The following is a 115,343-nucleotide window of genomic DNA, read 5'->3' as shown; positions in this document are numbered from 1 at the left end:
AATCATCCATCAATTTCAAAAATCGCTACTTAAATAAAAATCAAGATATTGTAACGATCTTATGGACCTTAACAGCGTCCCTAACGGAAGAGACTGTATATGGAATAGGTAGAAACATTACAGCACTTATTCAGGCACAAGAGGAGTTACGTAAAAGTGAAAGGTTACTAAACGATGCACAAAAAATAGCAAAACTGGGTAGCTGGGAAATTGATTTGAGTAACAATAAAATGATTTGGTCAAAAGAGCTTTATTCAATTTATGAAATTGAAGCTAAACCTCATCAAAACTTATATCAAGAATTTTTGCACATTTTTTCAAAAGAAGATTCTAGCTTTTTTCTGAATAAAGTGTACCAGGCCATTAGTGATAAACAAGAGTTTGAAGTTATTCAAAAAGTCATTTTATCAAGTAAAAACTCTAAATGGTTGCACGCTATTGTTAAACCTTTAATTGATAAAGAGGGGAACGTTTATGCCTTGCAGGGCAATACACAGGACATTTCAGATAAAAAAAGAATAGAACAAGAAATTATTGATACAGAAAATGCTGTACTTAAATATAAGTTACAAGTTATTGAGCAAGAAAGCGAAACTAAGTTTAAACAATACATTGAAAATGCGCCAGACGGAGTTTTTGTATTTGACCAAGATCGAAATTATATTGAGGTAAATCAAGCGGCTTGTGACCTAACGGGTTATTCAAGGTCAGAACTTTTACAAAAGAAATTTGGCGATTTATCTGCACCTGATTTCACTGTAAAGACACTACAAAATTTTCAGTCTTTGAGGGAAACAAGTGCACTGAGAAGTGAGATTAAAATCATTCATAAAAATGGATCAGAAATATTTTGTTTTGTCGATATGGTTCAACTTTCTGATTCTAGATTTTTAGGATTCGTCAAGGACGTTACCGAAAATAAAAAAGTAGAAGCGAAAATTATTAAAGCAAATCGTCTGTACTCCTTTATTAGTCAAATGAATCAAATGATTGTTCGTGTTACGGATCAAGAAAGTTTATTTAGAGAGGCTAGTACTATTGCTGTTGAAGTTGGAAAATTTAAGATGTCTTGGTTTGGCTTAATCAACGAAGAAACTAAAAATGTTGAGGCCGTAATGGTTGCCGGCGAAAATCAAGGCTATCTTGAAAGTATCAAAACCATTACCGTAGATGATAGTTCTCCTCAAGGAAGAGGTCCTGGTGCTACAGCCATAAAAAACAAAAAGTATGTAGTTTGCAACGATATCGAAAACGATTCAATAATGCGTCCATGGAAAGAGGAAGCATTAGCAAGAGACTACAGGTCTTTAATGACGGTTCCAATTAAAAAACTCAATAAAATCATTGGAATTTTTACTTTTTACGCAACTGAGAAAAACTTTTTTGATAATGAAGAAATCGCATTGCTGGTAGGAGCTACTAACGATGTGGCTTTTGCAATAGATGTTTTAGAAAAAGAAGCATTACGTAAAAAGGCAGAGGAAGCAATATTGGAGAGTGAGCAGCGGTACCAAACATTAACCCAAGTTTGTCCTGTAGGTATTTTTCGTACTGATGCAGCAGGTAGTACAACTTATGTAAATCCGTATTGGTCTCAAATTTCAGGCTTATCATTTGAAGAAGCTTTAGGTGATGGTTGGGTTAAGGCAATTCATGAGGACGATAAAAAAAAGTTAATGGACGGCTGGAACCAAATATTAAATAGGCAAGAAACATCATTTTCAGAATATCGTTTTGTTCACTCAGACGGCTCTGTAGCTTGGGTGATGGGGCAAGCAATACCGGAACGAAACACTAAAAATGAGATTGTAGGATACATTGGTACCATTACAGATATAACGGATCGTAAAATTGCTGAAGCAACTATTTTGAGAGAAAAGCGATTATCAGAAACGATAATCAATAATCTTCCAGGGGTTTTTTATCTCTATGATGCCGCTGGACATTTTGTAAAATGGAATAAAAATTTCGAACGAGTAAGCGGGTTTAGTGCCGATGAAATTGCTCAAATGGAAGCGGTTGATTTTTATGACACCGATTTTAAAGAGATTATAAGAGAACGTTTAAAAACTGTATTTGAGGTAAAGTCACCTGGAATTGAGGTAGAATTATTTACTAAAAACAAAAATAAAATACCCTATTATGTTAATTCTCATGCTTTTGAATACGAAGGAAGAAAGTGTCTTTTAGGAATGGGTCTGGATCTTTCTGACCTAAAAAAAGCAGAAGAAAAAATAAAAATTGCTAACGAAAGATTTGAAATGATTTCGGCAGCCACTAATGATGCGGTATTCGAAGTGGATTTGATCACTGGCGAAAGTTGGAACAATCAAGCTTTTATTGATCTTTTAGGTTTTGGCAGCATTATTCCAAATGGGGAAAACAATAGTATCATGTGGCGGTCAAGGTTGCACCCTGATGATCGGAATAGAGTGATACAAAATTTAGAGGATTCTTATGCTGGAGCGTCTACTTTTTGGTCGGATGAATTTCGTTTTCTAAAAGCAGATGGTACTTACGGGATATTTTATGACAGAGGAATCATATCTCGAGATAAAAACGGAAAAGCCATCCGATTAAATGGAGCAATGATCGAGATAACCGAATTGAAAAATATTAAAAATCAATTAATTAATAGTGAAGAAAAATATAAGAGTCTAATTGAGCAAGCTTCTGACGCAATTTTTATAAATGACATTAACGGAGATTTTCTGGAAGTAAATGAAAGCGCCTGCAAGATGTTGGGCTATACTAAAGAAGAACTTTGCACAATGAATGTTAGAGATTTATATCTTGAAAATGATCTTTCTATACGACCCATAATGTTCAAGGAATTGCTAGACGGGGAGCAAACATTGCTCGAACGGACTATGATTGATAAAAATGGATCTGTAATAACTACAGAAATTACTGCAAAAATGATTGCAGATGGGCGTATTGTAGCTATAGTAAGAGACATAACAGAGCGAAAAAGAATAAACGATGAGTTTATAAAAATGCATAAAAAAATGGAAGCCATACTTGGTGCCATGCCTGATTTGTTGTTTGAGTTAGATATTACAGGTAAAATTTATAATTATCACTCTCGAAGCACTGATCTTTTAACAATGCCACCGGAATTTTTTATAGGAAAAAGATTTTCCGAGGTCTTACCACAAGAAGTTTCAAGCATTATTTTGGCAGCAATAGAAGAGGCCGCTCATAAGGGATTTTCTGGTGGTCGACAGTATACTTTGCAACTAGCTACAGGAATACACTGGTTTGAGCTCTCAATAGCTCCTATGCTGGATAGCCAGGATGATGTGAAGCATTTTATTTGTCTATGCCGTGATATAACTAAAGCCAAAGAAGCAGACTCTGCACTCTATAAAAGCGAAGAAAGATATAGGGGTTTATTAAATAACTTAGATGCTGGAATTGTAGTTCATGCACCGAATACAGGAATAATTGTCAACAATAAAAAAGCATCACAATTATTAGGGTTAACTGATGATCAAATGAAAGGCATAACGGCCATTGATGCAACATGGAAGTTTTTGAATGAAGATAGTTCCATTATGGCTGTTGAAAATTATCCAGTTAACCAAATTGTGTCTACAAAACAAGCGATTAAAAATTATACTGCAGGAGTCCAACGTTCCACTCTTGAAGATACTGTTTGGTTGCTAGTAAATGGCTATCCTGAATTAAACCAAGACGGCAACATTACTGAAATTGTAATTAGTTTTATGGATATTACAGAACAAAAAGTAATGGAAATGGAACTTATAAGTGCAAAACAGCAAGCCGAGGGAGCCAATAAAGCTAAGACAGATTTTCTGGCTAATATGAGTCATGAAATACGTACTCCATTAAACGGAATTATTGGCTTTACGCATTTGTTAATGAAGTCTAATCTTAAAAAAGATCAAGCAGAATACATGACTACCATTAATGAATCAGCGACTTCATTGATGGAAATTGTAAACGATGTTTTAGATTTCTCCAAAATTGAATCGGGTAAATTAGAGTTGGATATTGAAAAAGTAAACTTGTACAAATTAACCAATCAGGTTATTAATCTGTTTAAATTTCAGGCCAACAAAAAAAATATAACATTAACTCTAAACATAGATAGTACTATTCCGCAATATATTCAGGCCGACTCTGTTAGATTGAAACAAATAGTAATGAATTTATTGAGTAATGCTATAAAATTCACCCATTTCGGAGAAATACGCTTAGATATAGATGCCGTTGGTCCTTTAGATAAAAATGAGGCGACCATAAAATTTTCTGTAAAAGATACTGGAATTGGAATAAAAGTAGACAACAACGAAAAAATATTCAATTCATTTGTTCAAGAGGATAATTCTACGAATAGAAAATTTGGTGGTACGGGATTGGGACTATCCATTTCAAACCAGTTGTTGGCATTGATGGATAGTAAATTACAACTCATCAGCAAATATGGTGATGGAAGTGATTTCTACTTTATTATAAAAGTCAAAAAGTCGAATCATAAAAAAAAGGCAAGTACTCCATCTACTCAAACACTTGCAGGTAGCACAATGGATGCTGAGAATATTTTGACTGATATCAAAGTATTATTGGTCGAAGACAATAAAATTAATATGCTTTTAGCTAAAACTCTCATCAAAAGAATTATTACTAATTGTACTATTTTTGAAGCTAAGGACGGTAATGAAGCAGTTGAGATTTATAGCAAAGAAAAGCCAGATGTGATTTTGATGGACATACAGATGCCAAATAAAAATGGTTATGAAGCTACCGATGAAATAAGACAGTTTGAAGATGCAAAGAATATTCCTATAATTGCCATAACTGCTGGAATAATGGTTGGTGATAAAGAAAAGTGTTTTGAAGCAGGTATGGATGATTATTTGCCAAAACCAATAATTCAATCTGATCTAGAAAAAATACTTTACAAATGGTTACAAAAAGAGTAATACTATTTATTGAAAAGTATAAAACGCACAGCTTGTAAATAATTGAATAACAATCTCACTTTTTCTTTAGTTCGAAAAACAATTCAGAGTTCGCTCTTGGTGCAATAGAATTGTGTGCAGTTTCCATTTTAAGGCTATCAAATGCCTCTTTAAAAAGTAGGTTGTATTCGGTTTGGCTTCCGCCAAAAGGAGGTCCAGATTCAAAATAACGATCAAACAATACGCCTGCTAGAATTCCGTCTTTTACTAAAAGTTGGTGCATTTTTAGTACGTATTTTTGTCGTATAGTTGGAGGTAAAGCACAGAAAAAAGTTTGCTCTAGAATAAAATCATACTCTCCTTGATGTTCAAAAAAGTCTCCAAGAATCACTTGAATCTCCGGTTTATTTTTGAACTTTTCTTGTAAAACAGCAGCTAGAGTTGGTGCAATGTCAATTACCGTAATATGTGTAAATCCTTTTTTTATAAGATATTCAGCTTCATAACTGTTACCACAACCCGGAATTAAAATACGGGCGTTTTGTTTTGCAAGACCATCTATGTAAGTTTTTATCGGCGGCGATACTGTGCCTAAATCCCATCCGGTTTTTTTAGCTTTGTATTGTGACTCCCAATACGATGCGTCAAGTGATATATCGCTGGAAACTACATTACATTTTTTATCTTCCATAATTTGATTTTTTTGAAATGGCTATTGAAATGGCTATTATTTCAAAACTTTACTTTGACATACAAAATCTGTTTTTGGAACATTTGTTTTTGCAATAGCATTGAAACCACCTTCAATTTCCGTAAAGTTTCTAAAACCTCGTGCCTCTAGAATGGAAGCGGCAATCATGCTGCGATACCCTCCAGCGCAGTGTAAGTAAAAATGTTCTTTCGGATTGATGTCTTTCACCCAGTCGTTGATTGCGGCGAGTGGTTTACTGTAGGAATCCTCAATGTGTTCTGCGCTATACTCTGTTTCTTTGCGAATATCGATTATTTTGCTTTCGCCAATTTTTACATCTGTTGCAAATTGCTCTGCTGAAATCCTATTTACAGTATCAAACTCTTTTCCAGCTTTTGCCCAAGCATCAAAACCTCCTGCTAAATGACCAATTAAGTTATCAAAACCCACACGACTCAATCGTGTAACGGTTTCTTCCTCTTGTCCCAATTCACAAACAATTAAAATGGGTTGTTTTACATTGGCAATTAAAGCACCCACCCACGGCGCAAAATCACCATCGATACCAATATTAATAGATTGAGGAATAAATCCTTTAGCAAATACTCCGTTTTTTCTAGTATCCAAAATCAAAGCAGCTGTTTCTTCTGCAGCCATTTCAAATTCTACTACAGCCAAAGCCCGCATCCCTAAATGTAGGACGTTTTCAAAACTGTCGTACCCTTTTTTATTCATCGCCACATTCATACCAAAGTAGGCTGGAGGAGGCAACAAACCATCGGTTACTTCTTGAATAAATTCGGCTTCGTTCATATCAGCTCGCAAGGCATAATTTGTTGTTTTTTGATTGCCAATTGTAGATACGGTTTCCTTACTCATATTTTTACCACAAGCACTTCCTGCACCATGTGCTGGATAAACAATAACATCATCTGCCAGGGTCATTACTTTGTCACGTAAGGAATGAAATAATATTCCAGCTAATTGCTCTTGTGTCATGTGTGCTGCTTTTTGTGCTAAATCGGGTCTTCCTACATCACCAATGAACAAGGTGTCCCCAGAGAAAATGGCATGATCTTTTCCGTTTTCGTCAATTAGCAAATAAGTGGAACTTTCCATCGTGTGTCCTGGAGTGTGCAACACTTTTATTTTGATGTTTCCAATGGTAAATTCCTGCCCATCTGTTGCAGTAATGCAGTCAAATTCGCAAATAGCATTTGGACCAAAAACAATCGGCGCCGCTGTTTCTCGGCTTAAATCAACGTGTCCAGAGACAAAATCAGCATGGAAATGAGTTTCGAAGATGTATTTTAGTTGTACCGAATCTCTTTTTAATCGCTCCAGATAAGGTTGGGTTTCACGTAATGGATCAATAATAGCTGCTTCACCATTTGAAGTAATGTAGTAGGCACCTTGCGCTAAACATCCTGTATATATTTGTTCAATTTTCATGATAGTATTTTATTTATAGTACAAATGTACTTCTGTTTTTTAGGATAAACAGTGATAAATGTTACTTTAAGATTTTATTAAAAGAAAATTTCCTTTGTAATGATGTACATGCCCATTACTAATACGAACCAACCAAAGATTGGTTTTAGTTTTGCTCCATCTATTTTTTTTGAAAGTTGGATGCCAATCAGCATTCCGATAAAGGCCATACCCGAAATAACTAGTAGAAACGAATAATTAATAGGGGCGCCAATGTACAAATCACCGCCAAAACCAATACTGGAATTTATAAAGATGATCAACAATGAGGTGCCAACGGCTTGTTTCATGGGTAAATTTGCAAAAAATAATAAAGCAGGAATGATTAAAAATCCACCACCTGCGCCCAGAAATCCCGTTACTATCCCAACTAGAAATCCTATTATGCCCAGTTGTGTGTAATTTGTTTTTGTTGGGCTTGAGATCGTTTTATTCTTTCGAATCATTGCAATGGCTGCGGCTATCATAAGGACTGAAAAAACAATCATGATTAGAAAACTTTTAGAAACTTGGTACGAAGCGATAGAGAAAAGCGTGGCTGCTATTTTTGGAAAAATGACTTCTCGAATGATTAATATTGAAAAAACGGAAGGCACTGCGAAGTATATTGCCGATTTTATTTTGAGATTTCCCATTTTGTAGTGGCTTACACATCCAAATAAAGCGGTAATTCCTACTATAAAAAGCGAATAACTCGTCGCAGTTTCAGGATCTATTTTAAAAAGATACACCAGAATAGGAATAGTAAGTATCGATCCTCCGCCTCCTATTAATCCTAAGGAGAGTCCAATAATAATTGAAGCTAAATAACCTAAATATTCTATCATAACGTAATTAACGGGTGGTTATTTTTTTGCCGACTAACTCGTAAAAGTAATTCAAATATATCAAATTATAGGCGAAATTTTCATTAAAAAAATGATTTAAGTCCTTCATTATCTATGTTTTATTTATATAATTCCTATAGGCTTTATAGACTATTTTTCGCAAAAATAGAAGCTGTAATTTTACACTATTGATTGTTATTGTTTTGCGAAATTGTTTTCTTATAAATAATCTCTAATTAACAATTGATGAGTTTATTATTAGGCAAAAACATCGTATTTTTACAAAAAACAACACTATGAATTTAGCACAAGAAGATTGGGTTTCTCAGTTTGAAGCAGATGAAAATGCAGTCATACTAGACGTCAGAACCGATGGAGAATTTAATGAAGGAAGTATAGCCAATGCTATTAATATCGATATTCATTTGGGTCAAGGTTTTGTAACCGAAATCGAGTCATTAGACAAAACCAAGAACTACTACGTGTACTGTCGTTCTGGAATGCGAAGTGCAAAAGCCTGCGAAATCATGAATGAATTGGGTTTTGAAAATGCTTATAACTTAGTTGGAGGTATTTTAGAATGGGAGGGAGAAGTAGTTACTCCATAAATCACTTTGACCTGTACTTTTCGTTTATTTAAAAATCTAATGTAATACTTAATCAATTTTTGTATGAATACTATACCAGAAGAATTTCAAATTAATACTTTATTAAATCAAGATACGTATTTAGTAGATGGTGAGTTAAAAAAATGGACGGGTCAAACCACAGCAGTTTTTTCGACCATATCTTCTACAGCAGAATATGCACCAACTATATTAGGTTCTGTTCCATTAATGGGAGAAGCTGAAGCTGCTGAGGTCGTTCTATCAGCTAGTACAGCATTTAATAATGGTCAGGGATTGTGGCCTACTATGAAAGTCACCGATCGAATAAAATGCGTTGAGGATTTTGTCAAGCAAATGAAAGCTACTCGGCAAGATGTTGTCAAATTATTAATGTGGGAAATAGGAAAATCATTAGGCGATTCAGAAAAGGAATTTGACAGAACGGTGGAGTACATTTATGATACCATTGCCAGTTTAAAGGAATTGAATACACGTAGCGCCCATTTTTCTAAAGTACAAGGAATTAATGCTATGGTTCGTAGAAGTCCACTTGGCGTTGTATTGTGTCTAGGTCCTTATAATTACCCATTAAATGAAACTTTTACATTGCTAATTCCAGCTTTGATAATGGGTAATCCTGTAATCTTTAAACCAGCTAAACACGGAGTTTTATTACTCTCTCCATTGTTAGAAGCTTTTAGAAGTAGTTTTCCAAAAGGAGTAATCAATATCGTTTATGGTCGTGGTCGTGACGTTGCATCACCTATCATGAAATCGGGAAAAGTTGATATTTTAGCTCTCATTGGTAACAGTAAATCAGCAATTGCATTACAAGATCAACATCCTAATAAAAATAGATTGCGTTTAATTTTAGGCTTAGAAGCCAAAAATCCTGCTATCATCCTTCCTGACGCTGATTTAGACTTGGCCATTCAAGAATGTATAGCTGGATCTCTATCTTTTAATGGACAGCGTTGTACTGCTTTGAAAGTTTTGTATGTGCATGAATCTATTGTAGAGGAATTCAATAAGCGTTTCACAGCCAAAGTTGATGCTCTTATTTTTGGAAATCCATGGGATAAAGCAGCTTTTCTGACACCTTTACCTGAAAAGGAAAAACCGAAATACATTCAAGATTTGATAGATGATGCCATTAATAAAGGTGCTTCAGTAATCAATGAAAAAGGAGGACAGCACACTCCTAACTACATATTCCCCGCAGTTTTATATCCTGTAAACAAGGAAATGAGAGTGTATCATGAAGAACAATTTGGACCTGTAGTACCAATTATTCCTTTTAAGGAAATTCAAGAACCTCTTAACGATATGGCTGAGTCCAATTACGGTCAGCAAGTAAGTTTGTTTGGAAAGGATATTAAAACCATTGCACCACTTATTGATATGCTAATTAACTTAGTTTGTCGCGTTAATTTAAATAGTTCTTGTCAACGTGGTCCCGATGTCCTGCCATTTACAGGAAGAAAGGATTCTGCTGTAGGTACGTTAAGTATTCATGATGCTTTGCGTTCGTTTTCCATTAGAACCTTTGTTGCCTCAAAGGATAACGACTACAATAATGAAATTTTACAAGCGTTGTTAAACAGTAAAGAATCTAATTTCATCAATACCGATTATATTTTATAATTTTTTTAAATTAAAAAATTGAGCCGTCCGTTTTTTGCGAGACGGCTTTTTTATGGATTTGAAGTTTGACCACGAGATTTTTATGCTCAAAAAATAATGTAAAGCATCAAATCTTTTTCTATAATTATAAAATTTTCATTGCTTTACGGTTTCCCGTAAAGCAATGAAAATGAAACCATTTAGATTTGCCGATATAGATTAATTTTTGGTTAATTATCTATACATTAACAGATGTCATTAAATGGCACGAAGCCATCCACAAGGAAGGAATAGTGCCACTTTATGGCTCCCAGTTCAGTGATTAGGAAAAATGATAAATAGGAATTAATCGCATCTTATAAATATTGATTAATCTGCAAATCAAACTATAAAACAAAAAAGGCGATCCGTTACCAGATCACCTTTTTCTAAAAATTCTAAATTCTAAAATTATACTAAATCAAAACGATCAAGTTTCATTACTTTAGTCCATGCAGCAATAAAGTCATGCACAAATTTTTCTTGACTTGTACTGTATCCATATACCTCAGCGAGTGCTCTTAACTCTGAATTGGAACCAAAAATTAAGTCAACACGAGTTCCAACCCATTTGATTCCTCCAGCCGTACGATCGCTTCCTATAAAGGCATCATCAGATTCAGATACTGCTTTCCAAGTTGTTCCTAAATCAAGTAAGTTTACAAAGAAATCATTCGTAAGCGCTTCTAGACGTTTGGTAAAAACTCCATTTTGAGACTGATCAAAGTTGGTATTCAATACCCGCATACCACCTACTAGAACTGTCATTTCTGGAGCTGTTAAGGTTAATAATTGTGCCTTGTCTACTAACATTTCTTCGGCGGAAACGGTATATTTTGTTTTTACATAATTACGGAAACCGTCTGCTTGCGGTTCAAGAACTGCAAATGATTCCACATCTGTTTGTTCTTGCGATGCATCCGTACGTCCTGGAGAAAAAGGAACAGTCACAAATTGACCAGCATTTGCAGCAGCTTTTTCAATTCCGGCGTTACCTCCTAAAACTATCAAGTCAGCGATAGAAACTTGTTTACCACTAGCTTGTGCACTATTGAACTCATTTTTAATATTTTCTAAAGCATGTAAAACGCGTTCTAGTTGCGCTGGATTATTTACTTTCCAATCTTTTTGAGGTTCTAAACGAATACGAGCGCCGTTCGCACCACCACGTTTGTCAGATCCGCGGTAAGTTGATGCCGAAGCCCAAGCCGTGCTTACCAATTCAGACACTGTTAAGCCCGAGGTAAGAATCCTTGATTTTAATTGTGCAGCATCTTGCTCATCAATTAATGCGTGGTTAACAGCGGGAACAGGATCTTGCCAAATTAATTCTTCAGCAGGAACTTCGGGACCTAAATAGCGTACTTTTGGCCCCATATCACGATGTGTAAGTTTGAACCAAGCTCTCGCAAAAGCATCATTAAACTCTGCTGGATTGGCTAAAAAGTGTCTAGAGATTTTCTCATATGCAGGATCTATTCTCAAGGATAAATCAGTCACCAACATGAAAGGTTGATGCGTTTTCGTTGGGTCATGCGCATCAGGAACGGTTCCAGCACCAGCATTGCCAACAGGTTTGAATTGGTGTGCTCCAGCTGGACTTTTAGTCAATTCCCATTCAAAACCAAATAGATTTTCGAAATAATTATTACTCCACGTCACAGGTGTAGTAGTCCAAGCACCTTCAAGTCCACTTGTAATCGTATCTGCACCATTTCCAGTTCCATACGTATTTTTCCATCCAAGACTTTGTTCTTCGATTGAAGCACCTGCTGGTTCTGCTCCAATGTATTTGTTTGGATCAGCTGCACCGTGGGTTTTCCCTAAGGTATGACCTCCAGCGATCAAAGCTACAGTTTCGTAATCATTCATAGCCATACGGCCAAATGTTTCTCTAATATCTCGTGCTGCCAAAAGTGGATCAGGATTTCCATCTGGACCTTCTGGATTTACATAAATTAATCCCATTTGAACTGCAGCCAATGGATTTTCTAATTCACGATCACCAGAATAACGGCTATGTGGCTCTGTGCTTAATGACAACCATTCTTTTTCAGGTCCCCAATAAATATCTTCTTGAGGCTCCCAAACATCTATACGGCCACCTGCGAAACCAAAAGTTTTAAAACCAGCAGATTCGAGTGCGCAGTTCCCAACGAGAACCATTAAATCGGCCCAAGAAACTTTGTTTCCATATTTTTGTTTGATTGGCCATAATAGTAAACGTGCTTTATCTAAATTTGCGTTATCTGGCCAACTGTTTAGGGGTGCAAAACGTTGCGTTCCGAAACCTGCTCCTCCGCGACCATCAGCAATACGGTATGTTCCTGCACTGTGCCAAGCTAATCGAATGAAAAAGGGTCCGTAGCTACCATAGTCAGCGGGCCACCAATCTTGAGAAGTAGTGATTACATCAGTAATATCTTTTTTTAATGCTTCTAAATCAACTGATTTGAATTCTTCGGCATAATTAAAATGAGCTCCCATTGGATTAGATTCTAATGAGTTTTGGCGCAAAATATTCAATTTTAATTGGTTTGGCCACCAGTCGCGGTTTGTCTTACCATTTCTCTCACTTTGTTTTGGAGCATTTGCTCCGGCAGAAAACGGGCACTTGCTTTCGCCATTTACATTGTAGGATGTGGGTCTTGAGTTATTTTCCATATTTGATTATTTTTAGTATTTTCTAAAAACGAATTTACTAAAAAATATCCATAGCTATTTTTATTTCAATAGATAAAAACTATGAATAAAATCGATTTTAGTGATGTTTGGATTAGTTTAATTAGTTCAATGCCGTAACTGTCAATTTTTTTAATTCTTTATATTGGTGTGATTTATAAAATTTTATGTGTTGTATCCCCGACTTTTTTTAAGTTGATATGGGTTCATATTGTATTGGCTAACTCTTCAAGTACTAATTTGTTCGCATTAAAAAGCATACATAATTTGTTATAAATCATAATTTATTGATAAATGCTAGTAAAATTTCAAGGACTAGGAACTAATTTTATAAAAAAAAAACAATATGAATGTAGTTAATGATAACAATAACAGTAGTATAGTAACTACCGAGCTTGAAGCTTGGTTTGGAATTTTGTATTCTTGTATTTCGACTGACAAGCAAATTACAGCAAATGAAACAAATATATTAACTAGAATAATCTATTCTAAACAGAAGTTTGCTGGGGTAGACATTGTACCACTTTTTTTAAAATCTTTTGATTTAAAAGAACGATTGGGGCAATTGACGTTCATTTCAGCTTGCTGCGAACGAATAGAGGAAGAGGATAAAAATATGCTTTTTGCTCTTGCCTTAGAAGTATTGCTGGCTGATGGTATTTTAGAGAATGAGGAAAAAAATCTTATTGAAACAATTTCGAATTTACTAAAAATTGATTCTAAAATGTCTAGTAAAATAATTGAAGTAATTTTTTTAAAGAACAAAGGGAATGTGAAGGGAATTTAAATTTTTAGAAAATGCCCATAGTGCATCATTTTATAATCAATTCTACAATAGTTATAGATAAAATATGTAATTTATTGCTGTACTTGTTTAATGATGAAAAACCTCTTAACATTTTAAAAAAAAATGTTAAGAGGTTTTTACATAATAATTTGATGGAGGTGATTATTTTTATTGTAATAAATAATGTAAATATTATTCTTCTTTTTGTCCCATCATCATTAGATAAGCTTTCAAGAATTCATCAATTTCACCATTCATTACACCATCAACATTACTGGTTTCATGTCCTGTTCGTACGTCTTTTACTAATTTATAGGGTTGCATCACATAATTTCTAATTTGCGATCCCCATTCAATTTTCATTTTTCCCGCTTCGATATCAGCGCGCTGTGCTTGTTTCTTTTTTAACTCAATTTCGTACAATTGAGATCGTAACATTTGCATGGCTCGTTGCCTGTTATCTTGTTGCGAACGTGTTTCAGAACATTGTATTTGTATTCCGGTTGGTTTATGAAACAATTGTACTTTAGTTTCTACTTTATTTACATTTTGTCCTCCCGCACCACTGGATCGGGAAGTCGTAATCTCGATATCAGCAGGATTGATGTCAATTTCGATACTGTCATCTACTAGCGGATATACATAAACGGATGCAAAAGAGGTATGACGCTTGGCATTACTGTCAAAAGGAGATATTCGAACTAATCGATGTACACCGTTTTCACCTTTTAAGTAACCAAAAGAATAATCGCCTTCAAATTCGAGTGTTACGGTTTTTATACCCGCAGCTTCTCCTTTCTGGAAATTCAGTTCTTTGATTTTGTAGCCGTATTTTTCGCCCCACATCATGTACATGCGCATGAGCATTTCGGCCCAATCGCAACTTTCTGTACCACCAGCACCTGCGGTAATTTGCACGACTGCACTCAACGTATCACCTTCATCCGAGAGCATATTTTTAAATTCAATCGCTTCAATATGATTGGATGTAATCAAATATTGTTCGTCTAATTCTTCGGCAGTAAGTTCTCCTTCCTTGTAAAAATCATAGGCAAGTTGCAATTCGTCCGTCATTTCGACAGCCTTATTGTAATCTTCAATCCATTTTTTTTTGTTTCGGAGATTTTTCACCAGCAATTCTGCTTCTTTGGCGTTGTTCCAAAAATCAGGAGCAAAAGTTTTCTCTTCTTCGTTTGAAATCTCAATTAGCTTGGCATCAACGTCAAAGATACCTCCTCAACGCACCAAGGCGCTCTACAATACCTTTAATTTGTTCGGTAGTTGTCATAAAATTATATTATTTTGATAGGTCTGTTTTCAATATTTATAAAAAATTCCGTTGTGTACTATATTTAGTTTAGTTTTAACTGAACTAGTTTGAATTAACAAACGGTATTATGTAAATTTGTGGCACAAAAATAGAAAAATTTTACTAAGAGACAATTTTCAAATTGTTCATTCTGATAATAAATATATATGGAAATAAATTTAATTAGCGATACGATCACTAAGCCTACGAACGAAATGTTGCAATACATGTTTAAAGCAGTTGTTGGTGATGATGTGTACAAACAAGACCCAACAGTTATTGAACTTGAAGCAAAAGTTGCAGCAATGTTTGGCATGGAGGCGGGACTTTTCTTCCCTTCAGGAACAATGGCCAATCAAACTGCGATAAAATTACATACACAACCAGGGGAACAATTAATAGCAGATAAATATGCGCATGTATATCATTATGAAGGTGGAGGAGCTTCATTTAATAGCGGTGTTTCCTGCTGTTTATTAGATGGAACTCGCGGAATGATTACTGCGGAGCAAGTGGCGGGAGCAATTAATGATCCCGAGTTTTATCACAGTCCATTAACAAGTTTAGTTTGTGTAGAAAACACAACAAATAAAGGGGGTGGCGCGTGTTATGAATTGGAAGATTTGCAAAGAATCAAACAAGTTTGCGATGCAAACAATTTAAAATTTCACTTGGATGGTGCCCGAATTTGGAATGCTTTGGTAGCTAAAAAGCAAGATCCGAAGGCATTTGGAAAGTTATTTGATACTATTTCTGTTTGTTTATCTAAAGGGCTAGGAGCGCCAATTGGTTCAGTTTTATTAGCGGACAAAGCTACAATTCACAGAGCGTTGCGTATTAGAAAAATACTAGGTGGCGGAATGCGTCAAGTAGGTTATTTGGCAGCAGCCGGAATATATGCTTTGGATAACAACATAGAACGACTTTCTGAAGATCATAGAAGAGCTAAAGAAATTGCCGAGGTACTTAAAAAGTTAAGTTGGGTTGCTTCTGTAGAACCTGTAGAAACAAATATTTTGATTTTTTCTTTGACACCAAATTGTAACGAAAAGAATTTAATCGAAGTCTTAAAACAAAAGAACATTTCAATCAGCTCGATGGGTCACGGTAAACTGCGAATGGTAACGCATCTAGATTATAGAGAAGTGATGCATACTTATGTTTTAGAAACGCTCCAAAAATTGGTTTAAAAAGGTATGAGTGATGAATTATGAGTTTTTCAAGTTGTTAAACTCATAATTCAAAACTTATAATTCATACTTATTTAAACAAATTATCCATTCCTGGAATCATAGGCATATCCATTTTTGCAACAGCATCAAGTTCAGCTTCATTTACTTTTGTAGCTTTAGCAATTGCTTTATTTAAAACTAAAATTAGGTAGTCTTCTAATTGTTCTTTGTCTTCCAATAAAGAATCATCAATAGTTATTGATTTAACAGAACGATTAGCGGTAAGTGTTACTTTCAATAGACCATCTGAGCTTTGCTCGTCTACAAGAACCGTATCCAAGCGTTTTTTAGTATCTTCTATTTTTTGTTGGGTTTCTTTAAGTTTACCCATCATTCCCATTAAATCCATGTTTTCATTTTTTTACGTTTATTAAAATACAAAATTAGTATATTGCATAGTCATATTCAATAAAATATTCATGAAAAATACACTTGTCAGAACTGCTCTTTGTGTTATTTTTGCATCTTCATTCACCAATACAAAAGCACAACAGATGTCAAATAAAAGTCCAATTCCAGTAGCTAAAATAATTCCGAAATCATTAGGAAAACATAATGAAACAAGAATTGATAATTACTTCTGGTTAAATGACAGAGAAAACCCCGAAGTTATTGATTATCTAAATAAAGAGAACACCTACTATGATGCTATGACGGCACATACTAAAGATTTTCAAAAAGAATTGTTTGAGGAAATGAAAGGCCGCATTAAGGAAGATGATCAATCAGTTCCATATTTATACAATGGCTATTATTACATCACTCGTTTTGAGAAAGGACAGGATTATCCTATTTATTCTAGAAAAAAAGGAAGTCTTTCTGCCAATGAAGAAATTTTATTTAATTGTAATGAGTTGGCCAAAGGACATTCCTACTTTCAATTAGGAGGTTTGAGTGTGAGTCCGGATAATAAATTTGCAAGTTTTGGAATAGACATTGTTGGAAGAAGAATTTACACGATACAAATAAAAAATCTTGAAACTGGAGAAATCCTTTCGGATAAGATTGAAAACGCTACTGGAAACTCCGTTTGGGCAAACGATAATAAAACCATTTTTTATACCAGACAAGACAAAGTTACTCTGCGATCTGATAAAGTTTTCAAACATAAATTAACCACAGATGCTGCGGATGATGTTTTAGTTTTTAATGAAAAGGACGATACCTTCAACGTATCAGTGAGTAAAGAAAAATCAAAAAAATACATTGTAATTGGTTCAGGAAGTACATTAACGACTGAATATAGAATACTTAATTCTGATACTCCAGAAGGAGAATTTGTGGTTTTTCAACCCAGAGTTCGTGGTTTAGAATATAGTATTTCTCATTTTGGAGACTCTTTTTACATTTTGACCAATAAAGATAAAGCAACCAATTTCAAGTTAATGAAAACGCCTGAAGAGGCTACTGCAAAAGAAAATTGGAAAGATGTAATTGCGCATAGAGAAGAGGTTTTACTTGAAGATATTGAGATTTTTAGCAATTACTTGGTTGTTGAAGAGCGTTCGAATGGATTAAATCATATCCGAATAATGCCTTGGAGTGGGAAAGGAGAGTATTACTTGCCTTTTGGAAGTGAAACGTATAATGCTTATACGACCACAAATGTTGATTTTGACACTGATATCCTGCGTTACAGCTATCAATCATTAGCAACGCCGTCTTCGGTTATTGATTTTAATATGAAAACCAAGGAAAAAGAAATTAAGAAAGAGCAGGAAGTTCTGGGAGGCAAATTTGATAAAAATAATTATATAGAAGAACGCGTTTGGGCTACAGCTACTGATGGTACTAAAGTGCCAATCTCTATGGTTTACAAAAAAGGATTAAAAAAAGACGGTAAAAACCCATTATTACTTTATGCGTATGGTTCGTATGGAGTTACAATGGATACGTACTTTTCATCGACACGTTTGTCTATTTTAGATAGAGGTTTTGTTTTTGCAATAGCGCACATTCGTGGTGGTGAGGATTTAGGAAGACAATGGTATGAAGACGGTAAATTATTGAAAAAGAAAAATACTTTTACGGATTTCATCGATTGCTCAAAGTTTTTAATTAATGAAAAATTTACGTCGCCTAAACATTTGTATGCCGAAGGTGGTTCAGCCGGTGGATTGTTAATGGGAGCAGTAGTCAATATGGCACCGGAATTATACAACGGAGTGATAGCTCAAGTTCCTTTTGTAGATGTAATTACCACCATGCTTGATGACACGATTCCGCTTACCACAGGGGAGTACGATGAATGGGGAAATCCAAATGTAAAGAAATACTATGATTATATGTTATCGTATTCGCCATATGACAATGTAAAAAAGCAAAATTATCCTAATATGTACGTTTCGACTGGACTTCATGATTCACAAGTACAATATTGGGAGCCAGCAAAATGGGTTGCTAAATTGAGAACAAACAAAATAAACGATACTGTTTTGTATCTAAATACGAATATGGATGCGGGGCACGGCGGTGCTTCAGGACGATTTGAAGCGATAAAAGAATTGGCAAAGGAATATAGTTTTTTATTAGATTTAGAAGAAATAAAAAACTAATTAGATTTTTTTTGTTAAATTTGCAACGTTCGTGGTTATGTTGAAACTGGTACACGACTAACTATTTTTTTATGAAAAAAGAAATAAACGCTTTCAATAATGTCCTAGAATTAATAGGGAATACTCCACTTATTAAGCTAAATAAAGTTACCGAAGAATTAAAAGGTAATTTCTATGCCAAAGTAGAAGCCTTTAATCCAGGTCACTCCTCAAAAGACAGAATAGCATTATATATTATAGAAGAAGCCGAAAAGAAAGGAATTTTATCTCCAGGTGATACGATTATCGAGACTACATCAGGCAATACTGGTTTTAGTTTAGCTATGGTGAGCATCATAAAAGGATATAATTGTATTTTGGCAGTGAGTTCTAAGTCTTCTAAAGATAAAATAGACATGTTGCGCAGTTTAGGAGCGAAAGTATATGTTTGCCCAGCGCATGTATCTGCTGATGATGAACGATCGTATTATAATGTAGCTAAACGATTGCACGAAGAAACAAAAGGTTCGGTTTACATTAATCAATATTTTAATCAATTGAATATTGATGCACATTATAAGTCTACTGGACCAGAAATTTGGAAACAAACAAATGGTAACATCACACATTTAGTTGCTTGTAGTGGTACGGGTGGTACAATTTCGGGTACTGCAAAGTTTCTTAAAGAACAAAATCCGAATATCAAGATTCTTGGGGTTGATGCTTTTGGCTCGGTATTGAAAAAATATCATGAAACACGAGAATTCGATAACGATGAAATTTATCCTTACAGAATCGAAGGTTTAGGTAAAAACTTAATTCCATCAGCAACGGATTTTGATCTTATTGATAAGTTCATGAAAGTAACTGATGAGGAAAGCGCGCACTCAGCCAGAGAAATTGTTAAAAAAGAAGGATTGTTTGTAGGCTATACCTCAGGTGCAGTAATGCAAGCCATTCGACAATATGCTGAGGAAGGAGAATTTGATGAGAATAGCAAAGTAATCGCTATTTTTCCAGATCACGGTTCTCGTTACATGAGTAAAGTATTTAGCGATGATTGGATGAATGAACAAGGTTTCTTTGACAGCATCAACGAAGAAGAAGCTCAAAAAATAGAATTTATCAAATAGATCTTTTAGACTTCTTAGATTTTTAGACATAAAAAAACTCCATCAGCATTAGTTAATGGAGTTTTGTCATTTTAAACAAGGTCATTCCGTTTATTTGTCATTTCAAAGAAGGAGGAATCTCATCAGGATGGTTCTCTTTGTGTGAGATTCCTCCTTCGTCGGAATGACAAAGTACAGGATAAAATTGGAACAAAAAAAGACTCCAAAGCAATGCCTTGAAGTCTTTTCTATTATTTATTAGGTAATTTTTCTAAGGTAGTCTGTAATAAAATAAGTCTATTACTCCTCCATAGTGTGATACACGTTCATAACGTCATCATCTTCTTCTAATTTTTCAATGAGTTTTTCAACATCGGCTACTTGTGCTTCAGTCATTTTCTTTGTGATTTGAGGAATTCTTTCAAATCCTGAAGAAAGAATTTCTAGGCCTCTATTTTCTAATTCTTTTTGAATCGTACCAAAACTTCCAAAAGGAGCATAAATCAATATACCGTCTTCGTCTTCAAAAACTTCTTCAGCACCAAAATCGATTAGCTCTAATTCTAATTCTTCAGGATCGATTCCGTTTGCTGGAATTCTAAAATTACAAGTATGGTCAAACATAAATTCAACCGAACCTTGCGTTCCCATTGTTCCGTTGCATTTGTTAAAATAACTTCTAACATTAGCCACAGTTCTGTTGTTATTATCCGTAGCAGTTTCAACTAGAATTGCAATTCCATGCGGAGCATATCCTTCAAATAAAACTTCTTTATAGTTTGCTGTGTCTTTATCAGTAGCTTTTTTAATGGCACGTTCTACATTTTCTTTAGGCATATTGACTGCCTTTGAATTTTGAATAACAGCTCTTAATCTAGAATTGGCTTCAGGATTTGGACCGCCTTCCTTTACGGCCATTACAATATCTTTTCCTATTCTGGTGAATGCTTTGGCCATTGCTGACCACCTTTTCATTTTTCTTCCTTTTCTAAACTCAAACGCTCTTCCCATTTCTTTTTCTTATTTTGAACTACAAAAATACAGTTATTAGTTATTTTTTCAAATATTTTTATTAGTCAATTGGAACGTGTTTTGAAATAAAATTTGTTCCAGTTGTATTCCAGTTATTAATAGCGATGGAGCGCTCTGTATTGAACTGTGTATTGAGTTTATTATATGTTCCAACTTCTTTATTTAATGTATTTACCAGCGCATTGTAATTATCAATTTCTGCTTTTGATCTGGCACCGGCTTTTTTATCATCCATTATTTTTTTACTTTCCTGAAATTTTTGATTGAGCATCATAAAAGCAACAACTCCAGGAGCGAATTCTAACGCTTCTTTTTTAGTGAATTCTAATACTTTTTTGGTGGCATTTACAAGCATTACATCATTTTTGTAGGCTTTAAATATCTTTAGTTTTTCTAAACCTTCATTCGAATATTGTTCTAGTGCGTTACTGCTTTGTTGTATTGCATTCAAGTCATTTTGAGCAATGGCTTTCATTAAAACAGATTCGGTGAAATTTACTTTAAAAAAGAGCAAATACAATTGGGTATGGTTTTCAAAAACTTCATTGGATAATTTCATTTTTTTACCCAATTCACTTTGATCTTCCCCAATTTGAATACCATATTTATTAGCAAATATTTTTTGATTGGCATTTAATTTAGCTACTTCTTCATTGATTTTAGCATTGACTAAATCCCTAGCCATAATAAAGGCTTCCATATAATCATAAGATTGTTCTGCTACTTCCTGCATGTCAATTATTTTATCATATTCTTGATTGATCTGTTTTTCAGATATGGCCAAGTAAGCTAGCAGTTGATTTTGATATTCAAGATCACCTTTGTAACCATCCTTAAGAGCTTCAAATTTTTTAGTAGTATTCTGTATACTTTTGACTAATGCTTTGCGGGTTGCATCAATTTTTCTAGCATTTTTACTGTGTGCCACTGCCGAAGTATATTTCCAAGTTGTTCTTGAAATAACCTCTGTTTCTTTACTGATATAATTCAAATAATCAACTGGAGTTTTGAATTCTTGAGCATAGCTAATAGGTTTTAGTAACAAAAGAAATAAAAAGGTAAAAGTTGGTTTCATGTTCGTTAATTGCTTTATTTGGTTAATGTATAATAATCATTTAATATCGAAATTGCCTCTTCTAGATAAGGATTGTTTTTGACTTCCTTAATTTTATACTTATTAATGTCTTGTTGAAAATCATCAAACTTTAATTGCTCTGTATCAAAAGAATTATTAACAAGCGTAAAAGTACTTTCTGTATCAACTATTTTTTTTATTTTTTTCCATAAAGAATCCATTTCATGCGCATCATCAAACACGTCTTTTAGTGCCAATCGTGTAGGTTTTTTAGGATTGTTGTAAATCGAATTAATTTGTTGGTTTGCAGCCTTGATTTCAATAAAACGAGTATTCGTCTGTACTCTCTTTTCACTTAAAGCAGCTAGCGCTTGAAAATTGATTTTTGAAAACGGATTAAATCTGGCTTTTGTTGCAATCACATCATAGTGTAGTGCGGTTTTAAAACTGACTTCACGCGGAATGATACTATCAAATAAAATGGGTAATGCAATGTCTGGAACAATTCCTTTAATTTGATGACTATCACCCGTAATTCTGTAAAATTTTTCAATAGTCAGCTTCACAAAATCCTGCAGATTGTTTTGGTCTAAAGGTAAAATAGTTTGCATGGTTGCTTTTCCAAGAGATGTACTGCCAATAATTGTAGCTCTATTGTAATCTTGCATTGCCGCAGCAAAAAACTCACTTGCTGATGCTGAGTTTCCATTTATCAATAACACAATTGGTCCATTGTAAGAACTACCTCGATTAGCATCTTTTAGTATGGTTTGTTGGTTCTTGCTGTTTAGCAAGACTGATACGGGGCCAATGTCTAAAAACATTCCTGCTAATTTCATCGCTTCCTCCATAGAGCCACCACCATTATTTTGCAGATCAATTACCAATCCTTTAACATTGTCTTTTTGAAGTTTTACAATTTCTTTGGCAACATCATCAGCACAACCCTGAATCGAATAGCCATTAAAATTAGAGTAAAAACTAGGAATATTAATATAGCCTACTTTTATTTCTTTTTCTGCTATGTAGCTAAAAACGACGTTTTCTGTGGCTTTCATCAGCTTTTTTTTGAGACGTACTGTTTGTACGTTGCCATTTTTTTTCTGAATCGTCAAATCGATTTCTACATTCAAATCAGAAAGGATTAATTCTCCAATTTTATCTATTGCGGCACATGAAACCGAAAATTCATCTCCTTTTGTGTTGGATACTTTTACTATTATGTCATCTTTTTCAAATTGCTCCGTTTTGGCAGCTGGTCCACCTGGAACGATTTCTTCAATAACAATTTCCTCTTTTTCATTAAACCCAATATTCAACCCTAACGAAAGATTGCTAGTTGATAAACCCGACATAAAACTAGATTTTGCATCCACTGAAAAATAATTGGAATGTGGATCAAAATAGGTGCAAAAGATATTCAAAAAAGTATTTTGGAGGTCTTTTTCTAGTCGGTTTGTGACTTCTAGAACACTATTTACTTTGCATAAGTTAGTTTCAAATATTTTTGCTTTTGCAGTTTTTTCCATTTTTGAAAAATTCTGCTTTAGCGAATCTAAATTGGTACTTAACTTGGATATCTCCTCAAGAATATCATACTTAATTCTTTTTCTCCATACGCGTTGCAAATCGTTTAAAACTAAATCAAAAGGAAAACTTTTCTTAGAAAATTTTACAGAGTCATTTGTGCTATAATCAAAAGTCTCTTTTTGTATTTCTTCCAAAACTTTCTTTTTGCGAACCAAGGCTTCTCTGTATGCTGTAACCAAATCAGCCATAAAAGAGCAATCACTTTTCAGAATATAATTATCAAGTTCTAGTCTATGTTTTCGTAGTTTATCATATTCCAACTTGGTAAATAAATTTCTGTTAGCATCTAAATTATCCAAAAAACTATCAAAAACAAAAACCGATAAACTGTCATCTACCGGTTTTGGTTGGAAATGTTCGCGTTGCAATAACGCATTTATTTTAGAAAGTGTTTCACAAGTTTTTGCTTCATTTTGACCAAAAAGTGAAAACGTAGCGAGCAACAATACAAGTGAAAGTTTCTTCATTTATTGCTTATAAAAAGGTAATTTTACTACTTTCGCAGGTACATCATTTTTACGGATTCGGATAAAGATAGCGCTTTCCAAAGCACTGTTTTCCACAGTTACATAACCCAAACCAATCCCTTTATTCATGGATGGCGACATAGTCCCCGAAGTTACAATTCCGATTACAGTTCCAGCAGCATCTACAATTTCATAATCGTGTCTTGGCACCGCACGTTCTTGCATTTCAAAAGCAATCAGTTTTTTAGTAACTCCTGCATCTTTTTGTTTTTTTAGATTTTCAGAATTCGTAAATTCTTTAGTAAATTTTGTAATCCATCCCAAACCAGCTTCTAGCGGAGAAGTGGTATCGTTGATATCGTTTCCATACAAACAGAAACCCATTTCCAATCGCAACGTGTCACGAGCCGCAAGACCTATCGGTTTAATACCAAAAGCCTCACCCGCTTCAAAAACTTTATTCCATACTTGTTCTACTTCTGAATTTTTACAATAAATCTCAAAACCTCCAGAACCAGTATATCCTGTAGCCGAAATAATTACGTTTGCGATACCGGCAAAATCTCCCACTTCAAAATGGTAATATGGAATTGCTGATAAATCTTTTGAAGTCAAGGATTGCATTGCTTCAACTGCTTTTGGTCCTTGAATTGCTAATAATGAATAATCATCCGAAAGGTTTTTCATCTCCACACCCAAGTCATTTTGAGTCGAAATCCAATCCCAATCTTTGTCAATATTCGACGCATTTACGACTAATAAATACTGCTCTTCTTTCATTTTATAAACCAGCAAATCGTCTACAATTCCACCATCGCTATTTGGTAAGCAAGAATATTGTGCTCTTCCAATAGTCAAAGTAGAAGCATCATTTGAAGTTACTTTTTGAATCAAAGCCAATGCATTTGGACCCGTAAGCAAGAATTCACCCATGTGAGATACGTCAAAAGCACCCACGGCATTGCGCACCGTTTCATGTTCTGCATTTACTCCTTCATATAAAATAGGCATATTGTATCCAGCAAACGGAAGCATTTTTGCTCCCAAACTCTCGTGTATGTGCGTAAGCGCAGTATTTTTCATTGTGTTTTTCTATAAAATTTGAAGTCGCTAATTTATTGATTTTATTTCGGGTGACAAAGGCAGAGCGAAGCAAAGTTTAAAGTTTCAAACGTTTTCGGAATAATCTATACTGTAGGATTTATAATAAGTATTTTTAGGAGCTAATTCCTGCTATCCGCTGTATTCCCGCTTAATAAAAATTACGGCTAAAAAGCCTTGTTTTTATAAAGCGGGAGATGCCGCTTTTATCAGGGCTATGGAATTTCGGTTCAATGAACGAATTTGTTTCCTATTAAATCCGTAATTTTAAACAAATAACTTTCAATGAAAAATACTATTTACATCGACCAAAAAGAAATCCTGAAACGCTACAAACAACCAGACAAACATACCCACAAAGGAATGCAGGGACACGCTTTACTCATTGGCGGAAGCTATGGCAAAATAGGAGCAATGAGCTTATCCTCTAAAGCCTGTTTGAAAACTGGTTGCGGATTAGTTACCGTTTTTATTCCAAAATGTGGGTACACTATTTTGCAAACCGCGATTCCCGAAGTCATGGTTTTGACAGATGTCAACGAAGAAATAATCTCTAATATTACTTTCGAAATTATACCACAGGCGATCGGAATTGGTCCCGGATTAGGTCAGGCGGTAGAGACTCAAAATGCGTTGTATCAATTTTTAAAAACCAATAAAGCGCCTTTAGTGATCGATGCCGATGCATTGAATATTTTATCCAAAAATAAAGAATGGTTTTCTTTAGTACTGCCCAAAACAATCTTAACGCCACATCCCAAAGAATTGGAACGTTTAATAGGAAAATGGGATTCTGAAGAAGAGAAAAGGAGTAAAGCAATCTTCTTTTCTAAACAATACCGAGTTATAATCGTAATGAAAGGCGCACCTACTCAAATCATAGATGGCGAAACCGTTTATGAAAACACCACCGGAAATGCCGCTCTCGCAACCGCAGGAACTGGCGATGTTTTGACGGGAATGATTACCAGTTTATTGGCACAATCCTATGAACCCATTAGTGCTGCAATTCTTGGTGTGTTTCTCCACGGATTAACCGCTGATATTGCGTTGACAAAAACCGGTTATCAATCCTTTATTGCTTCAGATGTAATTGCTAATATTGGGAAAGCCTTTTTGAGTTTAGAAAAATTGGAGTAAATAGTTCTCATAAATGAATTTCAACCTACTTATTTGTAAGTTTGTATCCAAGCAAAATTGCTTTATCCAATTCGATTATGGAAAAAACACCTCATCTTAGAACCGTAAATGTTACGCGATACATAACTCCATTGCGGGAAGGCGGTTCTTTGCCTGCGCTCGCTGAAGCGGATGATGATTTTAAATATGTACTGAAATTCAAAGGTGCCGGACATGGCGTGAAAGCTTTGATTGCCGAATTAATTGGCGGAGAAATAGCTCGCGTTTTAAACCTAAAAATGCCAGAACTCGTTTTCGCAAATCTCGATGAAGCCTTTGGCCGTTCAGAAGGCGATGAAGAAATTCAGGATTTGCTTCAAGGCAGTCAGGGACTCAATTTGGCGCTTCATTATTTATCGGGAGCTATAAATTTTGATCCAGTTGTCACTTTGGTTGACCCAAAACTAGCCTCGCAAATTGTTTGGTTAGATGCTTTTATCACTAATGTCGACAGAACGTTTAGAAACACCAATATGTTGATATGGCATAAAGAATTATGGCTGATCGATCATGGTGCAAGTCTTTATTTTCATCATTCTTGGACCAATTGGGAAAAGCATGCTCAAAGTCCTTTTGCACTGATAAAAGACCATGTATTATTGCCTCAAGCTTCCTTATTGTCAGAAACGGATGAAATATTCAAAAAAATATTGACGAAAGAGGTATTGCAAAATATCGTGAATCTGATTCCGGAAGTATGGCTCAATTGGGAAGATACCGATGAAACTCCCGAAGCCATTCGGGAAGTCTATTTTCAGTTTTTATCCATACGTTTGAACCATTCCCAAACTTTTATAAACGAAGCACAAAATGCAAGAAAAGCACTTATATGAGTATGCCGTAATCCGTGTTGTGCCTAGGGTAGAACGCGAAGAATTCCTCAATGTGGGTATTATTTTGTTTTGTAAAAAAGCCAAATTTATCAAAGTTTTATATTCGGTAAATGAAGCCAAACTCCAACTTTTTTCATATGATTTGGATGTAGAACAACTGCATTTAAATGTACAAGCTTTTGCAAAAGTGGCACATGGCGAAAAATCAGGCGGACCAATAGGACAATTTGATATTCCATCGCGTTTCCGTTGGTTGACTGCTCTTCGCAGTTCTGCCATTCAAACTTCGAGACCTCATCCGGGGTTATGCGATGATTTGGAACAAACCACGCAACGCTTGTTTGAAGAAATGGTAATGTAAATAAATTTAAAACTCTTAGAAAGTCATTTCGGAATCAAAATACTTTTTTAGAATCCAAACTATAATCCATAAGATTTAAGGAATGCTGTTCAAGTGTCGCGCAAGATGCATCCCCATACTAAAGCAAGCCTGAAGAAGATATCCACCAGTGGGTGCATCCCAGTCGAGCATTTCGCCAATACAATACTGTTGTTTTTTATTTTTCAATTGAAAATTTTTATCCACTGCATGCAGCTGTATACCGCCTGTTGTGGATATGGCATCATTTAGCAAACCAGAACCAGTTACTAGTATGGATAAATTTTTTATATGGTGAGCTAATAATTCTGGATTGAGGTACGTTTCTTTATTTAGATATTTTTTTAAAAGTCCAACTTGTACTAAACTAAGTTTTACGTCTTTTAACAATGTTTCGCTCGTTTTTTTAAAAGTCGATTTTCTAATTTTGTCAAGCAAATCTTCATAACGCAAAGTAGGTTTCATGTCCAGAAATAGTGTGGCTTGGTGTTGGCGATCTAATTCCTCCCGAATTTGTGGACTCAAAGCATAAATAGCATTGCCTTCTAAACCAAAACGGGTAATAACCGCTTCACCTTTTTGTCTTTTGTTCAAACAGCTAATTGCAATATTTTTAAGCGGACTTCCTTCAAAAGCTTCCATAAAATCTTCTGGCCAGTTCACACGATACGCGCAATTCGAAGACTGAAAAGGAACGATTGGAACATTTTCCTTTTCAAATAAATCAAGCCAAGAACCATCAGAACCGGTTACTTTCCAGCTGCCTCCGCCTAGGGCAAAAATGGTATAGTCCGATTGTATTACTGTTTCTGTATTGAAAACAAGATCATTGTTACTCGTCCAGCCTGTCCAAGTCTGTTGGTATAGAATGGTAACTTCCTGCTTATTCAAAACATTAAGAATTGCGTTGAGAACCGCAATAGGCTTTATACCAATTTCAGGATATACGCGATTGCTACTCCCGATGAACGTTGGAATACCTATGGAATCAATCCAATTCCTAAAATCGGTGTTGTCAAAATCAAGGAGTGCTTTTTCCAGAAAATGAGGCGGAGTGTAGCGCGCAATCAATTCAGCAATGGGTTCTGAATGGGTGAGGTTGAATCCTCCTTTTCCAGCCACTAGAAATTTCCTTCCCAGTGTTTTGTTTTTCTCGTAAACAGTAACCTTGAATTTTTTATAATCCAATAATGCTGCAAGTATAAGTGCTGCGGGACCTCCTCCAATAATCGAAACTGATTTTTTCACGTTATAAAAGTAGGTTTTGTTTTAGCTATTTTACTCTAAAAGGACTTTTATCTTATTGTTTGAGCATAACTCGAAAGTAGGAAATTCTCATTTTATTGATGTTTCTACTACTTTATGGTAGGGCTTTTGAAAGTATTCATTTAAGAAAGAAAATTTTTCTCTCTAAGCTTTTGGACGATACCTTTCGTAAAGCATCAAAATATATTGAAACCTATCCTATTCTTTTTTCCATCACTATGAATTCTAGCGATTCTGCAGCAATAGGAATATGTACATCACTTGCCGGAAAAGGTTCTCGTTCTCCTGTATCTTCATAACTGTTTCGTTTGTACCAAGCAATCAACTCGTTGCGAACCGAAATTACTGTCATCACAATTTTTGGTAATCCTAAGTCTTTTGCATGGATTTCGGCGTGTTGTAATAATTTTTTTCCAACGCCACTGTTTTGTAATTCGGGTGAAACGGTAAGCATTCCTAAATACAACTGTTGTTCTTTTTGAACTAACAACACACAACCTATTATCTGGTCGTTTTCAGCAAATTTTAAAATGGTATTTTTAGGATTCAGAATTATTTCGGTCAATTCTTCTTCTGTTGTGCGGAGTCCTTCAAGTATATTGGCTTCAGTGGTCCAACCTTTTTTAGAGGATTCACCACGATATGCCGAATTGATTAATTGATTCAAAAAAGAAACGTCTTGTAGGATTGCTGTTGTTATCATTAAAAAGAATTGAGTAGTTTTTATTTTTCCAAAGGTAAAAAAAGAAAACTATAATTGCTTTTCGTTTGCAATTGAGTCCGTTTAGGGTAGCGCTTAAGAAAGACAGAATCAACGAATAGGTAGTAGATAATTGATTATTTAAATTTTTATTGCTTTTTTTGATAAAAATAGTAACATACTGTGATGCTGTGTTGGTTGTTTTTAGTATTTTGCCATCAAAACAATTCTACAATAAAATTGCATAACATGAAATATAGAGTAGCAACTTCGTCAGCAAATCTCAGAGATTTACCGTCTGCGAATGATAATTCTACAATTTTAGCAGAAATACCTTTTCGACTTACTTTCGACTTAGTAGATAAAACAACAGCTGATTGGTGGAGAGTAAGGCTATTGAATACTGATAAAGAAGGTTTTGTGTGTTCTAATGAAATCGAACCTATTGATGAAACCTCACAAAAAGTTTCTGATATCGAAATCCCTAATTTCGAACCTAGTTCTAATGGTACTTTAGAAAATAAAGTTGATACATACAAACCTCTTGGTCAATCAACTATTCCATTTAGAGATATGACTACTGTAGCTTCAAAAAAAGCAACAATCAATGCTATCATTGAAAAACTAAATGTTGAAAAAAGTTTTAGATATCAAAAAGACGAGGCCGATACCTATTGTAACATTTATACCTTTGATTTTTGTTTTTTTGCCAAGGTTTACATTCCAAGATTACGATGGACCGATAAAGCTATTGTTCTGCTCGAAAAAGGAAATGAAGTACCCTTAGTTTTTGATGATACTGTGCGGCCTTTTTATTCTAATTATATCTACGACTGGTTTGAGCAATCCTCAGATATTTTTGGATGGGAAAAAATAGATGATGTAGATGCTTTGCAAACCAAAGTAAACGAAAATGGAGGAGTAGGAATCATTTGTGCCAAAAGATTCATTTTAAATAAATCAGGTCATGTGGTGGTTGTTGTTCCTGAAACAGAAACAGAAAAAGCATTTAGAGTTAATGTGAAAGTTATTTATCCATTGCAGTCGCAAGCAGGAATGAATAATTACAACTATTTTTCGGAAATTAGAGGAGCATGGTGGGACAATAAAGACCCTGAAAAAGGATATTCATCAGCTATCTTTTTTTATCACGAATAGTACTCAAAAAATAATGAGGATTAAATGCATTAAGTAGAATAAGCAGTTTTATTTGTTTAAAACTGCACTTCAACTGCAACTACTTATTTTGAAATTAATAACGAGCTGCAAAAACCATTTTCATAATACCTGTCGTGTAAACCCGTATAGATTTGGTTGTAAATTGCAATAGGATCTGTAGCATCTAATTTTGTAGCTAGTATTTTTTCTAACAAAGCAATATAATTTGTTGGCACAACGGTTTCTTTGCCATTGATTATAGATTCATAAACAAAATTATTCCATTCTAGGTCACATATTGGGTTGTCGATATCGTTTAATATCGCATGATCCATGATGAAAATTAAAAAATTCAAAACTTCTTTTAAATGTTTTTCATCAAAATAGTCAAATATTCTAAACTCAATCCCATGATTTTTATGCTTGTGAAAATTGACATCTAGACCTATTTTATCAATTTTTTCGTAATCAGAAATTTCAGCGTAACGATTGACCCACCACAACGGATTTTCGTGCATCGGATGCGCATTAAAATTCATTTGAACCAGCTTTCCTGTTTTCATTACATCTGTATCATACGTACCCACACCAATGTATCTGGACATTGCACAACGCTGCGATGCTTTTGTTAAGTTTACGGTAGTGTCATTGTGCGAAAGGTAATCTGAAGATCCAAACTTAACCATAAATAATGGACTCAGCCACTGGAACAAGCGTATTGTACGTTGGTGTTTTTTTATAAAATCTACTTTGTCTTTAATTTCGCCATCCTTATTTAACTCCGTCGGAATGGTTAAATTAAAATGATACGTCATATTATTGAAGACAGAATAGTTTTCATTATTAGAAACAAATATTGCAAAAGGATGATTTTCAGAACATATTTTTATGTTCCCAAATTGTGAAAATATGTTTTCTTTGTACAACAGTTGCTGCAAGTTTACTGTAAATTCTTTCTTAATGGTATTTAATTCTGCAATTACACTATCTACATCTTTTTTATAAAAATCTTGGGTTACAAATTCAATGGTATCACCATCAAAAATGAATTTTTTTTGATGTTCGTCAATAAAATAACGGTTGTGTTTTTGTAATAATTCAAAAATGCTTTCCCCAATATACTCCGGATTTGGTATATTGTCAATTGTATCCAGTGTTTTATGCTGATTGTTTACATCTGTTTTTGTGAAGGAATGAGAATTCATCAAAACAGGAATGCTGTAACTCTTATCAGTTAATATTTTTTGTAACGAATTCTCAAATACGTTTTCTTTATAATTACTAAAGTGGTTTATGCTATACTTTTCACGAATTCCATTAGTTAAAAAGAAATTTTTATCCACCTTGCGCTGCAAGTCAAACTCCAAATAGCACTCATTTTCGATACCTACTCCCCAATAAAAATCATTCGATTGATATTGGGTTCCATATTCTTTGTGCTTATCTAATAACTCAATTTCAAAACTAACTTCATTCATGTTTTGATCTGTCATAAACGTCTTTCTCTTTTTTTAAGTGCTTTGTTACTATAAGGGTAATTGTGATGTACAGTTATGTTGCTTGAGATGCCACATAAATCCGAATATTTTTATTTAAAACAAAGGTAAACCAGTTTTGAATTATTAAAAATTGGATCTATAAATCAGATTTATAAAAAAATTAAATTCTGATTTTGACCACTTAATCGGATTGCAAAAGTAGTTAAAATTAATGTGTAAATCAATAGGGTTATTCAAATTATTTCAAGGCTTTTTTAAATCCAGTTTTTCACTGTAAATTTTTAATTTTTAATGTCTTAGCGCATTGTTTTTTGAAGTAAATATATAAAAATCAATGATGCCTACTGGTTACATTATTTTTAATACGTTAGTAATTAGAGATTCATTTTATAAAAAAAATTGCTGGTAATAATTGGATGTTTTTTGGAGCATATTATTTGTTTTTTCATGGTGAGTTTGTCCATAGTAGTGCTGTCCTTTTATATGTGTTCTCTGGTGTAAAAGGATGCTGTGACTATTGGGTTTCAGAACACTTTTTTATTTCGGCAGCTATATTTAAAAAAACAGAAAGCCTTACCTTAAAAACGTTTTCAATTCCTCGTATGATTTGATTTTTGTACTTATTTTTTCTTTATTCATCACACTTTCTATTTGTTCTGGAATGGGCAGTTTTACATTCAAAGCGGGTTCTACTACATCCAGAAATTTAATTGGGTGAGCGGTTTCCAAGAAAATTCCAATTGCGTTTGGGTGATTTTCTAATTCCTTTTTCAATCCTAAATATCCAACTGCTCCGTGAGGTTCTGCAATATAACCATCTCTCTTGTAAATGGTTTTCATCGCTTCTAAAGTCTCTTCATCAGAGAAGGTAAAGGATGAAAAATCTTTTTTGAATTGTTCTAAATCGTTTTGATACAATTCTTGAATTCGAATAAAATTACTCGGATTTCCCACATCCATAGCATTAGAAATTGTCGCTTTGGAAGGTTTTGGATCATAAACCCCGTTTTCTAAAAATCTCGGAACTGTATCATTCACATTAGTCGCTGCTACAAAATGTTCTATTGGTAGTCCCATTTTTTTAGCAATAATTCCAGCACAAATATTCCCAAAATTTCCACTCGGACAAGAAAAAATTAATTTCTTATTCTCTTTTTTTAAGGCTTTGTAAGCAAAAAAAAAGTAAAACATTTGGGGCAACCAGCGCGCAATATTGATCGAATTTGCCGAGGTCAGGTTTTTGTGCTTTAAACTTTCGTCTAAAAATGCTTTTTTAACCATGTCTTGACAATCATCAAAAACGCCATCCACTTCAAGTGCTTTTATATTTTGTCCCAATGTAGTCAATTGGCGTTCCTGAATATCACTCACTTTACCAGACGGATACAGTATGATTACTTCTACGCCTTTTACGCCAAGGAAACCGCTTGCAACAGCGCCGCCTGTATCGCCTGAAGTAGCAACAAGAACCGTATTTTTACTGTCTTTGATATCTTTATTGAAATACCCCAAACAACGTGACATGAATCGTGCGCCAACATCTTTGAATGCCATTGTTGGACCATGAAATAATTCAAGAGAAAAAATACCTTTTTCGACTTCTATTAAGGGAAAATCAAAACACAAGGTATCTTTGATTAATGTTCGTAATGTGATCTCAGGAATTTCATCACCTACAAATTGTTGAATCGCTTGATAAGCAATTTCTTCGTTGCTTAAATTTTCGATAGTATTAAAAAAAGTAGGTGCTAATGGGGTAATGGTTTCTGGAAAATACAATCCTCTATCAGATGCTAATCCTTGTATCACAGCTTCTTTGAAAGAAACTTGTGGGGCGTTATGGTTTAAACTATAGTATTTCATTGTTTATTAGGTTCTAAGTAATTAGTCTTTATTCTTGGCTTTTGCAACGGAGCATTAAGAACTAAGTACTCATTTTTAAATAATTCGTACTCCATCAGGATTTACTTTTGATACATGAATTTCATACGGTAAATTCATTTCATCATAGATAGCGCTCATCGCTTTTGCAATTTTTTCTGCAGTTTCTTTTCCTTTACTCAATGCGAAAATAGAAGGACCCGAACCTGAAATTCCTGAACCTAAAGCACCAGTTTCGTAGGCAGTTTTTTTTATCAAATCAAAGCCAGGAATTAACACACTTCGCAATGGTTCTACAATTTCGTCATGCAGGGAACGTCCTATTAAATCATAATCTTTAGTGTACAAACCAGCTATTAGTCCACCCACATTTCCCCATTGAATGATGGCACTTTTCAATGAAATAGTTTGTTTTAAAACAGATCGTGCATCCGAAGTTTTCAATTCAATTTGAGGATGAACCACCGTAGCATACAATTCAGAAGGGCTTTCGATGCGAATAATATCCAATGGATTTGAACTTCGTACTAATGTAAATCCGCCCAAAAGGGCAGGAGCAACATTATCCGCATGAGCATTTCCACTAGCTAGTTTTTCGCCCTGCATGGCAAATAGAACCAATTCCTTTCGGGTAAATGGTCGTCCAAGTAATTCATTTATGCCAAAAACAGCTCCGGCGGAACTAGCAGCACTGCTTCCTATTCCGCTTCCCGCTTTGATGTGTTTGTAAATTTCAATTTCGAATCCAAATTCGGTTTCTACAGCTTCCAACATTGCTAGAGCAGATACTCCAGCCACATTTTTTTCGGTTTCTAGCGGCAAGTCGGCACCCACAATTTTAGTAATTCGAATCCCTTTTTCAGCTGATTTCCTAATGATCATTTCGTCGCCAGCAGTTTCTAAACAAAGTCCCAAGACATCAAAACCACAAGAAAGATTTGCGATTGTAGCGGGGCAAAATATTTTTATTTCATTCATAATTACAGTCTTAAAGTCTGAAATCATAAAGTCTTAGGAATGAACATAAAATCAAGTGACTAACTTTCAGACTTTACGACCTTTGACTTTACGACTAATTTATACGTTTACAATTCTAATCACATCAGCAAATATACCGGATGCCGTCACTGCAGCTCCTGCACCAGCGCCTTTTATCAACAAAGGCTGATCTACATAGCGATCTGTAAAAAACAGCACAATATTATCTTTACCTTCTAAATTGTAAAAAGGATGGTCTTTAGGAATGAATCGCAACCCAACATTTGCTTTTCCGTTTTCAAATTGTGCCACATATTTTAATCGGGATTCTTTACTAAGTGCTTCTTTGTAAATAGATTCAAAGTGCTCTGCATGCTTTTGTAAAGATTCAAAAAAAGCTTCATTTGTAGTGGTTTGCAAGCATGCTGCAGGCATAAAAGATTCATTTTCGATTTCGTCAATTTCCATTTTGTAACCGCTTTCCCTAATCAGGATTAAAATCTTTCTAGCAACGTCAATTCCGCTCAAATCAATTTTCGGATCTGGCTCAGTAAATCCTTGTATACCAGCTTCTTTAACTACATCATGAAAAGTGCTATTTTGATCAAAATTATTAAAGATAAAATTTAAACTTCCAGATAAAACAGCCTGAATTTTACTGATTTTATCTCCAGAGGCAACTAGGTTTTTAACGGTATCAATAATTGGTAATCCGGCTCCCACATTCGTTTCAAATAGAAAAGGAGCATTGAATTGTCGGGATAGTTTTTTTAGTTTTTTATAGTTGTCGTATTCCGATGCACAAGCAATTTTATTACAGGTTACTACTGCAATATTTTGTTTTAAATAGTGTTCATAGGTTTTAGACACACTTTCATTTGCAGTAATATCTACAAAAATACTGTTGCGTAAATTGAGTTGTTTTACATTGGATATAAACTGTTCTTTATCGGCAGGATCACCGGTTTCCAATAAAAAATGCCAGTTTTTTAATGAAATCCCATCTTCATCGAAATACATTTTTCGAGAATTGGACAATGCGATAACGCGGAGGTTTATTCGTAAGGTGTCTTTTAAAAATTTCTTTTGTTGGTGTATCTGTTCGATAAATTTCTCTCCCACATTTCCCACTCCCATTACAAATAGATTCAATTGCTTGGTGTTTTTTTCGAAGAAGTTTTCATGTAAAGAATTTAAGGCTTTTTTTACATCGCGTTCGTTTATAACTGCCGAAATATTTCTTTCGGAAGCACCTTGTGCAATCGCTCGAATATTTACATTGTTTTTCCCCAAAGTGCTAAACATTCTACCGCTCAACCCTTGATGATTTTTCATATTTTCTCCAACTAATGCTATGATGCACAGGTTTTTTTCGACAATGCAAGGTTTTATTTTATTTTGTAAAATTTCAACTTCAAAGGCTTTGTTTATAGCAATTTCGGAAATGTCGGCATCTGAATTTAGAATTCCGATACAAATTGAATGTTCTGAGGAGGCTTGAGTAATAAAAACGACATTGACATTTTCTTGTGACAACACCTCAAAAAGTCTTTTGGAAGAACCAGCAACACCAATCATTCCTGGACCTTCCAGCGTAATCAAACTAATTTTATCAATATGACTAATTCCTTTCACAGGATTGGTAAAATCCATTTGTTGGTTGGAAATTAATGTTCCCTCGGCTTCTGGCTCGAATGTATTTTTGATAAGAATTGGAATATTTTTTTTTAAGACGGGCTGTATAGTTGGCGGATACAAAACTTTCGCACCAAAATGCGATAATTCCATTGCTTCCTGATATGAAATAAAGGCTATTGGATGTGCTTGTTTTACAATTTTAGGGTTGGCTGTATACATTCCGTTAACATCGGTCCAAATTTCTAAATCTGTCGCATTCAAAGCTCCCGCGAGTATAGCAGCTGAATAATCAGATCCTCCGCGGCCTAAAGTAGTATTGATCCCGTCTAATGAGGCAGCAATAAATCCAGGCATAACGACCACTTGATTTTCATTCGAAGCAAAAAAATCAGTTATTAAAGCATTGGAAACATCAAAATTTACAATTGCTTTACCAAAATGGTTGTTGGTTTTAATAAGCTCTCGACTGTCTTTATACATACTATTGTTCCCATTTTGTTTCAAAGCTTCGGCGATAATGAAAGTAGATAGTAATTCACCGAAACTCAAAATTGTATCTGAAGTTCTGGGTGATAATTCGCCTAAAAGATAGCAGCCATCCAATAAGGTCTCTAAATGGTTGATTATTCTTTTTACATGGCTCAAAAGACTGCTTTGTTCACTTATTGGTATAAGATCTTTTAATACGTCTAAATGCTTTTTCTCTAAATCGGTCAGAATTACTTTGAAGTTTTCGTCGCCAGCAGCTGCTTTTTGAGAAGCTAGTTGCAACAGATCAGTTACTTTACTCAATGCAGAAACTACAACAATTAATTTTTCATCTCTTGCTTTTTCATTTATAATTCTTAAAACCAACTTTATGTTTTCTGCATTGGCAACAGAGGTTCCGCCAAATTTTAATACTTTCATATCTAATAATTTATATTTTGTACCTGCAAAATCCCCAATTTTATCTTTTTTAACTTAGTGGTGATTTACTAGTGTTTAGTTTGTTTGTTTAGAAACGTAGTCTTTATTACACAGCCAATAAACTCTTTTTCTTTCGAAAAAAATAATAATAGAATTATATGTAGTGAGTTTACCCCAAAGGGGTAGTAGCAGTCGTTGTTGAAAATGCAAAAGCAAAGCCAACCCAAATTTGAGTTGTTATCGAAGTTTGATATGTTGCTTTTTGGTGTATCATTTATATACCCAAAAGTACTGTTTTTTATAAAACACAACGCGACTCAAATTGTTTTTGCGAATATTTGAAAATAAGAGTTAACTTCTGATAATTGTTGATTATTCTCTGATTTATTAGGTACTCAAAAAAGCTATTCGTAATATTTATTGAATTCTTTAATTTATTTCCAAAAGTTTATTGCTACGTAATGCAAAAGGAATGATGCAATTATTTTTATTATACTAGCGAACTGCTGAAATTATTCCCATTATTATTTTATAAATAAAATAGGATAAGCAAGTTACTAAGATCAAAAGTGTTTTGAGAATACGTTTGATCCGCATCAGAAAAAAATAAAAAACAATAATTTTTTGTTTTGTTTAACTTTAAAATTAAAATAGGAGAAATAAATGTTGTGTAGTTATAAAGATTTATTCAATTTTACTTACTTAAAACTAACAAAATGGACAATACGCATTACATTAGTACTGAATTGCTTAGCTTAGAAATACTGCAGGAAATTGTTTTACATCACAAATTACTGGCGCTATCAGAAGAAGCAAAAGTTAATATTCAAAAATGTCGTGAGTATTTAGACAAAAAAATGGCATTACAATCGGAGCCTATTTATGGAATAAACACTGGTTTTGGATCTCTTTGTAATGTTAAAATATCAAATGAAAATTTATCAAAATTACAAGAAAATTTGGTTAAATCACATTCTTGTGGTACCGGTGGAGAAGTACCAATTGATATTGTAAGATTGATGTTGTTACTTAAAATACAATCCTTGAGTTATGGGCATTCGGGCATTCAACTACAAACAGTAGAGCGATTGATAGCCTTTTATAATAATGATATTTTCCCTGTAATTTATGAACAAGGTTCACTAGGAGCTTCGGGAGATTTGGCTCCATTGGCACATTTATCGTTGCCTTTATTGGGCGAAGGTGAAGTTTATTTTGAAGGTAAAAAAGTGCATTCGAGTGTTGTTTTGAAACAATTTGATTGGCAACCGATTGTTTTACAATCAAAAGAAGGATTGGCTTTACTGAACGGAACACAATTTATGAGTGCTTATGGAGCCCATATTTTAATGAAAGTAAATAAGTTTTCTTATTTAGCAGATTTAATAGGAACTATTTCACTGGAAGCTTTTGATGGTCGTATAGAACCTTTCCATGAATTAATTCATTTTATTCGACCTCACAAAGGGCAAATAATTACTGCGAATCGTATTAAAGGATTCTTAGAAGGAAGTGAGATTATCAAGCAGCCAAAAAAACATGTTCAAGATCCGTATTCTTTTCGCTGCATGCCGCAAGTACATGGCGCTTCAAAAGATGCAATTGACTATGTGAAAAAAGTATTCAAAACTGAAATTAATTCGGTGACTGACAATCCCAATATTTTTATTGAAAGTGACCAAATCATTTCTGGTGGTAATTTTCATGGACAACCTTTGGCATTAGCCCTAGATTTTATGGCAATCGCTTTAGCTGAATTAGGAAGTATTTCTGAACGAAGAACGTATCAGTTAATTTCGGGAACGAGAAATCTTCCCGCATTTTTGGTTGATAATCCAGGTCTTAATTCAGGCTTGATGATTCCACAATATACCGCAGCGAGTATTGCAAGTCAGAACAAGCAGTTAGCAACGCCAGCTAGCATAGATAGTATTGTTTCAAGTAATGGGCAAGAGGATCATGTAAGCATGGGTGCAAATGCCGCTACTAAAGCTTTACGTGTTTTAGATAATTTAGAACGAATTCTTGCCATAGAATTATTAAATGCTTCACAAGCTATAGAATACAGACGTCCTTTATTATCTAGTAACTTCATTGAGTTGTTTTTATGCGCGTATCGAGAGGAAGTACCGTTGATAAAAGAAGACAGGATTTTACATTATGACATTGAAAATACAGTTTCATTTTTGAATACTTTTCAAATAGAAAATAATTTGTTAACAATGGCTTAACATTAGCGATTAATAATGAAGTAATTTTGCCAAACTAAATTTTAATGAAATGAACATAAATAATTTTTTCCAATTTTTGGTTCCTAAAGACAAAAAGTTTTTCCCTCTTTTTGAAGAAGCTTCTAGTAATTTAATAGAAATTGCTACAAATTTGCATGAAGCTGTAAACCTTCCTTTAAAAGAACGCGAAGTTCTTTTTCAGAAAATTGATGTTTTAGAACAAAAAGGAGAGGATATTACCCGTCAAACAAACCTTGAGTTGAGTAGAAATTTTATCACACCATTTGATAGAGAGGATATTTATTCATTAATTACTTCAATTGATAATGTTGCTGGAAATCTTCATGGTGCAGCAAGTAGAATGCGTTTGTACCAAGTAGATAAAATTACCAAATCAATCAGAAAATTAACTGAAATTAATCTCGAAGCCTGTCAAAATATTGATGTTGCTATCAGAGAATTGAGAGATTTGAAAAAAATGAAGAATATTACTGATGCTTGTCTTCGAATTAATAAACTAGAAAATAAATCAGACAACGTTTATGATAAAGCGGTTCTTGATTTATTCGAAAATGAAACGGATGCAAAAAATATAATCAAATACAAGGAAGTATTATCAGTTTTGGAAACTGCAACGGATAAATGTAAAAGTGTAGCTGGTGTTTTAGAATCTATTTCTGTAAAACATTCTTAATTCAATCCGTTTTATTCTGAAATTAAAAATATGGAATTTACTCTACTTATAGTTATTATAGTTTTGGCATTAATTTTTGATTACATCAATGGTTTTCATGATGCTGCCAATGCTATAGCAACAGTTGTTGCTACCAAAGTATTATCCCCTTTTCAGGCTGTTGTTTGGGCAGCATTTTTTAACTTTTTGGCTTACTGGGTTTTTGGTTTTGGTGTAGCTGATACTGTTGCAAAAACTGCTAATACCATGGATATAAACCTAATTGTGATTTTAGCAGGTGTAATAGCAGCTATTATTTGGAATTTATTTACGTGGTGGCAAGGAATTCCTTCAAGTTCTTCTCATACATTGATAGGTGGATTTGCAGGGGCAGCCATTGCTCATGCTGGTTTTGGCGTAGTTTCTTGGTACAAAGCAGGAAAAGATGGTGGTATGCCTTCGGGAGTTTTAATCATCGTTGCCTTTATTATTTTGGCACCTTTATTGGGAGCTTTGATATCTTATTTAATGTCTATTTGGTTGCTTAATGCCTCTAAGAAAAGTATTTATCCAAAGATTTTCACCGCTTTGTTAATGGTATTAACAGTTTGGTTTGTAGAATCACAAATGGTTTATTTTGATCAAATTGAAAAACCTCGTTTTGATTCTCATTTTTGGAGTGTTGCTTTTGAGACACACAATATAAAATGGTTTTTAGTTGCTTTTATAGTTTTGTCAATTAGTACTTTTTGTTTGATATTTAGTAGTTTAAATTTAAATCAGGCGACTGCTTGGTTAAAGAAAATGCAATTACTATCATCTGCAGCTTTTAGTTTAGGTCACGGAGGAAATGATTCCCAAAAAGTAATGGGTATTATCGCAGCAGCTGTGGCAGTTTATATCAACACTAGCGGTGTTGCTCAAGAATCGCTGCCATCTTGGTTGGATGTTGTATTACCAAATGATGAAGGTGCTTTTAAAATGCCCGCTTGGATTCCTTTAGCGTGTTATTCTGCCATTGCTGCAGGAACTTTAAGTGGAGGATGGAAAATCGTGAAAACGATGGGTTCAAAAATCACAAAAGTAACATCTTTTGAAGGTGTTGCTGCTGAAACAGCAGGAGCTTTAACCTTATATTTTACAGAACATTTTAAAGTTCCTGTAAGTACAACACATACAATCACGGGATCAATCATTGGAGTTGGTCTTACTAAAAGAGTCTCTGCAGTACGTTGGGGAATGACCGTAAGTTTGTTATGGGCTTGGGTTTTAACTATTCCAATATCCGCAATTCTTGCAGCAATCTTGTACTACATTTTCAGTATTTTTATATAACGAAGTGAATTATTTACAAAAAAAACCATTCTTAACGGAATGGTTTTTTTGTGAATTTCATATACGTTTCTTTAAATTTCAGAATATGATTTGTTTTATGCGAAATGTTTAATTGTATTAAAAATTTCAGTTTTCATCATTTAAAGCTTAAAATCTGGATTCATTTTGTTTGAATTTATCAATGTAAATTGAGTTTGATTCGAACAATAATAAATTATCTGTTTTTTAATAGGAGGAAATTATACATTGAATTCGATGTTCATTTTTTTAGGTGTATTTCATTTATTTTTAATATTGTAGATGCTAAATGATGGCATGATGTTATTTTAGATCCGCTTTTTGCTTGAAATGTTTTTCAATTGCTTTGATCATTTCACCTGCAATATCCTTGTTTGTAGCGCCTTCAATTCCCTCTAAACCCGGAGATGAGTTTACTTCAAGCAATAAAGGACCTTTTGACGAACGAATAATATCTACACCAGCTACTTTAAGATCCATTGCTTTAGTTGCTTTAATAGCTATTCTTTTTTCTTCAGCGGTAACTTTTATTATAGATGCTGTTCCTCCTAGATGAATATTGGCTCTAAATTCACCTGGCATGGCTTCCCTTTGAATAGCAGCAACTACTTTTCCGTCTATAACAAAACAACGAATGTCTTTTCCATTGGCTTCTTTGATAAATTCTTGCACTAATATATTCGCATTTAAACTTTTGAAGGCGTTGATAACACTCTCTGCTGCTTTTTTGGTCTCCGCGAGAACTACCCCTTTTCCTTGTGTTCCTTCTAGTAATTTTACTATCAAAGGAGAACCTCCAACCATTTTTATCAAATCATCGGTATCCAAAGGTGAATTGGCAAATCCAGTAGTGGGAATTTCCACACCATGATTTAATAGTAATTGCAAGGAGTATAATTTATCACGTGATTGTGTAATAGCGTTTGAAGAGTTCAGGCAATACACTTTTAAGGCCTCAAATTGTCTGGTTAGTGCACAACCGTAAAAAGTAATACTAGGTCTGATTCTCGGAATAACAGCATCAAATTGATTTAATATTTTTCCACCGCGATAATGAATTTCAGGTGTTTTTGCATCGAGTTTCATATAACATTCCTTGATGTTCAAAAAGTGCATTTCATGACCACGCATTTCTCCGGCTTCCATGATGCGCTTGTTGCTGTACAATTCTGGATTGCTGGCCAAAAGTCCAATACGTAAACCAGAACTTGCTTTTTCAGAATTTTTATATAATTCTTTCAGCGTGTCCGTACTCGGCTGTCCCAAAAGATATTTTTGTTCTGGATCTACCAGCACTCTTCCGCTCATCGCTTCACGACCTAGTAGCATTCTAAAACCCATTGAATCTCGATTGGTCAATGTCATTTCAATTGGCCATTGCGAAGTGCCGATTTTTAAATTCGTTTGAATAACATAACGCTGTTCTCTAAAACCACTTGAACTTTTAACAATCCGTTTGTCTATTAAAGGAGCTTCACAATGAATTACCGTTTTTAGATTATTCTGTATCGGGTTAATGTCAAATTTCACCCAGTTGCTATCGTTTTTTATAAACGGGGCAATGTTTATAGCATGTAAAGCAGATGTTTTTGCTCCCGAATCCACTCGTGCTTTTATCGTAGGAATTCCTAATTCTGGAAAAGAACACCATTCTTCACTACCTAAAATAACTTTATTGTCTGACATAAATTGATTTTTTTAACCTCTATTTTGAAATCAAATGTAAATATTTGTTTTCAAAAAAAGTATGTTTACTGTAAATAATAAGCCCGCTATGTTATGAAAACGTAACGGGCTTAATGAATTGTTTTAAGGAGTAAATTTAAAGATTTGTAGGCTCTCCAGCTTTGTGAATTTGAACGGTTAGTTCTTGTGCCCCCTCTTCGATATCCATAAATATTTCGTCTCCTGAAGTGATTTTAGAAGTTATGATTTCCTCGGCTAGCGTATCTTCAACATACTTTTGAATCGCTCTTTTTAATGGTCTCGCGCCAAATTGTTTATCAAAACCTTTCTCAGCTATAAATGCTTTTGCTTTATCAGAAAGATTCAATTGATATCCTAATTCGGCCACGCGAGCAAATAATTTTTTCAATTCAATTTCGATAATCAAATCAATATCATGTTTTTCTAAAGCATTAAATACAATTACATCGTCAATTCTGTTCAAGAATTCAGGAGCAAAAGTTTTCTTTAATGCATTTTCTATAATGCTTTTTGAGTTATCATCAGCCTGAGCTACTTTGGCTGCAGTTCCAAAACCAACGCCTTGACCAAAATCTTTAAGTTGTCTGGCTCCTACATTTGAAGTCATAATGATAATCGTATTCTTGAAATCAATTTTACGTCCTAAACTGTCAGTCAAATATCCATCATCCAAAACTTGCAATAACATATTGAAAACATCAGGATGCGCTTTTTCAATTTCATCAAGAAGTACAACACAATACGGTTTTCTTCTTACTTTTTCTGTCAATTGACCACCTTCTTCATATCCTACATATCCTGGAGGCGCTCCAACTAAACGAGAGATTGCAAATTTCTCCATGTATTCACTCATGTCAATACGGATCAAAGCATCTTCAGAATCGAATAATTCCTTAGCCAATACTTTGGCTAATTGGGTTTTACCAACACCAGTTTGTCCTAAGAAAATAAAAGAACCTATTGGACGATTCGGATCTTTTAATCCTGCACGATTTCTTTGAATAGAACGTGCAATTTTCATCACCGCTTCTCTTTGGCCAATAACTTTTCCTTCAATGAGTTCGGGTAATTTAGCCAGTTTGTTGCTTTCTGTTTGTGCAATTCGATTTACGGGAATGCCGCTCATCATAGAAACTACATCAGCGACATTGTCTTCTGTAACTTCTATTCTGTTGTTTTTAGCGTCTTCTTCCCATTGCTCTTGAGCAATGGCTAAGTCTTTTTCAATACGTTTTTCATCATCACGAAGTTTAGCAGCCTCTTCGTATTTTTGTTTTTTTACCACAACATTTTTCAATTCACGTACGTCCTCTAATTGACGTTCGAGATCTAAAATTTGTTTTGGCACTTCAATATTAGTGATGTGAACTCTAGAACCTGCTTCATCTAAGGCATCAATCGCTTTGTCAGGCAAGAAACGTTCAGACATATATCTATCCGTCAATTTTACACACGCTTCAATTGCTTCTTGTGTATAGGTAACATTGTGATGGTCTTCGTACTTGTTTTTGATGTTATTCAAAATGGTAATTGTTTCGGATACTGATGTTGGTTCCACAATTATCTTTTGAAAACGTCTTTCTAATGCACCGTCTTTTTCTATATATTGTCTGTATTCGTCTAATGTTGTTGCACCAATACATTGAATCTCTCCACGAGCCAATGCCGGTTTAAACATATTCGAAGCGTCAAGTGAACCTGTTGCGCCACCAGCACCTACAATAGTGTGAATTTCATCTATAAAAAGAATGATATCATCATTTTTCTCAAGTTCATTCATAACCGCTTTCATGCGCTCTTCAAATTGTCCACGGTATTTTGTACCAGCGACCAAACTCGCTAAATCAAGTGTTACAACACGTTTGTTGAATAAAGTACGGGATACTTTTTTCTGAATAATTCGCAACGCTAAGCCTTCTGCAATAGCTGATTTTCCTACTCCTGGTTCCCCTATTAGTAATGGATTATTTTTTTTACGACGGCTTAAAATTTGCGAAACGCGTTCAATTTCTTTTTCACGTCCTACAACAGGATCTAATTTTCCTTCTTCAGCCATTTCTGTTAAATCTCTTCCAAAATTATCTAAAACCGGAGTTTTTGATTTTTTGTTGGATTTATTTGCTGGATTGTTAAAACTACTTTCTTTCAGACTGTCATCTTGTCCTGAATCGTCATTGTACGATTCGTTTCTTGGCAAATTTTCTATAAAATCTTCTTCGTTTGGAGTCATATTTAGATATTGTTCTTTAGCTATATCGTAATCAATTTTTAATTTATTCAATAGCTTGGTTGTTGGATCGTTTTCATTTCTTAAAATACATAACAATAAGTGCGCTGTGCTAATCGAGGTGCTTTGAAATACTTTTGCTTCCAAAAAAGTAGTTTTTAAGGCTCGTTCTGCTTGGCGTGTCAAGTGTAAGTTTTTTTTCTCAACATTTACTTCTAAGCTTGGACTTGCAGGGCTTAGGATTTCTACTTTTCTTCGTAAATGTTCTAAATCAACATCAAGGTTGTTCAATATTTGAATTGCTTTGCCGTTTCCGTCTCTTAAAATACCTAACATTAAGTGTTCTGTCCCTATAAAATCATGCCCTAATCGCATGGCTTCCTCTTTGCTGTACGTAATAACGTCTTTTACTCTTGGTGAAAAATTATCATCCATAATATATATTTGATATCGTAAATTTAGTGAATTAGTGATAGAAAAACAAAAACCATTCCTATTCGAAGTGCTGTCAGCTAAGAGACAAAAATAATCATAATATTAAAGTTAAATTTCCCTTAAATTATTAACTAAAATACAGGGATAATTTGTTAATAAATCATTTAAATAAGTGTTTTAAAGTAGGTATAAAAATTTCAAAAAGGCGTATATTGGCACGTTTTGAAACTAATATAATTATTTAATATAACAACTTATGTCTGAAGGAGAAAAGTTAATTCCTATTAACATAGAAGATGAAATGAAATCAGCTTATATCGATTATTCGATGTCAGTAATTGTATCAAGAGCACTTCCAGATGTTAGAGATGGTTTGAAACCAGTACATCGAAGAGTTCTTTATGGAATGTATGATTTAGGAGTTTTTTCAAATAAAGCCCATAAAAAATCCGCAAGAATTGTTGGAGAAGTTTTAGGAAAGTATCACCCACACGGAGATACATCTGTTTATGATGCTATGGTTCGTATGGCACAAGAGTGGAGCATGCGCTATCTTTTAGTAGATGGTCAAGGTAACTTTGGATCTGTAGATGGAGATAGTCCGGCAGCCATGCGTTACACCGAAGCAAGAATGCGAAAGATTTCTGAAGAAATCATGGCAGATATTGAAAAAGAGACTGTTGATTTTCAGTTGAATTTTGACGATACTTTGTATGAACCTAAGGTAATGCCAACTCGCGTTCCAACCTTGTTAATTAACGGAGCTACAGGAATTGCAGTAGGAATGGCAACCAATATGCCACCACACAATCTTACAGAAGTTATCAATGGAACATTAGCTTATATTGATAATAATGAAATCGAGATAGACGAATTAATGAACCATATCAAAGCTCCAGATTTTCCTACTGGTGGTATTATATACGGTTATGAAGGAGTTCGTGAGGCTTTCAAAACGGGTAGAGGTCGAATAGTGATGCGCGCCAAAGTTGGTTTTGAAGAAGTAGATGGTAGAGAATGTATCATCGTTACTGAAATTCCATATCAAGTCAACAAAGCAGATATGATCAAGCGTACTGCAGATTTGGTAAATGATAAAAAAATAGATGGTATTGCTAATATTCGTGATGAATCAGATCGAAACGGTATGCGTATCGTGTATATCTTGAAACGTGATGCGACTCCAAATGTAGTTTTGAATACCTTATATAAGTTTACACAACTACAATCTTCTTTTAGTGTAAACAATATTGCACTAGTAAAAGGACGTCCTCAAATGTTGAATCTGAAAGATATGATTCATTATTTTGTAGAGCACCGTCATGATGTTGTGACCCGTAGAACTCAATTTGAATTGCGCAAGGCAGAGGAGAGAGCACATATCTTAGAAGGATTGATTATAGCTTCGGATAATATTGATGAAGTTATTGCGTTAATCAAAGCATCAAAAAATACGGAAGAGGCTAGAAATAAATTAATAGAAAGATTCCAGTTATCGGATATTCAGTCACGTGCTATTGTAGAGATGCGTTTGAGACAATTAACAGGTCTTGAGCAAGATAAATTAAGAGCAGAATATGATGAAATAATGAAGTTAATAGAGCATTTAAGAGCTTTATTGGCTGATGTTAATTTAAGAACCGCATTGATCAAAGAAGAATTAGAAGAAATTCGCGATAAATACGGTGATGCACGCCGTTCTGTTATAGAATATTCCGGTGGAGACGTAAGTATCGAAGATTTAATTGCAGATGAAAATGTTGTGATCACAATTTCACATGCAGGATATATCAAACGTACCAATCTTACCGAATATAAAACGCAGAATAGAGGAGGAGTTGGGCAAAAAAGTGCAGGTACCAGAGATCAAGATTTCTTAGAACACATGTTTGTGGCAACAAATCATCAGTACATGATGTTCTTTACGCAAAAAGGGAAATGTTTCTGGATGCGTGTTTATGAAATTCCAGAGGGAAGTAAAACTGCCAAAGGAAGAGCCATTCAAAACTTAGTCAACATTGAAAGTGACGATAAAGTAAAAGCATTTATTTGTACACAGGATTTAAAAGATAAGGAGTACATCACTAGTCATAACCTTATTATGGTTACCAAAAAAGGACAGGTTAAGAAAACATCTTTAGAGAAATATTCTAAGCCTAGGGTTAATGGAGTTGCTGCTATTACTATTAAGGATGGCGATGAATTATTAGAAGCTAAATTAACTAATGGTGAAAGCCAAATTATTCTAGCTGTTAAATCTGGAAAATTAGTTCGTTTTGAAGAGACTAAAACCCGTCCAATGGGAAGAACAGCCTCTGGAGTACGCGGAATTACGCTGAAGGATGATTCAGATGAAGTAATTGGCATGGTTACTGTTGACAAAGATCATATTAACGATTCGCAAATTTTAGTAGTAACAGAAAATGGTTACGGTAAGCGAACTAAGTTGGTTGACGAAGATGGTGAGGATGTTTATAGAATTACCAATCGTGGTGGAAAAGGAGTAAAAACACTTAATATCACTGAAAAAACTGGAAAACTAATTTCGATAAATGCAGTTACGGATGCCGATGATTTAATGATCATTAACAAATCAGGACTAACAATTAGAATGGCTATTGAAGATTTGAGAGTGATGGGACGCGCAACACAAGGTGTGAAACTAATCAACTTGAAAGGAAAAGACTCTATTGCAGCTGTCACAAAAGTTATGAAAGATGATGTGGCTGAAGTAATTGTTGATGAAGATGGAAACATCATTGAAACAGAAACAATAGAGAGAGTTAAACCTGTTCTAGAAGTTCTTGAAGACGAAGTGTCTGAAGAGGATGACGACGAGGACGAAACCGAAGAAGATGAAACAGATGACGAGTCGGACGAACAGGATGACGAAGACGAATCATAAAAAATAGAAATCCAAGAATAATTATTAAACAAAAATAGAATAGTATGAAAGGTAAATATGTATTACTAGCATCAACAATATTGATATCAGTAGCTACTTTTGCTCAAAAAGATCAAATTAAAGCCGCTGAAAAAGCGTTGAAAGCAGGTAAGTCTCAAGAAGCGGTTACCCTATTGATGGAAGCAGAATCGTTGATTGCTAACGCGACAGATACTGAAAAAGCGCAGTTTTTTTATGTAAAAGGAAATTCATTATTGGATTTAGCAAACAAGAATGTTGAGGCTAATGCCAATTTTTCTCTTGCCGCAAAAGCATATCAAGATTTGATAGCAGCGGAAAAAACTTCTGGAAAAGTAAAATTTTCAACACAAGCAGCAACTTCCATAACTGAAATCAAATACAAATTGATTAACGGTGCTATTGCTGATTCAAAAGCAGAAAAGCATGCAGATGGTGCTAAAAAATTATATGACGCTTATTTGTTAGATAAAAAAGATACAATCAATTTGTATTACGCTGCCTCTACTTATGTAAATGCTAATGATTATGATGTAGCTCTTAAGCTGTATGATGATCTTAAAACCTTAAACTATTCAGGAAAAGGTACAAGCTATTTTGCAGTTAATAAATTAACGACTCAGGAAGACTTTTTCAATACTTTACAAGAAAGAGACAGAATGGTAAAATTAGGAACGCATGAAAAGCCTAGAACAGAAGCAATTCCTTCAAAAAGAGGTGAGATTTATAAAAATATCGCTTTGATTTTGGTACAAAAAGGAAAAACGGAAGAGGCGAAGAAAGCAGTTTCTGATGCAAGACTTGCAAATCCAGAAGACACCTCGTTAATATTGACTGAAGCTAATTTGTATCTTGAGACTAAGGATTTTGACACATACAAAAAATTAGTAGCACAAGTTTTGGAAAAAAATCCAAATGATGCCGATTTAGTTTTTAACCTAGGAGTATTGAGTGCAAATGCAAAAAACACAGTAGATGCTGAAAAATATTACAAGAGAGTAATCGAAATCAATCCACAATACACCAATGCTTACATAAATCTAGCTGCAATGAAGTTAGAGAATGAAAAAGTTATCATTGATGAGATGAACAAATTGGGAACCTCTACAAATGATATGAAGCGCTACGATGAATTGAAAAAGAATAGAGAAAATCTTTTCAAATCTACAATTCCTTTCCTTGAAAAAGCCGTTGAGTTAGACCCTAAAAATGTAGATGTTAATAAAACTTTACTAGGTGTTTACAGTGCCTTAGAAATGACTACAGAATACAAAACATTAAAAGCGAAGCAATAAATATTTGTTTCGTAATAAATAAAAAAATACCTGTCTAAATTTAGACAGGTATTTTTTTTTAAATAATTTTTTTTATTACTCTTAATTTATGTGTATGCTTGTTGGTCTCTGCATTGAATATTCCCAAGTGATCTATGCGATCGATACGTACCTTTCCACTAGCGTGAATAATGTAATTGTCAGCCATTATAATGCCAACATGGATTATAGTTCCTTCTTCATTGTCAAAAAATGCAAGATCGCCCGGTTCACTCTCCTCAATAAAGCTTAAGGCTTCTCCTTGTGTTGATTGCTGAGAAGCATCTCTTAACAGATGAAATCCATTGAGTTTGTAAACCATTTGTGTAAAACCAGAGCAATCGATACCAAAGGGAGTTTTACCACCCCAAAGGTAAGGTGCATTCAAATACATAAAGGCCGAATTGATCAAGCTTTCTTTTGCTTTTTCTCCGCTGGTTTTAGTTCCTTCAAAATTAAAATTAGCGCTGTTGATATCAATATGGTGCAGGAAAGAAAGAGAAGATCCAAGAGGTATTGGAATCAATAGATTGTCTGGAGCAGTAACATATTCTATTAAATCTGCATTGAGGATTATGGCTTCGGATGATAATTGATTAAAACTAGATTCAGAGATGGTTTGCAATTGCTTGGTATCGATCCAACCTTCATAATCATCATATTTCATTTTAACTTTAGACCATTGTTTTTGTTGTTCTAAAATTTCAAAATGTTCACCAAATAAAATTTGAGAAACGATTTCGCTTCTATCACTGGGTTCAAGGCGAAGTGGGATTATGGCTAAATTACAAATTCCGAACATCTAAATTTAATTAAAATTTAATAATTATGGGTTGTAAAGTCTTAACTTACAACCCATACTTATAATTATTTTAAGCTCTCTCAATTACAATTGCTGATGCACCGCCACCGCCATTACAAATTGCAGCAGCACCTATTTTTGCATTGTTTTGCTCTAATACATTCAATAAAGTAACAATGATTCTAACTCCAGAGCAACCAAGCGGATGTCCTAAAGATACTGCACCACCATTTATATTTACTTTGCTGTCTTCTAGGCCTAAAATTTTAGAATTAGCCAAACCAACAACAGCAAATGCTTCATTAAATTCAAAATAATCAACATCGCTAATCGCTATTCCTGCTTTTTCTAATGCTTTAGGCATTGCTTTTGCTGGACTTGTAGTAAACAATTTTGGTTCTTGTGCAGCATCGGCATATCCTTTGATATAGGCTAAAGGTTTTAATCCTAAAGAGATTGCTTTTTCTTCACTCATTAGGATTACAGCTGCGGCACCATCATTTATCGTAGACGCATTTGCGGCAGTTACAGTTCCGTCTTTTGTGAACACAGCATTTAATGAAGGTATTTTATCTAATTTTACATTAGTGAATTCTTCATCTTTAGATACTATGATAGGATCGCCTTTTCTTTGTGGAACCGAAACCGGAACAATTTCATTGTCAAATTTACCCGATTCCCATGCTTTTGCACTGCGCTCATACGATTGAATTGCGAAGTTATCTTGATCTTCACGACTAAAGTTATATTCTGTTGCACATAAGTCAGCACATACTCCCATAGCGCTGTTATCGTAAGCATCAGTAAGACCATCTTTTTGCATTCCATCAATCATTGTGGCTGGACCAAATTTGGTTCCATTTCTAAGGTTGAGGTAATGTGGAATCATACTCATGTTTTCCATTCCGCCGGCAACTACAATTTCAGCATCGCCACATTGTATTGCTTGTGCGCCCAGCATCACCGCTTTCATTCCCGAAGCGCATACTTTATTTATGGTGGTACAAGCAACAGAATTAGATAAACCAGCGTATAATGCAGCTTGCCTTGCAGGAGCTTGTCCTACACCAGCTTGAACTACATTACCCATAAATACTTCATCTATTAAATTTGGATCTAGATTAATTTTATCTAAAGCACCTTTGATTGCTACTGCTCCTAATTTTGGCGCAGTTACTGTAGATAATCCCCCCATAAAACTTCCGATAGGTGTTCTAACGGCAGATACGATAACAACTCTTTTGTTCATAACTATGATAATGTTGGTTTATCTAGCAAATTTAAGCTTTTTTAGATAAATTCATATTTTGGGAGTTAGATAATCACTTTTAAATTTAATTTGATTCTATATGTTTGATTGTGAAGCTTTTTTATCGATGTATCAAAAAATATTAAAAAAAAGCTTTAAAATAGTTGTGAGAAGTCTAAAGATATCATAAGTTTGCAACCGCAAAACAGAACACGTTTTCTTGAGCTTGGAGGGGTGCCAGAGTGGTAATGGAGCAGTTTGCTAAACTGTCATCGAGTAATCGGTGCCAGGGTTCGAGTCCCTGTCCCTCCGCTTTATAATTTTTTTCGGGGTGTAGCGTAGCTCGGTTATCGCGCCTGCTTTGGGAGCAGGAGGCCGCAGGTTCGAATCCTGCCACCCCGACTTTTAGGAGTCGATTTAGATTTTTAAAATGGAGGCATAGCTCAGCTGGATAGAGCACCTGCCTTCTAAGCAGGCGGTCGAAGGTTCGAATCCTTCTGCCTTCACTTTAATTCCCCTTATAAACTACTGATTACCAGTGTTTTAAGGGGTTTTTTTATTTGTTTTATTTCTGGAAAATCGACTTTTTCATAGTGTTTTTTAAGTTATTTGAAGTCTTTTGACACAGATATGGCACAGTACCATTTTGTGTGTCAAATTTTCATGAAGTTATTCTTATATTAATAAGGTTTGAGAGTTTTGCTTTCAGTAAAAATGATTAATCTTTTAGAAGCTCTTGTTAAAGCGACATATAGATGTTTTGAACATTCAAACTTATGAGCATTTAATATTACTACTGTATCAAACTCTAAGCCTTTAGTTAAAAGAGTTGTTCCTATGGATTTTCCGTATATTTTTCTCCCAACTCTACGAATTAAATTTCTTTTTTTAGTCATTGCTTCTAAAACTGAAATATTAGAATATTCAGCATCCTCCAGGGCCGTACAAAATGAGCTGAATAGTTCCTTTCTATAACATTTTATTCCCGATAGTTCTTTTATGTCTCTTAAAATTTCTGAAAGCAATAAAAATGAAATTTTTTCATCTAAAGAATTAATTTTATTCATTATTTGGGATATTAAAATCTTATCACTTTCTTTTGCCTTCCGTTTAAAGCCTTTCTCATTAAACCAATTATCAAGACCGGATTTGTTAAATAATTGATAGCTAATTGAAATTAAGTATTGATAAATATTTTCTTTGGTAATCGAGTCTGCATCTTTTGATGTTTTATAAAAAGTCTTATCATCAATGGATTCAATTAAGGTAATTCTATTGTTAAATAATTTTATAAACTTTAATCTTGGATTTATACTTGTAGAATCTGGATGAAGAATAAGTAAATCTTTTTCGTCCAATAAATTTCTTATTTGTCTGTTATAATCTTTTTTAAAATCATATAAATCAAATTCTTTGATAAGTTTAGTTTCAATTGAGGGATATTTACTTAAATCTATTTCTTCTTTTTGTATTAAACTATTCCGAATGTCTTTTAAATTTTCACCCAATAAAGCATTGTTTCCATTTAACCATCTTTGTGGTCGGTCTAATTCATAATAAGATTTTTGAAATGCTCTCATTTCAGTTTTGCTTTCAAGATTTACTAGACTTTCCCCATTAAATCCAAAGATACCTTGTAAAAAATCACCAAGTATACGAGTTGGTAGTAATTCTGAAAGTATAAGAATCAGTTCATGTTGTTTTATTGTACAATCTTGATATTCGTCAACAAAAAGTCCGTTATACGTATTACAAATGATTTCTCTGATTGGTTTTATTTTCAATAAAGTAATTGATTTTTCAATTAAAAAAGGATAATAATTCTTAGAATTCTCTTGTTCTGGAATATCAGTTCCGATATAAAAGGATAAAACATATTTTTGAGCAAAGCTAGATATTGTTTCAATGGAATAGCTAGAACTTGAAATTCCTTCCCTTTTAATTTTTTCCTTTATTGATGCAACTCCTGCATGTGTATGAGTTAGTATAAGTTGTCTACCTTTTGCTTGTGTATGTTTAAGGCATTCTACAATAGTATGCGTTTTGCCATAGCCAGCCGGTGCAATTAGCATGCTCTTTTCATTTGAGATAAATTCCTTATAATTAATCATTATCTATCCATTTAGATAATTCTTGAATTTGATTTCCTAGTTTCTCATCTTTAATATCTTCAAGATTATTACAAATTACTCCTCCTACAAATTCACCATGGTCGGTTCTTTTAAACCATTCATTCTTTTTTGAAATAGATGATTTGTAAAGAGCATCTCTCATTATAGGGGAATCTGAATTTTTCCAGTCTAAAGGAAATTGGCCAATATATTTTGAAGCTATGGATTGTTTTACACTTTCTTCATCTTTTTCTTTTATTCTATATTCTATTAATTCCTTTAGTGCTTTCCAAGGAAGATCTTCAAATATATGTGCTTCAATTGATTTATTAGCTGCACAATCTACAATTGATATTCCTTGTGTTTTTAAATCTTCTTTTTGTTTATTAATGTTTTCGTCGTCTGAATCGCAAAATAAGCATACCTTAAATCCTGCTCTTAAAAAGCCTAAGGCATATTCAACTTGACTTGTTCCATTACCATTGGCAAATCTTACTCCCAACAATGAAATATTATCTTCACCTTTTTCCATTCTGAAATTGTTTAGCCCTCTACAAATCCCTATTTCAGTTGGGCCTTCACATACCAATACCCGATCAGAAAAAAAGGCTTCGGGATTACTTCTAATAGTTGATTGTAATGAATTATCAAATGGATATAAGCTAGGGTAATTTTTTTTTACTTTAAATAAATCATTAGCATTTAATTCAACTAGTACATCTCTGGAGTGAGTAGTGATAAAAATTTGACCTTTGTTGGTATTTTTTAATATTTTTGCTAAATGTTGAGCTCTATCCGGTTCAAGTCCTTGTTCAATTTCATCAATTAGCAATATACCTCCGGTTTTCGCTAACTCTGTTTGGATTGCAATAGAAATTAGCCTTTTAGAACCTTTTCCTTTTTGTCTAAAGGGTATTTTATCTTCATGTAAACAAATTCTACCGTCCTTAATTGAAAAATCTTTAAAATCTATAGTTGTAGTTGTGTTTGAAATATCTATACCAAAATTTGAAGCTGATGTCTTAATTTTTTCAACGATATTGTCTAAGTGATTAAAAGGACTAGAATCAATTTTCTCTTTTGCTTCTCTTAATGCCTCAATAATTATATTATTTTTTTCGTCATGAGTTTTTTCTTGTTTTAATAATTAATAGAGAGGATTTCCTTTATTCCAAGAAAAGTGTCGGTCAATATAATCAGATACTAAAAAAACATTAAGATTTGCTCTGTCACTAGCTCTTATTTCAACAGGATCTTGTTGTTCTCTATTATTGACAACAAACCATTTTGGTTCTAAATCTTTTTCTACAATTAGTTTTAATGTCAAAATAGTTTCATGATCATCTAGTACATTGTCAAATATTATATCTGTGGATTTATCAAGACCTCTAATAAAAAGTCCATATTTATTTTCTTGAATTAAATCTTTAGGCAAATCATACATTGAAACTTCTATTTCAATTGGAACTTCAATGTCTCCATTAAAAAAATCAGTGTCGTAAAAGGTTAAATTCCAACTTGGAGATAAGACTGCTGAAATTGCTTCCAGAATTGTTGTTTTCCCCGAGTCACCTCTTCCAATTAAGCATATGAAATCAGTAATACCAAAAACTTGTTCAAGTTTTTGAATTCCTCTAAAGTTAGATATTTTAAGTGAGTGAATTTTCGCCATTTCATTTTTTTTGAATACTTGTAAATGTAAGAAAGATAGTTATATATAAAATATTTTGACTTTTAAATTAGCAGTATTTTTTTAACACATCGAATAGTATATGATTTGATATTTATAATTGTTTTTCTCTTTATTTAGTTTGCTATATTTGACATGAAATTTCTAGTACAAACAAGTTAATTCTAAGAGAAAACGAAAAAATTTGGCACAAAGTTGCCACAAGAAATATAATAACTCAATAATAACGTGCGCTGCGAGTTGTGTCAGTAATCCTTCTGCCTTCACAGAAACCGAAACTCAACAAGTGTCGGTTTTTTTGTTTTAATAGTTCTCGAATTTCCTTTATTTATTATATTTTTATAAAAAATAGCATTTATGACTTCCTGTTTCAAACCATTTGCACTTCTTTGTACCTTTTTGTGTATTGTCTCTTGTAAATCACAAACTATCGTTTCTGATGCTAAAGAAAATAATAGTTCAATTATAAATGATACTACATTTGTAAATTTAAAGGACTACAGCCTAGATTTTGTATATGACATGAAATATGCAACTACTGATAATTTTTTGAAAGCTAAAGTTTATGATTGTGAAGCATGTTTTTTACGACTTAAAACGGTGACTGCTTTGGTAGAAGTGAATAAGAAATTCATGAAAAAAGGATTTAAAATCAAAATTTTTGATTGTTATCGTCCCTTAGATATTCAAAAAAAAATGTGGAAAATTGTTTCTAATCCAGAATATGTTGCAAATCCGGCCAAAGGTTCGGTTCATAATAGAGGAGGAGCGGTAGATATTACTTTGGTTGATGCAACAGGGAAAGAGTTAAACATGGGAACTTCTTTCGATTTTTTTGGAATCGAAGCGAGTCATAACTATCCCAATGTATCTATGGAAGTAAAAAAAAATAGAATTCTTATCAGAACACTTATGACTAGCAATGGTTTCAACTCTTTTGATTCCGAGTGGTGGCATTACAATTTAAAGTCAGGTTTAAATGATAAAATATCAAATGCTAAATGGGACTGTGAATAACACTATTTTATGCATTTTAAGTAATTAATGAAGTAGTCTTCGGGATAGTATGTTTCATTATTTAATTCTGATTTTAACTCCTTTTTTAAAACATAATCCTCTGTATCCGTCAAGTATTTTATACGCATCAAAGAAACAGAGGAGTTTTTTAGGTCTTCAAAGCTTTCTTTCATGAACATGAAAATTCCGGAATTAATTCTATTATCAAATCCTTTATCATCCCTAATCATAGTACCACAATTTTCTTGATCGATATGAATTAATGTAATTATTTTACCATTATTTAACTGTAAGATTAATTTAGAATTTTTATCGAAGCAATTGGCTTTCATAAAATCTTTACTTTTTTGAATGCTTTGAACAGTCAAAGTTGGTAATCCATCTGTCAATGACAAAGTGCAAAAAATATAACTGGAGCTTCCGCCAAAGTTTTTCTCACTAAGCATATAGTCTCGGGTAGATTTATAAGTGCCAATAGAATCATTTACATTGACACTATAATCACATGGATTTTGTGCTACACTAATGAAGCTAATGAACAACAAGCATAGGGTAATTATGTATTTCATTTTTATATTATTTTCGTGCAAATTAAAACTATTTTATGATTGTTTTCATCAGTTGTAAAAAAACAATAGGTATTTCCTCCTTCTTTTATTTTCCACTTTTTCCGAATAATTTCTACACTATCTGGAAAATTTCTTGTGGTCAAATTTGCTTGTTTCTTTTCTAAACAAACTTTCATCTCAGATTTACTGTAAGATATTGCATGTAGAATTTCAAAAGTTCGTCCTGGAAATGCAATTAAGTCATTAGACGTGTATAGATGGGAGTGTTTTTGTATTTTATTTAAATTGTAAAATATTCCAACTTCATCGAATCCACCTGATTTCATGATTGCGCTATTGGGTTCGTATAAATACTTTTGGGGCGGACTGTAATTTGGAATTTTTGAATCTTCGTTTAAAATGAAATTAAACATTTCAACATTATTCTTAACGATATTAGCAGTCTTGATTTCTGTATTCCCAAAATAATCTTGGTGTAGTTCCCATAACAACTCTTTTACTTCATTTTCTAATGCTAGGATATGAATAGTTTTGACGTTTTTTAATTCAGATAAACCTGCTGAAATATCCAGTATAGGCGCAGTCTTTATGAGTACAGAATTTGAATAGGAGAAATAAAAATCAAGATTTTCAGGAACATTAGGCAAGCAATCCTTCAACATAAATACTTTGCCTTTGGTTTCATTCCGTCTCGAAGGATCAATATAAATCCAATCCCATTTTTTATTTAGATCTGATAAAATAAGTTTACTATCTCCTGCATAGCAGTTGATATTTGATATGTTTAATTGTTTAAAATTGTGTTGAACAATGGCCGATAGCTCTGAATTGATTTCACAATGAGCTACGTTTTTAACTTTTTGGGCAAAATAATAAACATCTACTCCAAAACCTCCAGTTAAATCGATTATTGATTCTCCTGAAATTAAGTAAGCTTTGTAACAAGCTGTTTTTTCTGAGGATGTTTGTTCTATTGAAATTTTATTAGGATATATAATATTTTGAGCAAAAAACCAAGTAGGCAGCTTCTCCTTTGCTTTTGTTTTAGCTTCTATTTGATTCAAAATGAAATGCCAATTCATTTCTTGAAAAGGATTTTTTTGTAAGGCTAGTTTTGTTATGCTTTTACCAATATTATCATTGATAAATGCCTGCAATTTGTCATCTAAAATCTTTAAATCCACAATTAGATGTCTTTGGTTAATAACATAATGATTTTATTATCTGGAAAAAATTCTTTCCCAATCACTTTGATAATAGTGTAAAGAGGAACAGCCACTATCATTCCTAAAATTCCAAAAAGGAATCCTGCAATGAGTATTACTAAGAAAATCTCGAGGGGATGTGAACTAACACTTTTAGAAAAAATGATCGGTTGTGACGCATTATTATCTATGATTTGAACTATCCAAAAACCAATTAAAACATATATCGTTGTTGGTAAGGTTTCGGTTCTAAAATCACTCCCTAAAGTACTCATCATCGTTAAAATAGCGGCTAAAATGGAGGCTATCAATGGTCCGATATAAGGAATGATATTTAGTACTGCGCATAAAAAAGCAATAACAATAGCATTTGGTACACCAAAAAGGAATAATACGATTAAGTATAAAAGAAAAACAATAAATAATTGAAGTAGTAAACCAATAAAATATCGAGAAAGCAGGTGGTTGATTTTTTCTAACGAACTTAATATTTGATCTTCATGGCTGTCCGCAATTAGTTTTTTGAAACCAAGAATAAAAATTAATCGATCCTTTAAAAAGAAAAAAGTAATAAACAAAACAGAACCTAAGCCAACCCCGAGGCTACTGATAGTGTTGATTACTGTATTCAAAAAATTAGGAATGAAATTAAAATTGATTTTAGACGTAATATTAGTTTCTTTTAGAACCTGAGAAGAATCTATTTGATGACTCTCTAGATAGGTACTAATCTGACTTATTAATTGGATTATATTACTCTCTATTTTTGAAGTATTCAATAGGGATAAATTTTGACCTTGTGATAAAATCAAAGGAACAAACATCATTATAAAACCAGATATAATCAATATAAAAAGTACTATGGTGAGGATAGTTGCAAAAATATGATTGAATTTCAATCGCTTTTTAAAAAAGTCTAAAATAGGATTTCCAATTAAGGTGAGTATCAAGGATACAACGAGATAGATAAGCACCGATTGAATTTTGTAAAAGAAGAACAAAATCAAACCTACAATAAGAACGATTAATAATGCTCTGATAATACCATTTGAAATGGTTTTAGGTGTAATCATATTTTTGTTTTAGGTTATAAAGATAAAAAAACTCGCTAACAAGTAGCGAGTTTTATAATCTAAAAAAAACAAAAAATTATAATCTGAAACTAGCTCTTGATCCACCGGAAAGAAAAACTGCAGCCATTCTTGATTTTTGTCCATTAGAGAACATGTACATTCCTCTATCATCAGTGTAGTCCATATAGTTCATTGTCATTTCAACTGGATTTCCTGAACAAGTACTGTAATGTGGGTAAGCTGGAACTCCAGAATTGGCAGCATTGTGAGTAGGTGTATCAGATACTAAATCACTACCACAAGTTGCATCACCCCAAATATGGCGTAAGTTCATCCAGTGTCCTACTTCATGAGTTGCTGTTCTTCCTAAGTTGAAAGGAAAGGCTGCTGTACCTGTTGTTCCTAAGTATTTAGAATCGATTACAACACCATCTGTAGAAGAGGCTCCACCAGGAAATTGTGCATAACCTAATATTCCACCACCAATAGTGCAAGCCCAAAGGTTCATTTTTGTCGTTGGAGATGTTGGAGCAATACCACCCTGAGAAGCAATTTTCATTGCATCGTTTGTACCCCATGAAGTTTTAGTAGTCGCTTTTCTGTAAACCGCTTCAAGTACAAAAGAGATTCCAACATTTGCTTTTACTCCTGCAAATAAAGTAGGTACTTGATTAAAATCTGAGTTAGCAGCGTTAAAATCTTTGTTTAAAACATCAATTTGAGATTGAATTTGTGCTAATGAAATATTTTCCGTAGTTGTTCTATACAATACATTAACTACGACAGGAATTTGAATTTTTCCATCTACTATTCGAGCAGATGCCATTGATTTTTGTGTGAATGCTTCAATCTCATTCATTCTTAGCGCTAGTTTTGGATCAGCTTTCATTTGAGCTAATAATACATCCTGAGATGCGCAGCCTCGTTGTGCAATTGCATTAGTTTCTGGAGCAGATTCTGTCGTTTCATTTTGACAAGAGAAAAGCATTACTAATGCTACAGCAGATAAAAAAATTTTTTTCATAGTGAATAGGTAATAAATTAGTTTTGGTTAATTATTTAACAATTTTATAACATTTTATTTATAACACCAATTTTTTACTCATTTATTTTTTAAATAATTCAGAATACTATTTCTACTTTCATTTTGGATTTAAAATTGTAGGAGTAGTAACCGAAATTTTATGAATAAAAAAATAGCAATGGAAAATTCAGTAAAAATAAAATGCTAAGAAGTGGTGTTATTTTCAAGAATACCTTGAAAAATAGAATAAAAAAAGGAGGTGATTCAATAAATCACCTCCTTTTATGAAGTTTAAATATTATATTCCGAAACCTGCTCTTGCTCCACCTGAAACAAAAATTGCAGCCATTCTTGATTTTTGACCATTAGAGAACATATACATTCCTCTATCATCAGTGTAATCCATGTAGTTCATAGTCATTTCTACTGGAGTTCCAGTACAAGTGCTATAGTGTGGGTAAGCCGGAACACCATAATTTGAAGTATTGTGTGTAGGAGTGTCTGAAACTAAATCACTTCCACAAGTAGCATCTCCCCAAATGTGACGTAAGTTCATCCAGTGACCAACTTCATGAGTCATTGTTCTTCCTAAGTTGTATGGGAATGCTCCTGAACCAGATAATCCAAAATATTTAGAATCTACTACAACACCATCTGTAGAAGAAGCTCCCCCAGGAAATTGAGCATAACCTAAGATTCCACCACCAATAGTACAAGCCCACATATTCAATTTAGTTGTAGGTGATGTAGGATCTAAACCTCCTTGTTTTGTTTTTTTCATAGCATCTCTAGTCCCCCAAGAAGATTTAGAAGTAGCCTTTCTGTTTACTGTTTCTAAAACAAACGTGATTCCTACATTTGCTGCAACTCCAGAGAATAAAGCTGGTGTACTGTTGAAATCTGAATTTGTAGCATTGAAATCTGCATTCAATACATCAATTTGTGATTGGATTTGAGTTAGCGAAATGTTTTCTGCAGCAGTGTTATATAAAACGTTTACTACTACTGGAATTTCAACTCTACCATTTACCAAACGACCATTTAGCATTGCTTTTTGAGTAAAAGCTTCAATTTCATTCATTCTTAAAGCTAAAGTTGGATCAGCTTTCAATTGCGCTTCAAGAACTTCTTGTGATGCACAACCACGTTTTGCAATTGCATTAGCTTCTGGAGCTGCTTCTGTTGTTTCATTTTGACAAGAGAAAAGCATTACTAATGCTACTGCAGATAAAAGAATCTTTTTCATAAATAATTTGTTATAAATTAATAGGATTGGTTAATTATTTCACAATTGTATAACAATTATTTCATAATAAAAATTTTTTCAATTAAAAAAATCAAATAAAAATAGCAAACAATCGATTTTACTGCTTTTGTTTATTTTTGACGATTTATTATTTACAAGTGCTTTCATACAAATAGAAAACACCAGTGATAGTAATACTCTATTTCATAAATAGAAAAGGATTTTTAAGAAATTTTATGTCATTACTTAGAACAATATCTTAAAACTATTGGAAATGTGTAGGTTATTGTTTTTTACTTTAAAACTTAGAATTAGAAATTAACCAATTTTCTATCTTTGGTAATTGGGTCTGTCTAAATGAATTTGAATTAAAATTTGAAAACGAGAATTAATAAAAAAATAGATGAATTACATTATTGTAAAATCACCAAAATTCAATTTTAATTATTAAAAATGTAGTTTAGAATGTTAGCTCCCATTTTAAGAGCTTTTTCACGTACTGCTAAGGGATCATTATTTACTTCCGCATCTTCCCAACCATCACCTAAATCGCATTCGTAGGTGTACAGCAAAACCAACTTATTAGCGATAAAAATACCAAAAGCCTGTGGTCGTTTTCCGTCGTGTTCATGAATTTTTGGTAACCCATTAGGGAAGGAATAAGGTTTTTGAAAAATGGCGTGCGTGGCAGGTATTTCAACCAACTCATTATTTGGAAATATTTTTTTTATTTCTTTTCTAATATATTGATTCATACCATAATTATCGTCAATATGAAGAAAACCTCCAGCGAGTAAATAATTTTTTAGATTATTGCTGTCAGCGTCATTAAAAACTACATTTCCATGCCCAGTCATGTGAATGTATGGGTATGAAAATAAATCGGGACTGCTGGGTTCAACCGTTGTTGGTTTTGTTTTTATTCGAGTATTAATGTTGGCGTTACAATATTTTATCAAGTTGGGTAGCGATGTAGGATTTGCATACCAATCACCACCACCACTGTATTTAACCAAAGCAATTTCTTGAGAAAATGATGGTATAGAAAGTAAAACTAGTAGATAAAATAGTTGTCTCATAATGGATAAAATAAATGTTTATTCTTCTTCATTTATAAAAACCACGCTGTGACAGGCTACAATTGCTGCAGTTTCTGTTCTTAATCTGGTTGTGCCTAATGTTACTGCAACAAATTCATTTTCAAGCGCCAAAGTAATTTCTTTTTCTGAAAAATCACCTTCTGGTCCTATTAATATGGTTACATCTACATTGGGTTTCACAATTGATTTTAGGGTCTTTTTTTCAGTTTCCTCACAATGTGCAATTAGTTTTAAACCTTTTCTATTCCCTTTAACAAACTCTTTAAAGGTGATGGCATCATTTAATTTAGGCAAATACAATTCATTAGATTGCTTCATAGCAGCTAATAAAATTTTATCAAATCTCTCGTTATTAATTACTTTTCGCTCTGAATGGTCACAAATAATAGGTGTTATTTCGTGTACGCCTATTTCTGTGGCTTTCTCGAGAAACCATTCAAAACGATCATTCATTTTAGTAGGTGCTACTGCTAAATGCAAATGAAATTTTGAAGCAGCAGCTTTTTCGAAAGAAAGAATTTTTACAGTGCACTTGCTATCGGAGGCTAATGTAATTTCAGTTTTGAATAAAAAACCAAGTCCGTTGGTTACATGTAAAATATCGGTATCTTTCTTTCGAAGTACTTTAATAATATGTTTGCTTTCTTCTTTATCAAAAGCAAATGTTTCTGTAGTTTCCGAAATATTCGGATTGTAAAATAATTGCATAATTTATATTTGTATTCTAGCTTTAGAAACAACAGAGGAAGTTTCAAATTGTTGTGTTAAAAACTTTTGATACCCCACAATACCGATCATAGCGGCATTATCGGTCGTATATTCAAATTTCGGAATAAAGGTTTTCCAACCGTATTTTTTTTCTGTTTCTTTTAAGGTGTTTCGAATGCCAGAATTTGCCGAAACTCCCCCGCCAATAGCAATTTGTTTAATACCTGTTTCTTGGACTGCCAGTTTTAATTTATCCATTAAAATTTCAATAATGGTATGTTGAATTGATGCGCAAATATCATTTAAGTTTTCATCCACAAAATTTGGATTTTCTATTTTTTTCTTTTGAATAAAATAGAGAATGGCTGTTTTTAAACCGGAAAAACTGAAATTCAATCCTGGAACTTTTGGTTTTGTAAAAGCAAAGGCTTTTGGGTTTCCTAATTGGGCATATTTGTCAATTAAAGGGCCACCTGGGTAAGGAAGGCCTAATATTTTTGCGCTTTTGTCAAAAGCTTCGCCAACAGCATCATCTGTGGTTTCGCCAATTACTGTCATGTCAAAAAAATGATCAACTTTTAAAATCTGAGTATGTCCACCACTTATAGTCAACGCCAAAAATGGGAATGTTGGTTTTTCATATCCATCTTCATCAATAAAATGAGCTAAAACATGCGCTTGCATGTGGTTTACAGCAATTAATGGAATTTTTAAAGCCAATGCAATAGATTTTGCAAATGAACTTCCCACCAGCAATGAACCCATGAGACCAGGACCTTGAGTGAAGGCAATTGCTGATAACTGTTCTTTTTGTATATTTGCTTTTCGAAGCGCTGCATCGATCACCGGAACAATATTTTGTTGGTGTGCACGTGAGGCTAGCTCAGGAACAACGCCACCATACTGATTGTGTATTAATTGATTCGCCACGACATTTGACAATACTTTATCGTTTTGTAAAATAGCGGCAGCGGTATCATCACAAGAACTTTCGATCGCAAGAATAAAAACCTCGGAATTTTGCATAAAAAGGCATAAATTTTGAATTACATTTGACAAGTCGATTCAATATATCGATTTGTAGCATTCAAAATTAAAGAATTTTTATTGAAAGTGTTGCTGTTTCCAAGTGCAAATTAAAATATTATAGAATTAAATAGTTTAAGGTATCAAAAAATTTAGAAAAATAGTATTTCGTTCTTTGCTTGGACTAATCCTACTTTTGTTAGTGCTTGGTATTGCGTTGAGCATGCCATCAGTACAAACAAAAATTGCTAGATACTTCACCAATAGTATAAATGAGGATTTTGGAACTAAGATTTCTATTGATGAAGTTGCTATTTCAATTTTTGGAGGCGTGAAATTTAAGAAGGTATTGATTCTGGATCATCGCAATGATACTTTGATTTATTCTAATAGGATTTCTACAACCATTTTAGAAGGTAAAAAAATGCTAGATGGAGATTTGATCTTTGATGATCTGAATTTACATGGGTTATTTTTTAATTTTAAAACCTATAAAAATGAAAAGAAATCCAATCTTAATGTATTTTTTGCAGCTTTTGAAAAAGGGAAAAAATCAAAAAAGAAATTTTTACTTAAATTAAATAAGGCTCAAATTTTTGATGGCCGTTTTGTTTTAACCGATGAAAATAGGGAGAATCCCAAAGATTTAGATTTTACCAAACTGAATGCGTCCTTGACAGACTTTCAAATATATGGACCGGAGGTAACGACCATGATTGATAAAATGTCATTTTTGGATTTCCGAGGTTTGTATATCAAGAATTTAAATTCAAAATTCACGTACTCAAGAGAGAATATCAAATTAGAAAAGCTAGATCTATTGACCAAAGAATCTACTTTTAAAGGAACGGTAGTTTTAAAATATAAAATTGAAGATTTTTCTAGTTTTACAGATAAAGTTCTATTTGATATTAAATTAGATGCCGCTTCTATCGCCTCTAATGATATTCGTTATTTTTATAAAGAAATTGGTAAAAATCAACATTTTTACGCCAAAACCAATATTAAAGGGACTCTGAATGATTTGCGATTTAAAAAATTAGAGTTGGTAGATGATCGTAAAACCCAAATTAATGGCGATCTCAATTTCAGGAATTTATTTGCAAAAAAAGGACAAAAATTTTCAATGTATGCGAAGTTTAGTAAGCTAACATCGAGTTATGATGACTTAATTGTGATACTTCCCAATATTTTAGGAACCAAATTACCAACTTCTTTAAAAAAATTAGGCAGGTTTACCGCTTCGGGAACTGCTAACGTTTCGACTACTGCTGTTGAAGCTGATTTTTATATGGTCACGGCACTAGGGATTGTCTCTAGTAATCTGAAAATACAGAATATTGATGTAATCGATAAGGCGTCCTACACTGGGAATGTAATCTTAGAAAAATTTGACATTGGAACTTTATTTGAACAGAAAGAACTTGGTACCGTAAGTTTAAATTTTGATGTTGATGGAAAAGGCTTTAAACGGGAATTTCTTAATACTGCAATAATTGGCGACATTAGTCAAATCGAATATAAAAATTATAATTATACAAATATTGTTGTCAATGGAACGCTAAAAAGTCCTAATTACAAAGGACAAATTTCTATAAATGACCCTAATTTAACGATGACTTTCGATGGGTTATTAGATTTAAGCAAAAAAGACAGTCGTTATGATTTTCATATCAATGTTGAGAATGCCGACTTAAATAAATTGAAATTAGTAAAGGATCCTATTTCTTTTTTTAAGGGAGATGTTGTCGTACAAGCCTCTGGCAATAACATAGAAAATTTTCAAGGAAATGTGTATATCAACAAAACATCCTATCAAAACAGTAAGGGAATTTATGACTTTGATGATTTTACAATTGCATCCAGTTTTGATTCCAATAACGTTAGAACCATTACTGTAAATTCGCCAGATATTGTAGAAGGTGAAATAGTTGGTAAATATGAGTTCAATCAATTAGAAAACTTAGTAAAAAATTCTTTAGGAAGTTTGTACACAAATTTCAAACCAAGTAAGGTTAAAAAAGGACAGTTTCTTCAATTCAATTTCTCTATTTATAATAAAATTATCGAAATATTTTATCCTGACATTGTTATTGGTGCTAATACAGTTGTGAAAGGGAATATCAGTTCTGATAATCAAGAATTTAAGCTGAACTTCAATTCGCCTCAAATTATTGCAGCTAATACCACATTCGATAATATAAGAGTGTCTGTAGATAATAAAAATCCACTTTATAATGCTTTTATAGAGTTAGATAGTATCAAAACTAAATATTATAAAATTCGAGATTTTAGTGTTATTAATGTCACAATGAAAGACACTTTGTTTTTTCGTTCGGAGTTTAAAGGTGGATCAAAAGGAGAGGATTACTACAATCTGAATTTATACCATACTATCAATAAGGACAATAATAATGTAGTGGGAATTAGCAAATCAGAAGTCAAATTCAAGGATTATCTCTGGTTTTTAAATGAAAATGATGCACCAAATAATCAAATTGTATTTGATAAATCATTCAAAACTTTTGATATCGACAATATAATTATGTCGCATGAAAATCAGTCAATTTCTTTAATGGGAACTTTTGACGGACCAAACAAGAAGGATTTAAAACTAAGTTTTAAAGATGTCGATCTCAACCAAATTACGCCTCTCAATAACAAGTTAATAACCAAAGGAAACATTAATGGTGAGGTCAATTTTAAGCAAAACAATGCAGTTTATCAGCCTACAGCTTCTATAGTTATAGATAATTTAAATGTAAACAAAACAGATTTAGGAACTTTGAATTTTGAAATTGAAGGCGATGAAAGTCTTAGGAAGTTTGTAATAAACTCTAACTTAGAAAATAAAAATGTAGAATCGTTTAATGCAAACGGAAGTTTCGAAATAATCAACAAGGAAACTATTTTAGATTTAAAGTTAAAATTCGAAAAGTTCAACATTGCAACACTTAACTCCCTAGGGGGTGAAGTTTTGTCAAATATAAGAGGTTCCATTTCAGGTAATGCAAGTATTGAAGGCAATCTAAAAAAACCAAATATCAATGGCCGTTTGTTTTTGAATGATGCTGGTTTGACGGTTCCTTATTTAAATGTTGATTACGCATTAAGCGATAATACTATTATTGATTTGACTGATGAAAAATTCTTGTTCAGGAACAACACATTAACCGATACCAAATACGGAACCAAAGGGCAATTGAATGGAAATATTGAACATAATAATTTTGCCGATTGGAAACTAGATTTAGCTATAAATTCTAAAAGACTCTTGGCATTAGATACCCAAGACAGTGAAGATGCAGCGTATTACGGTACTGCTTTTATTGATGGAATGGCCACCATTAAAGGAAAAACGAATTCTTTGTTTATAAAAGTCGATGCAAAATCTGAAAAAGGAACAGCCATAAAAATACCGATTAACAATGCTGAAAGTGTTAGTGATAATGTTTTTCTGCATTTTGTGACTGCCCAAGAAAAATACAATTTAAAAAATGGAATTACTGAAAGTGCTAGAAATTACAATGGTCTAGAACTTGAATTTGATTTTGATATAACACCAGATGCCGAAGTAGAAGTAATTTTAGACCGAAATACGGGTCATGGAATGAGAGGAAAGGGATTTGGATCTTTGTTGTTTAAAATTAATACTTTAGGAAAGTTTAATATGTGGGGAGATTTCCAGGCATATGAAGGAACGTACAATTTCAAATATGGAGGACTTATTGATAAGAAATTTGCCGTTCGAAAAGGTGGTTCAATAACATGGGAAGGCAATCCTATGAGAGCACAATTGAACTTAGAAGCTGTATACAAAACGACGGCAAATCCTGCGGTTTTACTTGATAATTCTTCATTCAATGCAAAAGTTCCAGTTGAAGTTATTATTGGTATTCGAGGCGATTTGACCAGTCCGGAACCTGATTTTAATATTGAATTTCCAACAGTAAGCAATGTTTTGAAATCTGAAATTCAATATAAATTAAATGACAAGGATGTACGACAAACTCAGGCGTTGTACTTATTATCATCTGGTGGTTTTTTAAGTCCAGAAGGGGTGAGCCAATCTGATTTTTCAGGAAGTTTATTTGAAACGGCCTCTAGTATACTTGGCGGTATCATACAATCTGACGATGAAAAATTTAAAGTTGGATTGAATTTCATTGGCGCTGACCGACGAATAGGGAAAGAAACCGATGGTAGATTTGTTGCAACAATTTCGTCAAAAATAAACGAAAGAATAACCATCAATGGGAAATTAGGAGTTCCTTTTGGAGGGATAAATGAATCTGCGATTGTGGGAGATATAGAAGTTTTGTATCGAGTGAATGAAGATGGAACACTTAATTTACGTCTTTTTAATAAAGAAAATGATATCAATTATATCGGACAAGGAATTGGGTATACACAAGGTTTAGGAGTTTCTTACGAGGTTGATTTTGATACTTTTAAAGAGTTCGTAAATAAAATCTTTAAAAATTTAAAAATAGATAGAGCGCCAGTTCCCGCTGCTGAAGATCAAGATTCAGATATGTCTCCAGATTATATAAATTTTTCTGCACCAACAAAATCAACCAAAAAGAAGGTCAAAAAAAATCAAGAAGGTCTACTTCCCGAAGAAAACGAATAGCGATATTTAAATATAAAAACTTTAAAAAAAGGTATTCCATTATCATTTTGCCTCCTACTTAGAGTAAACAATAGCAATACTTTATCTTCATTAAATTACAATTATAGCTATCTGTTTTTTTATTTTAAATTTTAGTACCTCGTACTTATCATTTGGTATCGATTTCTCAAAAAAAACAAACTAATTGTTAATTATCAAATAAAAATCCATTATTTTTAAGTTTTGATACTAAAAAACGATTTTATTTTGTTTTTCTAAAAACTTATCAACGAAAACGTTTGAATTCTGAGTTCTTTATTAATTTATTAAAAACACAGCTTTAAAAGTGCTGAATGTTTGCTAATTTTACTTTTTAATACTTAAATAATGCCAAAAACAATAAAAAAAGTTGGTGTTCTTACTTCGGGTGGCGACTCCCCAGGAATGAATGCCGCTATTCGCTCGGTTGTTCGTACATGTGCGTATCATAATATAGAATGTATAGGAATTTATAGAGGGTATCAAGGAATGATTGAAGGAGACTTCAAAGAAATGGGACCTCGAAGTGTAAACAATATCGTTAACAAAGGAGGTACGATTCTTAAATCGGCTCGATCATTAGAGTTCAAAACGCCTGAAGGAAGAAAAAAAGCATACGAAAATCTTACCAAAGCGGGTATTGATGCTTTAGTAGTTATTGGTGGAGATGGAACTTTTACTGGAGGGTTATTATTCAATTCCGAATTCAATTTTCCAGTAATGGGAATTCCTGGAACAATAGATAATGATATTTTTGGAACGAGTCACACCCTTGGATACGATACGGCTCTGAATACTGTCGTAGAAGTGATTGATAAAATTAGAGATACTGCAAGTTCTCATAACCGATTGTTCTTTGTAGAAGTAATGGGTAGAGATGCGGGGCACATTGCCTTGAATGCAGGTATTGGTGCAGGAGCAGAAGAAATTTTAATTCCCGAAGAAGATTTAGGATTAGACCGCCTTCTAGAATCGCTACAAAAAAGTAAAGCATCAGGTAAATCATCTAGTATAGTGGTTATTGCAGAGGGCGATAAAATAGGCAAAAACGTATTTGAATTGAAAGATTATGTTGAAGCCAATTTGCCAGAGTATGATGTTAGAGTTTCAGTTTTAGGTCACATGCAGCGTGGTGGTTCGCCTTCTTGTTTTGATAGAGTTTTAGCTAGTAGATTAGGTGTAAAAGCCGTGGAGTCATTGCTAGAAGGAAAATCAAGTTATATGGTTGGTTTGCAAAATGATAAAGTATCGTTGACGCCCTTAGAACAAGCAATTAAAGGTAAAACGATGATTGATAGAGAATTATTAAGAGTTTCAGACATTATGTCTACATAAATGGGTAAAGTTTATTGTGAGGAAATTAGGCTTTAGGTTGAGTTAATATATAAACAAAAAAATTAAAGTAAAATGTCAAAAGTAAAATTAGGAATAAACGGCTTTGGAAGAATTGGAAGAATTGTTTTCAGAGAATCTTACAATAGAGATAATGTAGAGGTGGTAGCGATTAATGATTTACTTGATGTGGATCATTTGGCTTACTTGTTAAAATATGATTCTGTTCACGGACGTTTCAATGGAACTGTTGAAGTTATAGATGGGAAACTTTTTGTAAACGGTAAAAATATTCGCATTACAGCGGAGAGAAACCCTGCTGATTTAAAATGGAATGAAGTTGATGTTGATGTAGTTGCTGAGTGTACTGGTTTCTTTACTACTATCGAAACTGCAACTGAGCACATTAAAGGCGGTGCTAAAAAAGTAATTATTTCTGCGCCTTCTGCTGATGCGCCAATGTTTGTCATGGGAGTTAATCATGAAAAAGCACAAGCATCAGATAGAGTAGTCTCTAATGCTTCTTGTACTACAAACTGCTTGGCTCCACTGGCCAAAGTAATCAATGATAACTTTGGAATTGTAGAGGCTTTAATGACTACAGTTCACGCGACAACTTCTACACAAATGACCACTGATGGTCCATCTAGAAAAGACTGGAGAGGCGGACGTGCTGCATCGGTAAATATTATTCCTTCTTCAACTGGTGCTGCAAAAGCAGTAGGTAAAGTAATTCCAGAACTTGACGGAAAATTAACAGGAATGTCAATGCGTGTTCCTACCACAGATGTTTCTGTAGTAGATTTAACTGTAAAAGTTGCAAAAGAAACTTCTTATGCAGAGATTATGGCTGTTTTAAAATTAGCTTCCGAAACTACCATGAAAGGTGTTTTGGGATATACTGAAGATTTAGTAGTTTCTCAGGATTTTATTTCTGATTCTAGAACTTCGATTATTGATGCTAATGCAGGAATTGGATTAAATTCTACTTTCTTCAAAATTATATCATGGTACGATAACGAGTACGGATATTCCAGTAAATTAATTGATTTGTCCGTACACATAGCAGGTTTAAAATAATTATTTACATTTACATAATTCCGTTATCTTAATTAGTGACGGAATTTTGTTTTTTGTTCCCTTTTCAAAAATAGAGTTTTGCATTTTGAAAAGTACACTTAAAAACCAAAAATAAAACCAAAAGAAATGAGATTAATAGTTGATAGTGGTTCTACCAAAGCCGATTGGATTGCGATAGATGAAGATGGAAAAGTATTGTTTACAACACAAACTCTTGGGTTAAATCCAGAAGTTTTGGAAAATGATGAAATTATTGATCGACTCAATGATCGTTTTGATATTTTGCAAAATAAAAAAAATACAACTCATTTGTTTTTTTATGGCGCTGGTTGTGGGACAGATAAAATGAAGATGTCACTTTCACAAATATTTCAAAACTATTTCCCAAATGCTATTATTTCTGTGGAAGAAGATACTTATGCAGCGGTTTATGCCACCACACCAAAAGGACAACAAGCCATAGTGAGTATTCTAGGAACAGGTTCAAATTGTAGTTATTTTGATGGAAAAGAGTTGCATCAAAAAGTACAATCACTCGGTTATATCGTTATGGATGATTGTAGTGGTAATGTTTTTGGAAAAGAATTAATTAGAAAGTACTATTTCAATAAAATGCCAAAAGAATTAGCGGCTCAGTTCGAAAAAGAATACGATTTAGAACCAGATAGCGTAAAAAGTAAATTGTATAAGGAACCCAATCCAAATGCCTATTTAGCCACATTTGCAAAGTTCTTAATTCAACATAAAGAAACGGAGTTTTGCAGAAAAATTATTTTCAAAGGGATGAAATCTTTTGTCAAAAATTACATCAAACAATTTAGTAATTGCAAGGAGGTTCCAGTACATTTTGTAGGTTCTATTGCTTTTTACTTAAAAGAAGAATTACAAGAAACGTTTGATAAATACGAATTACAATTGGGCAATGTACTACGAAGACCAATTGACGGATTAATAGCCTATCATATTGCTAATAAATAGTAGGTGTTTTCTAAAATTACAAAATCCAAATTCCAATATTTAATATCGGAATTTGGATTTTTTTTTTGACATATTCTATAAAATTGCAATCATAGAAATTTCTACATTAACATTTTTTGGCAAACAAGCTACTTGAACTGTCTCTCGCGCTGGAGCGGTTTTTTCGTTAAAATAAGAACCATAAACGGTATTTATTTTTGCAAAATCATTCATATCCATGATGAAAATGGTTGTTTTTACGACATTTTCAAACGTCATTCCAGCTTCTAGTAATACCGCTTTCATGTTTTTCATTACTTGTTCGGTTTCTACTTCTATGCTTCCCATAACCAGCTCTCCAGATATTGGATCAATAGCAATCTGACCCGAAGTATAAAGCGTATCTCCTTTTAAAACAGCTTGATTGTAAGGTCCAATAGGAGCAGGTGCATTTGCTGTAAAGATTATTTTTTTCATAAAACAATTATTTTTTATTTCTTAAAAAGAATTAGCGGTTGATCGTACTTCGTTTGTCCCATTTGATATCACTAAGAACACCCGATTTTATTCCGATAAAAAATCCCCAATTGGCATTGGCTCCAAAGGGTGACCAATTAAAATCCATTCTCCAGCTTAGTAAATCTCTTTCAAACCGAAGTTGCGTAAATGTAACTCCCTTTTGTACAAAGTCATAACCGGTTGATACTCCTGCTTTCCATTTTGGAGTTATGTCAGCATTGGCAGAAATCATGATGGAATTTCCTATAATTTGATTTTCTCTATTGTTATTGCCATACGTTAATGAATAGGCAAATGTCATGTCCCAAGGTAGTTTTGAATTAAAGAATTCTGAAATTTTATCTTCACCTTCTTCTTCCTCTTCTTCATTAAATTGGCTCCTTCTACTATCGCCAAGATCTGTATTAGTTCCAAATAGATCATCTTCACGACCACCATTACGTTGGCTTTGTGCATTTTTATCTTTATCTTTTTTGTCTTTACCTTGACTTGAAATCGAATAGTTTAATGTCATATTAGAACTGGTCATTCTAAAAAGACTGCCACCATTATCAATATTAAATACGTTGATACGTGTTCCAGAATTATCTATGGCATAGGGATCTAATGTGGCTCCAAAATTCACATTCATTTTGTTGTCTAACAAAGTGGTACCGCCACTTACTCTAATTGGAGCGAATGCAAGAGAGGTTACTCCATCAGCATCTAGATTATAACTAGTCGAAAGATTCAAGTTATTTAAAAGCATGATTTTCTTAGGCTCAACCTTTGTACTGTCTTTATCTGTCACTTTGGCTTCAAACGTATTACTCAAATCAAAACCTAAAGTATTCGCGTTACTTAATCCTGGAGCACCATAAATACCATTTTCAAATCTAGAATATTGCTTAGTCATGGTTCCAGTTGCATCAGTAGCGTACGTATTGTAATATTTTTCAAAACTAGGAGTGTAACCGTAGGAAACAGAAGGTCTCATGACATGACGAATCGATTTTATTTTTTTATCATTACCAAAGTTGAATGTTCCGTAAATAGTGGTTCCCAAACTCGAAGAGAAAGAATAGGTTCTAAAAGCATCAAATCCATTGATTGTTTTGTCAACTACTTTGCTTTGGTCCACATCATAACTTCTTTCGATTGTTTTAGTATACCAAATTTCCTCGTAATTCATTGACGTTGAAGCGCTAAAATATTTAAATAATTTGAAGTTAGTAGCCAACGGAATACTGTGCTGAAAGCCAACTTTGGCATCTCTAAACATTTGAGGTTTAAAAAATAAGGAATCAGTGGTTACAATACTGTTTCTTCCATTAAGATTGTATTGCAAGTTGATATTTTTGAAAAATCCTTTTTTGACTCCATCTTTACCTACAAAAGGATAAATCCTATCTACACTTAATTGTAGCGTAGGCAGAGTCATATTTATCTCTTCGGTTTGGGTATTTTGCGAATGAGTTGCAGTCAATGATAATCGAACTTGCGGAACTGTAGTAAATGTTCTAGAATAGGATACAGAAGAACTTAATGTGTTATTAAGATTCGATCCTATATTGATTTGATTAATAGATTGCTTAAAATATTTACTACTTCCTAAATTCACAGATGCTGAAAAGCTTGAATTAGGATTCGCTTTAGAATCTTTAGAATGTGACCACTGAATGTTGTAAATGTTTTGTTTTAAATAATCAGGATATCCTCTTTCGCTGGTGATTAAGTTTTCGAATCTTACATTTATGTTTCCTCTGAAATTATATCTTTTGGCATAACTAGATTCAAAACGCAATCCATAACTTCCATTTGTATAATAATCGCCTAAAACGGTTAAATCATAATTGTCACTCAGTGCAAAGTAGTATCCTAAATTTTGTAATGAAAAACCCCTGTTATTGGAGTCATTGTAGCTGGGCAGAATCAACCCTGAAATACTGGTCTCTTTGCTCATTGGGAAAAAGGCAAAAGGCAAAGCAATAGGAGTAGGCACATTTGCAATAACCATATTGGTTAATCCCGTTACCACTTTTTTACCTGGAATAAATTTAACCTTGTTGGTTTGAAAATAGTATTCAGGATTATCCACATCTTTTGAAGTAGTAAAACGTGCACCTTTTAAGAAGTAAACAGAATCATTTTCTTTTTTAGTAACCGCTGCTTTAATTTTAAATTCGCCTTGTTCTGATCTTGAATTCCAGATTAACGCTTTTTTGGTTTTAAAATTAAAACGAATAGAATCCGGTTCAATCACATTGGTTCCTTGTTTGAAATTTGGAAATTGAGTGTATGCTCCTGTAGAATCTTTAATTCGTCCGGCATATACTTCATTTTTTTCATAATCCATTACAATTATACCCGACTTCAATTCGACGTCTTGATAATACAATTCGGCTTTGTCGTACAGCGTGATTATTTTTTTCTTTTGATCAATTTTAGCATATTGTTCCGCTTTGTAACGAACCTTTCCATCAAGAAAACCTTTTTTTGGCTTAATACTGTCTAATTTTATGGTGTCAGTTTGTTTTGCCGCGGCTATTTCAGAATTTTTTATACCAGTATCCTTCGATTGTAGGATATCAGATTTCTTTGTAGTTGGTATAACCGTCTTTTTTTTTGTTATATCTTGGGAATATAATTTACCAGAACCTAATGATAGGAGAATTGATAATAAAACGATATTAAATAAGTTTGTATGCAAAGGTTTAAATGCTATTTTTGTAAAATTATGGCCTGTTTTTTGACATGTCAAACTTACATATTATTTTTTGTCAAAAATAGGCAAATAAATAAATTTATAGACTTAGTATTTTAATTAAATTAACTTATCGCTTTATGCATAGTACAAGTAAAATTAGAATAATTGTTACTTTTATTTTGATGCTTAATTCCCTGGTTGGATTCAGCCAATCTAATACTTTTAAAGTAACTTTAGACGCCGGACATGGCGCACACGATTTTGGTGCTGTCTATGAAGGACGCATCGAAAAAAATATTGCATTGGCTGTAGTTTTAAAAGTTGGAAAAATATTAGAAGCTACTCCACAAATGGAAGTCAATTATACCCGAAAAACAGATGTTTTTATTGATTTAATTGAAAGAGCCAATATTGCCAATAGATTCAATGCCACTATATTTGTTTCCATTCATTGTAATGCAAATAGAAATACTGCTGCTGATGGCACAGAAACTTATGTGATGGGATTGAGTAAGGTATCTTCCAACTTAGAAGCTGCCAAAAAAGAAAACTCTGTAATCACTTTAGAAAAAGATTACAAGCAAAAATATGAAGGATTTGATCCTAACTCGCCAGAAACAATGATTGGAATGACAATCATGCAAGAGGAATACCTAGACAATAGTATTTCACTTGCCAGCAAAGTCGAAGATGCTTTTGAGGATCTAGGAAAAAAAATTCGTGGTGAAGGTGTGAAACAAGCTCCTTTTATGGTACTTCATAAAGCTTATATGCCCAGAGTGCTTATCGAAATGGGTTTCATATCCAATACCATTGAAGGAAATAAATTGAATTCTGAAGAAGGGCAAGATGAAATAGCAAAAGCAATTGCAGATGCTGTAATTAGCTATAAAAAAGAATATTATGGGAACGGAGAAATGGAAGTTTTTGAAGAAAGACCGGTACAAAAAATTAATGAAAAACCAATAATAGAAACTATAACTCCGGATAAAGCAAAAGTTAATCCTCAGCCTGAAACAGTTACGAAGAACTCAAAACAAGTGGGAGATGTTGCACTACCTTTATTTAAAGTGCAACTTTCTGCTACGCGAAAACGAGTAGAGTTAGTTCCAAGAAATTTTAAGGGTCTTAATAATGTTTCTGTTACTTATGAAGGCGGAGTTTACAAATACATGTTTGGAGAAACTACAGATTATAATGAAGCAAAAAAGTATTTAAGTGAGGCGAAAGCGAAAGGGTACGCTTCTGCATTTTTAATTGCATTTAAAAATGGAGCGAAGGTCAACATTCAAGATGTTATAAATTAAGAATACAATTGTTTTATAATTTTAGAAAAAAACACAAATTTTGAAACTAACCACGGCATTCAAAAAGATAATTTTGTCCTTATTTTTATTTTTTGGGTACATTTCTTTTTCACAATCCAATCAAAAGTTTACAGTTATTTTAGATGCGGGTCATGGAGGTAAAGATCCAGGGAATTCGTATCATGGTTTTGTTGAAAAAGAGATTGCACTAAAAACTACTTTAAAATTAGAAAAATATCTTAAAAGAGATCCTAATATTGTTGTTGTTTACACCAGAAAATCAGATGTTTTTATAGAACTAAAAGACAGACCTAAAAAAGCAAATAGTATTGATGCTAACCTCTTTGTTTCGATACACTGCAATTCAGTTGATAACCCAGTTCCTTTTGGCACAGAGACTTTTGTAATGGGATTAGCAAGAAGCAAAGGAAATTTAGAAATTGCCAAACAAGAAAACTCGGTAATATTGCTCGAGAAAGACTACAAGCAAACGTATAAAGGTTTCGATCCCAAAAAACCAGAGACTCTAATTGGATTAAAAATTCTTCAAGAAGATTATTTGGATCGCAGTATCAATTTAGCTTCAAAAATAGAAAATAATTTTAAAAATAAATTACACCGAAAATCACGCGGGATAAAACAAACTCCTTTGTGGGTTTTGGATGCGGCTTACATGCCAAGTGTGTTAATCGAATTGGGTTTTTTATCTAATGGGGAGGAAGGACAGTATTTAAATTCTGAGGAAGGGCAAAATAGTATGGCAGAGTCTATTGCATCTGCTATTATCGCTTATCGCAAAGAATATAGTGCTTCGGGATCAGATGAAACTTACGAAGAGAAGCAGCCTAAAAAAATAGTGAATCATGATGCAAAAGACACTTCAAAAACCAGTAAAGCCAAACAAGTTTTGAGTAAACATGAGTTAAAAGCTGTAAAGACCGATGTGGTTTTTAAAGTTCAATTTGCAGCAGGAACAAATAACATTAAACTAAATCCCACCAATTTTAATGGATTAAAAGATGTTTCAATGACAACAAGCAATGGTAAATTGTATAAGTATGCATATGGCTCTACATCAGACTTTAGTATTGCCAAGGAGGATTTGAAAGTTGCTCAATCAAAAGGGTACACTTCAGCTTATATTATAGCTTTTAAAGATGGAAAGAATATTACTATACAAGAAGCGCTTAAATAATTACAACAAGTCAAATATTTTATATTAAATTTGTAAAAAATACTTAAATTTTGAAAATATCAAGAGAAATTAAAACTGCTATTTTAGTAATTGCATCGATTTTATTATTTATTTGGGGCTACAGTTTTTTGAAAGGCAGAGATCTGTTTACGAACTACAAGACATTTTTTGTAGAGTATAAAAGTGTTGAGGGATTAGCTACTTCGGCACCTGTGACCTTAAATGGGTTGGTAATAGGAAAAGTTAGTAGTATCACAATTGATGAAAAAACAGGGATATTGCTAGTGCAATTGCAATTAAAAACAGATTTTCCTATCTCTAGATCAAGCATGGCTTCTATTTATGAACCTGGTTTTATTGGAGGAAAGCAAATTGCAATTATTCCTAATTTTGAAGACAAGACATTAGCAGTAGATGGCCAAATGTTACAAGGTGGAGTAAAAATGGGTCTTACGGATAAAGTAGGGGATCAACTGGCGCCGCTTCAAGAAAAATTAGAAAAGGTATTGGGTAGTACAGAGAAATTAATTTCTGGATTGAATAACGTTTTAGATCAGAAAGGACAGCAAGATTTAAAAATCACATTAGCGGAATTGAGCAAGACAGTAGCGCAGTTTCATAAAGCAGCTGAAAGTGTAAATGCTTTACTAGATTCAAATAAAACTCAAATAAATGGTACCGTTGCCAATTTAAATAAATTGTCTGGAAATTTTTCTAAAATATCAGATTCATTAAACAAGGCCGATATTGGAAAATCAGTAAGAAACTTGAATGCAACTTTAGCTAAAGTTGATGGTATTATGACTAATTTATCATCAGGCAAAGGTTCTATGGGCAAATTACTTAACGACGATGCTTTTTATCAAAACATTAAAAGCTCTACTAAAGAATTAGAATTATTATTACAAGATGTTAGACTTTATCCTACAAGGTATGTCAATATATCTGTATTTGGAAAGAAAAATAAACCCTATGTAGGTCCTGCAAAGGATACTATTTCTACTGTGAAAAATTAGTACTTATGAGTTATCTAGATAATATTTTATTTGCCATTTTATTGGCAGTTGGTTTTGGATATTTTTTTATCAGTGTTAAAAAAATTAGACGAAACATTAATCTTGGAACAGCTGTAAATCGTTCTGATAATCCCAAAGCGCGATGGAAAAATATGGCCATGATCGCATTAGGTCAATCAAAAATGGTAAAACGGCCTATTGCTGGGATACTTCATATTATTGTATATGTAGGTTTTGTGGTCATTAACATCGAATTGCTAGAAATAATCATTGATGGTCTTTTAGGTACACATCGTGTTTTTGCTTTTTTAGGAACTACGTACAACATCTTGATTGCATCGTTTGAAATTTTAGCTTTTTTAGTACTAGTAGCCGTTTTTGCTTTTTGGAGTCGAAGAAATGCAATCAAACTGAAGCGATTTGTAAGTTCTGATTTAAAAGGATGGCCTAAAAGTGATGCCAACTACATCCTGTATTTTGAGGTGGTATTGATGACTTTATTTTTGTTAATGAATGCCTCAGATTTACATTTACAAATGGTTCCTGGAGGATACTCGCATTTCATTAAAGCAGGGTCATTTCCAATAAGTCAATTTATCGAACCAATTTTTAATGGAGTGTCGAATGAATTAGTAATGTTGCTTTCTGAGGTTTTCTGGTGGATACATATTGCGGGTATTTTGGTATTTATGAACTATCTATACTTTTCTAAGCACTTACATATTTTACTAGCTTTTCCTAATACTTATTTCGCAAACTTGAATGTACAAGGGCAGTTTGATAATCTAGAATCGGTAACCAAAGAGGTAAAGTTAATGATGGATCCTAATGCTGATCCTTTTGCAGCTGCACCAATTGATGAGAATGCAGTTCCAAGTAAATTTGGTGCAAGTGATGTTCAGGATTTAAATTGGGTGCAACTATTGAACGCTTATACATGTACAGAGTGCGGTCGTTGTACTTCGTCTTGTCCTGCTAATCTTACGGGTAAAAAACTATCTCCCCGTAAAATCATGATGGATACTAGAGATCGATTGGAAGAAGTGGGAAGAAATATTGATGCTAATAAAGGTATCTTTATTCCAGACAACAAAACATTATTAAACGATTATATTACAGCAGAAGAGCTTTGGGCTTGTACATCTTGTAATGCTTGTGTTGAAGAATGTCCTGTAAACATTAGCCCTCTTTCTATTATTATGGATATGAGACGCTACTTGGTAATGGAGCAAAGTGCTGCACCAATGCCTTTGAACGCCATGATGACCAATATTGAAAATAATGGTGCACCTTGGCAATACAATCAACAAGATCGATTGAACTGGAAAAACGAATAGCTATTTGAATTTTTAATTTGTTTTGTTCTAAGAGGACTAAGCAAATTGAACTTAGGAGAATTTAAAGAAAAAGATAACCGAATCAACAATATAATATGTCAGAGAATTTAATAGTGCCAACAATGGCCGAAATGTTAGCTCAAGGAAAACAACCAGAAGTATTGTTTTGGGTTGGGTGCGCAGGAAGTTTTGATGATAGAGCTAAGAAAATAACCAAAGCATTTGTGCGTATTTTAAACCGTGCAAATGTACCTTTTGCTGTTTTAGGTACCGAAGAAAGTTGTACTGGAGATCCTGCAAAAAGAGCTGGAAATGAATTTTTGTTTCAAATGCAAGCCTTGATGAATATCGAGGTTTTGAATGCCTACGAAGCTAAAAAAATTGTTACTGCATGTCCGCATTGTTTTAACACACTTAAAAATGAGTATCCAGAATTAGGAGGAACCTATGAAGTGATTCATCACACTGAATTTTTAAAATCATTATTAGATGATGGTAGACTTACTATTGAAGGTGGTCAATTTAAAGGAAAACGGATCACTTTTCACGATCCTTGTTACTTAGGTCGAGCTAATAATGTATATGAAGCACCAAGAGATTTGATTCTTAAATTAGATGCTGAGTTAGTTGAAATGAAACGTTCTAAAGCAAATGGTTTATGCTGTGGAGCAGGTGGAGCACAAATGTTTAAAGATGCTGAAAACGGTGACAAAGAAATTAATATTGAAAGAACCGAAGATGCTTTAGAAACAAAACCAGAAATAATTGCAGCGGGTTGTCCTTTTTGCAATACCATGATGACCGATGGTATTAAAAATAAAGAAAGAGAAAGCGATGTAAAGGTGATGGATATTGCAGAGCTTATTGCTAATGCACAAGACTTGTAATGATGAGAAAAATAATTATAGCACTGGTCTTAATTTTTAGTACAAATTCTTTTTCTCAAGATGTATATGATATTATTGGTAAAGAAACGTGTACTTGTCTAGAAGCCAAAAAATTAGATTACACAAAGTTGAATAAAAAAGATATGCAAACCCAAGTTGGATTGTGTATGATTCAGAGTTATTCTTCTCATGCGTCCGAATTTAAGGCAGAAGATAAAGTAAGTTTTGATGATGAAGCAGGTATGCGAAACCTTGGAGAAAAAGTTGCGATGAAAATGTTAGCAGATTGCCCAGCGATTATTTTAGAAATGGGAAGAAGATCGGTTGATGAAGATGTCACTAGTGAAGTCGAAAAAGAAAATCTTTTTATTGAAGGAGAAGTTACCGAGATCAAAACAGAACAGTTCCTTTCCTTGCAAGTAAAAGATAAAAACGGAAGAAATTTCACGTTTCTATTATTGGATTATTTTGAAAACGCTTCGATATTAACTAACAATGAGATTAATAAAAAAGATAATATAAAGATAAGTTATTCAGAAATTGAACTCTTTGATCCCAAAAGCAAAGAATTTAGATATTTTAAAATTATAACGGATTTAGAAAAAAAGTAGCATTTTTAATACTGCTCAAATTCAAAATTTATAACTCATAACCCAGTATCATAATGTACGTTCCATTTGAAAATTTACCCGAAGAATCTAGAATCTGGATTTATCAATCCAACAGAAAATTTTCGGATGCCGAGTTTTCCGAAATCGAAACTGCTCTGCAATCCTTTCTTGAAACTTGGGCTGCACATGGAACCAGCTTGGAGTCATCATATCATCTAAAATACAACCGATTTATTATTATTGCGGTAAACCAAGATGTGCAGCCTGCTACAGGTTGTTCTATTGATTCTTCAGTAGAGTTTATTCAAAGTTTAGAACAAAAATATTCTGTTGATTTATTAGATAAGATGAATGTAACTTTTAAACTTGGTGAGCACATTGCACACAAACCGTTGATTGATTTTAAAAAAATGGTTAAGGATAAAGCAGTTACAGAGAATACCATAGTTTTTAATAACTTAGTCAATAATGTAGAGGAATACAATGAATCATGGGAAGTTGCTGCCATTGATAGCTGGCACAGTCGCTTTTTTTAAACAAAATAGTTTTATGAGAAAAATAGTCGTTAAAATTGTTTTATTTTATGGCTTACTTTTCCTAATTGCTTCAAGTTGTGTTGGGACAAAAGTCAAAAGTACTTTACTAGTTACAGCCAACCAAAAGTCCAAAACAGAGAATTTAGACAGTATAAAACTCAGTAATACTCCTCAACTTTTTGAGGTATCTGTTGAAGGTTCAAAATGGGTAGATAGTGTATACAATGCAATGAATTTGCGGGAGAAAATCGGTCAATTATTTATGGCTGCTGCTTATTCGAACAAAGATTCAGTTCATGTAAAAGCTATAGATCAGTTAATTGAAGATAATAAAATCGGAGGTTTAATTTTCTTTCAGGGTGGACCAATCCGTCAAATTAAATTAACCAATCGTTTTCAATCTAAGTCCAAAATCCCATTGTTTATTGGTAGTGATGCCGAGTGGGGATTAAACATGCGGTTGGATTCCACTTATCGTTATCCTTGGAACATGGCACTTGGAGCCATCCAGGACATGAAATTATTGGAGCGTATGGGTGTTCAAATGGGAAAACAAAGCAAGCGATTGGGTTTGCAATTCAATTTCGCTCCAGTTTTAGATATTAATACAAATCCCAGAAATCCCATCATAGGCTTTCGTTCTTTTGGAGAAGATAAATTCAAAGTTACCGAACGCGCTATAGCAATAATGAAAGGAGTTCAAAGCGAAGGTGTTTTTTCTACTGGAAAGCATTTTCCTGGTCATGGTGATACAGAAATAGATTCTCATAAAGGATTGCCAACCATTAATTTTTCAAAAGAAAGATTAATGGAGATTGAATTTTATCCTTACAAGAAAATGTTTCATGAGGGACTATCTTCTGTGATGGTAGCGCATTTAAATGTACCTAGTTTAGAACCAAGATCAGAATATCCGTCATCGATTTCCTATAATGTGGTGACAGATGTGCTTCAAAAAGAATTAGGTTTCAAGGGCCTTATTTTTACCGATGCTTTGAATATGAAAAGTATCAATAATAACAAACTCCCTAGCGAAATCAGTTTTGAAGCCTTTATGGCAGGAAATGATGTACTGTTATTTCCAGAAGATGTTCCAACAGCAATAGAAAAGTTCGTTTTAGCCTATTCTACTAATTTATTTTCTGAAGAACGATTGGCTTCATCGGTAAAGAAAATTTTGAAATTTAAATTCAAAGCTGGATTAAATTCCTATAAAACTATACTAACAGCTAATGTCTTCAATGATTTAAACGCCCTTGAAAATGATGCTTTGCAGTATGAATTGTTCGAAAATGCATTGACGGTGCTAAAAAATGAAGATGCTGTGCTGCCAATTAAAAATTTAGACAAACAAAAAATTGCCTACGTAAAAATAGGAGATGATACTAATGATGCTTTTATTTCTACGTTACAAAAATACGCTGAAGTAACTGTTATTGCCGATTCTAATTTAGATAGTTTACAAGTAAAACTAAAACCGTTTACAACCGTTATTATTGGATATCACAAGTCTGATGTAGCTTTCAAAAAGGATGATTTACGATCAGATGAATTGTTTAAAATTAATTTTCTCGCCAAAAACAATACTGTTATTCTAGATGTTTTTGCTAAACCGTATTCGTTATTGCCTATCACTAATTTTGACGATATCGAAGGATTGGTTGTTTCCTATCAAAATAGTGTAATTGCACAAACTGTTTCTGCAGAATTAATTTTTGGTGCTATTGAAGCCAAAGGGAAATTACCCGTTTCGATTCATTCAAGTTTCAAAGTAAATGATGGTTTGCCTACCGAGAAATTAAATCGATTGGGATTTACGACTCCTGAAAATGTGGGTATGAGTGGAGTTATATTGTCAAATATTGATGCAATTGCTAATAAAGCGATTGATAGCAAAATGACACCAGGAATCCAAGTTTTAGTGGCCCGAAAAGGAAAAGTTATTTTTCAAAAATCCTATGGATTTCACACCTACGATAAAGCAATCAAAGTAAAAGATTCAGATATTTATGATCTTGCGTCTTTAACTAAAATTGTAGCAACGTTGCCAAATGTGATGTTGCAGTATGATCAGCAAAAAATAAATCTAGAAACTACTCTAGGAACAATGTCTCCAATATTTAAAGATTCAAATAAGGCCAATATCAATTTTAAAGATTTGCTTTCGCATTACGCTGGACTGGCGGCTGGAATACCGTTTTATAAAGCCACAATGGACAATTCGAAATTTCCTTCGGAAGCTTTTTTTAGAAAAGTATCGGAAGAAAATTTCTCAAATCGATTGGCGGACAGTCTTTTTATAAGAAATGATTTTAGCAATACTATCATGGATCTTATTGTTAAGAGTAAAATTTCGACTAAAAAAGAATACAAATACAGCGATTTGACCTTTATGATTTTAAAAGATTATTTAGAAAAAACAACGGGTAAAACATTAGATATTCTAGTACAGGAAAATTTTTATCGCTCGCTCGGAATGAATAATACTAGTTTTAATCCCTTAGAAAAGTTTGATAAAAATAGAATTCCGCCAACAGAAATGGATTCTTATTTTCGGAAGCAACTTTTACAAGGTTATGTTAATGATTTATCCGCAGGCTTAGAAGGTGGTGTTTCGGGTCACGCTGGTGTTTTTTCAAACGCTATGGATGTGGCTAAAATAATGGAATTGTACCTGCAAAAAGGCAATTACGGCAATAAACAGTATTTTTCTGAAAAAACTTTTAATGATTTTAATACGTGTTATTTTTGTGCAGCAGGAAATAGGCGAGGACTCGGTTTTGATAAACCACAATTGGGTACAGAAGGTCCTACATGTGGTTGTACTTCGATGACTAGCTTTGGGCATACTGGCTATACAGGAACTATGGCTTGGGCTGATGCTGAAACGCAAATTGTGTATGTGTTTTTATCTAATAGAACCTTTCCAGTTGCAACTGAAAATAGATTGTCTAAAGAAAATATTAGAGAGGACATTCAAAAAATCATTTATGAAGCAATTATGGACTAAGTTGATATTTTTTAATTAATTGGTTTATAGTAGTGTAAAAATGCGAATTAGTTATCACTATAAAGTCCCTATTACTATTTTTTAAAATAACTTAATGAAAATTACGATTTCAGCTTTAGCAAAAATAAAAATATGGGTAGTGCTTTTTAGCATAACTTTTGTTAATGCTCAAAATGTTGATATTAATTTGCTTCGTGATATCAATATAAATAGAAATAAAAGTTTAGATCCAACTTTTAAATTTGTTACCAATAGTTCGGCTCCGGTGAGTATTGGAACTCCTATTCTTTTGTTTACTGTTGGATTAATTAAAAAAGACAGCACCATTAAGAAACAGGCTATTTTTATCGGTGAATCATTCCTAGTTAATGGATTTATAACTTTAGCATTAAAAAAAGCAGTAAAACGGGATCGACCGTTTGAAACTTACCCAGATATTGATCAAGTTTCATCTTCTACAGGAGAATCTTTTCCTTCTGGCCATACTTCTTTGGCTTTTGCAACAGCTACGTCGCTTAGTTTGGCCTATCCAAAATGGTATGTTATTGCCCCTTCTTTTATTTGGGCAAGCACCGTTGGCTATTCCCGTATGCATTTAGGAGTGCATTATCCTAGTGATGTAGTTGCTGGTGCGATAATCGGTAGTGGATCTGCTTATCTTACCTACAAAGTGAATAAATGGATTAATAAAAAAGTAGAGCACCGATAGGAAATGATTTTCAATCGCAAACAGCTATTGTTTAGTAATAATTTTGGTTCTTCAAATTATTTTAAAAGTTTGAATATTCAAGGAATTAGATTTAATAATCGGTTCTTATTTAACTAAAATTTCCATATAACCAATTCCAATTTTTAGTAATTTCGTTTCACTAAAATACAGAGATGAAAATTGCAATAGTTTGTTATCCTACCTTTGGAGGAAGTGGTGTTGTCGCAACAGAATTGGGACTTGAATTAGCACGACGTGGTCACGAAATCCATTTTATTACATACAGTCAACCGGTTCGCTTAGCACTTTTGAATCCTAATGTACATTACCATGAGGTAAATGTTCCAGAGTATCCTTTATTTCAATACCAACCTTACGAATTGGCCTTGTCGAGTAAATTAGTAGACATGGTGAAATTATATAAAATTGAGTTGCTTCATGTTCATTATGCAATTCCACATGCTTATGCGGGCTATATGGCAAAGCAAATGTTGAAAGATGAAGGAATTAATATCCCAATGGTTACAACATTACATGGAACAGATATAACCTTAGTTGGAAATCATCCCTTTTATAAACCAGCAGTTACTTTTAGTATTAATAAATCAGATTTTGTTACTTCGGTTTCCCAAAGTTTGAAAGACGACACTCAAAAATTATTCAACATCAAAAATGAAATTGAGGTTATTCCGAACTTTATTGAATTAAATAACAATTTAAATGATCCGCGCACTGCTTGTAACCGTTCATTGATGGCTACTAAAGAAGAGAAAATCATTACCCATATTAGTAACTTTAGAAAAGTAAAACGAATTCCAGATATAATAAAAATTTTCTACAATATTCAAAAAGAGATGCCGGCTAAATTGATGATGGTGGGAGATGGTCCAGAAAAGGAGAAAGCGGAGTATTTGTGTCAGGAACTAGGAATATTGGATAAAGTCATCTTTTTTGGGAACAGTAACGAGATTGATAAAATTTTGAGCTACACAGACTTATTTTTATTGCCTTCAGAAACAGAAAGTTTTGGTCTTGCCGCACTTGAGGCTATGGCTTGGAGTGTCCCAGTAATTTCAAGTAATTCTGGAGGATTACCAGAAGTAAATTTTGATGGTATCTCTGGATATCTTAGCGATGTGGGAAATACAGATGAAATGGCACAAAATGCTTTAAAAATTTTAAAAGATGAAGTTATTTTGCAAAAATTTAAAGAAAATGCGTTGGCAGTTGCAAAACAATTTGACATCAAAAACATATTGCCGCTTTATGAGGCTTTGTATAAAAAAGCTATAGAAAAATACGCATAGACTTTATATTTTTCAATATTAGAATGTAGAAATAAGACTTTCGAATTTTATCTATTAATCAATAAAATCTAGCAATGAAAAAAATAGTAGTATCATTAGTAACTTTAGCTTTAGTTTCCTGCGGAACAAAAGCAACAAAAAATTCCGAGAAGAATTCTTTATACGAAGTCTTGACACAGCAGACAAATGGAGGTGCAAGTATTCGTTTTTTTGAAATTCTTTCGGAGAAGGATCAAATCGCAATGTTACAGAATGATGAAAATTTAAAAAATAAAATTAATCCAAATGATGTTCAGACTTCTAATTTTTTAGTTTTGAATATGGGAGAAAAATCCACGGGAGGTTATAGTATAGGTATTGATACTGTAGTTGAAACCGATAAAAATATTGTTATCACTATAAAAGAAACTAGCCCGGAACCAGGTAGTATGGTTACACAAGCTTTTACAAATCCTTTTTGTGTAGTCAAAATAAATTCTAAGAAAGATATTATTTTTAAATAAAAAAAACGCCACTATTTCTAGTGGCGTTTTAATATATTGTCTAAAATACTAGAATTGATATTTCAATGCTAAAGCTACATCAGAACCATAATTGTCTTTGTAGTATCCATTTCCACCAAACTCAGGTCTGAAATCTAAAGAGATTAACAAAGGAATATCAAAGTCATATTCAATACCGATATTTCCAGCAGCATATACAAAAGTATCACTGTATTTATTACCATCAATGTTATAGCTGTAGTTTCCTACTCCACCACCTACACCAGCATACCAGTTAAAACCACCATCAATGTTCCATACCCATTGGTACAAAGCTGTTAATTTTAGTGCATTATCATCATAACTACTGTTATTATAGTTACTTCTGTTTCTCAAACCTAAATCAAGTTCTAATCTGTTGTTGCTTCCTAAGGCTCTTTGGTAAGTAAGTTCACCACCAAAACCATTATTACTACCAAAACGTAAACCTAATGCGTTTTTTGAGATGTCTTGTGCTTGTGCGGTAAATGCTAATCCAATTAACATAATTGCCGATAAAATAATTTTTTTCATAAGTCTGTTTTTATAGGTACAAATTTATAATTAAGTTGAGAGCATGTCTTATAAAATTTTCTATAAAAGTTATATAATTTACGTTTTTGTAAAAATAACAGCAGCAATTAAATTTTTAATTATAAGATGTTTTGTTTGGAAAAAAGCGCTGATGCCATAATTTGATTGCTTAAAACATCTTCCATTTCAAAAAGATTCTCCTCTTCAACAGGATCAGTTTCACAATAATTATAAATCTTCCATCGTTTTTTATTGTACTCCAATGCCGTTAAATTCTCTATCCAATCACCTGAATTTAAATATAATATCTTCCCGTTTTTGTTTTCTTTATAAATCATTTTTGGTTCATGTATATGTCCACAAATAACGTAATCATATTTTTTTTCAATAGCTAGCTCTGTTGCTGTTTCTTCAAAATCAGAGATGTGCTTTACTGCTTTTTTTACGCTAGCTTTTATTTTCTTAGAAAATGAGTAAGGCTCTTTTCCTATTTTAAACAAACACCAATTAACAAAACGATTCAAAAGTATTAAATAATCATATCCTAAGCCGCCAAGTTTAGCAATCCATTTTGAATGTTGAACAGACGAATCAAATACATCTCCATGAAATATCCATGCTTTTTTACCATCAAGTTCTAGTACTAATTTATCTACTAAAACTAAATTACCCATGTTGATATCACTAAATTTCCGAAGCATTTCATCGTGATTGCCTGTGATGTAGTATATTTTAGTTCCTTTTGTAGCAAAACCTATTATTTTTTGAATAACTTTTAGATGTGCTTTTGGGAAATAGGATTTTCTAAACTGCCATATATCAATAATGTCTCCATTTAATATAAGCGTTTTTGGTTTTATAGAATTTAAGTAATTGTATAGTTCTTTCGCATGACTGCCAAAAGTTCCCAGATGTACATCAGAAATCACCACCAACTCGACTTTTCTTTTTTTCAATGGTTTTTTGAATTTAAAGTTTATCAAAATAATTGAATTTTTAGTGAATGAAATCAAAAAGTGCGTTAAGAAATGCAACACAAAGTTAATTTTATAACAATAAATGTCTAAAACCGTTTGAATCTTTATTCTAAAATGTGGGTATAAACTTTTTACCTTTGAAGTAAAATGGTACTTTTGTTCAAAACGTAATATAATGGCAGGAAACAGTTTTGGAACTCTTTTTAGGTTAACAACTTTTGGTGAATCACATGGTGAGGCGCTAGGTGGTATAATTGATGGCTGTCCTCCAGGAATATCGATAGATTTTGATGCCATTCAAATGGAAATGTCTCGAAGAAAACCGGGACAGTCCGCGATCGTTACCCAGCGCAAAGAACCAGATGATGTTCAATTTCTCTCGGGGATTTTTGAAGGTAAAACTACAGGAACGCCGATCGGTTTTATTATTCCAAATACCAATCAGAAATCAGATGATTATTCTCATATAAAAGACAATTACAGACCCAGTCATGCTGATTATGTATATGAAAAAAAATATGGTATTCGAGATTATCGTGGTGGCGGACGAAGTTCTGCAAGAGAGACTGCAAGTAGAGTAGTGGCAGGAGCTGTAGCCAAACAAATGCTGTCAGAGATTAAGATTAATGCCTTTGTCTCCTCAGTAGGGCCAATTTTTTTGGAGAAATCCTATCAAGAATTAGATTTTTCAAACATAGAAAAAAATCCTGTTCGTTGTCCAGATGCAGAAACTGCAGTTGTAATGGAGGATTATATTCGAGATATTAGAAAACAAGGTGATACTGTAGGCGGAATTGTAAGCTGTGTAATTCAAAATGTACCTTTAGGACTTGGTGAGCCCGTTTTTGATAAACTTCATGCTGAATTAGGAAAAGCAATGCTTTCGATTAATGCTGTAAAAGGATTTGAATTTGGAAGTGGTTTTGATGGATCACAGATGAAAGGAAGTGAACATAATGACTTGTTTAATGCAAATGGTAGCACCAGAACGAATCTTTCAGGAGGCATACAAGGCGGAATTAGCAATGGTATGGATATTTATTTCCGAGTTGCGTTTAAGCCCGTGGCCACAATTATGCAAAAACAAGAATCATTAGACAATACAGGGGCAATTACTGAAATGACAGGAAAAGGGCGTCATGATCCTTGTGTGGTGCCGCGCGCAGTGCCTATTGTTGAAGCCATGGCAGCTATCGTCTTAGCCGATTTTTATTTGATTAACAAAACTTATTTATAATTAATCGTTACGTTTTTCTTTTTATTTCCTTACCTCCATTTCTTAATAAAAAATACAAGGTAATTTAGCTAACTAAATTTCGTGCCTTGAGAAGTATTTGTTTGAAAATATAGAATAAATTTAATCTAAAAACCAATTTAATGAATACCAAAACAACCAAAAAACCATCCTTTTTTTCGGGATTAACAGGACAAATATTAATTGCAATGGTGCTAGGTGCTATTCTTGGCATCGTTATCCATAATTCAATATCAGCTGAAGCAGCTCAAGGTTTTAGTGCAAAAGTTAAAATATTAGCAACAATATTTATTAGGTTGGTGCAAATGATTATCTCACCTCTTGTATTTACAACACTCGTTGTAGGTATTGCAAAATTAGGAGATATCAAAGCAGTAGGAAGAATTGGTGGTAAAGCGATGGGTTGGTTTTTTACAGCCTCGTTTATCTCATTGTTGTTAGGAATGTTGTTTGTAAATTTATTAAAACCTGGAGTGGGACTTAATTTATCAAATATAGATTTGGGCACTGCAGCTGATGTAACAGCGAAAACTCAAAATATATCTTTTGAAAATTTTATTGAGCATATTGTGCCTAAAAGTATTTTTGAAGCATTGGCTACCAATGAAATTTTGCAAATTGTAATTTTTTCTATTTTCTTCGGTTTAGCCGCAGCTTCATTGGGAGATTATGTTAAGCCTGTTATCACTGCTTTAGATAAAACATCACACATTGTACTAAAAATGGTGAATTACGTGATGAAATTTGCTCCAATTGGAGTTTTTGGAGCTATAGCTGGCGTATTTGCAGTGCGAGATTTTCAAGAATTAGCAATTACTTATTTTAAGTTTTTTGGTTCTTTTTTAGTGGGTATTTCTTCGCTTTGGTTGGTATTGATAGTGGTGGGATATATTTTTCTAAAAAGTAGAATGACTGTTTTACTTAAAAGAATTGTGAGTCCTTTAATTATAGCTTTTGGAACAACTAGCAGTGAAGCCGTTTTTCCAAAATTGACAGAAGAGCTGGAACGCTTTGGTGTAAAAGATAAAATAGTTTCTTTTATGTTGCCATTGGGTTATTCATTTAATTTAGATGGAAGTATGATGTACATGACTTTTGCCAGTATATTTATTGCTCAAGCCTATGGAGTTGATTTAGATTTAGGTACACAAATGACTATGCTTTTAGTTTTGATGCTTACCAGCAAAGGGATTGCAGGCGTTCCAAGAGCAAGTTTAGTTGTAGTTGCCGCTACGTGCGGAATGTTTGATATTCCAATTGAAGGCATCGCATTAATTTTGCCAATTGACCATTTTTGTGATATGTTCCGCAGCGCCACAAATGTTCTAGGAAATGCTTTAGCTACATCAGTTGTTGGGCAGTGGGAAGGTGACGATGAAAATGATAATGAAGTTTTGCCAGTGTAATAATAATTAAAAGTATTTTATAAATGCACTTATCATATGAAACCTGTTCAAGCAATTGAACGGGTTTTTTTATAAAATTTAAATGATTCGTTTTTAATACAATTAATCACCTTTTTAAAAATTACACATATTCAATTTATTTTAATAGATACGATATAATTATTCCTTTATTTTTTAACAATAAAATGTATATTTGATAAATATTATTTGTTTATGCAACATTTACGTATTGTTTTAATTTTAATCTTTGGAGTATATCTTTTTGGCGGAGATTCATTCGCGCAAACAAAAGTATATTCTAAGCAAGAAATTACCAAATTAAACGATAAGGCATCCCGCTACTTAAAGAATGCTAATTTTGAAAAATCGCTAAATATTTCTAAAGTGGCACTTCGTTCCGCCATGACAAGTAATGATTTACGATCTACAGCCATTTCTTATACAATTATTGCTGGAAATTATGCGGAAATGGCTGAGTTTGATAAAGCAATATTTTTTTACAACAAGAGCCTTTCTTATGCGCAAGAAACAAATAATGACACCTTAAGAAAAAAAATCTTTAATAATTTAGGTAATATTTATTGTTTTGAGAAAAAGCAATATGATAAAGGAATCAACTACTACAAGAATTCATTGATTTACAGTCAAAAATTAGCTGATAACAATCAGGTTTTTATGACTAAAATAAACATTGCTTGGGCTTACTTTGACAGTGGTCTTTTTGAAAAAGGTTTCCCTAGTTTAGAGTTTATCAATAAATACAATAAAACATTTGGAGATGAAAGTACTGTAGTCGCAGTAAATTTGTTGAATGGGATGTATTCTTCAAATAAAGGGAATCAAGATACTGCCAGTTCCTTTTTTGAAAAAGCCATTAAATTTGGAAATCAAGGAAATGAGAAGTCTGATTTATCGTATTCTTATCTGGAGTATTCTAAACATTTGTTGAAAAATAGCGATTACAAAAAGGCGTATGAAAATCTTACACTTTACAATACTATCACCAACGATTTATACAACAAAGAAAAGCTTGAAAATGCTAATTTAGTAGGTATAAATTTAGAATTAGATGCCTACAAAAGAGAAATTGATAAAATTGAATCAGAAAAACTGGCACAAGAACAAAGTATTCGCAAATCAAAAATCATTGTAGGATTGTTTGTTCTGATTGTTTGTATTTTAATAGTATTACTTTATACCTTATTAAAAAATAATAGTTTTAAGAAAAAAGCAAACATAAAGCTTTCTCAAACCAATACAGAACTCTTAGCTGCCAAAGAGAAAATAGAAGAAGTATCTGCGCTAAAAGCCCAATTTTTTTCTACAATAAGTCATGAGTTACGAACCCCTTTGTATGGTGTAGTTGGAATTACTAATATGTTGCTGGATGAGCATAAAGAACTAGTCAATAGTCCACATTTAAATTCTTTAAAATTTTCAGCGCGTTATTTATTATCATTAGTGAATGATATCTTGCAAATAAATAAAATTGAAGATAATAAAATTGTCCTGGAAAGTTTAACTTTTAATATTTCTGATGAAATTGAAATGATTAAAAGTTCACTCTCCTTTATGGCTAAAACCAATGCCAACGAAATCATTGTGAATATTGATGATCGCATTCCAGAGTATTTAATTGGAGATAAGTTACGCCTTTCACAAATCATTATGAATTTAGTCAGTAATGCACTAAAGTTTACAAAAAATGGAGCAGTAAGTATCCATGTTAATCTGGCTAAGGTGGAGAATAATTTTTATTTTTTAGAATTTAAAATTCAAGATAATGGGATTGGAATTGACCCTTTAGATCAAGAAAAGATTTTTGATAAATTTGTCCAAGTCAATAGAAAAGAAACAGATTATCAAGGAACTGGCTTAGGGCTTTCTATTGTTAAGCAGCTTTTAGGCCTTTTTGATAGTGACATTACACTTCAAAGTTCTGTTGGGAAAGGAACTGAATTCCAATTTGTAATTGCGTTTGAACACAATATGGAACGAACGGCCGAAATTATTAATAACATACAAGTAGAAATTAGTTCAACACAAATGATACATGTTTTGGTAGTGGAGGATAATCGAATAAATCAAATGATTACCCGAAAAACAATTGAAAAAAATAATTACAAATGTAGTGTTGTAGATAATGGATATGATGCCTTAGAGATTTTAGAAAAGGAGAATTTCGATTTAATTTTAATGGATATAAACATGCCGTTAATCAATGGTTTTGAAACTACAAAACTAATTCGGCTCAAAGGAATTGATATTCCTATTGTAGCATTAACAGCCTTTAATAAAGCTGAAATTACCGAAGAAGCACTTTCAGCAGGAATCAATGACATTATAATAAAACCATTTGACTCCTTTAAATTATTTGAAATTATCAAAATACTAACTTCTAAATCAAAAAAATAGTACGATACACAAAATCAAGTTGCAATAAACAAGCAATAAAAAAAATTAAAAATAAAAACGCCTTTTGTTACCAAAACAAAAGGCGTTTTTATTGTTAGGATGTACACTAGATCAATACCAACGTTTTTTATTTTGTTTAGAAACTTCCGATTTTCTTGATTTGTGTGCTCCTCCGCTTCGATTTGAATTTTTTTGCTGTGAACCTGCCGGCAGTTCAGGACTTCCAGAATGCCAATGATAGGGATGATCAATTACTGTTTTTACATCTACTTTTATAAGTTTTTGAATGTCTTTCCAGTAGGTATGTTCATCTTTACTACAAAAAGAGATTGCAATACCACCATTTCCAGCACGTCCAGTTCGACCAATTCGGTGCACGTAGGTTTCAGGTATATTTGGTAGATCAAAGTTGATAACAACGGGTAATTGGTCAATATCAATTCCTCGTGCAGCAATATCAGTAGCCACTAATACACCAACTTCTTTATTCTTGAAAGCATCTAATACGCGTTGTCTTGCATTTTGTGATTTGTCACCATGAATGGCTTCTGCAGCGATATTATTTTTTCGCAACGCTTTTACAACATTATCAGCACCATGCTTGGTTCTCGAAAATACTAGAACATCCGTTAGCTTTTCAGTATTAATCAGGTGGTATAATAAGTTTCTTTTTTCACCCTTTTCAACAAAATATACTCGTTGTTCTACATTTTCAGCGGTTGATGATACAGGCGAAACACTAACAGTTGCAGGATCAGTCAAAAACATTTCAGCTAATTCTCGGATGGCAATTGGCATTGTAGCCGAGAAAAATAAGGTCTGTCTGTTTTTTGGCGTAAGCTTTACAATTTTCTTGACATCATTTACAAATCCCATATCAAGCATTTGATCAGCTTCATCAAGTACTAAAGCATGTAAGTGGTCTAAATCGATGAAACCTTGTTTGTGTAAATCTAGCAAACGCCCTGGTGTAGCGATTAAAATGTCTATCCCATTTTTTAAAGTATCTACTTGTGGATTTTGTGATACTCCACCAAAAATCGTAAGCTGAGTCAGATTGGTGTATTTTGCGTATGTATCAAAACTTTGTCCAATTTGCACTGCTAATTCTCTGGTAGGCGTTACCACTAAGGCACGAATTAGTTTTGCTTTCTTTGAAGAACCAACAATTCGGTGTAATTGATGAATAATTGGTATGGCAAATGCACCTGTTTTTCCTGTTCCTGTTTGAGCACAACCAATTAAATCTCTGCCTGATAATACAATTGGTATCGATTGTTCTTGAATGGGAGTAGGGTTAAGGTAGCCTTGCTCAAATACGGCTTTTTGTATACTTTTAGAAAGTGATAAATCTTCGAATAACATATTTTTGGTATTAAATATCCTGTAATAAGTACAGAAATAGTGCAACAAAGATAGGATTATTATTTTTGATGGTTTTTTATATAGGATTTTGGATATTATTGACTAGAAATCAACTACAAAAATGTTCCTTCAGTACGGATTAAATTGAATTTGATTTCATGAAATCGGTGACTAAGTAACCTATAAGTTTACCTATCAAGTGATTGTTTTTTTCTTCACCTAGATCAGGTGCTCCCTCACAAATATGCAAGTAGGTTGCGTTTTTATTTTTTGCAAAGTAAGAAATGAATTGACGAAGTTGCTCCACTGAAAAACCGCTCAAAGTCATTGCACTACAAGCAATATTTGGAATAGAATCTAAATCAATTTCAATTCCAAAAAAATCGTCATTTATAAACTCTAAGGCTAGAGCCATTTCTTGATTGAAATCTTTTTCTTTTCGAATGTTTACGCTGTCGTAGGTATTGTATCGTACACGATCTTCTATTTTTTTTATAATATCTAAGACGCTTTTTGAAGTGTAATTTTCGTGTAAACCGAAAATAAAATATTTTTTTAAAAACCCTTCTTCAAAAGCATACGAAAAAGCGTTCCCGCTATGTCGTCCTTCTAAAATTCTAAAATCGGAGTGCGCATCAAAGTTTATTGCATTGATTGGTTTTCCTTTGGCTAGAGCCGAACCTTTAATATTTCCGTAAGCATTATTGTGTCCGCCTCCTATTATTATAGGAATTTTACCTAATTTAATAATATTAAAAATAATATGAGAAACATCTTTGTCAATTTTTTCTACCAATTGACTCAGTTTAGAACGATCGTCGATATCATTAAAATCCAAATGCTCTACCTCTTTCATTTCGGCACTAACATTCAGTTGGCCTAAAATAAAAAGTTGGTTTCCTTTGCAAAATCGATTGTGCTGGATGTTAGCAATACTTTTAATGGCACTATCCCAAGCAGAAGCAGCGCCAGGTCTACCAAAATTCGCTCTAATGCCTATATCCTCCGGGATTCCAAACAGCACATATTTTGCTTCACAAGTTGTAAGAAACGTTAATGAATCAGTGTCTTTTGGTACAGTTATCATTTTCTCACCAAATTTGATTTCACCACTGCGATGGTTCGTAATCTTCGCAAGATCTTTGATGGTAAATGGTATTATTTTTTCCATTAAAAAAAATATTTTTCATCAAAAATAATATAAATACGTTAACTGACGTTATGAGGTGGTTATATATTGTTAAATTTGTAAAATAAATTAAATCAAAACTAAAAATGGAAAATCAAAAAAGTAGTTCAAGTCTCAAAGCGGTTGTAGCAATATTAGCTATTTTATTAGTGGGGAGTTTGGTTTATATTTTTAAATTGACTTCAGATACCGAAACCGTAAAAACAGAATTGAAAACCACACTAAGCGATAAAGAAACAGTGATGAAGGATCTGGAAGAATTAAAATCGACTTACGATGCTGCTATTGCAGAAAACACATCGATGTCTGATGAATTAATTCAAGAAAGAGACAAAGTAGTTAACTTGATGTCTGATTTAAATAAGTCAAAAGGAGATGTTGCATCTTTAGCTAAATACAGATCGCAGTACAATTCTTTACAAGGAAACATGAAGGTTTTAATAGCTGAAAATGATCAGTTAAAAAAGGCAAATACAACACTTACCGCACAACGTGATAGTACCGTTGTAGTGCTAGGCGAATCTAAAAAATACAACGAAGCCCTAACTGGACAAAATGAAGAATTATCTAGAGTTGTAGAAAAGGCAGCTAAATTGACGGTATTGAACACAAGGGGTTCAGCATTTAAATTGAAAAGCTCTGGTAAAGAGGTTTCTACTGATAAAGCGAGCAGAGCTGATGTTCTAAGAATAAGTTACACAATTGCAGAAAATCAAGTAGCGCAGTCAGGAACAAAATCATATTACGTTCAGGTTATCGATAGTAAAAACAATGTTCTAGGAGACAAGAAATCAGAAACTTTTGGTGATGATACTCTTGTGTATAGTTTTATTTCGAATATTAATTACGAAAATAAAACTATTGATGTAACAGAGAACTTGCGAGGTAAAGATTTTCCAAAAGGAACTTATTATGTAAATATTTTTGAAAAAAATCAATTGGTTTCAAAAACTAGTTTTACTTTGAAATAAGAAAATCAGAAAATAAAAATCAAAAGAGGAACGTAATGTTCCTCTTTTTTTATGAAAAAATTTCTCCTTCAATCAATACAGTTTCAATTAGATTACTACCAAAAGCGTAGGGAATTTGATTGTAGGAGGGAATAGATTTTGTAATAATTAGATTGGCTTTTTTACCAATGGTAATGCTTCCGTTGGTTTCAGATATCCCCATAGCGTAAGCGCCGTTTATAGTAGCAGCATTTATGGCTTCTTCGGGTGTCATTCTCATTTTAATACAAGCAGTAGCTACAACAAAGTTCATATTTCCGGATGGAGTAGAACCTGGATTATAATCCGTTGCGATTGCTAATGGAAGTCCAGCAGCAATCATTTCTCGTGCTGGAGTATAAGGAATACTCAAAAAATAAGAGCATGAAGGTAATGCAACAGGCATTGTTTCCGTATTTTTTAACGCTTCAATATCTTCTGGTTTCATTGTTTCAAGATGATCTACAGAAAGTGCCTTGTATTTTACACCAGCCTGAATTCCGCCAATAGAATTAAACTGATTGACATGAATTTTTGGTTTTAAGCCAAATTGAATTCCTGCTTCCATAATTTGTTCGGTTTCCTCCACTGAAAAATATCCAGTTTCACAAAAGACATCTATAAAATCTGCTAGTTTATTTTTGGCAATTTCAGGAAGCATTTCATTAATTATTAGATCAATATAGCCTTTATGGTTTTCTTTAAATTCTAATGGGAAAGCGTGAGCGCCCAAGAAAGTTGCTTTGATAGTAATTGGATAGTTTTGAGTTAAACGCTGAATTACTCGAAGCATTTTTAACTCACCATCAACCGTTAATCCATAGCCGGATTTAATTTCTACTGCCCCAGTTCCCAAACGCATCACTTCTTCGAGACGTATTTTTGATTGATTGTAAATTTCTTCTTCGGCAGTTTCATTGAGTTTTTTTGCTGAATTTAGTATTCCACCACCACGATTGGCAATTTCTTCATAAGTCATGCCATTGATTCGATCCACAAATTCTTGTTCGCGGTTACCCGCATAAACAATATGCGTATGACTGTCACACCAAGAGGGTAAAACCATTTTTCCTGTTGCATCAATAGTTTTATCTGCGTTTATTTTAGGCAAATGATCCATCGAACCAAAATCAGCAATTAGGTTGTCATTGATTACTAAAAAAGCATTCTTAATTGTGGGAAGAATGGCCATTTCGGCACCACAAACTTTATCAATTGCTGTTTCCCGAACCTGCAATAATTCTTTAATATTTACAATTAATGTGATCATTTAGATACAGTTATTCGGAAATTTTAATTTCAAACATTTTATCCCAATTTTTTCCAGTTACAAAAATGGTTTTCGTTTTAGGATTGTAAGCGATTCCGTTAAGGACATCGGTATCTGGTAATTTTGTAATTTTTTTCTTTAAATCGGCAAGATTGATGATCGCTTCTACAGCACCATTTTTAGGGTTTATTATGGCGATGGCATCTTTTTGATACACATTACCGTAAATTTTCCCATCGATCCATTCTAGTTCATTAATGGATTTTATCTTAGTTTCAAAAGAGTAAACGTTCAAATAATCTACTTCTTTTAAGGTTGTTGGATCCATAATCCAGATTTTTTCGGTACCGTCCGATTGGTATAAATTTTTCCCATCATTCGTCAATCCCCATCCTTCAATAGGTTTAAAATAGGTAAATGTTTTCTCTTTCTTGAACGTATCAGCGTTATAAACATATCCTTCATTATTTTGCCATGTTAGTTGGTATACTTTATTGTTCAGAATTGTAATTCCCTCCCCAAAATATTTATCAGCTAATTCAACCTTTTTATAAACTTCACCCGTTTTATAATTTGTTTTTCTCAAGCTAGAAATTCCTTTATTTCCAGTTGGACCAGATCCATTTCCAGTTCCTTCATACAAAGTGTCACGATAAAATTCTAATCCTTGTGTGTAGGCTAATGTATCGTGCGGATACGTATTGAGAATAGTATATTTTAATAATTTAGGTTGAATGTCAGAAACTAATTCTACTCTTGTGGTAGCCTCAGCATTTTGATCTTCATAGTAGACTATAGCTTTGAGGTTTTGATAGCCTAGTTTTTGATCTTTAAATTCAAAAGACAATTTCTCAACTCCTTTTTTTGAACCAACTTTTTTATCATTTACATAATAGATGATGCTGTCAATAGTTTTAAAATTTGAGTTCAAAATTGACAATGAAAGCGACTCTTTTGGGTTGTATAGTTCCTTGAATTTTGAATTATCAAAGGAAAATAAAGTATTTTCATTTTTTTTTGTGTCTGAACAGCTGGCTAAGGTGATTCCTAATAAAATGATAGATAGCAAGTTATAATTTCTCATAGTTTCTTTTTTTGATGTACCAATATACAACGATATTTTTAATGATTAAAGCTCTTGCGAAAATATAAAAAGGTTGTATATTTGCACCGGCAAGTCCTACACGACCAGCTCCTGCAGACTCCCCCAGGATGGGAACATAGCAAGGGTACGTGGTTGAGCGGTGCGATGTAGGTCGCTTGCCATTTTTTATTTAACTGATTTTCAGATTCTTTTCGAAATTTAAAACAATATTTGGTCTTCCTTCGGGAGGATTTTTTTATTTTTGGACTCTTCTAGCACAAATAGCAATACTAATGGGTAAAGTAGTTTTAATAACAGGCGGTTCGTCAGGAATTGGGAAATCGATGGGGGAGTATCTGCATCAAAAAGGCTTTATCGTTTATGGTACTAGCAGAAACCCAGACCGCATCTCGAATTCAGTCTTTCCTTTAGTGACTTTGGATGTCCGTGATACAGAATCCATTCAAGCGGCTGTTGCCAAAGTTATAGCGCTCACTGGTCGACTGGATGTAGTAATTAACAATGCAGGTATTGGTATTACGGGACCACTAGAAGAAATTCCCATGCAAGAAATTAAGAACAATTTTGAGACTAATTTCTTTGGTCCTATCGCAGTGATGCAAGCGGTATTGCCACAAATGCGCACACAACAATCTGGGTTGATTATTAATATTACCTCTATTGCGGCCTACATGGGATTGCCCTATCGCAGTATTTACTCTGCTTCAAAGGGTGCGCTCGAATTGGTAACAGAGTCGTTGCGTATGGAAGTAAAATCCTTTGGGATTGCTATAACAAATGTTGCACCAGGAGATTTTGCCACCAATATTGCAGCAGGTCGTTTTCACGCACCTGTATTGAAAGGATCTGCTTATCAGCAAACCTACGGAACTTCATTAAAAACAATGGATGCACATGTAGACAATGGTGGTAATCCTAATGAAATGGCAGCGGCCATTTATACTATTATTCAAAATCCAAGTCCCAAAATTCATTATAAAGTAGGCGCTCTGATACAAAAATTTTCGATTGTCTTGAAGCGAATTCTTCCGGATAAAGTATATGAAAAAATGTTGATGAACCATTATAAGTTGTAATTTTGTACGTAATTTGCGTGAAGGATTGCAGCGGCATCCCTCGCTTTTTAGCGAGGATACAGCGGAAAGCCTGACCCGAAGTTTTTATGGAGGGTCACGCCCAAAGAATTAGAAACACACAATTAAATTATATATTATGAAATTTTTTATTGACACGGCTAATTTAGCTCAAATTAAGGAAGCACAAGCATTAGGCGTATTGGATGGCGTTACAACAAATCCTTCGTTAATGGCCAAAGAGGGCATTACAGGAAAAAACAGCATTTTGAAACATTATGTTGACATTTGTAACCTTGTTGATGGTGATGTTAGTGCCGAAGTAAATGCGCTTGACTACGACGGAATGATTAAAGAGGGCGAAGAATTAGCAGATTTACACGAGCAAATAGTGGTTAAATTGCCTATGACCAAAGAGGGTGTTATGGCGGCTAAATACTTTTCTGACAAAGGAATTAAAACAAACGTCACTTTAGTATTCTCTGCTGGGCAAGCTTTATTAGCAGCCAAAGCGGGTGCTACTTACGTTTCTCCATTTATTGGTCGTTTGGATGATGTGTCTACAGACGGTTTGGCTTTAATTGAAGAAATTAGACTGATTTATGATAATTACGGGTATGAAACTCAAATTCTTGCAGCTTCAGTGCGTCACACAATGCACATTGTAAACTGTGCTAAAATTGGTGCTGATGTAATGACGGGGCCACTTTCGGCAATATACGGCTTATTGAAACATCCTTTAACGGATATTGGATTGGCGCAATTTGTTGCTGATTTCGAGAAAGGAAATAAATAGATTTAAGATTGCAGATTACCGATTACGGTATAAATAAAAACTCCCATTATGCTAAGCAAAATGGGAGTTTTTTGGTTGGTTTGGTTTCGGTTAGTTTATAATGAAATTAATGTCCTCCACCAACTTCTATTTCTTTTCCGATTCCTTGTTTTTCTAGAATTCCAATTACTTTCCATCCGTAGAATGCGATGAATGCAAAACATAAAACAGGAATAAAGTAGGAAGCATGAATTCCGATGATATCGGCTAGTTTTCCTTGTAATGGCGGAATAATTCCACCACCTAGAATCATCATAACCAAGAAGGCAGAACCTTGAGAAGTGTATTTACCTAATCCTGCAATTGCCAATGAGAAAATAGATGGCCACATAATGCTTAAGAATAATCCACCGCTCATAAAAGCAAAAATGGCTATTGTTCCAGTAGTGAATAAACCAATAAGCATGGCTGTCATTCCCATTAAACCAAATATCATTAAGGTTCTTGATGGTTGATCTTTCCCTAAAAAGAAACCAGCAATTTGAAACAAAATCACGAATGCGTACCCATATAACGGTGTTACATCTTGACCAGAAATTGCGTTAGCGGCCAATACCACTCCAAAAGCGATATAAGGAACTACGATTAATAAGATTTTCTTTAATTGTGATGATGGGTTAAAAACGGTAATAGCACCAGCCCAACGACCAATCATTAAACTTCCCCAGTACATAGACATGTAGGGTGCTAATGATGGTCCAGTAATGGATCCAAATACATCTGTTTTCAGTAACTCACCCAGGTTACTTCCTATTGTTACCTCGACACCTACATAAGAGAAAAGAGCAAGCATTCCCAAAACCAATTGCGGGTATTTCATGGCGCCCCATCCTTCAGGATTTTTTTGTGCTGTTGTATTAGCAAATAATAATCCAATAACGATGACTAAAAGTGTTGTAGCGGTTAATGCTAATCCTAAATAATCTTTTTCTTTATTCTCTATAAAACGTGTTATGAATTCAGTGTCTTCATACCGGGAAAAGATATAGGCAAAAATTGCAACTAAAATCACAGTAATACCAATCAATGTCTTCATCGCTTTATTGGCAGTTTCAAAAGTAGGATCGCTTTTTCCTGACGGTAATTTTTTTGAGAATTGGAATAATGCAGCGGCTAATAAAAACAAACCACCTACAAAAACATAAAGAATTCTCATGGAATCTAATGAGTCTGGTTTTTGCGCATATTCTTCAATATTTACTCCAGCAATAACACCAAATAAGGCGATAGAAACTACGATTGGACCAATTGTGGTTCCTAATGAATTTATACCTCCCGCAAGATTTAATCTACTGGATGCTGAATGCGGTTCTCCAAGGGATGCTGCAAAAGGTTGAGCTGATGTTTGTTGCAATGAAAAACCAAGTGCTACTATAAATAAAGCTCCAAGAATAAAAAGGTAACTACCTTGAGTTACTGCTACTATCATTAATACAGCACCCAAAGTACTGATCAGCAATCCATAAATAATTCCTTTTTTAAATCCCCATCCGTTTAGAATGTCTTTTTTGGCAATACTACTAAATATGAAAAGCAATAAAGCGCCAACATAATACGCACCATAAAAAGCAAAATCAATAAGTTGACTTTGAAACTGGTCTAAGCCAAATTTAGCTTTACAAAATGGAATGAAAATTCCGTTTGATGCTCCAATAAATCCCCAGAAGAAAAATACGGTAATTAGCGTATAAAGTGCGGAATTATTGGACTTAGTTTGTTCTGAATTCATAGGTTTAAGTTGGTTAATGATTATTGAATTGAATTTGATTCGATTGCAAGATTGTAAATATATTTGTTAAGTAAATTAAAAAAAAATAAATCACGCTAAATGTTGATATAATTATTAAATAACCATTTTTTGTTCTAAATGTCTGCTTTTTTTTCAAAGTTTACGGTACGCAAAACAATTAAAGAACAGGCTACAAATTAGAGTATTGGGTTATTTTATTATATTGAGTTTAAATTTAGAGAATACAATAATTTTACGACCTTCTTTTTAGGAACTGTCAATTTGTTTTTTCTCGCTATTTAAAAAAGGTATCTTTATCAATCATTAAAAAATAAAGTAGAAAGTGTACTTTAAAAATAAAGCAGAAGTGTATTTGAACCTATAATTTAAAAACCTATTCTCTAAATATAACGACGCGTTTATCGAAATTTTAAAAATCTACAATACCAACTCCTTATGAAATTCATTTTAATTCTATTATTTGCTGGCATGGTTTCAAATGCTCAAATACAAAAAGAGCAATTGAACCTTATGCCTTGGCCTCAAAATATAAATTTAACCGAAGGTACTTTTGCTTTAAGCAAGAGCTTTAAAATAAATATTACAGGGGAACCAAATGGTAGAATTTTTATTGGTGCAACTAACTTTTTACGTCGATTGGATGGCAGAACAGGATTGTTTTTAGAGCAAGCCTTTTTGACTAAAACCAATGAATATCCCGAAGCCGAATTACAAATCAACTGTACTCGAAATGGAAAAATAGAAATCAATGAAGACGAAAGTTATCGGCTAACAGTTACCACCAATAGAATAGCAATCGATGCAACCACAGATTTAGGTGCCTTGCATGGATTAGAAACACTTTTGCAATTACTACAAAACAACAGTACTTCCTATTATTTTCCAATTGTTGAAATATCAGATGCACCACGTTTTACTTGGAGAGGACTAATGATAGATGCAGCTCGACATTTCCAACCAGTTGATGTCATCAAAAGAAATCTTGATGCTATGGCTTCCATGAAAATGAATGTTTTTCATTGGCATTTAGCCGATGACCAAGGATGGAGAATTGAATTGAAAAATCATCCTAAATTAACAAAATTAGCTTCGGATGGGAATTTTTATACGCAAGAGGAAATAAAAAACATTGTAAAATATGCAGATGACCGTGGAATTTTAATAGTTCCTGAAATTGATGTACCAGGACATGCTTCGGCACTGTTGACGGCGTATCCAGAAATTGGGAGCAAAGTAAGTGATAGCAAAGTATCCTATGAAGTACAACGCAATTCGGGTATTTATAACTCAACCTTAGATCCTACTAATCCTAAAACGTATGAAATATTAAATTCTATTTTTGATGAAGTATGCCCACTATTTCCGGGTACTTATTTTCATATTGGTGGTGATGAGAACAATGGCAAGGAATGGAACGCAAACCCAGCTATTCAGCAATTTATGAGGGAAAATAAGATAGGAAACAAGCATGATTTGCAAACGTATTTTAATATGAAGTTGATTCCAATGCTAAAAAAACATGACAAAAAATTAATGGGTTGGGAGGAGATAATGACCGAAAACATGTCTAAAGACGCCATAATTCACGCTTGGAGAGGCACAAATGAAGGTCAAGAAGCTGGCGGAGCATTAATCAAAGCTGCAAAAAGCGGATACAATACTATTTTGTCCAATGGATTTTATATCGATTTGATGCTAGGTTTAGAAAGTCATTATTTGAATGATCCCTTGCCTAAAAAGATCATTCTTACTCCAGAGGAAAAAGCAAGGGTTTTAGGAGGAGAAGCTGCCATGTGGAGCGAACTTGTAACGCCATTAAATATAGATTCTAGGATTTGGCCACGAACCGCCGCAATAGCCGAGCGATTATGGTCAAACGCCGATGTAAATGATATGAACAGCTTGCGCAAAAGGTTGAAAACGATTTCTTTTCGATTAGAAGAACTTGGAATTACTCATATTAGAAACAAAGAAGTGATTTTGAGAAACATTAGCAACAACCAAGATACACGCGCATTGAATGATTTTTCGAACCTTTGTGAACCACTAAAAAATTACAAACGCAACGGTGGCGGAAAGAAATACCGCATGCATTCCCCGCTAACCTTATTCGCGGATGCTTGTAACGCGGATGCTCCGGAAGCACTAGATTTTAATGCAGCTGTGAAAAATTATTTAGCGAATAAAAGCAAGGAGAATAAAGCTGTGGTGACCGATTTTTTCAAGAAGTGGATTGCCTTAAACTCTAATTTAATTGCTTTGAGTGCCAATGCTCCTCTTATACAACCGCTGTTGCCTTTATCAAAAAGTTTAAGTGATGTATCTCAGCAGCTTTTGCTTGTAATAGATAAAAAACAAAAAGTTAACCAAGTGTTATTACAAGATTTATTGGAGAAATGCAACGTGAGAAACTCCGCTGATGTAGAATTAGCAGTGTATGGGAGTTTGAAGAAATTAGTTGACTCAATTTAATCTGACTTTGGTTTAAAAAAATAGTGTCATTTTGTTCCTGAAATAAAGTTGAAATTATAATCAAATTAGTTAGATTTTATCGTTCAAAACTGCTAAAAATGTATTTTTTTTGAGTTCAGTAAATCAGTATTTTTTTCGTATTTTTGCAAAAATTTTATAAAATAAACATTCATGTTAACAGTCAATAATTTATCAGTTCAGTTTGGCAAACGAATTTTGTTTGACGAAGTAAATACGACCTTCACACACGGTAATATTTATGGCGTTATCGGAGCCAATGGCGCTGGAAAATCTACTTTTCTTAAAATAATAGCGGGTGAAATGGATCCAACCTCTGGACATATCCATTTAGAGGTAGGAAAACGGATGTCGGTTTTAAACCAAAACCACAACATGTTTGATGAGAGTACCGTATTGGAGACCGTAATGATGGGAAATAAAACCTTGTACGCAATCAAAAAAGAAATGGATGCTTTGTATTTAGATTACAACGATTCTAATGCAGACAGAATAGGGGAGTTGCAAGTACAATTTGAAGAAATGAATGGTTGGAATGCTGATTCTGATGCCGCATCAATGTTGTCTAATCTAGGAATTACAGAAGAGCATCATTATACTTTGATGGGTGACTTGGAAGGAAAAACCAAAGTTAGAGTGCTTTTGGCGCAAGCTTTGTTCGGGAATCCAGACTTGCTTATTATGGATGAGCCTACCAATGATTTGGATTTTGAAACGATTGCGTGGTTAGAAAATTTCTTAGCTAATTATGAAAATACTGTAATTGTAGTATCTCACGACAGACACTTTTTAGATTCTGTTTGCACGCACATTTCAGATATTGATTTCAGTAAAATAAATCATTATTCAGGAAATTATACCTTCTGGTATGAATCCAGTCAATTAGCCGCAAAACAACGTGCACAACAAAACAAAAAAGCAGAGGAAAAGAAACAGGAACTAGAAGAATTTATTCGTCGTTTTAGTGCGAATGTGGCCAAGTCTAAACAAGCTACTTCTCGTAAAAAAATGATCAGTAAGTTGAATATTTCTGAGATAAAGCCATCAAGCCGTCGTTACCCGGCAATTATTTTTGACCAAGAGCGTGAAGCAGGAGATCAAATTTTAAATGTACAAAACTTAAGCGCCTCTATTGATGGAGAAATTTTGTTTAAAGGTGTCGATTTGAATATGGCCAAAGGCGATAAAATCGTTCTTTTCTCGAAAGATTCACGTGCGACAACTGCATTTTATGAAATATTAAACGCAAATCAAACCGCAGATTCAGGAACTTTTGATTGGGGAGTTACAACTAACCAAGCCTATTTGCCAGGTGATAATCATTCATTTTTCGAAAGTGATTATTCTCTTGTAGATTGGTTGCGTCAATGGGTAAAAACGGAAGAAGAGCGTGATGAGGTAAACATCCGTAGTTTCCTAGGAAAGATGATTTTCTCGGGAGAAGAAGCTTTAAAAACCTGCAGAGTATTATCCGGAGGAGAAAAAGTGCGTTGTATGTTGTCACGAATGATGATGGAAAGAGCCAATGTTTTAATGCTGGATGAGCCTACCAACCACTTGGATTTGGAATCGATTACGGCTTTCAATAACTCATTAAAAAATTATAAAGGTTCCGTAATTTTCACGACACACGATCATGAATTTGCTCAAACCGTTGGAAATAGAGTAGTAGAATTGACACCTAATGGCGCTATTGATAGATATATGACGTTTGATGAATACTTGGATAACGAAGGTGTTCAGGAATTAAGAACTAAAATGTATACCATATAAAAAGTGATTTATATAAAGTAGAAAATCTCCCGCAATAGTGGGAGATTTTTTTTTGAATTGGTTTCAAATATTAATTCGAAAGTATTGTTATTTATTTTCTGCCGAAAATTTTGCTAATAATAAAGATTATAATGGCTATCACTGCAACAACTATAAAGATACCAACACCAATTCCCGCTTTAAATATACCTTCAATAATGGAACAACTTGTAAATGAAAGGGATATTACTAACAGCATTAGTATTCTTGTTATTTTTGTTTCCATGGTTTTATATGTTAAAGTATTAATTATTAATTTTCAAAATTACAGTTTGCCTTAAAGTATTTGTTATATAATTTTTATAGATTGTTACAAAATTGACTTTCAAAATATCGCTGCTGGTCGAAATATTGGAGCATACATTTTCTATGTTTTTATTTATAAAATGATACATTTGAATTTGTATATTTGTCAAACAAAATTACACAAGTACAATGAGCCAAAAAGTATTACTTACTGCAAAAGAAGTTACTATCATATTGCATCGTTTGGCTTGTCAATTAATTGAAAAACACCTAGATTTTACCGATACAATATTAGTAGGAATTCAGCCCCGAGGTGTTTTTTTAGCTGAGCGGTTAAAAGAAATTTTAGAAAAAGAATATCAAACTCCAGAAATTCAGCTAGGTTATCTCGATATTACTTTTTTTAGAGATGATTTTAGAAGAACTGACAAGCCATTAGAAGCCAATAAAACCAAGATTAATTTTATCGTTGAAAATAAAAAAGTCATTTTTATAGATGATGTATTATTTACAGGGCGTAGTATTCGTTCTGCTTTAACAGCCATACAATCTTTTGGGCGACCATCAGAAATTGAACTTTTAGTTCTTATTGATAGACGTTTCAGCCGCAATTTACCCATACAGCCGGATTATAGAGGCCGACAAGTTGATGCGATTAATAATGAAAAAGTAAAAGTGAGTTGGAAAGAAAATGATGGAGAAGACGGGGTGTATTTAATTACCTGTTAGGTTGTTTCAATACTAGCTATTAAAAATTATAATCGTAAACAAAAATGAAAGAATTAAGCGTAAATCATTTATTAGGTATTAAATACATCAATAAGAATGATATTGACCTCATTTTTGAAACAGCCGATCATTTTAAAGAAGTTATCAATCGACCAATCAAGAAAGTACCTTCATTACGAGATATTACCATCGCCAATATTTTTTTCGAAAATAGTACTAGAACAAAACTCTCATTCGAATTAGCTCAAAAACGTTTATCTGCTGATGTTATTAGTTTTTCGGCAGCACAATCTTCAGTCAAAAAAGGGGAAACTCTAATAGATACCGTTAATAATATACTTTCGATGAAAGTTGATATGGTAGTCATGCGTCATGCAAATCCTGGTGCTGCTTATTTTTTATCGAAAAACGTAAAAGCCAGTATTGTAAACGCCGGTGATGGGGCGCACGAGCATCCTACACAAGCATTATTAGATAGTTATTCCATTCGCGAAAAACTAGGTGAAGTAGCCGGAAAGAAAGTGGTAATTGTTGGTGATGTTTTGCATTCAAGAGTTGCTTTGTCTAATATTTATGCGCTGAAAATGCAAGGTGCAGAAGTTAAAGTTTGCGGACCAAAAACACTTATACCAAGATATATTGAATCTCTTGGCGTTACGGTTGAACCTAATTTGATAAAAGCCTTAGAGTGGTGCGATGTGGCCAATATGCTACGCGTGCAAAACGAAAGAATGGATGTGAATTTTTTTCCTTCAACTCGGGAATATGCAAAGCAATACGGTGTAGATAAAACTATTTTAGACTCCTTGAGCAAAGAGATTGTTATTATGCACCCTGGACCGATCAATCGCGGTGTAGAAATCACTAGTGAAGTGGCTGATTCCAATCAATCTGTTATTCTAAACCAAGTCGAAAACGGTGTCGCTGTTAGAATGGCGGTAATTTATCTTTTGGCTTCAAAAATTCAATAGTTTAAGATAAAAAAAGCAAAACAGCTATTTGTGAAATCATCTACGAAAAGTAGACCTAAAATTTAATAAAGATGAAAGTAGATCAAAAAGGACACACAATTAACATTAGAGATACTCAAGGTGATTTTACTTCTTTTCTAATGAAGATTACACATCAATATAAAACATTTGAAAAACACAACATCATTGTTGATCTTTTAAAGCACACAGATTTGACTACAAATGATATTAAATTATTTATGCCGTTGTCAAAACTTCATAAAAAAGCTAAAAAATCGTTTGTTATCGTTACTGCCGATTTTGATTACAATGCAGTTCCAGCAAAACTGACTGTAGTTCCATCTTTATTGGAAGCACATGACATAATTGAAATGGAAGAAATAGAAAGAGATTTAGGATTTTAAAAACAAGTAATGAATTTTAAAACTAACAGCACCAAAGTGCCTTATCTTAGTATTGTTTTATTAGTGGTGGCTACGATACTACTTTGCCATAATTTGTATTCTTTATGTATAACAAATGATTTACACAGTTATTGGGCCATAATCACTAGCGTATTAGTAGTAATTTCTCAAGCTTTAAAAATAAAAAAATACAACAAGGAAAAAAATCTTGATAGTTTGTAAATAAGTTTTAAAAAACTAGATGTTACTGTTCAATATTTACTTGTATCCTAACTTTTAAAATGAAATTAGAAATTGAAACTAACAATACTAGGTTGCTATGCCGCAACTCCCAGAACGTTTACGAATCCTACTTCACAGATTTTAGAAATAAAAAATAGAATTTTTCTTATTGATTGCGCCGAAGGTACTCAGGTGCAATTGCGAAAAAACAAAATCCGTTTTTCGAAAATCAATCATATTTTTATCTCTCATTTACATGGCGATCATTTTTTTGGATTAATTGGTCTAGTGTCCACATTTACGCTCCTGAACAGAACTACAGATTTACATATTTATGGTCCAAAGGGAATTCAGGAAATCATTAAGTTACAGTTGAGGTTGTCCAATTCTTGGCCCAATTATAGTTTGTTTTTTCATGAATTAGAATCTAACGAAAGTGAAATTATTTTTGAAGACCAAAAAGTAGTAGTAAAAACCATCCCGTTAAAGCACCGAGTGTACACCAATGGCTTTTTGTTTGAAGAAAAAATTGGAGAGCGAAAATTGAATATGGATGCTGTACAAAATTATAAAATTGATATCTGCTACTATCAAAATATTAAAAACGGCAAAGACATTACGCTTGATAATGGTAAAGTAATTGAAAATGCAAAGTTGACATTTGATCCTATTCCTCCAAAAAAATATGCATTTTGTTCTGATACTGCATATCATGAAGCGATACTTCCTATTATTAAAAATGTCGATGTTTTGTACCACGAAGCAACTTTCTTGCAATCAGAAGAAAGCTTGGCAAAAAAGACATTACACTCCACATCCAAAGAAGCAGCTACAATTGCATTAAAAGCGAATGTCAAGCAATTAATTCTGGGACATTATTCAACTCGATACGAAAATATTGATTTTTTTAGAGAAGAAGCTACTGCGATTTTCCCCGAGGTTGTACTGGCTGATGATGGCAAAATTTTTGAATTTTAAATAAATCAATTTTTTTGCTTAGCCGCTTATCTGTATCTAAATCTATTAAAATGCACCATATAATTATTGAATAATCTTAAAAACATATAACAATGAATGATTTAAGTAACTATAGAAAGTCTTACGATAAGAGTGAGCTATTAGAATCAAGTATACCAGACAATCCAATTAGCCTTTTTAACACATGGTTTCATGAAGTAGAGGACCTTGGAGGAGATAGCGAAGTTAATGCCATGACAGTATCTACAATTGGTCTAGATGGGTTTCCAAAGGCTAGAGTAGTTTTGTTGAAAAATTTTGATGAAGAAGGGTTTGTTTTTTACACCAATTATAATTCAGAAAAGGGTAAGGCAATTGATCAAAATCCCAATATTTGCCTATCGTTTTTTTGGCACACAATGGAACGACAAGTTATTATTAAAGGTATCGCTAAAAGAACAAGCGAAGAAATCTCAGATCGTTATTTTGACTCTAGACCTGATGGCAGTAAACTAGGAGCTATCGTTTCTAATCAAAGTGAAATTATTCCGTCTCGTGACTTTTTAGAAAATAATCTAAAACAATTGGAGAATGATTTTAATAATGTACCAATCCCGAGACCTGAGCACTGGGGAGGATTTCTTGTAACCCCTTTAGAGATAGAATTTTGGCAAGGAAGGCCTAATCGATTGCACGATAGAATCAGGTATAGTGCTTATAATCAGCTTTCTTGGAAAATAGATCGTCTCTCTCCATAATGTAAGAAATATGTATATATAAATGTTTTTTTGATGTAGTTTATCGATTATTTTTGGTACTTTAACGATAAAATGAATATGTTTGATAAAGAATTACAAACCTATTATTTATTTATTAAAGAAGTTTGCCCCACAATCTACTTTAAACTTAATCTACTACATTATGAAAACAACATTACTTCGTGCATTATTGCTATTGACTGTGATATGCACCATGAATTCATGTTCTTCAGACGAATCTGAAGTTGCAGATGTTTCTGCAAAAAAAGTAGTTAGTTATTCTTATAATACAATAGAATTACAGACAATGGACTTGATCAACAAACACAGAGTTAGTGTTGGTTTAAATCCTTTAGAAAAAATCAATCATATGTCTTTTAAATCAGAAGAGCATGATAATTATATGATTGCTAATAACGTAGTAAACCATAATGATTTTGTAGCTCGATCAGAAAACATAATTAATACTTTAGGTGCTAAAACCGTGAGTGAGAATATAGCTTATAATTACAACACTCCACAAGCTGTATTGAATGCTTGGTTGGCTAGTCCTAGTCATAAAGCGAATATAGAAGGCAATCATACGCATTTTGGAATAGCAATTAAAGAAAATCCAGCAAATGGAAGAAAATATTACACCAATATTTTTGCCAAAATTTAGTTAGAGTTTGTTTTTTTTTAAATCTAAAAGGTTGCCATATCCCCAAATGGCAGCCTTTTACATTTATATCCATTTGAAAAATTTTTAGTTCATGTTCAATGTTTTATAGAGTTTGTTTAAAAAATAGTCTAATGAATTCATTGAACTATTTTTTTGCTATCTATTTTCGGTTAATTCAAATTAATTTTAAAATTTTGTTGTGTTTTAAGTGTTTGGATTTAAATAAGCAGAAGGCTGTTATTTCATTATTGTATTCTGCTTTTTTTGTAATACTTACAAATCTATAATAATAAATTCGCTTCTTCTGTTTAGTTGATGCTCCTCTTCAGAGCAAGTAACATTATCAGCACATTTATTTACGAGTTGTGTTTCGCCGTATCCTTTGCCGGTTAATCGATTGGAATTAATACCATTTTTAACCAGCCAGTCGATGGTAGCTTTAGCTCTTCTTTGCGATAGTGCTTCATTGTATTTGAATGTTTGTCTGCTATCCGTATGAGATCGGATGTCAATTTTCATGGTTGGATTCTGATTCAAAACATCTAATATTTTTTCTAAATCTAAAGCTGCTTCTGCTCTAATATTTGATTTATCTAAATCGAAATAAATCATTTTAATTCCAAAACATTTACCCAGATCATCACCAACAGCTACTTTACAAATTTCTTTTGTCATTGCTATTGGTAAGTATGTTTTTCCAGTTGTAGCTCCTATAGTAATTTTCTCTTCTTTGGTGGTGTACTCTGGTTTTTCAGCTCTTACATTGTATGTTTTTCCACATTCAACAGCAAAGTTATAGTTTCCTTTTTCATCTGAAGCACCAGTATGAATTACCTTAAACTGATTATCGTATACGGTTATTTTAGCATTAGCGATTATTTCGCTTGTTTTTACATCGGTGATTGTACCATAGAGGCTTTGCTCACAAATAAGTTTTCTTGTTTCTAAAAATGTATAGATATCATCATATCCTTGACCTCCGTCTTTATTAGAAGAGAAAAAGCCTCTTCGAGATTTGGTATCAATTAAATACGCAAAA

General features: G+C 33.4%; 88 protein-coding genes, 3 tRNA genes, 1 other RNA gene and 1 pseudogene (1 of these 93 running past the window's edge). 52 read left to right on the top strand and 41 right to left on the bottom strand.

Features of this window, described 5'->3' with window-relative positions; all coding sequences use genetic code 11:
* Nucleotides 1–4,949: the 3' portion of a PAS domain S-box protein gene (locus ACNQGO_RS03090; RefSeq protein WP_417984119.1), read on the top strand. 301 nt of this gene lie to the left of the window's left edge; the window shows 4,949 of its 5,250 coding nt (coding positions 302–5,250); its start codon lies beyond the left edge, outside the window; it ends in the stop codon at nucleotides 4,947–4,949.
* A 55-nt stretch (nucleotides 4,950–5,004) separates the two neighbouring features.
* On the opposite strand, the gene ACNQGO_RS03085 is transcribed toward ACNQGO_RS03090, so the two are convergent.
* From ACNQGO_RS03085 to ACNQGO_RS03075, 3 genes are all read right to left on the bottom strand, one after another.
* The gene (locus tag ACNQGO_RS03085; RefSeq protein WP_417984118.1) at nucleotides 5,005–5,619 is read right to left on the bottom strand and encodes a methyltransferase domain-containing protein; all 615 of its coding nucleotides are present in this window, start codon (nucleotides 5,617–5,619) and stop codon (nucleotides 5,005–5,007) included.
* A 36-nt stretch (nucleotides 5,620–5,655) separates the two neighbouring features.
* On the bottom strand, nucleotides 5,656–7,071 hold the full coding sequence (locus ACNQGO_RS03080) for an MBL fold metallo-hydrolase (RefSeq protein WP_417984117.1): 1,416 nt from the start codon (nucleotides 7,069–7,071) through the stop codon (nucleotides 5,656–5,658).
* A 77-nt stretch (nucleotides 7,072–7,148) separates the two neighbouring features.
* Nucleotides 7,149–7,934, bottom strand: coding sequence for a sulfite exporter TauE/SafE family protein (locus tag ACNQGO_RS03075; RefSeq protein ID WP_417984181.1), 786 nt, complete (start codon nucleotides 7,932–7,934; stop codon nucleotides 7,149–7,151).
* Nucleotides 7,935–8,233: 299 nt separating this feature from the next.
* Between ACNQGO_RS03075 and ACNQGO_RS03070 the strand changes: the two genes are divergently transcribed.
* Together ACNQGO_RS03070 and ACNQGO_RS03065 are read left to right on the top strand one after the other, a co-directional pair.
* Nucleotides 8,234–8,545 (top strand): rhodanese-like domain-containing protein, encoded by a 312-nt coding sequence (locus ACNQGO_RS03070; RefSeq protein ID WP_417984116.1) that lies wholly within the window; start codon nucleotides 8,234–8,236, stop codon nucleotides 8,543–8,545.
* A 63-nt stretch (nucleotides 8,546–8,608) separates the two neighbouring features.
* Nucleotides 8,609–10,189: an NADP-dependent glyceraldehyde-3-phosphate dehydrogenase gene (locus ACNQGO_RS03065; protein WP_417978516.1), complete on the top strand. Its 1,581-nt coding sequence runs from the start codon at nucleotides 8,609–8,611 to the stop codon at nucleotides 10,187–10,189.
* A gap of 429 nt (nucleotides 10,190–10,618) precedes the next feature.
* Here ACNQGO_RS03065 and katG read toward each other — a convergent pair whose 3' ends face one another.
* Nucleotides 10,619–12,871: a catalase/peroxidase HPI gene (gene katG, locus ACNQGO_RS03060; protein ID WP_417984115.1), complete on the bottom strand. Its 2,253-nt coding sequence runs from the start codon at nucleotides 12,869–12,871 to the stop codon at nucleotides 10,619–10,621.
* Between the two features lie 364 nt (nucleotides 12,872–13,235).
* On the opposite strand from katG, the gene ACNQGO_RS03055 reads away from it, so the two are divergent.
* Nucleotides 13,236–13,676, top strand: coding sequence for a tellurite resistance TerB family protein (locus ACNQGO_RS03055; protein ID WP_417984114.1), 441 nt, complete (start codon nucleotides 13,236–13,238; stop codon nucleotides 13,674–13,676).
* Nucleotides 13,677–13,868: 192 nt separating this feature from the next.
* On the opposite strand, the gene prfB is transcribed toward ACNQGO_RS03055, so the two are convergent.
* Nucleotides 13,869–14,964, bottom strand: a protein-coding gene (gene prfB, locus ACNQGO_RS03050; protein ID WP_417984113.1) for a peptide chain release factor 2 whose coding sequence is annotated in 2 segments (ribosomal slippage) — nucleotides 13,869–14,900 and nucleotides 14,902–14,964 — 1,095 coding nt in all. Because the reading frame shifts where the segments join, the coding sequence is not laid out codon by codon here.
* A 188-nt stretch (nucleotides 14,965–15,152) separates the two neighbouring features.
* Here prfB and ACNQGO_RS03045 point away from each other — a divergent pair.
* On the top strand, nucleotides 15,153–16,175 hold the full coding sequence (locus ACNQGO_RS03045; protein ID WP_417971524.1) for a threonine aldolase family protein: 1,023 nt from the start codon (nucleotides 15,153–15,155) through the stop codon (nucleotides 16,173–16,175).
* Between the two features lie 70 nt (nucleotides 16,176–16,245).
* On the opposite strand, the gene ACNQGO_RS03040 is transcribed toward ACNQGO_RS03045, so the two are convergent.
* Nucleotides 16,246–16,566, bottom strand: coding sequence for a YbaB/EbfC family nucleoid-associated protein (locus ACNQGO_RS03040; RefSeq protein WP_309760666.1), 321 nt, complete (start codon nucleotides 16,564–16,566; stop codon nucleotides 16,246–16,248).
* Between the two features lie 70 nt (nucleotides 16,567–16,636).
* Here ACNQGO_RS03040 and ACNQGO_RS03035 point away from each other — a divergent pair, with 70 nt between their 5' ends.
* Nucleotides 16,637–18,772 carry a S9 family peptidase gene (locus ACNQGO_RS03035; protein WP_417984112.1) on the top strand — a complete coding sequence of 712 codons (2,136 nt, stop codon included), beginning with the start codon at nucleotides 16,637–16,639 and terminating at the stop codon, nucleotides 18,770–18,772.
* 71 nt (nucleotides 18,773–18,843) lie between these two features.
* A complete protein-coding gene (locus tag ACNQGO_RS03030; protein WP_417971518.1) occupies nucleotides 18,844–19,884 on the top strand; it encodes a cysteate synthase in 1,041 nt (346 codons plus the stop codon).
* Between the two features lie 279 nt (nucleotides 19,885–20,163).
* On the opposite strand, the gene ACNQGO_RS03025 is transcribed toward ACNQGO_RS03030, so the two are convergent.
* From ACNQGO_RS03025 to gcvT, 4 genes are all read right to left on the bottom strand, one after another.
* Nucleotides 20,164–20,874, bottom strand: a complete 711-nt coding sequence (locus ACNQGO_RS03025) for a YebC/PmpR family DNA-binding transcriptional regulator (RefSeq protein WP_417984111.1) — start codon at nucleotides 20,872–20,874, stop codon at nucleotides 20,164–20,166.
* Nucleotides 20,875–20,935: 61 nt separating this feature from the next.
* Nucleotides 20,936–21,970, bottom strand: a complete 1,035-nt coding sequence (locus tag ACNQGO_RS03020) for a hypothetical protein (protein ID WP_417984110.1) — start codon at nucleotides 21,968–21,970, stop codon at nucleotides 20,936–20,938.
* 14 nt (nucleotides 21,971–21,984) lie between these two features.
* On the bottom strand, nucleotides 21,985–24,027 hold the full coding sequence (locus tag ACNQGO_RS03015; RefSeq protein WP_417984109.1) for a carboxy terminal-processing peptidase: 2,043 nt from the start codon (nucleotides 24,025–24,027) through the stop codon (nucleotides 21,985–21,987).
* Complete coding sequence (gene gcvT / locus ACNQGO_RS03010) at nucleotides 24,028–25,110, bottom strand: glycine cleavage system aminomethyltransferase GcvT (protein ID WP_417984108.1); 1,083 nt, start codon at nucleotides 25,108–25,110, stop codon at nucleotides 24,028–24,030. It abuts the gene before it with no gap.
* 303 nt (nucleotides 25,111–25,413) lie between these two features.
* Between gcvT and ACNQGO_RS03005 the strand changes: the two genes are divergently transcribed.
* The 3 genes from ACNQGO_RS03005 (at nucleotide 25,414) to ACNQGO_RS02995 (ending at nucleotide 27,501) form a co-directional block, all read left to right on the top strand.
* Nucleotides 25,414–26,268: an NAD(P)H-hydrate dehydratase gene (locus ACNQGO_RS03005; RefSeq protein ID WP_417947925.1), complete on the top strand. Its 855-nt coding sequence runs from the start codon at nucleotides 25,414–25,416 to the stop codon at nucleotides 26,266–26,268.
* Nucleotides 26,269–26,345: 77 nt separating this feature from the next.
* A complete protein-coding gene (locus ACNQGO_RS03000; RefSeq protein WP_417971506.1) occupies nucleotides 26,346–27,140 on the top strand; it encodes a HipA family kinase in 795 nt (264 codons plus the stop codon).
* The gene (locus ACNQGO_RS02995; protein ID WP_417984107.1) at nucleotides 27,118–27,501 is read left to right on the top strand and encodes a DUF3037 domain-containing protein; all 384 of its coding nucleotides are present in this window, start codon (nucleotides 27,118–27,120) and stop codon (nucleotides 27,499–27,501) included. Before ACNQGO_RS03000 ends, ACNQGO_RS02995 begins: the two co-directional genes overlap by 23 nt.
* A 75-nt stretch (nucleotides 27,502–27,576) precedes the next feature.
* Here ACNQGO_RS02995 and ACNQGO_RS02990 read toward each other — a convergent pair whose 3' ends face one another.
* Nucleotides 27,577–28,767: a BaiN/RdsA family NAD(P)/FAD-dependent oxidoreductase gene (locus ACNQGO_RS02990; protein WP_417984106.1), complete on the bottom strand. Its 1,191-nt coding sequence runs from the start codon at nucleotides 28,765–28,767 to the stop codon at nucleotides 27,577–27,579.
* A gap of 211 nt (nucleotides 28,768–28,978) precedes the next feature.
* Nucleotides 28,979–29,488 carry a GNAT family N-acetyltransferase gene (locus ACNQGO_RS02985; RefSeq protein ID WP_417984105.1) on the bottom strand — a complete coding sequence of 170 codons (510 nt, stop codon included), beginning with the start codon at nucleotides 29,486–29,488 and terminating at the stop codon, nucleotides 28,979–28,981.
* A 246-nt stretch (nucleotides 29,489–29,734) separates the two neighbouring features.
* Here ACNQGO_RS02985 and ACNQGO_RS02980 point away from each other — a divergent pair, with 246 nt between their 5' ends.
* Nucleotides 29,735–30,643 (top strand): hypothetical protein, encoded by a 909-nt coding sequence (locus tag ACNQGO_RS02980; protein WP_417984104.1) that lies wholly within the window; start codon nucleotides 29,735–29,737, stop codon nucleotides 30,641–30,643.
* An 83-nt stretch (nucleotides 30,644–30,726) separates the two neighbouring features.
* Here ACNQGO_RS02980 and ACNQGO_RS02975 read toward each other — a convergent pair whose 3' ends face one another.
* The 4 genes from ACNQGO_RS02975 to thrA all read right to left on the bottom strand — a co-directional run bounded on the left by ACNQGO_RS02975 (nucleotide 30,727) and on the right by thrA (nucleotide 37,548).
* Nucleotides 30,727–32,136 (bottom strand): hypothetical protein, encoded by a 1,410-nt coding sequence (locus ACNQGO_RS02975; protein WP_417984103.1) that lies wholly within the window; start codon nucleotides 32,134–32,136, stop codon nucleotides 30,727–30,729.
* Between the two features lie 579 nt (nucleotides 32,137–32,715).
* The gene (thrC, locus tag ACNQGO_RS02970) at nucleotides 32,716–34,005 is read right to left on the bottom strand and encodes a threonine synthase (RefSeq protein ID WP_417984102.1); all 1,290 of its coding nucleotides are present in this window, start codon (nucleotides 34,003–34,005) and stop codon (nucleotides 32,716–32,718) included.
* A gap of 75 nt (nucleotides 34,006–34,080) precedes the next feature.
* A complete protein-coding gene (locus ACNQGO_RS02965) occupies nucleotides 34,081–35,001 on the bottom strand; it encodes a homoserine kinase (protein ID WP_417971492.1) in 921 nt (306 codons plus the stop codon).
* 99 nt (nucleotides 35,002–35,100) lie between these two features.
* On the bottom strand, nucleotides 35,101–37,548 hold the full coding sequence (gene thrA / locus ACNQGO_RS02960) for a bifunctional aspartate kinase/homoserine dehydrogenase I (protein WP_417984101.1): 2,448 nt from the start codon (nucleotides 37,546–37,548) through the stop codon (nucleotides 35,101–35,103).
* 716 nt (nucleotides 37,549–38,264) lie between these two features.
* On the opposite strand from thrA, the gene hutH reads away from it, so the two are divergent.
* Genes hutH through ACNQGO_RS02945 form a run of 3 tightly spaced genes read left to right on the top strand, consistent with a single transcriptional unit; the run spans nucleotide 38,265 to nucleotide 41,787 of the window.
* A complete protein-coding gene (gene hutH / locus ACNQGO_RS02955; RefSeq protein WP_417978551.1) occupies nucleotides 38,265–39,779 on the top strand; it encodes a histidine ammonia-lyase in 1,515 nt (504 codons plus the stop codon).
* Nucleotides 39,780–39,828: 49 nt separating this feature from the next.
* On the top strand, nucleotides 39,829–40,473 hold the full coding sequence (locus ACNQGO_RS02950) for a DUF47 domain-containing protein (RefSeq protein ID WP_309758891.1): 645 nt from the start codon (nucleotides 39,829–39,831) through the stop codon (nucleotides 40,471–40,473).
* A gap of 30 nt (nucleotides 40,474–40,503) precedes the next feature.
* Complete coding sequence (locus tag ACNQGO_RS02945; RefSeq protein WP_417944333.1) at nucleotides 40,504–41,787, top strand: inorganic phosphate transporter; 1,284 nt, start codon at nucleotides 40,504–40,506, stop codon at nucleotides 41,785–41,787.
* 321 nt (nucleotides 41,788–42,108) lie between these two features.
* On the opposite strand, the gene rimK is transcribed toward ACNQGO_RS02945, so the two are convergent.
* Both rimK and ACNQGO_RS02935 read right to left on the bottom strand, forming a co-directional pair.
* Complete coding sequence (rimK, locus tag ACNQGO_RS02940; protein ID WP_417984100.1) at nucleotides 42,109–43,491, bottom strand: 30S ribosomal protein S6--L-glutamate ligase; 1,383 nt, start codon at nucleotides 43,489–43,491, stop codon at nucleotides 42,109–42,111.
* Nucleotides 43,492–43,627: 136 nt separating this feature from the next.
* The gene (locus ACNQGO_RS02935; RefSeq protein ID WP_309758899.1) at nucleotides 43,628–46,174 is read right to left on the bottom strand and encodes an ATP-dependent Clp protease ATP-binding subunit; all 2,547 of its coding nucleotides are present in this window, start codon (nucleotides 46,172–46,174) and stop codon (nucleotides 43,628–43,630) included.
* A gap of 256 nt (nucleotides 46,175–46,430) precedes the next feature.
* Between ACNQGO_RS02935 and gyrA the strand changes: the two genes are divergently transcribed.
* Both gyrA and ACNQGO_RS02925 read left to right on the top strand, forming a co-directional pair.
* Nucleotides 46,431–49,079: a DNA gyrase subunit A gene (gene gyrA / locus ACNQGO_RS02930; RefSeq protein ID WP_417984099.1), complete on the top strand. Its 2,649-nt coding sequence runs from the start codon at nucleotides 46,431–46,433 to the stop codon at nucleotides 49,077–49,079.
* Between the two features lie 44 nt (nucleotides 49,080–49,123).
* The gene (locus ACNQGO_RS02925) at nucleotides 49,124–50,392 is read left to right on the top strand and encodes a tetratricopeptide repeat protein (RefSeq protein WP_417984098.1); all 1,269 of its coding nucleotides are present in this window, start codon (nucleotides 49,124–49,126) and stop codon (nucleotides 50,390–50,392) included.
* Between the two features lie 58 nt (nucleotides 50,393–50,450).
* Here ACNQGO_RS02925 and ACNQGO_RS02920 read toward each other — a convergent pair whose 3' ends face one another.
* Together ACNQGO_RS02920 and ACNQGO_RS02915 are read right to left on the bottom strand one after the other, a co-directional pair.
* The gene (locus ACNQGO_RS02920) at nucleotides 50,451–51,212 is read right to left on the bottom strand and encodes a C40 family peptidase (protein WP_417984097.1); all 762 of its coding nucleotides are present in this window, start codon (nucleotides 51,210–51,212) and stop codon (nucleotides 50,451–50,453) included.
* A gap of 70 nt (nucleotides 51,213–51,282) precedes the next feature.
* Nucleotides 51,283–52,461 carry an acetyl-CoA C-acyltransferase gene (locus ACNQGO_RS02915; protein WP_417984096.1) on the bottom strand — a complete coding sequence of 393 codons (1,179 nt, stop codon included), beginning with the start codon at nucleotides 52,459–52,461 and terminating at the stop codon, nucleotides 51,283–51,285.
* A gap of 228 nt (nucleotides 52,462–52,689) precedes the next feature.
* Between ACNQGO_RS02915 and ACNQGO_RS02910 the strand changes: the two genes are divergently transcribed.
* The 3 genes from ACNQGO_RS02910 (at nucleotide 52,690) to ACNQGO_RS02900 (ending at nucleotide 52,967) form a co-directional block, all read left to right on the top strand.
* Nucleotides 52,690–52,773: transfer RNA gene (locus ACNQGO_RS02910), tRNA-Ser, on the top strand.
* Nucleotides 52,774–52,788: 15 nt separating this feature from the next.
* Nucleotides 52,789–52,863, top strand: a tRNA-Pro gene (locus ACNQGO_RS02905).
* A 30-nt stretch (nucleotides 52,864–52,893) separates the two neighbouring features.
* Nucleotides 52,894–52,967 (top strand) — tRNA-Arg (locus tag ACNQGO_RS02900).
* Nucleotides 52,968–53,141: 174 nt separating this feature from the next.
* On the opposite strand, the gene ACNQGO_RS02895 is transcribed toward ACNQGO_RS02900, so the two are convergent.
* The 3 genes and pseudogenes from ACNQGO_RS02895 to ACNQGO_RS02885 all read right to left on the bottom strand — a co-directional run bounded on the left by ACNQGO_RS02895 (nucleotide 53,142) and on the right by ACNQGO_RS02885 (nucleotide 56,244).
* A complete protein-coding gene (locus ACNQGO_RS02895) occupies nucleotides 53,142–54,572 on the bottom strand; it encodes a UvrD-helicase domain-containing protein (protein ID WP_417984095.1) in 1,431 nt (476 codons plus the stop codon).
* Nucleotides 54,565–55,683, bottom strand: a pseudogene (locus ACNQGO_RS02890) (ATP-dependent nuclease); the annotation flags it as partial. The pseudogene ACNQGO_RS02890 and the gene ACNQGO_RS02895, both read right to left, overlap by 8 nt.
* A gap of 36 nt (nucleotides 55,684–55,719) precedes the next feature.
* Nucleotides 55,720–56,244, bottom strand: a complete 525-nt coding sequence (locus tag ACNQGO_RS02885; protein WP_417948077.1) for an AAA family ATPase — start codon at nucleotides 56,242–56,244, stop codon at nucleotides 55,720–55,722.
* Between the two features lie 375 nt (nucleotides 56,245–56,619).
* Here ACNQGO_RS02885 and ACNQGO_RS02880 point away from each other — a divergent pair, with 375 nt between their 5' ends.
* The gene (locus tag ACNQGO_RS02880) at nucleotides 56,620–57,279 is read left to right on the top strand and encodes a M15 family metallopeptidase (protein WP_417970896.1); all 660 of its coding nucleotides are present in this window, start codon (nucleotides 56,620–56,622) and stop codon (nucleotides 57,277–57,279) included.
* 2 nt (nucleotides 57,280–57,281) lie between these two features.
* On the opposite strand, the gene ACNQGO_RS02875 is transcribed toward ACNQGO_RS02880, so the two are convergent.
* From ACNQGO_RS02875 to tsaD, 8 genes are all read right to left on the bottom strand, one after another.
* Nucleotides 57,282–57,848 (bottom strand): hypothetical protein, encoded by a 567-nt coding sequence (locus tag ACNQGO_RS02875; RefSeq protein WP_417970898.1) that lies wholly within the window; start codon nucleotides 57,846–57,848, stop codon nucleotides 57,282–57,284.
* 2 nt (nucleotides 57,849–57,850) lie between these two features.
* Nucleotides 57,851–59,032 (bottom strand): THUMP-like domain-containing protein, encoded by a 1,182-nt coding sequence (locus ACNQGO_RS02870; protein ID WP_417947524.1) that lies wholly within the window; start codon nucleotides 59,030–59,032, stop codon nucleotides 57,851–57,853.
* Nucleotides 59,033–59,034: 2 nt separating this feature from the next.
* Entirely contained in the window at nucleotides 59,035–60,126 is a 1,092-nt protein-coding gene (locus tag ACNQGO_RS02865) for an AI-2E family transporter (RefSeq protein ID WP_417947526.1), read from the bottom strand.
* Between the two features lie 76 nt (nucleotides 60,127–60,202).
* On the bottom strand, nucleotides 60,203–61,150 hold the full coding sequence (locus ACNQGO_RS02860; RefSeq protein ID WP_417970904.1) for a zinc metalloprotease: 948 nt from the start codon (nucleotides 61,148–61,150) through the stop codon (nucleotides 60,203–60,205).
* 298 nt (nucleotides 61,151–61,448) lie between these two features.
* Nucleotides 61,449–62,396, bottom strand: coding sequence for a zinc metalloprotease (locus ACNQGO_RS02855; protein ID WP_417944321.1), 948 nt, complete (start codon nucleotides 62,394–62,396; stop codon nucleotides 61,449–61,451).
* Between the two features lie 440 nt (nucleotides 62,397–62,836).
* On the bottom strand, nucleotides 62,837–63,475 hold the full coding sequence (locus ACNQGO_RS02850; protein ID WP_309758154.1) for a DUF4159 domain-containing protein: 639 nt from the start codon (nucleotides 63,473–63,475) through the stop codon (nucleotides 62,837–62,839).
* A gap of 18 nt (nucleotides 63,476–63,493) precedes the next feature.
* On the bottom strand, nucleotides 63,494–64,204 hold the full coding sequence (locus ACNQGO_RS02845) for a 16S rRNA (uracil(1498)-N(3))-methyltransferase (RefSeq protein ID WP_417984094.1): 711 nt from the start codon (nucleotides 64,202–64,204) through the stop codon (nucleotides 63,494–63,496).
* Between the two features lie 3 nt (nucleotides 64,205–64,207).
* Nucleotides 64,208–65,230, bottom strand: a complete 1,023-nt coding sequence (tsaD, locus tag ACNQGO_RS02840; protein ID WP_417970912.1) for a tRNA (adenosine(37)-N6)-threonylcarbamoyltransferase complex transferase subunit TsaD — start codon at nucleotides 65,228–65,230, stop codon at nucleotides 64,208–64,210.
* 223 nt (nucleotides 65,231–65,453) lie between these two features.
* Here tsaD and ACNQGO_RS02835 point away from each other — a divergent pair, with 223 nt between their 5' ends.
* The 4 genes from ACNQGO_RS02835 to ACNQGO_RS02820 all read left to right on the top strand — a co-directional run bounded on the left by ACNQGO_RS02835 (nucleotide 65,454) and on the right by ACNQGO_RS02820 (nucleotide 73,271).
* Nucleotides 65,454–69,863, top strand: coding sequence for a translocation/assembly module TamB domain-containing protein (locus tag ACNQGO_RS02835; protein ID WP_417984179.1), 4,410 nt, complete (start codon nucleotides 65,454–65,456; stop codon nucleotides 69,861–69,863).
* 366 nt (nucleotides 69,864–70,229) lie between these two features.
* A complete protein-coding gene (gene pfkA, locus ACNQGO_RS02830) occupies nucleotides 70,230–71,216 on the top strand; it encodes a 6-phosphofructokinase (RefSeq protein WP_417944316.1) in 987 nt (328 codons plus the stop codon).
* Between the two features lie 72 nt (nucleotides 71,217–71,288).
* Entirely contained in the window at nucleotides 71,289–72,293 is a 1,005-nt protein-coding gene (gene gap / locus ACNQGO_RS02825) for a type I glyceraldehyde-3-phosphate dehydrogenase (protein ID WP_417984093.1), read from the top strand.
* A 126-nt stretch (nucleotides 72,294–72,419) separates the two neighbouring features.
* Nucleotides 72,420–73,271 (top strand): N-acetylglucosamine kinase, encoded by an 852-nt coding sequence (locus ACNQGO_RS02820; RefSeq protein WP_417984092.1) that lies wholly within the window; start codon nucleotides 72,420–72,422, stop codon nucleotides 73,269–73,271.
* 75 nt (nucleotides 73,272–73,346) lie between these two features.
* On the opposite strand, the gene ACNQGO_RS02815 is transcribed toward ACNQGO_RS02820, so the two are convergent.
* A complete protein-coding gene (locus tag ACNQGO_RS02815; protein WP_417984091.1) occupies nucleotides 73,347–73,727 on the bottom strand; it encodes a RidA family protein in 381 nt (126 codons plus the stop codon).
* Nucleotides 73,728–73,758: 31 nt separating this feature from the next.
* Complete coding sequence (locus ACNQGO_RS02810) at nucleotides 73,759–76,509, bottom strand: putative LPS assembly protein LptD (RefSeq protein WP_417984090.1); 2,751 nt, start codon at nucleotides 76,507–76,509, stop codon at nucleotides 73,759–73,761.
* A gap of 83 nt (nucleotides 76,510–76,592) precedes the next feature.
* Between ACNQGO_RS02810 and ACNQGO_RS02805 the strand changes: the two genes are divergently transcribed.
* The 11 genes from ACNQGO_RS02805 (at nucleotide 76,593) to ACNQGO_RS02755 (ending at nucleotide 88,873) form a co-directional block, all read left to right on the top strand.
* The gene (locus tag ACNQGO_RS02805) at nucleotides 76,593–77,762 is read left to right on the top strand and encodes an N-acetylmuramoyl-L-alanine amidase family protein (RefSeq protein WP_417984089.1); all 1,170 of its coding nucleotides are present in this window, start codon (nucleotides 76,593–76,595) and stop codon (nucleotides 77,760–77,762) included.
* Nucleotides 77,763–77,802: 40 nt separating this feature from the next.
* Nucleotides 77,803–78,957, top strand: a complete 1,155-nt coding sequence (locus ACNQGO_RS02800; RefSeq protein ID WP_417984088.1) for an N-acetylmuramoyl-L-alanine amidase family protein — start codon at nucleotides 77,803–77,805, stop codon at nucleotides 78,955–78,957.
* A 50-nt stretch (nucleotides 78,958–79,007) separates the two neighbouring features.
* Nucleotides 79,008–79,973 carry an MlaD family protein gene (locus tag ACNQGO_RS02795; RefSeq protein WP_417978601.1) on the top strand — a complete coding sequence of 322 codons (966 nt, stop codon included), beginning with the start codon at nucleotides 79,008–79,010 and terminating at the stop codon, nucleotides 79,971–79,973.
* Nucleotides 79,974–79,978: 5 nt separating this feature from the next.
* On the top strand, nucleotides 79,979–81,310 hold the full coding sequence (locus tag ACNQGO_RS02790; RefSeq protein WP_417984087.1) for a 4Fe-4S dicluster domain-containing protein: 1,332 nt from the start codon (nucleotides 79,979–79,981) through the stop codon (nucleotides 81,308–81,310).
* A 95-nt stretch (nucleotides 81,311–81,405) separates the two neighbouring features.
* Nucleotides 81,406–82,197 (top strand): (Fe-S)-binding protein, encoded by a 792-nt coding sequence (locus ACNQGO_RS02785; protein ID WP_417984086.1) that lies wholly within the window; start codon nucleotides 81,406–81,408, stop codon nucleotides 82,195–82,197.
* Nucleotides 82,198–82,199: 2 nt separating this feature from the next.
* Nucleotides 82,200–82,808, top strand: a complete 609-nt coding sequence (locus ACNQGO_RS02780) for a hypothetical protein (protein ID WP_417948193.1) — start codon at nucleotides 82,200–82,202, stop codon at nucleotides 82,806–82,808.
* A 53-nt stretch (nucleotides 82,809–82,861) separates the two neighbouring features.
* Entirely contained in the window at nucleotides 82,862–83,344 is a 483-nt protein-coding gene (locus ACNQGO_RS02775) for an ABC transporter ATPase (RefSeq protein ID WP_417984085.1), read from the top strand.
* A gap of 13 nt (nucleotides 83,345–83,357) precedes the next feature.
* Nucleotides 83,358–86,354 carry a glycoside hydrolase family 3 N-terminal domain-containing protein gene (locus ACNQGO_RS02770; protein WP_417984084.1) on the top strand — a complete coding sequence of 999 codons (2,997 nt, stop codon included), beginning with the start codon at nucleotides 83,358–83,360 and terminating at the stop codon, nucleotides 86,352–86,354.
* A 94-nt stretch (nucleotides 86,355–86,448) separates the two neighbouring features.
* Nucleotides 86,449–87,063, top strand: coding sequence for a phosphatase PAP2 family protein (locus tag ACNQGO_RS02765; RefSeq protein WP_417984083.1), 615 nt, complete (start codon nucleotides 86,449–86,451; stop codon nucleotides 87,061–87,063).
* Nucleotides 87,064–87,236: 173 nt separating this feature from the next.
* The gene (gene bshA, locus ACNQGO_RS02760; RefSeq protein ID WP_417944303.1) at nucleotides 87,237–88,370 is read left to right on the top strand and encodes an N-acetyl-alpha-D-glucosaminyl L-malate synthase BshA; all 1,134 of its coding nucleotides are present in this window, start codon (nucleotides 87,237–87,239) and stop codon (nucleotides 88,368–88,370) included.
* A 74-nt stretch (nucleotides 88,371–88,444) separates the two neighbouring features.
* A complete protein-coding gene (locus ACNQGO_RS02755; protein WP_417984082.1) occupies nucleotides 88,445–88,873 on the top strand; it encodes a protease complex subunit PrcB family protein in 429 nt (142 codons plus the stop codon).
* Between the two features lie 48 nt (nucleotides 88,874–88,921).
* Here the strand turns inward: ACNQGO_RS02755 and ACNQGO_RS02750 are convergent, their stop codons facing one another.
* A complete protein-coding gene (locus tag ACNQGO_RS02750) occupies nucleotides 88,922–89,425 on the bottom strand; it encodes a hypothetical protein (protein WP_417944301.1) in 504 nt (167 codons plus the stop codon).
* A gap of 119 nt (nucleotides 89,426–89,544) precedes the next feature.
* Complete coding sequence (locus ACNQGO_RS02745) at nucleotides 89,545–90,381, bottom strand: UDP-2,3-diacylglucosamine diphosphatase (protein WP_417944300.1); 837 nt, start codon at nucleotides 90,379–90,381, stop codon at nucleotides 89,545–89,547.
* A gap of 196 nt (nucleotides 90,382–90,577) precedes the next feature.
* Here ACNQGO_RS02745 and aroC point away from each other — a divergent pair, with 196 nt between their 5' ends.
* The 3 genes from aroC (at nucleotide 90,578) to ACNQGO_RS02730 (ending at nucleotide 95,478) form a co-directional block, all read left to right on the top strand.
* Entirely contained in the window at nucleotides 90,578–91,639 is a 1,062-nt protein-coding gene (aroC, locus tag ACNQGO_RS02740) for a chorismate synthase (RefSeq protein ID WP_417970942.1), read from the top strand.
* Nucleotides 91,640–91,779: 140 nt separating this feature from the next.
* A complete protein-coding gene (locus ACNQGO_RS02735) occupies nucleotides 91,780–93,063 on the top strand; it encodes a dicarboxylate/amino acid:cation symporter (protein ID WP_417970944.1) in 1,284 nt (427 codons plus the stop codon).
* Between the two features lie 213 nt (nucleotides 93,064–93,276).
* Nucleotides 93,277–95,478 (top strand): response regulator, encoded by a 2,202-nt coding sequence (locus tag ACNQGO_RS02730; protein WP_417970946.1) that lies wholly within the window; start codon nucleotides 93,277–93,279, stop codon nucleotides 95,476–95,478.
* A 111-nt stretch (nucleotides 95,479–95,589) separates the two neighbouring features.
* Here the strand turns inward: ACNQGO_RS02730 and ACNQGO_RS02725 are convergent, their stop codons facing one another.
* Together ACNQGO_RS02725 and ACNQGO_RS02720 are read right to left on the bottom strand one after the other, a co-directional pair.
* Nucleotides 95,590–96,843 (bottom strand): DEAD/DEAH box helicase, encoded by a 1,254-nt coding sequence (locus ACNQGO_RS02725; RefSeq protein ID WP_417970948.1) that lies wholly within the window; start codon nucleotides 96,841–96,843, stop codon nucleotides 95,590–95,592.
* A gap of 139 nt (nucleotides 96,844–96,982) precedes the next feature.
* Nucleotides 96,983–98,014, bottom strand: a complete 1,032-nt coding sequence (locus tag ACNQGO_RS02720; RefSeq protein ID WP_417970950.1) for a formimidoylglutamase — start codon at nucleotides 98,012–98,014, stop codon at nucleotides 96,983–96,985.
* 104 nt (nucleotides 98,015–98,118) lie between these two features.
* Between ACNQGO_RS02720 and ACNQGO_RS02715 the strand changes: the two genes are divergently transcribed.
* Nucleotides 98,119–99,003: a hypothetical protein gene (locus tag ACNQGO_RS02715; RefSeq protein WP_417944294.1), complete on the top strand. Its 885-nt coding sequence runs from the start codon at nucleotides 98,119–98,121 to the stop codon at nucleotides 99,001–99,003.
* Nucleotides 99,004–99,052: 49 nt separating this feature from the next.
* On the opposite strand, the gene hutI is transcribed toward ACNQGO_RS02715, so the two are convergent.
* Together hutI and ACNQGO_RS02705 are read right to left on the bottom strand one after the other, a co-directional pair.
* Nucleotides 99,053–100,291 carry an imidazolonepropionase gene (gene hutI, locus ACNQGO_RS02710; protein WP_417984081.1) on the bottom strand — a complete coding sequence of 413 codons (1,239 nt, stop codon included), beginning with the start codon at nucleotides 100,289–100,291 and terminating at the stop codon, nucleotides 99,053–99,055.
* 10 nt (nucleotides 100,292–100,301) lie between these two features.
* The gene (locus tag ACNQGO_RS02705) at nucleotides 100,302–101,375 is read right to left on the bottom strand and encodes a glutaminyl-peptide cyclotransferase (RefSeq protein ID WP_417984080.1); all 1,074 of its coding nucleotides are present in this window, start codon (nucleotides 101,373–101,375) and stop codon (nucleotides 100,302–100,304) included.
* An 87-nt stretch (nucleotides 101,376–101,462) separates the two neighbouring features.
* Between ACNQGO_RS02705 and ffs the strand changes: the two genes are divergently transcribed.
* The 3 genes from ffs to fsa all read left to right on the top strand — a co-directional run bounded on the left by ffs (nucleotide 101,463) and on the right by fsa (nucleotide 103,265).
* An RNA gene (gene ffs / locus ACNQGO_RS02700) (signal recognition particle sRNA small type) lies at nucleotides 101,463–101,560 on the top strand.
* A gap of 108 nt (nucleotides 101,561–101,668) precedes the next feature.
* Nucleotides 101,669–102,472 (top strand): SDR family oxidoreductase, encoded by an 804-nt coding sequence (locus ACNQGO_RS02695; RefSeq protein WP_417984079.1) that lies wholly within the window; start codon nucleotides 101,669–101,671, stop codon nucleotides 102,470–102,472.
* 136 nt (nucleotides 102,473–102,608) lie between these two features.
* A complete protein-coding gene (fsa, locus tag ACNQGO_RS02690; protein WP_073353076.1) occupies nucleotides 102,609–103,265 on the top strand; it encodes a fructose-6-phosphate aldolase in 657 nt (218 codons plus the stop codon).
* A gap of 106 nt (nucleotides 103,266–103,371) precedes the next feature.
* Here the strand turns inward: fsa and ACNQGO_RS02685 are convergent, their stop codons facing one another.
* Complete coding sequence (locus ACNQGO_RS02685; RefSeq protein WP_417984078.1) at nucleotides 103,372–105,033, bottom strand: MFS transporter; 1,662 nt, start codon at nucleotides 105,031–105,033, stop codon at nucleotides 103,372–103,374.
* A 456-nt stretch (nucleotides 105,034–105,489) separates the two neighbouring features.
* On the opposite strand from ACNQGO_RS02685, the gene ACNQGO_RS02680 reads away from it, so the two are divergent.
* The 10 genes from ACNQGO_RS02680 to ACNQGO_RS02635 all read left to right on the top strand — a co-directional run bounded on the left by ACNQGO_RS02680 (nucleotide 105,490) and on the right by ACNQGO_RS02635 (nucleotide 114,304).
* Nucleotides 105,490–107,526: a beta-N-acetylhexosaminidase gene (locus ACNQGO_RS02680; RefSeq protein WP_417984077.1), complete on the top strand. Its 2,037-nt coding sequence runs from the start codon at nucleotides 105,490–105,492 to the stop codon at nucleotides 107,524–107,526.
* A 171-nt stretch (nucleotides 107,527–107,697) separates the two neighbouring features.
* Nucleotides 107,698–109,317, top strand: coding sequence for an ABC-F family ATP-binding cassette domain-containing protein (locus ACNQGO_RS02675; protein ID WP_417984076.1), 1,620 nt, complete (start codon nucleotides 107,698–107,700; stop codon nucleotides 109,315–109,317).
* Between the two features lie 131 nt (nucleotides 109,318–109,448).
* Complete coding sequence (locus ACNQGO_RS02670; protein WP_417984075.1) at nucleotides 109,449–109,637, top strand: hypothetical protein; 189 nt, start codon at nucleotides 109,449–109,451, stop codon at nucleotides 109,635–109,637.
* A gap of 154 nt (nucleotides 109,638–109,791) precedes the next feature.
* Nucleotides 109,792–110,331, top strand: a complete 540-nt coding sequence (pyrR, locus tag ACNQGO_RS02665; RefSeq protein WP_417984074.1) for a bifunctional pyr operon transcriptional regulator/uracil phosphoribosyltransferase PyrR — start codon at nucleotides 109,792–109,794, stop codon at nucleotides 110,329–110,331.
* A gap of 44 nt (nucleotides 110,332–110,375) precedes the next feature.
* Nucleotides 110,376–111,302, top strand: a complete 927-nt coding sequence (locus ACNQGO_RS02660; protein WP_417984073.1) for an aspartate carbamoyltransferase catalytic subunit — start codon at nucleotides 110,376–110,378, stop codon at nucleotides 111,300–111,302.
* A 71-nt stretch (nucleotides 111,303–111,373) separates the two neighbouring features.
* Nucleotides 111,374–111,706, top strand: a complete 333-nt coding sequence (locus ACNQGO_RS02655; RefSeq protein ID WP_309759786.1) for a ribonuclease Z — start codon at nucleotides 111,374–111,376, stop codon at nucleotides 111,704–111,706.
* Between the two features lie 9 nt (nucleotides 111,707–111,715).
* Nucleotides 111,716–111,928: a hypothetical protein gene (locus ACNQGO_RS02650; RefSeq protein WP_417984072.1), complete on the top strand. Its 213-nt coding sequence runs from the start codon at nucleotides 111,716–111,718 to the stop codon at nucleotides 111,926–111,928.
* Between the two features lie 72 nt (nucleotides 111,929–112,000).
* On the top strand, nucleotides 112,001–112,906 hold the full coding sequence (locus ACNQGO_RS02645) for a ribonuclease Z (protein ID WP_417984071.1): 906 nt from the start codon (nucleotides 112,001–112,003) through the stop codon (nucleotides 112,904–112,906).
* A gap of 92 nt (nucleotides 112,907–112,998) precedes the next feature.
* The gene (gene pdxH / locus ACNQGO_RS02640; RefSeq protein ID WP_417984070.1) at nucleotides 112,999–113,643 is read left to right on the top strand and encodes a pyridoxamine 5'-phosphate oxidase; all 645 of its coding nucleotides are present in this window, start codon (nucleotides 112,999–113,001) and stop codon (nucleotides 113,641–113,643) included.
* A 163-nt stretch (nucleotides 113,644–113,806) separates the two neighbouring features.
* Entirely contained in the window at nucleotides 113,807–114,304 is a 498-nt protein-coding gene (locus ACNQGO_RS02635; protein WP_417944281.1) for a CAP domain-containing protein, read from the top strand.
* A 273-nt stretch (nucleotides 114,305–114,577) separates the two neighbouring features.
* Here ACNQGO_RS02635 and ACNQGO_RS02630 read toward each other — a convergent pair.
* Nucleotides 114,578–115,343: OmpA family protein (locus ACNQGO_RS02630; protein WP_417984069.1), on the bottom strand; the 766-nt coding region annotated here is incomplete at its 5' end.

The sequence above is a fragment of the Flavobacterium frigidum genome, from assembly GCF_048286735.1.
GTDB lineage: Bacteria > Bacteroidota > Bacteroidia > Flavobacteriales > Flavobacteriaceae > Flavobacterium.
The sequence above is the reverse complement of the archived record's forward strand: the minus strand, read 5'-3'. Positions and strand labels throughout refer to the sequence as shown.

What these genes read in the sequence shown, in the direction of transcription:
- ACNQGO_RS02790 (WP_417984087.1), top strand. Translation starts at nt 79,979, where the DNA reads ATGAGTTATCTAGATAATATTTTATTTGCCATTTTATTGGCAGTTGGT.
- ACNQGO_RS03015 (WP_417984109.1), bottom strand. Translation starts at nt 24,027, where the DNA reads ATGAAGAAACTTTCACTTGTATTGTTGCTCGCTACGTTTTCACTTTTT.
- ACNQGO_RS02850 (WP_309758154.1), bottom strand. Translation starts at nt 63,475, where the DNA reads ATGAGACAACTATTTTATCTACTAGTTTTACTTTCTATACCATCATTT.
- ACNQGO_RS02820 (WP_417984092.1), top strand. Translation starts at nt 72,420, where the DNA reads ATGAGATTAATAGTTGATAGTGGTTCTACCAAAGCCGATTGGATTGCG.
- ACNQGO_RS03030 (WP_417971518.1), top strand. Translation starts at nt 18,844, where the DNA reads ATGAAAAAAGAAATAAACGCTTTCAATAATGTCCTAGAATTAATAGGG.
- ACNQGO_RS02895 (WP_417984095.1), bottom strand. Translation starts at nt 54,572, where the DNA reads ATGATTAATTATAAGGAATTTATCTCAAATGAAAAGAGCATGCTAATT.
- ACNQGO_RS03020 (WP_417984110.1), bottom strand. Translation starts at nt 21,970, where the DNA reads ATGAAACCAACTTTTACCTTTTTATTTCTTTTGTTACTAAAACCTATT.
- ACNQGO_RS02755 (WP_417984082.1), top strand. Translation starts at nt 88,445, where the DNA reads ATGAAAAAAATAGTAGTATCATTAGTAACTTTAGCTTTAGTTTCCTGC.
- gap (WP_417984093.1), top strand. Translation starts at nt 71,289, where the DNA reads ATGTCAAAAGTAAAATTAGGAATAAACGGCTTTGGAAGAATTGGAAGA.
- ACNQGO_RS03070 (WP_417984116.1), top strand. Translation starts at nt 8,234, where the DNA reads ATGAATTTAGCACAAGAAGATTGGGTTTCTCAGTTTGAAGCAGATGAA.
- thrC (WP_417984102.1), bottom strand. Translation starts at nt 34,005, where the DNA reads ATGAAATACTATAGTTTAAACCATAACGCCCCACAAGTTTCTTTCAAA.
- ACNQGO_RS02915 (WP_417984096.1), bottom strand. Translation starts at nt 52,461, where the DNA reads ATGAACAAAAGAGTTGTTATCGTATCTGCCGTTAGAACACCTATCGGA.
- ACNQGO_RS03025 (WP_417984111.1), bottom strand. Translation starts at nt 20,874, where the DNA reads ATGGGAAGAGCGTTTGAGTTTAGAAAAGGAAGAAAAATGAAAAGGTGG.
- ACNQGO_RS02650 (WP_417984072.1), top strand. Translation starts at nt 111,716, where the DNA reads ATGAATTTTAAAACTAACAGCACCAAAGTGCCTTATCTTAGTATTGTT.
- pdxH (WP_417984070.1), top strand. Translation starts at nt 112,999, where the DNA reads ATGAATGATTTAAGTAACTATAGAAAGTCTTACGATAAGAGTGAGCTA.
- ACNQGO_RS02985 (WP_417984105.1), bottom strand. Translation starts at nt 29,488, where the DNA reads ATGATAACAACAGCAATCCTACAAGACGTTTCTTTTTTGAATCAATTA.
- ACNQGO_RS02685 (WP_417984078.1), bottom strand. Translation starts at nt 105,033, where the DNA reads ATGAATTCAGAACAAACTAAGTCCAATAATTCCGCACTTTATACGCTA.
- ACNQGO_RS02770 (WP_417984084.1), top strand. Translation starts at nt 83,358, where the DNA reads ATGAGAAAAATAGTCGTTAAAATTGTTTTATTTTATGGCTTACTTTTC.
- ACNQGO_RS02715 (WP_417944294.1), top strand. Translation starts at nt 98,119, where the DNA reads ATGGAAAATCAAAAAAGTAGTTCAAGTCTCAAAGCGGTTGTAGCAATA.
- fsa (WP_073353076.1), top strand. Translation starts at nt 102,609, where the DNA reads ATGAAATTTTTTATTGACACGGCTAATTTAGCTCAAATTAAGGAAGCA.
- ACNQGO_RS02730 (WP_417970946.1), top strand. Translation starts at nt 93,277, where the DNA reads ATGCAACATTTACGTATTGTTTTAATTTTAATCTTTGGAGTATATCTT.
- thrA (WP_417984101.1), bottom strand. Translation starts at nt 37,548, where the DNA reads ATGAAAGTATTAAAATTTGGCGGAACCTCTGTTGCCAATGCAGAAAAC.
- ACNQGO_RS03055 (WP_417984114.1), top strand. Translation starts at nt 13,236, where the DNA reads ATGAATGTAGTTAATGATAACAATAACAGTAGTATAGTAACTACCGAG.
- aroC (WP_417970942.1), top strand. Translation starts at nt 90,578, where the DNA reads ATGGCAGGAAACAGTTTTGGAACTCTTTTTAGGTTAACAACTTTTGGT.
- ACNQGO_RS02950 (WP_309758891.1), top strand. Translation starts at nt 39,829, where the DNA reads ATGAACATAAATAATTTTTTCCAATTTTTGGTTCCTAAAGACAAAAAG.
- pfkA (WP_417944316.1), top strand. Translation starts at nt 70,230, where the DNA reads ATGCCAAAAACAATAAAAAAAGTTGGTGTTCTTACTTCGGGTGGCGAC.
- ACNQGO_RS02780 (WP_417948193.1), top strand. Translation starts at nt 82,200, where the DNA reads ATGAGAAAAATAATTATAGCACTGGTCTTAATTTTTAGTACAAATTCT.
- ACNQGO_RS03000 (WP_417971506.1), top strand. Translation starts at nt 26,346, where the DNA reads ATGGAAAAAACACCTCATCTTAGAACCGTAAATGTTACGCGATACATA.
- ACNQGO_RS03040 (WP_309760666.1), bottom strand. Translation starts at nt 16,566, where the DNA reads ATGGATTTAATGGGAATGATGGGTAAACTTAAAGAAACCCAACAAAAA.
- ACNQGO_RS02885 (WP_417948077.1), bottom strand. Translation starts at nt 56,244, where the DNA reads ATGGCGAAAATTCACTCACTTAAAATATCTAACTTTAGAGGAATTCAA.
- ACNQGO_RS02860 (WP_417970904.1), bottom strand. Translation starts at nt 61,150, where the DNA reads ATGAAAAAAATTTTTTTATCTGCTGTAGCATTAGTAATGCTTTTCTCT.
- gcvT (WP_417984108.1), bottom strand. Translation starts at nt 25,110, where the DNA reads ATGAAAAATACTGCGCTTACGCACATACACGAGAGTTTGGGAGCAAAA.
- ACNQGO_RS03080 (WP_417984117.1), bottom strand. Translation starts at nt 7,071, where the DNA reads ATGAAAATTGAACAAATATATACAGGATGTTTAGCGCAAGGTGCCTAC.
- ACNQGO_RS02975 (WP_417984103.1), bottom strand. Translation starts at nt 32,136, where the DNA reads ATGACAGATCAAAACATGAATGAAGTTAGTTTTGAAATTGAGTTATTA.
- ACNQGO_RS02920 (WP_417984097.1), bottom strand. Translation starts at nt 51,212, where the DNA reads ATGTTCGGAATTTGTAATTTAGCCATAATCCCACTTCGCCTTGAACCC.
- ACNQGO_RS03005 (WP_417947925.1), top strand. Translation starts at nt 25,414, where the DNA reads ATGAAAAATACTATTTACATCGACCAAAAAGAAATCCTGAAACGCTAC.
- ACNQGO_RS02835 (WP_417984179.1), top strand. Translation starts at nt 65,454, where the DNA reads ATGCCATCAGTACAAACAAAAATTGCTAGATACTTCACCAATAGTATA.
- ACNQGO_RS02725 (WP_417970948.1), bottom strand. Translation starts at nt 96,843, where the DNA reads ATGTTATTCGAAGATTTATCACTTTCTAAAAGTATACAAAAAGCCGTA.
- ACNQGO_RS02805 (WP_417984089.1), top strand. Translation starts at nt 76,593, where the DNA reads ATGCATAGTACAAGTAAAATTAGAATAATTGTTACTTTTATTTTGATG.
- ACNQGO_RS02735 (WP_417970944.1), top strand. Translation starts at nt 91,780, where the DNA reads ATGAATACCAAAACAACCAAAAAACCATCCTTTTTTTCGGGATTAACA.
- ACNQGO_RS03045 (WP_417971524.1), top strand. Translation starts at nt 15,153, where the DNA reads ATGGAAATAAATTTAATTAGCGATACGATCACTAAGCCTACGAACGAA.
- ACNQGO_RS02695 (WP_417984079.1), top strand. Translation starts at nt 101,669, where the DNA reads ATGGGTAAAGTAGTTTTAATAACAGGCGGTTCGTCAGGAATTGGGAAA.
- ACNQGO_RS02845 (WP_417984094.1), bottom strand. Translation starts at nt 64,204, where the DNA reads ATGCAATTATTTTACAATCCGAATATTTCGGAAACTACAGAAACATTT.
- ACNQGO_RS02945 (WP_417944333.1), top strand. Translation starts at nt 40,504, where the DNA reads ATGGAATTTACTCTACTTATAGTTATTATAGTTTTGGCATTAATTTTT.
- ACNQGO_RS03085 (WP_417984118.1), bottom strand. Translation starts at nt 5,619, where the DNA reads ATGGAAGATAAAAAATGTAATGTAGTTTCCAGCGATATATCACTTGAC.
- ACNQGO_RS02680 (WP_417984077.1), top strand. Translation starts at nt 105,490, where the DNA reads ATGAAATTCATTTTAATTCTATTATTTGCTGGCATGGTTTCAAATGCT.
- ACNQGO_RS02865 (WP_417947526.1), bottom strand. Translation starts at nt 60,126, where the DNA reads ATGATTACACCTAAAACCATTTCAAATGGTATTATCAGAGCATTATTA.
- ACNQGO_RS02925 (WP_417984098.1), top strand. Translation starts at nt 49,124, where the DNA reads ATGAAAGGTAAATATGTATTACTAGCATCAACAATATTGATATCAGTA.
- ACNQGO_RS02815 (WP_417984091.1), bottom strand. Translation starts at nt 73,727, where the DNA reads ATGAAAAAAATAATCTTTACAGCAAATGCACCTGCTCCTATTGGACCT.
- katG (WP_417984115.1), bottom strand. Translation starts at nt 12,871, where the DNA reads ATGGAAAATAACTCAAGACCCACATCCTACAATGTAAATGGCGAAAGC.
- ACNQGO_RS02720 (WP_417970950.1), bottom strand. Translation starts at nt 98,014, where the DNA reads ATGGAAAAAATAATACCATTTACCATCAAAGATCTTGCGAAGATTACG.
- ACNQGO_RS02785 (WP_417984086.1), top strand. Translation starts at nt 81,406, where the DNA reads ATGTCAGAGAATTTAATAGTGCCAACAATGGCCGAAATGTTAGCTCAA.
- ACNQGO_RS02655 (WP_309759786.1), top strand. Translation starts at nt 111,374, where the DNA reads ATGAAAGTAGATCAAAAAGGACACACAATTAACATTAGAGATACTCAA.
- ACNQGO_RS02635 (WP_417944281.1), top strand. Translation starts at nt 113,807, where the DNA reads ATGAAAACAACATTACTTCGTGCATTATTGCTATTGACTGTGATATGC.
- hutI (WP_417984081.1), bottom strand. Translation starts at nt 100,291, where the DNA reads ATGATCACATTAATTGTAAATATTAAAGAATTATTGCAGGTTCGGGAA.
- gyrA (WP_417984099.1), top strand. Translation starts at nt 46,431, where the DNA reads ATGTCTGAAGGAGAAAAGTTAATTCCTATTAACATAGAAGATGAAATG.
- ACNQGO_RS02935 (WP_309758899.1), bottom strand. Translation starts at nt 46,174, where the DNA reads ATGGATGATAATTTTTCACCAAGAGTAAAAGACGTTATTACGTACAGC.
- pyrR (WP_417984074.1), top strand. Translation starts at nt 109,792, where the DNA reads ATGAGCCAAAAAGTATTACTTACTGCAAAAGAAGTTACTATCATATTG.
- rimK (WP_417984100.1), bottom strand. Translation starts at nt 43,491, where the DNA reads ATGTCAGACAATAAAGTTATTTTAGGTAGTGAAGAATGGTGTTCTTTT.
- hutH (WP_417978551.1), top strand. Translation starts at nt 38,265, where the DNA reads ATGGACAATACGCATTACATTAGTACTGAATTGCTTAGCTTAGAAATA.
- ACNQGO_RS02750 (WP_417944301.1), bottom strand. Translation starts at nt 89,425, where the DNA reads ATGAAAAAAATTATTTTATCGGCAATTATGTTAATTGGATTAGCATTT.
- ACNQGO_RS02705 (WP_417984080.1), bottom strand. Translation starts at nt 101,375, where the DNA reads ATGAGAAATTATAACTTGCTATCTATCATTTTATTAGGAATCACCTTA.
- ACNQGO_RS02765 (WP_417984083.1), top strand. Translation starts at nt 86,449, where the DNA reads ATGAAAATTACGATTTCAGCTTTAGCAAAAATAAAAATATGGGTAGTG.
- ACNQGO_RS02995 (WP_417984107.1), top strand. Translation starts at nt 27,118, where the DNA reads ATGCAAGAAAAGCACTTATATGAGTATGCCGTAATCCGTGTTGTGCCT.
- tsaD (WP_417970912.1), bottom strand. Translation starts at nt 65,230, where the DNA reads ATGCAAAATTCCGAGGTTTTTATTCTTGCGATCGAAAGTTCTTGTGAT.
- ACNQGO_RS02965 (WP_417971492.1), bottom strand. Translation starts at nt 35,001, where the DNA reads ATGAATGAAATAAAAATATTTTGCCCCGCTACAATCGCAAATCTTTCT.
- ACNQGO_RS02675 (WP_417984076.1), top strand. Translation starts at nt 107,698, where the DNA reads ATGTTAACAGTCAATAATTTATCAGTTCAGTTTGGCAAACGAATTTTG.
- ACNQGO_RS02980 (WP_417984104.1), top strand. Translation starts at nt 29,735, where the DNA reads ATGAAATATAGAGTAGCAACTTCGTCAGCAAATCTCAGAGATTTACCG.
- ACNQGO_RS02855 (WP_417944321.1), bottom strand. Translation starts at nt 62,396, where the DNA reads ATGAAAAAGATTCTTTTATCTGCAGTAGCATTAGTAATGCTTTTCTCT.
- ACNQGO_RS03035 (WP_417984112.1), top strand. Translation starts at nt 16,637, where the DNA reads ATGAAAAATACACTTGTCAGAACTGCTCTTTGTGTTATTTTTGCATCT.
- ACNQGO_RS03065 (WP_417978516.1), top strand. Translation starts at nt 8,609, where the DNA reads ATGAATACTATACCAGAAGAATTTCAAATTAATACTTTATTAAATCAA.
- bshA (WP_417944303.1), top strand. Translation starts at nt 87,237, where the DNA reads ATGAAAATTGCAATAGTTTGTTATCCTACCTTTGGAGGAAGTGGTGTT.
- ACNQGO_RS02660 (WP_417984073.1), top strand. Translation starts at nt 110,376, where the DNA reads ATGAAAGAATTAAGCGTAAATCATTTATTAGGTATTAAATACATCAAT.
- ACNQGO_RS02880 (WP_417970896.1), top strand. Translation starts at nt 56,620, where the DNA reads ATGACTTCCTGTTTCAAACCATTTGCACTTCTTTGTACCTTTTTGTGT.
- ACNQGO_RS02875 (WP_417970898.1), bottom strand. Translation starts at nt 57,848, where the DNA reads ATGAAATACATAATTACCCTATGCTTGTTGTTCATTAGCTTCATTAGT.
- ACNQGO_RS02670 (WP_417984075.1), top strand. Translation starts at nt 109,449, where the DNA reads ATGGCTATCACTGCAACAACTATAAAGATACCAACACCAATTCCCGCT.
- ACNQGO_RS02775 (WP_417984085.1), top strand. Translation starts at nt 82,862, where the DNA reads ATGTACGTTCCATTTGAAAATTTACCCGAAGAATCTAGAATCTGGATT.